A 115343-nucleotide genomic window follows, 5' to 3' on the forward strand; every position below is an offset into this window, starting at 1 on the left:
CACCGGCGACGGCGTTGTCCTTCCAGATGAAACCATCTTTCTGGATCTGCTGCTTGAGGGTCTCGACGGCCTTGGCTTCGCCGCCGGAGGTCCACCAGTGGAGAACGTCCACGGTGCCAGGATTGTCGGCGGCCAAGGCAGAAAGGGGGAACAGCGAGGCGAGGGAAACGACGGCGGCGAGACGGGTGATCGCATTCATCGGGAGAAGCCTTTTTGTTGTTTTGCCTGGAGTCTAAACAGGGGATCTGATGGTGGAGGTAACGAAGGGATGCGGGAATGTCACCAAACAGTGACATTAGCGGTGATCCTTCAGGCCTCATCGCTGGCAAGCCAGCTCCCACAGGTTTCGCGGCGCACACAGAACCTGTGGGAGCTGGCTTGCCAGCGATAGGGCCCGGGAGATCAATCAAGATATCGAGGCAGGCTCAGGGTCACCCGCAACCCACCCTCGCGCAGATTCCTCAAACTCACCTCCCCGCCATGGCTATGGGCAATATTCCTGGCAATCCCCAGGCCCAGGCCATACCCCTGCTGCTTCCCGGCCAGGCGGAAATGCGGTTCGAACACCTGTTCCAGCTGTTGCGCCGGCACCCCGGGCCCTTCGTCGTCCACATGCAGGACGAAGCTGTCCTCGCCATCGATGATCCGCAGATGCGCGCGCTCGCCATATTTCAACGCGTTGTCGATCAGGTTGCCGATACAGCGGCGCAAGGCCAGCGGCTTGCCCGGGTAGGCGGCCTCGGCATGCCCTCGGATGGTCACCCGGCCACTGGCAAGGTAAGGCTCGACCAGGCATTCCAGCACCTGGTTCAGATCGATGGCTTCGATGTTCTCGTGGATATCCGTGTCCTTCACGCATTGCAGTGCGCCTTTCACCAGCATCTCCAGTTCGTCCAGATCCCGTCCGAACTTCGCCTGCACCTGCTCGTCCTCCAGCAGCTCGACGCGCAGGCGCAAGCGCGTGATCGGCGTACGCAGGTCGTGGGAGATCGCGCTGAACAATTGGCTGCGCTCGGTGAGATAGCGGCTGATGCGCTCGCGCATGGCATTGAAGGCGCGCGCCACTTCCTCCACCTCGCTGCCGCCGCCCTCCACCACCGGCGCCACATCCGCGCCGAGGGACATTTCCCGCGCCGCCAGGGCCAGGCGCTTGAGCGGCCTGCTCTGCCAGTGGACCAGCAGGCCGATGAACAGCAGCAGGAAGAAACCGGTGAAACCGATGAACAGCACCTGCTGACGCGGCAGCCCTTCATCTTCGAGGGTGGTGTAGGGCTCGGGCAGCAGCGAGGCGATATACAGCCACTCGCCCTCGGCCAGGCGGATCTGGGTAACCAGCACCGGCGGTTCCACCGGTTCCAGCGTGAGCGCGTAATGCGCCCAGGAACGCGGCAGTTCGTCGAGCTTCAGGCCACTGTTGAAAATCCGCAGGTCCTGCGGGCTGACGAACTCCACCGAAATGCGCATCTCGCCCAGGCGCTGGCGCAGCACTTCGTCCACCGCGGCGATGACCGCCTCCTTGCGCGGCGTGCTGGGCAGTACCTGCATGTCCAGCGGGCGATCGTTGAGGGAGACGAAGAAGCGCGTGCCGCCCATGCTGCGCAACTGGTCCAGCACCAGCGGCCGATAGGCCAAGGGCAGCGAGCGGAAGTAGCTGACGCTGGCGCTCATCGAATGCGCCAGGCTGCGCGCACTGGCGACCAGCCCCTCGCGCTGGCTGGCACGCAGTTGCGACAGCCAGATCAGGCTCGACAGGCCCTGGGCCAGCAACACCACCAGCAAGGTCAGCAGCAGCATCCGCCCCAGCAGCGAACGCGGCAGCGGCAGGCGCCGGCGGCGCTCAGTGCGACGCAGCAACACTGGCCGCCAGCAGGTAACCGCTGCCCCGCACGGTCCGGATCAGCCGCGGCGGCTTGCCGGTGTCGCGCAGGCGCTGGCGCAGACGGCTGACCGCCATATCGACGATGCGATCCAGTGGCATCGGCTCGCGTCCACGCGTGGCATTGCCGATGGTGTCGCGGTCGAGGATCTGTTGCGGATGATCGAGGAAAAGCTTGAGCAGGGCGAAGTCGGCGCCCGACAGAATCACTTCCTCGCCGTCGCGATGGAACAGGCGATGGCTGACGGTATCCAGGCGCCACTCATCGAAGGCCAGCACCTCGCCGCCTGGGGCCTGGAACCCGGCCCGGCGCAACAGCGCCTTGATCCGCGCCTGCAGTTCGCGCGGGCTGAAGGGTTTGCCGAGGTAGTCGTCGGCACCCAGCTCCAGGCCAATCACCCGATCAGCCTCGTCGGAGCTGGCGGTCAGCATGATGATCGGCACCCGCGCCTGGCGTGGATGTTCGCGCACCCAGCGGCACAGGCTGAAACCGTCCTCGTCGGGCAGCATCACATCGAGGATCACCAGGTCGCTGCCCTCGGCATCCAGCGCCTGGCGAAACGCCTGGCCGTCGGCCACGGCGCGCACCTGGAAACCGCAACGGCTCAGGTAGGCGTCCAGCAGTTCACGGATGTCCTGGTCGTCATCCACCAGCAGAATCGACTTGCTCACGAAAGAGGTCCTTGTCCTTGCTCGGGAATCAAGCCCCGGAGGTTCCCGCCAGCGCTTGCTGCAATGCCACGCCGGCACCCAGCAGCCCGGAGAATTCGGCGGTCACCAGCCACACCGGGATGCCCTGGAAATAGCCGCTCATGCAGCCTTTGTCAGCAAAGCTTTCGGCAAAGCCGCTGCGCAGGAACAGGCGGCTGAAACGCGGCACCACGCCGCCGACGATATACACCCCGCCGCGTCCGCCGAGGGTCAGCACACCGTTGCCGGCGACCCGGCCGAGAAAGCGGCAGAACTGCTCGATCACCGCCAGCGCCACCGGCTCTCCCGACAGCGCGGCTTCGGTGATGGCGGCGGGCGTCGCCAGGGTCGGCGCGTGGCCGTCGAGGCTGCAGATGGCGTGGTACAAGCGCAAAAGTCCGCCACCGCTCAATACGGTGTCGGCACTGACGTGCCCGGTATGTTCGGCGATGGCCTGGCGAATTGCTGCCTCGCGGGCGTCATTGACCGGCAGATCGACATGCCCGCCTTCACCCGGCACGGCCAGCCAGCGCCCCTCTTCCAGACGCAACAGGCTGGCCACACCAAGGCCGGTGCCGGGGCCGATGATCAGCGCCGGGCGGCTCAGGTCGGCCTCGCCGGCGCAAACATTGACCCGCTCGTGCGGTTGCAGGTGGGTCATGCCCAGGGCCATGGCGAAGAAATCGTTGATCAGCAGCAGGTGCTCGACCTGCAAGGCAGCGCAGCAAATGCTGCGGTTGATCCGCCAGTGACTGTTGGTAAAGCGGAACTCCTCGCCGGACACCGGTCCGGCCACCGCCAGGCACACCGCCTGCAGCTCGCCACGGGCAATGCCCTGGCCGTCCAGGTAAACGCCGATGGCCTGTTCCGGGCTGCTGTAGTCCGCCACCTGGAACACCTGCACGGCATGCAGGGCATCGTCGCGCCACAGGGCGAAACGGGCGTTGGTCCCGCCGATATCGCCTACCAGCGAAACGCTCATTTGCACCCCTCCAGCGCCTGGGTGAAGGCACTTGCGCCCTTCTCCGCCGGGCTGAAGGCCTGGCGCATGAAGCCGAACAGCTCACGGCCACAGCCAAGGTCATTGCCCAGTGGCGCGGCGGCAAGCTCGCGGGCCGCCAGTTCATCGTCCGGTACCCGCACCAGCAGGCTGCCGGTGGCGCCATCGACGCGCACGATATCGCCGTCGCGCACCCGGGCCAGCGGCCCGCCGTCATAGGCTTCGGGGCAGACATGGATGGCCGCCGGGATCTTGCCCGAGGCACCGGACATGCGCCCGTCGGTGACCAGCGCGACCTTGAAGCCGCGGTCCTGCAGCACACCAAGGAACGGCGTCATCTTGTGCAGCTCGGGCATGCCGTTGCAGCGCGGGCCTTGGAAGCGCATCACGGCGACGAAGTCGCGCTCCAGTTCGCCGGCCTTGAAGGCATCGGCCAACGCCTGCTGGTCGTGGAAGACCCGCGCCGGCGCCTCGACCACCTGGTGCTCCGGAGCCACGGCCGAGACCTTCATTACGCCCCGGCCCAGGTTGCCCTCCATCACCCGCAATCCGCCTTCGGCGGAGAACGGCCGGGCCACCGGGCGCAGGATCGACTCGTCGAGACTTTGCCGCGGCCCCTCGCGCCACACCAACGCGTCGCCATCGAGGAAGGGTTCCTCGACATAGCGGCGCAGGCCTCGACCGGCCACGGTGTTGACGTCCTCGTGCAGCAGGCCGGCATCGAGCAGCTCGCGGATCAGGAAGGCCATGCCTCCGGCCGCCTGGAAGTGGTTGATATCGGCCTTGCCGTTCGGATAGACGTGGCAAAGGGTCGGAACCACTTCGGAAAGATCGGCCATGTCCTGCCAAGTCAACTGGATTCCGGCGGCCTGGGCGATGGCCGGAATATGCAGGGTGTGGTTGGTGGAGCCGCCGGTGGCGTGCAGGGCCACCACCGAGTTGACGATCACCTTTTCGTCGACGATTTCGCCGATCGGCATGAAGTTGCCGCTGGCCTTGGTCAGCCGGGTGACCTGCTGCGCGGCCGCCACGGTCAGGGCATCGCGCAGCGGCGTATAGGGGTTGACGAAGGACGCACCCGGCAGGTGCAGGCCCATCACTTCCATGAGCAACTGGTTGGTATTGGCGGTGCCGTAGAAGGTGCAGGTGCCGGGGCTGTGGTAGGACTTCATCTCCGACTCCAGCAACTGTTCGCGGCTGGCCTTGCCTTCGGCGTAGAGCTGGCGTACCTCGGCCTTTTCCTTGTTGGAAATGCCCGAGGGCATCGGTCCACCGGGGACGAACAGCATCGGCAGATGACCGAAGCGCAGTGCGCCCATCATCAGGCCGGGGACGATCTTGTCGCAGATGCCAAGCATCAGCGCCGCATCGAACAGGTTGTGCGACAGCGCCACGGCGGTGGACATGGCGATCACCTCGCGGCTGGCGATGCCGATCTCCATGCCCGGCTCACCCTGGGTGACACCGTCGCACATGGCCGGCACCCCACCGGCGAACTGGCCGACCGAACCTATATCGCGCAGGGCCTGCTTGATCTGCTCGGGGTAGTGCTCGTAGGGCTGGTGGGCGGAGAGCAGGTCGTTGTAGGCGGAGACGATGGCGACGTTGGCCGAATTGGTCAGGCGCAGGGTCTGCTTGTCGTCGGCGCCGCAGCCGGCCACGGCATGGGCGAAGTTGGCGCATTGCAGGCGGGCACGCATCGGGCCGTCGCTGGCGGCGCCGCGGATCAGTTGCAGGTAGCGTTCACGGGTGGGACGGCTGCGGGCGATCAACCGCTCGGTGACCTCGACAATACGCGGATGCATGAACTCGACTCCAGGCTAAACGGTGGTGGCGACGCTCTGGCGATTTTCCCTTCCAAACGATTGCGCCTACGCTCAGGCCAAGTGCCGGTAGAAAAGGACTGGATCGCTCGACGTGGTAATTCGAACAAAATATTGCCAGAATCTACGCTTTTTTTCTATCTGTTTCCGATTAATCTTGTAATTACAACAACAAAATTCCGTACAGTACGCGAGGTGGTGCCATGACTATCCGGATTGCAATCAACGGCTTCGGCCGCATCGGCCGCAACCTGCTGCGCGCACTCTATACCCAAGGCTACCGCCACGACCTGCAGGTCGTCGCCATCAACGATCTGGGCGACAGCGCCATCAATGCCCACCTGCTCCGCTACGACAGCGTCCACGGCCATTTTGCCGCCGAGGTGTCCTTCGACCAGGAGAGCCTGACGGTCAACGGCGACCGCATTGCCGTCAGTGCCATCCGCAACCCGGCGGAACTGCCGTGGCGGGCCGAGGGTGTCGATGTGGTGTTCGAATGCACCGGGCTGTTTACCGATCGCACCAAGGCAGCGGCGCATATTACCGCCGGAGCGCGCAAGGTGATCATCTCGGCGCCGGCCAAGGGCGCGGATGCCACTGTAGTCCATGGCGTCAACCACGACATCCTGCGCGCCTCGCACCAGATCATTTCCAACGCCTCCTGCACCACCAACTGCCTGGCTCCCGTGGCCCAGGTGCTGCACCGCGAGCTGGGCATCGAACAGGGCCTGATGACCACCATACACGCCTATACCAACGACCAGAGCCTGACCGATGGTTACCACAGCGATCCCTACCGCGCCCGCGCCGCGACCCAATCGATGATCCCGAGCAAGACCGGGGCCGCCGAGGCGGTGGGCCTGGTCCTGCCGGAACTGGCCGGCAAGCTCACCGGCATGGCGGTACGGGTGCCGGTGATCAATGTGTCGCTGGTGGACCTGACCGTCACCCTCGCCCGGCCGACCACGGCCGAGGACGTCAATGCGCTGTTCAAGGAAGCCAGTCGCGGGTCGAAAATCCTCGGTTACAACGATCTGCCGCTGGTGTCCTGCGACTTCAACCACAACCCGTTGTCGTCGATCTTCGATGCCAATCACACCAAAGCCAGCGGGAAATTGTTGAAGGTGATGGCCTGGTACGACAACGAATGGGGCTTCTGCAACCGCATGCTGGATAACTGCCTGGCACTGTGGAACGCTGGCTAGACGGGGCTTGTGGCGGTTTGCTGTAGGACATTTCGGCTAATGCCCTACGGCGCTGCCCTACTTAACGCTTGACCGAAACCGTTAATGACAATCAATATCATTAGCAAATTCCGGTCGGGTATTCCCGTGAGCCACTCTCACTTCAACACCGTTTTTCTCGCCCAACGGGTGACCCTGTTGCGTACGCTGCAGCGCATGGTGGACAACCCGAGCACCGCCGAGGACCTGCTGCAGGAAACCTACCTGCGGGTCACCCGGGCACTGGGCGAGCGTCCCATCGAGCATCTAGAGCCGTTCGTCTTCCAGACTGCGCGCAACCTGGCGCTGGACCATCTGCGTGCGCGCCGGGTCCAGGCCCGAACGCTGGTGGACGATGTGCCGGAGCAGATCTTGCACAATGTCGCGGCGCCGGTCAGCAGCGCCGAGGACGCCGCCCACGCGCAAAAGCTGCTCAAGCGCCTGAGCGGCTCGCTGGCGCAACTGACCCCGCGCCAGCAACGTATCTTCATCCTCAGCCGGCTGCATGGCGCCAGCTACCTGGAGATCGCCGAGCAACTGAAGGTCTCCGCCAGCACGGTGCAGAAGGAACTGAAACTGATCATGGCGATCTGCATGGGCGTCGCCGATCGGCTCGACGGCAACTGAAGGTTCCTTGCCTGCCCTTGCGTTTGCCGCGATCATGACGCCCACGACAAGACAGCCGCCACATCCCAAGGACCTTCCGTGACCGAACCCGCCCATCAGCGCCCCGCGCCGCATGCGACTGCCCGCGACCAGGCCATGGACCAGGCCCTGGACTGGCTGATCCGCCTGCAATGCCCGAGCGATGACGACACCCGCGCCTTCGAAGCCTGGCTGCAAGCCAGCCCGGACAACGCCCAGGCCTATGTCGATGCCGAAGCGCTGTGGAACGGCGGTGCCGTGCGCCAGGCGGCCGGCGAGCTGCAGCGAAAACGCAAGGCCTCGCCCCTGGCACGCCTGCGCCCGCACTGGAAGCCGCTCTCCGTTGCAGCGGTACTGCTGGTGGGCGTTCTGACCGCCGGGAATCTGCCCGTGCGCCTGCAAGCCGATCACCTGACCGTGGTCGGCGAGCGCCAGCGGGTCGAACTGAACGACGGCTCAAGGGTACTGCTCAACACCGATTCGGCCTTTTCCAGCGCTGTCGATGCGCGCCAGCGGGTCGCCCGGCTGTACCAGGGCGAGGCCTATTTCGAAATCCCCGGCGGGCTTGACCAGCCCTTCGAACTGCAAGCCGGGCCGCTGCGCGCCAGGGTGCGCGACAGCGATTTCGCGGTGCGCTACCTCGATGGCGAAGCGCTGGTGCGGGTACAGCGCGGCGATATCGATGTGCTCGCCAGCCAGGACCAGCGCATCCGCCTTAGCAGCGGTGAGAGTGTCCGCGTCGGCCCCGATGGCTTCGGCGAACGGCAGCGCGCCGACCTGCAGAAGGACCTGGCCTGGGTCCAGGGTCGGCTGATCTTCGAAAACTGCCCGTTCAGCGAGGTGCTGGCCGAGCTGCGCCGCTACTACCCCGGCTGGATCATCAATACCAACCACAGGCTGGAGCAGGTCGCGGTGACCGGCAACTACCGCCTCGACCAGCCGCTGGAAGCCGTGCGTGCCCTGGCCCACATCACCTCGGCGCAGGTGCGGGAATTGCCAGCCGTGGTGATCATCAACTGAGTCGAAAGTTTTTTTACGCGATCCCCTGAGGTCGTACGTCTCGTTATAGCCAATGCAACTGATTCTTGTTTGAACCAGTAGCCACCTATAACGACGCGCGACAGGGAGCGCCTTTCGATGCCCACCGGATCCACCCACCGAATCCCCAGCCACGCCCGCAAGCCGGGCCTGCCACGTTGCACGCTCTCCCTGCTGACCCTGGCCATGCTCGCCAGCAGCGCCGCCAGCCTGCCGGCGCTGGCCGCCGAGCCGGCGCAGGTGCCTGCCCAGCGCATGGGTGACTACCGCTTCAACATCGCCCAGCAACCGTTGGTGTCAGCGTTGAACGCCTTCAGTTCGGTGACCGGCTGGCAGGTCGGCTTGTCCGCCGAACTGGGACAGAATGTGGTATCGGCGGGCGTGCGCGGTTCGCTGCCGCCGGAGCAGGCCCTGCAACGGCTGCTGCTGGGTACCGGCCTGACCTACCGCAAGCTGGGCAGCAACAACGTCGCCATCGAGCGCAGCCAGTCCCAGGCCATCGCCCTGCAACAGGTGACCATCAGCGCCACCCGCAATGCCCAGGACGTCAGCCAGGTGCCGAGCACCGTCAGCGTGCAGACCCGCAAACAACTGGACCGCAACAACGTCAACGACATCAAGCAACTGGTGCGCTACGAACCGGGTGTCTCGGTCAGCGGCACCGGCCAGCGCAGCGGCCTGAACGGCTACAACATCCGCGGCATCGACGGCGAGCGGGTACTGACCCAGATCGACGGCGTGGCGATCCCCGACAGCTACTTCTTCGGCCCCTACGCCCAGACCCAGCGCAACTACGTCGATCCGGAGATCGTCAAGCGCGTGGAAATCCTCCGCGGCCCGGCCTCGGTGCTGTACGGCAGCAACGCCATCGGCGGCGCGGTGAGCTACTTCACCCTCGATCCGGACGACATCATCAAGCCGGGCCAGGACGTCGGCGCGCGCCTGAAGGCCGGCTATAGCTCGGCCGACAACAGCTGGCTGAAATCCGCCACCGTCGCCGGCCGCGAAGGCGAGTTCGACGGCTTGCTGCACCTCAGCCGGCGTGACGGTCGCGAGACCGAATCCTACGGCGAGCACGGCGGTACCGGCCTGAGCCGCACGGAGGCCAACCCGGAAGACGTACAGACCACCAACGTGCTGGCCAAGCTGGGCTGGAACTACGCCGACGACGGGCGTATCGCCCTGACCTACGAGCACTACAAGGACGACCGCGACCTCGACCAGAAAAGCGCGGTCGGCGGCCCCTTCACGCCGAACCCGCTGAACTTCTACCAGGACCGCACCGGCAGCGACGTGGTCACCCGCGAGCGCTTCGGCATCGCCCATGACTTCGCCGTCGACAGCCTGCTGGCCGACAACCTGAAGTGGAGCCTGAACTACCAGATCGGCAAGACCGACCAGCGCACCGCGGAAATCTACCGGCCGATGGTCTACACCCTCTACCGCGACCGCAAGACCACCTACAAGGACCGTCAGTGGATCCTCGATGCCCAGGCCGATAAGGCTTTCGCTATCGGCGACACCGAGCACCTGCTGACCTACGGCGCGACCTTCAAGCAGAACAAGGTCACCGGCTCACGCAGCGGCACCGCCACCTGCCTGACCACCGGCTTCGGCTGTGTCACCGGGCGGCCGCTGGCGTCCAGCGCACTGGTTGAAGTCAGCGACTTCCCCGATCCGACTGTCAATACCTACAGCCTCTTCGCCCAGGATGAAATCCGCTGGAACCAGTGGACCTTCCTGCCGGGCCTGCGCTACGACCAGACGCGCATGAAGCCACACGTCACCGACGAGTTCCTGCGCGGCATCAGCTCGAACAACGAACCGGTCAACACCGAGGACAAGAAGTGGCACCGCGTCTCGCCCAAGTTCGGCGTGACCTATGCCTTCAACGACAACTACACCTGGTACGGACAATACGCCGAAGGTTTCCGCACCCCGACCGCCAAGGCCATGTACGGCCGCTTCGAGAACCCGGGCCTGGGCTACAGCGTGCAGGGCAACCCGAACCTGGAACCGGAGAAGAGCAAAAGCTACGAAACCGGTCTGCGCGGCAACTTCGAGGCCGGCAATTTCGATGTGGCGGTGTTCTATAACAAGTACCGCGACTTCATCAACGAAGACGCCGTGCAGGGTTCCAACGTCGGCCAGAGCTTCGAGGCCAACAACATCAAGCACGCCACCATCAAGGGCGCCGAATTCAAGGGCCGCCTGAACCTGGATGCCTTCGGCGCGCCGAACGGCCTCTACACCCAGGGCTCGCTGGCCTATGCCTGGGGCAAGAACGAAGACACCGGCAAGCCGATCAACAGCGTCAACCCGCTGACTGCGGTGATGGGCCTTGGATACGAGCAGGAGCAGTACGGTGGATTGCTCAGCTTGACCCTGGTCAAGCGCAAGAACCGCGTCGACGACACCAGCTTCTACGCCCCGGACGGCACCAGCAAGCAGTTCCGCACTCCGGGTTACGGCGTGCTGGACCTGAGCGGGTTCTACAAGGTGAGCGACGACGTGACGGTCAATGCCGGCCTGTACAACCTGACCGACAAGAAGTACTGGCAGTGGGATGACGTGCGCGGCTATGACGGGATCGGCGAAGCCGCTGCGACCGCCCCGGCCAACCTGGATCGCCTGACCATGCCGGGGCGCAACTTCTCGGTGAATGTGGTCTGGGATATCTGATCACGATCTGAAGGCCCATCTACATCCCCTGTGGGAGCTGGCTTGCCAGCGATTGCGGTAGTGAGTTCACCATCGCTATCGCTGGCAAGCCAGCTCCCACAGGGATCTACAGGGTCAGGACGCCAGTGTAGAGACTGAAGGCCGCCAGGCCGGCACCCGCCACCACCGCCGCAAAAATCAGCTTCTCCCAGCCGGTAAACAACGGTTTCCCCTGCTCACGCTTTGCCCTTGCGAACAGGATCACCCCCGGCGCATAGAGCAGCGCCGAGAGCAGCAGGTATTTCAACCCGCCCGCGTACAACAACCACACCGCATACAGCAACGCCACCAGCCCGACGCACAGGTCCTTGCGCCGCGTTCCTGCAAAGCCTTCATAGGTCTCCCCGCGCAACGCCAGCAGCACCGCATAGGCCGCCGACCACAGGTAGGGCACCAGGATCATCGACGACGCCAGGTAGATCAGGCTGGTGTAGGTCCCCGCCGAGACCAGCGTGATCAGCAGGAAAACCTGGATCATGCTGTTGGTCAGCCACAGCGCGTTGGACGGCACATGGTTGGCATTTTCGAACGCAAGAAACCGCGGCATGGTCTTGTCCCGCGCCGTGGCATAGAGAATCTCGGCGCAGAGCAAGGCCCAGGAGAGCAAGGCGCCGAGCAGCGAAACCGCCAGCCCGATGCTGATCAGCAAGGCGCCCCAGGGCCCGACGATGTGCTCCAGAACCGACGCCAGCGACGGATTGTGCAGCGCCGCCAGTTCCGGCTGGGTCATCACCCCCAGCGACAGCACGTTGACCAGCACCAGCAGGGCCAGCACACCGAGAAAACCGATCACCGTGGCCTTGCCGACATCCGAGCGCTTTTGCGCCCGCCCGGAATAGATGCTTGCCCCTTCGATACCGATGAACACGAACACTGTCACCAGCATCATGTTGCGCACCTGGTCGAGCACGTTGCCAAAACTCGGGTTGGCCAGGCCCCAGATATCCCGGGTGAAGATGTCCATGCGAAACGCCGCCGCGGCAATCACGATGAACAGGATCAGCGGCACCACCTTGGCCACCGTGGTGATCTGGTTGATGAACGCGGCCTCCTTGATCCCGCGCAGCACCAGGAAATGCACCGCCCACAGCAGCAGCGAGGCACAGCCGATGGCCAACGGCGTGTTGCCTTCGCCGAACGCCGGGAAGTACAGGCCCAGGGTACTGAACAACAGGACGAAGTAACCGACATTACCCAGCCAGGCGCTGATCCAGTAGCCCCAGGCGGAGGAAAAGCCCATGTACTCGCCGAAGCCGGCCTTGGCGTAGGCATAGACCCCGGAATCCAGCTGTGGCTTGCGATTGGCCAGGCTCTGGAAAACGAAGGCCAGGGCCAGCATGCCGATCGCAGTGATACCCCAACCAATCAGTACTGCACCTACGTCGGCACGGGCAGCCATGTTCTGCGGCAGGGAAAAGATGCCACCGCCGATCATCGAACCCACCACCAACGCGATCAACGCTCCAAGGCGCAGTTTCTGGCCAGGCTCGGACATGAAATTCCCCTTTTTATTCCCTGTTTTTCAGTCAATGAACCTGATCATCATCTTGTAAAAATCGCAGGTTATAAGCCTTTATATTTAATAACAAAGGACTCTAATAACGACACGCTTCGGTCAGAGTTTTGTGCACTAATTCCGCTTCGACAAGTCTAACCGCCTTTTTTTCGTGAAAAATTTGCGAAAGCCGGGAAACGGACTAGCTTCAAAGTTCTCAGGCACTTTCGAGAACCCACCCCTTCTCTGAAAGCGCCGTATCACAAGGCCTGCGCAGCAAACTGCTGATCTTTCGAAGGCTCTTCCAGTCATTTGTCAACAATGGAATGTCGCAATGAACTGACCTGTATCAGCTTCCTGTAATTCCATCCGCATTACCTTGAAAGTCTCTCTTTTCTGAAATGGAGCTCAAGCATGTCAGAGGCTTCCGGAAAACTTCGACTCGGTGCGCTGGTCGCACTTGTGGTGGGTTCGATGATTGGTGGCGGGATCTTTTCCCTGCCGCAAAACATGGCGGCCAGCGCCGATGTCGGCGCGGTACTGATCGGCTGGGCGATCACCGCCGTCGGCATGCTCACCCTGGCCTTCGTCTTCCAGACCCTGGCCAACCGCAAACCCGATCTGGATGGCGGGGTGTATGCCTACGCCAAGGCCGGTTTCGGCGATTACATGGGCTTCTCCTCGGCCTGGGGCTACTGGATCAGTGCCTGGCTGGGCAACGTCGGCTACTTCGTCCTGCTGTTCAGCACCCTCGGCTATTTCTTCCCGATCTTCGGCGAGGGCAACACCCCGGCGGCGGTCATCGGCGCTTCGGTGCTGCTGTGGGCCGTGCACTTCCTGGTGCTGCGCGGGATCAAGGAAGCGGCCTTCATCAACTTGGTTACCACCGTGGCCAAGGTGGTGCCGCTGGCCCTGTTCGTGCTGATCGCGCTGTTCGCCTTCAAGCTGGATATCTTCACCGCCGACATCTGGGGAACCATGAACCCGGACCTGGGCAGCGTGATGAACCAGGTGCGCAACATGATGCTGGTCACCGTCTGGGTGTTCATCGGCATCGAGGGCGCGAGCATCTTCTCGGCCCGCGCGGAAAAACGCTCGGACGTGGGCAAGGCCACGGTCATCGGCTTCATCACCGTGCTGCTGTTCCTGGTCCTGGTCAACGTGCTGTCGCTGGGCATCATGACCCAGCCTGAACTGGCCAAGCTGCAGAATCCGTCGATGGCGGCCGTGCTCGAGCACGTGGTCGGCCACTGGGGCGCGGTGCTGATCAGCGTCGGCCTGATCATCTCGCTGCTGGGGGCCCTGCTGTCGTGGGTGCTGCTGTGCGCGGAGATCATGTTCGCCGCCGCCAAGGACCACACCATGCCGGAGTTCCTGCGCCGCGAGAACGCCAACCATGTGCCGGCCAATGCCCTGTGGCTGACCAACGCCATGGTGCAGATCTTCCTGATCATCACCCTGTTCTCGGCCAGTACCTACCTGTCGCTGATCTACCTCGCCACCTCGATGATCCTGGTGCCCTACCTGTGGTCGGCGGCCTACGCCGTGCTGCTTGCCTGGCGCAGCGAGACCTACGAGCAGGCCCTGGCCGAGCGCAAGAAGGACCTGATCATCGGCGGTATCGCCCTGCTCTATGCGATCTGGCTGCTGTACGCCGGCGGGGTCAAGTACCTGCTGCTCTCCGCCCTGCTCTATGCCCCTGGCGCGATCCTGTTCGCCAAGGCCAAGCGCGAGGTCGGCCAACCGGTTTTCACCCACGTGGAGAAGTTGATATTCGCCGCCGTGGTCGTTGGTGCCCTGGTGGCAGCCTACGGCCTGTATGACGGCTTCCTTACGCTGTAACCCCCGTATTTCACACCTTTGGAGGAAATGATCATGTCCACGGATAAAGTCAAGTACGGTGTTCATTCCGAGGCAGGCAAACTGCGCAAAGTGATGGTGTGCTCCCCTGGCCTGGCGCACCAGCGCCTGACCCCGAGCAACTGCGACGAGCTGCTGTTCGATGACGTCATCTGGGTCAACCAGGCCAAGCGCGACCACTTCGACTTCGTCACCAAGATGCGCGAGCGTGGTGTCGAAGTCCTGGAAATGCATAACCTGCTGACCGAAACCATCCAGAATCCCGAAGCTCTGAAGTGGATCCTCGACCGCAAGATCACCCCCGACACCGTCGGCGTCGGCCTCACCAACGAAGTGCGCAGCTGGCTCGAAGGCCTGGAGCCGCGCCGTCTGGCCGAGTTCCTGATCGGCGGCGTGGCCGGCGAGGACCTGCCGGACAGCGAAGGCGCCAGCGTGATCAAGATGTATCGCGACTACCTGGGCCACTCCAGCTTCCTGCTGCCACCCCTGCCGAACACCCAGTTCACCCGCGACACCACCTGCTGGATCTACGGCGGCGTGACCCTGAACCCGATGTACTGGCCGGCGCGACGCCAGGAAACCCTGCTGGCCAGCGCCATCTACAAATTCCACCCCGAGTTCACCAACGCCGACTTCGAAGTTTGGTACGGCGATCCGGACAAGGACCACGGCCAGGCCACACTTGAAGGCGGCGACGTCATGCCGATCGGCAAGGGCGTGGTGCTGATCGGCATGGGCGAGCGCTCCTCGCGCCAGGCCATCGGCCAACTGGCGCAATCGCTGTTCGCCAAGGGCGCTGTGGAAAAGGTGGTGGTCGCCGGCCTGCCGAAATCCCGCGCGGCGATGCACCTGGACACCGTGTTCAGCTTCTGCGACCGCGACCTGGTCACGGTCTTCCCGGAAGTGGTGAAGGAGATCGTGCCGTTCGTGATCCGTCCGGACAGCAGCAAGCCCTACGGCATGGACGTGCGCCGCGAGAACAAGTCGTTCCTCGACGTGGTTGCCGAGGCCCTCGGCCTCAAGGCCCTGCGCGTGGTGGAAACCGGCGGCAACAGCTTCGCCGCCGAACGCGAGCAATGGGATGACGGCAACAACGTGGTGGCCCTGGAACCCGGCGTGGTCATCGGCTACGACCGCAACACCTACACCAACACCCTGCTGCGCAAGGCGGGCGTGGAGGTCATCACCATCAGCGCCGGCGAACTGGGCCGCGGACGTGGCGGCGGCCACTGCATGACCTGCCCGATCGTGCGCGACCCAATCGACTACTAACGCCCACTACCCGGCCGCGCCCACCCGGCGAGGCCGGGCAGATCACCGAATCCAAGGAGTCCCGAAATGGCGTTCAACATTCATAACCGCAACCTGCTCAGCCTCGAACATCACACCGAGCGCGAGCTGCGCTACCTGCTCGACCTGTCCCGCGACCTCAAGCGCGCCAAGTACACCGGCACCGAGCAGCAGCACCTCAAGGGCAACAACATCGCCCTGATCTTCGAAAAGACCTCGACCCGCACCCGCTGCGCCTTCGAGGTGGCGGCCTACGACCAGGGCGCCAACGTCACCTACATCGACCCGAACTCCTCGCAGATCGGCCACAAGGAGAGCATGAAGGACACCGCCCGGGTGCTCGGGCGCATGTACGACGCCATCGAGTACCGCGGCTTCAAGCAGGAAGTGGTGGAAGAACTGGCGAAGTTCGCCGGGGTGCCGGTGTTCAACGGCCTGACCGACGAATACCACCCGACCCAGATGATCGCCGACGTGCTGACCATGCGCGAGCACGCCGACAAGCCGCTGCACGAGATCAGCTACGCCTACCTGGGCGATGCGCGCAACAACATGGGCAACTCGCTGCTGCTGATCGGCGCCAAGCTCGGCATGGATGTGCGCATCGCCGCACCGAAGGCCCTGTGGCCGCATGACGACCTGGTTGCGCGCTGCAAGAAATACGCGGAAGACAGCGGTGCGCGCATCACCCTTACCGAGGATCCGAAGGCTGCGGTCAAGGGCGTGGACTTCGTCCACACCGACGTCTGGGTGTCCATGGGCGAGCCGGTGGAAGCCTGGGGCGAACGTATCCAGCAACTGCTGCCCTACCAGGTCAACGCCGAGCTGCTGAAGGCTACCGGCAACCCGCGCACCAAGTTCATGCACTGCCTGCCGGCGTTCCACAACTCGGAAACCAAGGTCGGCAAGCAGATCGCCGAACAGTATCCGCACCTGGCCAATGGCATCGAGGTCACCGACGACGTCTTTGAATCGCCCGCGTGCATCGCCTTCGAGCAAGCGGAAAACCGCATGCACACGATCAAGGCGATCCTGGTTTCGACCTTGGCTGATCTGTAACCCAATCGCTGGCAAGCCAGCTCCCACAGGTCCGGTGTACGCCGTAACTGAGTAGGCAATCCTCCAGCCTGATGCTGTAAGCCAGCTCCCACAGGTCCAGTTTACGCCGTCCCCTGTGGGAGCTGGCTTGCCAGCGATGGCGGCCTCCCGTTAAACGAGATTCAAAGGACATTCCCATGCGTATCGTTGTTGCACTAGGCGGTAACGCGCTGCTGCGCCGTGGCGAGCCCATGACCGCCGACAATCAGCGCGCCAATATCCGTATCGCTACCGAACAGATCGCCAAGATCCACCCCGGCAACCAACTGGTCATCGCCCACGGCAACGGCCCGCAGGTCGGGCTGCTGTCGCTGCAGGCGGCGGCCTACACCTCGGTCACCCCTTACCCGTTGGACGTTCTCGGCGCCGAGACCGAAGGCATGATCGGCTACATGATCGAACAGGAACTGGGCAACCTGCTGGACTTCGAGGTGCCCTTCGCCACCCTGCTCACCCAGGTCGAAGTCGACGCCAACGACCCGGCCTTCCAGAATCCGACCAAGCCCATCGGCCCGGTCTACTCCAAGGAAGAAGCCGAGCGCCTGGCCAAGGAAAAGGGCTGGGCCATTGCCGCCGACGGCGACAAGTTCCGCCGTGTGGTCGCCAGCCCGAAACCCAAGCGCATCTTCGAGATCCGCCCGATCAAATGGCTGCTGGAAAAGAGCAGTATCGTGATCTGTGCCGGTGGTGGCGGCATTCCCACCATGTATGGTGCCGACGGCAAGCTGCAGGGCATCGAAGCGGTGATCGACAAGGACCTGTGCTCGGCGCTGCTGGCCGAACAGCTGGAAGCCGACCTGCTGGTGATCGCCACCGACGTCAACGCGGCCTATGTCGACTTCAACAAGCCGACCCAGAAGGCCATCGCCCAGGCTCACCCGGACGAACTGGAACGCCTCGGCTTTGCCGCCGGGTCCATGGGGCCGAAGGTCCAGGCAGCTTGCGATTTCGCCCGTCACACAGGCAAAGTCGCGGTGATCGGCTCGCTCAGTGATATCGAGGATATCGTCAAGGGCACCGCCGGCACCCGGGTCAGTACCGCCTCCCCAGGCCTCAGCTATCGTTGAAACGCCAGGGCGGGCCTGCTGGCGGGCCCGCCTGTTTCAACCGTACAAGGAGCCCCAATGGCACAGTTCACCCCAGGCCATCTGCATATCGAGCGCCATGCGCTGAACAAGGACGACCACAGCTACAACTTCTGCGTCGATTACGAAACCGTCCAGGACCCCACGGCAGGCAAGGGCATCCAGTTCCGCCTGCACGGGACCATCCAGGACAAGCCCGCCGACGAGACGTTCTTCCTCGGCAAGAGCGACTGGTACAACTTCGCCGCCGTCATCGATGACATCGCCCGCAAGCACGACATGCCGATCAAGGGCATCGTCACCTCGGCGCACAACACCCTCTACGACAGGATGTTCGAAGATATCCGCGACAAGCTGGAGGTGAAATCGGGCGACCCGATCAAGCCCGAGCGTTTCGAGTAACCGGCACAGCCTTCACCGCTGGCAAGCCAATCGACCACCGAGCAGCCGCAAGGCATACTTGCACGCTTCGCCAGCCGTGAACCCATCGCCCACCAATGCGCATCCATGTCAGCTTCATCGACCGCGTCGGCATCACCCAGGAAGTGCTCGCCCTGCTGGGCGCGCGCAACCTCAACCTGGATGCGGTGGAGATGGTGCCGCCGAACGTCTATATCGACGCGCCCACGCTCAATCCCTTCGTCCTCGAAGAACTGCACGACGCCCTGCTCAACGTGCGCGGGGTACAGTCGGTACGGGTGGTGGATATCCTTCCCGGCCAGCGCCGCCATCTGCAACTCGATGCCCTGCTGGCAGCCATGAGCGACCCGGTGCTGGCCCTGGACAGCGCCGGCAACGTGCTGCTGGCCAACCCGGCGCTGGTCGCACTGTGCGGGCAGGAGCCGGCGGGACACAGCATCGCCGAGCTGTTCGATGCGCCGGAGCTGCTCGCCACCCTGATCGACCAGGGCTTCCACCTGCCGATGCGCGAAGTGGTGCTCAACGGCCAGACGCTGCTGCTGGACGCCACGCCGATCACCGACGCCGGTGCGCTGGTCACCCTGTACCCGCCGAATCGCATCGGCGAACGCCTGTCGGCCTTGCATCACGACCACGCCGAGGGCTTCGACGCCTTGCTTGGCGAATCCCCGGCGATCCGTACCCTGAAAAGCCGCGCCCTGCGCGTGGCGGCCCTCGATGCGCCGTTGCTGATCCACGGCGAGACCGGTACCGGCAAGGAACTGGTGGCACGCGCCTGCCATGCCATCAGCAGCCGCCATGCCGCGCCGTTCCTCGCCCTCAACTGCGCGGCACTGCCGGAGAACCTGGCCGAAAGCGAGCTGTTCGGCTACGCCCCCGGCGCCTTCACCGGCGCGCAGCGCGGTGGCAAGCCGGGGCTGATGGAACTGGCCAACCAGGGCACGGTGTTTCTCGACGAAATCGGCGAGATGTCGCCCTACCTGCAGGCCAAGCTGCTGCGCTTCCTCAATGACGGCAGCTTCCGTCGGGTCGGCGGCGATCGCGAGGTCAAGGTCAATGTGCGGATCCTCAGCGCCACCCACCGCGACCTGGAAAAGATGGTCGCCGAAGGCAGCTTCCGCGAAGACCTGTTCTACCGCCTCAACGTCCTCAACCTCGAGGTGCCGCCGCTGCGTGATCGCGGCCAGGACATCCTGCTGCTGGCCCGCTACTTCATGCAGCAGGCCTGTACCCAGATCCAGCGCCCGCTTTGCCGCCTGGCCCCGGACACCTTCCCTGCGCTGCTCGGCAACCGCTGGCCGGGCAACGTGCGGCAACTGCAGAACGTGATCTTCCGCGCCGCCGCCATCAGCGAAAGCAGCCTGGTGGACATCGGCGACCTGGACATCGCCGGCACCTCGGTAGCCCGCGAGCAGGACGGCGAAATCACCAGCCTGGAGCAGGCCGTCGAGAACTTCGAGAAGAACCTGCTGGAAAAGCTCTACGCCGACTATCCCTCGACCCGCCAGTTGGCGAGTCGCTTGCAGACCTCTCACACGGCGATTGCCCACCGGCTGCGCAAGTACGGAATCCCAACCAAACAATGACCATTCGTAGCGAAATCAATACACCGTAATGATTTCGATACGATCTGTTGTAATGCCTAGCCGGCAAGGCCTTGATACTTCTCGGCATTAATCCCTTCCTTCTGCCGTATCGATTTCATTCCGCTCATTCTGTAATTCGGTCAGGAAAATTCGGGAAAACCCTTTGTTCACGGGCTTTTGGCGAACATGGCCGCGAACTTGCTATGGATATTCCAGACCCCGCCCGCCGCGCCTTTTCCGCGGGCCACCACCGCATCCGGCCGCACCGACGGCCTTCGAGGAGTTTCCATGAGCGAGTTGCGTTTTACTGAAGATCACGAGTGGCTGCGTGCCGAAGCCGACGGCAGCGTGACCGTGGGCATCACCGCCTTTGCCCAGAACGCCCTGGGCGACGTGGTCTATGTGCAACTGCCGGAACTGCAGCAATACGCCAAGGGCGCCGAAGCCTCCACCGTGGAATCGGTGAAAGCCGCCAGCGGCGTGTACATGCCGCTGGACGGCGAAGTGGTCGAGGTCAATGGGCAACTGGAAGACAGCCCGGAGCTGGTCAACGAAGACCCGCTGGGCGACGGCTGGTTCTTCCGCTTTATCCCGGCAGACGCCGGCGCCGTCGCGCAACTGCTCGACCAGGACGCCTACGACCGCCTGATCAAAGCCAACGCCGACGCCTGAGGAACCCGTCATGACCATCAATCTCGGCACCGCCAACGAATTCCTCGCCCGCCATATCGGCCCGCGCCAGGCCGATGAGCAGGCCATGCTCGCTACCCTCGGCTTCGACTCGCTGGAAGCCATGAGCGCCGCGGTCATCCCCGACAGCATCAAGGGCACCAGCGTGCTGGAGATGGGCGAAGGCCAAAGCGAAGCCGACGCCCTCGCCGCCCTGAAAGCCATCGCCGGCAAGAACCAATTGGTCAAGAGCGTGATCGGCCAGGGCTATTACAACTGCCATACACCGGCGCCGATCCTGCGCAACCTTCTGGAAAATCCGGCCTGGTACACCGCCTACACCCCGTACCAGCCGGAGATTTCACAGGGCCGCCTGGAAGCCCTGCTGAACTTCCAGACCCTGATCAGCGACCTCACCGGCCTGCCGATCGCCAACGCCTCGCTGCTCGACGAAGCCACCGCCGTCGCCGAAGCCATGACCTTCTGCAAGCGCCTGAGCAAGAACAAGGGCAGCCACGCCTTCTTCGCCTCGGTGCATTGCCACCCGCAGACCCTCGACGTGCTGCGTACCCGTGCTGAGCCGCTGGGCATCGAAGTGGTAGTCGGCGACGAGCGCGAACTGAGCGACGTCAGCCGCTTCTTCGGCGCCGTACTGCAATACCCGGCGAGCAACGGTGACGTCTTCGACTACCGCGAGCTGGTCGAGCGCTTCCACGCCGCCAACGCCCTGGTCGCGGTCGCCGCCGACCTGCTGGCCCTGACCCTGCTGACCCCGCCGGGCGAGTTCGGCGCCGACGTGGCCATCGGCAGCGCCCAGCGCTTCGGTGTACCGCTGGGCTTCGGCGGCCCTCACGCCGCCTACTTCTCCACCCGCGACGCGTTCAAGCGCGACATGCCGGGTCGCCTGGTCGGCGTGTCCATCGACCGCTTCGGCAAGACCGCACTGCGCCTGGCCATGCAGACCCGCGAGCAGCACATCCGCCGCGAGAAGGCCACCAGCAACATCTGCACCGCCCAGGTGCTGCTGGCCAACATCGCCAGCATGTACGCCGTCTACCACGGCCCGCAGGGCCTGAAGCAGATTGCCGCACGCACCCACCAATTGACCGCGATCCTCGCTGCCGGCCTCAACGGCCTGGGCGTGACCGTCGAAACCAGCGCCTTCTTCGACACCCTGACCCTGGCTACCGGTGCCGCTACCGCCGAACTGCACGCACAAGCCCGCGCTGCCGGCTTCAACCTGCGCCAGATCGATGGCGAACGCGTGGGTGTGTCCCTCGACGAAACCAGCACCCAGGCCGATGTCGAAGCCCTGTGGGCGCTGTTCGCCCAAGGCAAGGCCGCCCCGGACTTCGCCACCCTGGCCGCCGGCACCGCCGGGCAATTGCCGCAGGCCCTGCTGCGCCAATCGGCGATCCTCGAGCATCCGGTGTTCAACCGCTACCACAGCGAAACCGAGCTGATGCGCTACCTGCGCCGCCTGGCCGACAAGGACCTGGCGCTGGACCGCACCATGATTCCGCTGGGCTCCTGCACCATGAAGCTCAACGCCGCCAGCGAGATGATCCCGGTGACCTGGGCCGAATTCGGCAGCCTGCATCCCTTCGCCCCTGCCGAACAAAGCCAGGGTTACCAGCAACTGACTTCCGAACTGGAAGCCATGCTCTGCGCCGCCACCGGCTACGACGCCGTGTCGCTGCAGCCGAACGCCGGCTCCCAGGGCGAATATGCCGGCCTGCTGGCGATCCGTGCCTATCACCAGAGCCGTGGCGACGACCGTCGCGACATCTGCCTGATCCCGTCCTCGGCCCACGGCACCAACCCGGCCACCGCCCATATGGCCGGCATGCGCGTGGTGGTGACCGCCTGTGACGCCCGCGGCAACGTGGATATCGACGACCTGCGGGCCAAGGCCATCGAGCACCGCGAGCACCTTGCCGCGCTGATGATCACCTACCCGTCGACCCACGGCGTGTTCGAGGAAGCCATCGGCGAGATCTGCGCGATCATCCACGACAACGGCGGCCAGGTGTACATCGACGGCGCCAACATGAACGCCATGGTCGGCCTCTGCGCACCAGGCAAGTTCGGCGGCGACGTTTCGCACCTGAACCTGCACAAGACCTTCTGCATCCCTCACGGCGGTGGCGGCCCGGGCGTTGGCCCGATCGGCGTCAAGTCGCACCTGGCGCCGTTCCTGCCGGGCCATGCGCAGATGGAAAACAAGCAGGGCGCGGTCTGCGCAGCGCCTTTCGGCAGCGCCAGTATCCTGCCGATCACCTGGATGTACATTCGCATGATGGGTGGCGCGGGCCTCAAGCGTGCCTCGCAGATGGCGATCCTCAACGCCAACTACATCGCCCGTCGCCTGGAAGAGCACTATCCTGTGCTGTACACCGGCAGCAACGGCCTGGTCGCGCATGAGTGCATCCTCGACCTGCGCCCGCTCAAGGACAGCAGCGGCATCAGCGTCGACGACGTGGCCAAGCGCCTGATCGACTTCGGCTTCCACGCCCCGACCATGTCCTTCCCGGTCGCCGGCACCCTGATGATCGAGCCGACCGAAAGCGAGTCCAAGGAAGAACTGGATCGCTTCTGCGAGGCGATGATCCGCATCCGCGAAGAAATTCGTGCGGTGGAGAACGGCAGCCTGGACAAGGACGACAACCCGCTGAAGAACGCTCCGCACACCGCGGCGGAGCTGGCGGGCGAATGGCCTCACGGTTACAGCCGCGAGCAGGCGGTGTACCCGCTGCCGTCGCTGGTGGAAGGCAAGTATTGGCCACCGGTGGGTCGGGTCGACAACGTGTTCGGTGATCGCAACCTGGTGTGCGCTTGCCCGTCGATCGAGAGCTACCAAGAGGTCTGAGTTCGCTTGAGGGCCTCATCGCTGGCAAGCCAGCTCCCACATGCGATCCCTGTGGGAGCTGGCTTGCCAGCGATAGGGCCCTTAATCACTCCCTAGAGGAACCTGCCATGTCATTAAGCGTCTTCGACCTGTTCAAGATTGGCATCGGCCCCTCCAGTTCCCATACCGTCGGCCCGATGCGCGCTGCCGCACGCTTCGCCGAAGGGCTGCGGCGTGATGGCCTGCTGGCCGCCACCCACAGCGTCAAGGTCGAGCTGTATGGTTCGCTCGGCGCCACCGGCAAGGGCCACGGCAGCGACAAGGCCGTGCTCCTCGGGCTGGAAGGCGAGCACCCCGACAGCGTCGATACCGACAGCATTCCCGCCCGCCTGCAGGCGATCCGCGACAGCGGCCGTCTCGACCTGCTCGGCGAGCACAGCATCGATTTCCAGGAAAAACAGCACCTGGCGATGATCCGCAAGCCGCTGGACTACCATCCCAACGGCATGATCTTCCGTGCCTTCGACAGCGCCGGCCTGCAGATTCGCAGCCGCGAGTACTACTCGGTGGGCGGTGGTTTCGTGGTCGACGAGGATGCCGCCGGAGCCAACCGCATCGTCGAGGACAAGACCCCGCTGCCTTACCCGTTCAAGACCGCCAAGGAACTGCTGGCCCATTGCACCGCGCAGCACCTGTCGATCAGCCAGGTGATGCTCGCCAACGAAGCCGCCTGGCGCCCGGAAAGCGAAACCCGCGCCGGTCTGCTGAAGATCTGGCAGGTGATGCAGGATTGCGTCAGTGCCGGCTGCCGCAACGAAGGCATCTTGCCCGGCGGCCTGAAAGTTCGCCGCCGTGCCGCGGCGCTGTACCGCCAGCTCTGCGCCAGCCCGGAAGCCAGCCTGCGCGATGCCCTGTCGGTGCTCGACTGGGTCAACCTGTACGCCCTGGCGGTGAACGAGGAAAACGCCTTCGGCGGACGGGTGGTCACCGCCCCGACCAATGGCGCCGCCGGGATCGTTCCGGCGGTCCTGCATTACTACATGCGCTTTATTCCCGGCGCCAACGAAGACGGCGTTGTGCGCTTCCTGCTCACCGCCGCCGCCATCGGCATCCTCTATAAGGAGAACGCTTCGATCTCCGGTGCCGAAGTCGGCTGCCAGGGCGAAGTCGGCGTGGCCTGTTCGATGGCCGCAGGTGCCTTGTGCGAGGTCATGGGCGGCAGCGTGCAGCAGGTGGAGAACGCTGCGGAAATCGGCATGGAACACAACCTGGGCCTGACCTGCGACCCCATCGGCGGCCTGGTCCAGGTGCCCTGCATCGAGCGCAATGCCATGGGCTCGGTGAAGGCCATCAATGCGGTGCGCATGGCCTTGCGCGGCGACGGGCAGCATTTCGTCTCCCTCGACAAGGTCATCCGCACCATGCGCCAGACCGGCGCGGATATGAAAAGCAAATACAAGGAGACCGCCCGCGGCGGTCTGGCCGTCAACATCATCGAATGCTGACATCCCTTTGCAACCCAGGAGTTCTAAATGTCCACCGAACCACTGCTGAAAACCCCGCTGCATGCCCTGCACCTGGAACTGGGCGCGCGCATGGTGCCGTTCGCCGGCTACGACATGCCGGTGCAGTACCCGCTGGGGGTGATGAAGGAACACCTGCACACCCGCGAGCAGGCCGGCCTGTTCGATGTTTCGCACATGGGCCAGATCCGCCTGCGTGGCGCCAATGCGGCCAAGGCACTGGAAAGCCTGGTGCCAGTGGACATTATCGACCTGCCCGTAGGCATGCAGCGCTACGCCATGTTCACCAACCAGCAGGGTGGCATCCTCGACGACCTGATGGTTGCCAACCTCGGTGATGGCGAGCTGTTCCTGGTGGTCAACGCCGCCTGCAAGGACCAGGACCTGGCCCATCTGCGCCAGCACATCGGCGACCAGTGCGAGATCGAGCCGCTGTTCGAGGAACGCGCCCTTCTCGCCCTGCAAGGCCCGGCGGCGGTCAAGGTGCTGGAGCGCCTGGCGCCGCAGGTGGCGAAGATGACCTTCATGCAGTTCGCACCGGTGCAACTGCTGGGCGAGGACTGCTACGTCAGTCGCTCGGGCTACACCGGTGAGGATGGTTACGAAATTTCCGTCCCGGCAGACCAGGCCGAGACGCTGGCCCGCCGCCTGCTGGACGAACCGGAAGTCGCCGCCATCGGCCTCGGTGCCCGCGACTCCCTGCGCCTGGAGGCCGGCCTGTGCCTGTATGGCCATGACATGAACAGCACGACCACCCCGGTCGAGGCCAGCCTGCTCTGGGCCGTTTCCAAAGCCCGTCGCGCCGACGGTACAAGGGCCGGCGGCTTCCCGGGAGCGGCGCGGGTCTTCGCCCAGGAGCAGGAAGGCGTGGCACGCAAGCGTGTCGGCCTGCTGCCACAGGAGCGCACGCCGGTGCGCGAAGGTGCCGAGATCGTCGACGAAGCGGGCGAAGTGATCGGCCAGGTGTGCAGCGGCGGCTTCGGCCCGACCCTGGGCGCACCGGTCGCGATGGGCTATCTGGACAGCGCCCGCTCGGCCCTGGACAGCCAGGTCTGGGCCATCGTGCGCGGCAAGCGGGTGCCGATGAAAGTGAGCAGGATGCCGTTCGTGGCACAGCGTTATTACCGAGGCTGAGCCCAGGACAAAAAGTGTCATGGTGCGTTCGTATTATTCGATTTCGAACGCACCGGCAAACTTTCGAACATGAGCCTCGGCAAGGCCCTGAAAGAGTGCATAAAAAGCCGTCGCCAAGCGTTTAAAAAAGCCTTGAACCGCGACTCTCCAGGGCTTGTTTTTCCCGGGGAAGTTAGCGTAGAGTCGGTGCACTGTGTTTGCGTGGGTCGCTCGGTTAGTGACCTGGAACAGTAGGCTGAGATTCGCTACAAACCGTTCGACGTCTCTTACTTTCCTGCAACCCAGCCCAGTGTTCTTTCATTGCAAATCGATGAAGGAAACTGTAATCACAATTCAAAGTTTCAAAGGGAATAAGACATGGCTGAACGTCAGAGCGGTACCGTCAAGTGGTTTAACGACGAGAAGGGTTTCGGTTTCATCACTCCTGAGAGCGGTCCGGATCTGTTCGTACACTTCCGCGCCATTCAGGGCAGCGGCTTCAAGAGCCTGAAAGAAGGCCAGAAAGTGACCTTCGTCGCTGTGCAAGGCCAGAAAGGCATGCAGGCTGACGAAGTGATCGCTGAAAACTGAGTTTTCGCACGCCCCGAAAGCCCCTGTCTTCGACAGGGGCTTTTTTTTGCGCGCAATTCCGTAGAATGCAGGCTTTTGCGCCAGGAGCCTCATTGCATGTCCAAACCCTTGCTCCAGCCGCAGGGCGATTTTCCGGCTGCCGGACTTGGCCGTCGTTTCGCGGCGATGTTCTACGACTTCCTGCTCTGCACTGCCTTGCTGATGGTGACCACGCTGGTCTACAAGATGATCCAGATGTCGATCATCGGCGAAACGCGCATGCGCGCCATGACCGAAGCCGGCGCCCTGGATGGCGATCCCCTGCTGTCCACGGTGTTGCTGTTCGTCCTGTTCGGCTTCTTCGCCAAGTTCTGGACCCATGGCGGCCAGACCCTCGGCATGCAGGTATGGGGTGTGCGCGTACAGAACGCCGACGGCAGCGCCATCAGCCTGTGGCAGGCACTGCTGCGCTTCATCGTGTCGATCGCTTCCTGGCTATGCGTTGGCCTGGGTTTCTTCTGGGCGCTGTTCGACAAGCAGAAACGTAGCTGGCATGACATCTACTCGGAAACGCAGTTGGTGCGGGTTCCCAAGCGCAAGAAATGATGTTGTTCTCACTGGCCTCATCGCTGGCGAGCCAGCTCCCACAGGTCCGGCGGTGCACACGATCACTGTGGGAGCTGGCTTGCCAGCGATGAGGCCAGCACAGACAACAGAAATGAAAAAGCCGACCTCAATCGGTCGGCTTTTTCACATCTACAGGAAGCGGATCAACCCGCCCTACGCAACAACCACACCCCCGCCAGCGCGCAGATCACCGCCGGCAGCAGCACCGCCAACAACGGCGGGAAACCGAACACCTGGCTGGACGGCCCGAGCAGGTCCTGGGCGATGCGGAACACGAAGCCCACCAGCACACCGGTGAACACGCGCTGGCCAAGGGTCACCGAACGCAACGGGCCGAAGATGAAGGAGATCGCCATCAGCACCAGCGCGGCGGTTACCAGCGGTTGCAGGACCTTGGTCCAGAACGCCAGCCAGTAGCGGTCGTTGTTCAGGCCCTGGTCGGACAGGTAGTGGATGTAATCCCACAAGCCGGTGATCGACAGCGACTCCGGGGCCATCACCACGGTATTCAGCAGTTGCGGGGTCAAGGCCACGTCCCAGCGCTCTTCCGGGGCTTTCACGATTTCGGTGTGATCACCGCGGAACAGGGTGGTGGTGACATCGGTGAGCAGCCAGTGGTCCTGCTGGTACTGGGCACGCCGGGCAAAGCTCGACGACTGCATGTGCCGCTCGGTATCGAAGCGATAGCGGGTCACACCGAGCATCAGGCCGTTGGGCTGCACCGTGTTGATATGCACGAACTCCTCGCCCTGGCGGTGCCACAGGCCACGCTTGGAGGTTTGCGCCTCGCCGCCACCCTGGGCCAGGGAACGGTCGGCCTGGGCCTTGTTCTCGGTGACCGGAGCGACGTACTCGCCGATCAGGACACCGGCCAGCATCAAGACCAGCATCGGCTTCATCACCGCCCAGACGATGCGACCGACGGACACACCGGCAGCACGCATGACAGTCAGCTCGCTGTTGCTGGCCAGGCTGCCGAGGCCGATCAGGCACCCGATCAGACCGGCCATCGGCAGCATGTCGTAGAGACGCCGCGGCGCGGTCAGCAGGACGAACTGGCCCGCGTTCCAGAGGGTATAGGTGTCGCTGATATCGCCCATCTCGTCGATGAAGGCGAACAGCGAGGCGAGGGCCAGGATGATCCCGAGCACGGCGAGAATCGCCAGGAACACGCTGCTGCCGATGTAGCCGTCAAGCTTGCGCATGAGGCACCTCCGCAGCACGGGCACGCATCTTCAGGCGCAGCGGCTCCCAGTACATCAGGCCGAGACCGATCAGCAGGAACAGCAGGTGCACCGGCCACAGGCCCACGGAAAGCGGGATCTTGCCCTTCTCCAGGGCGCCGCGGGCGGCAATCAGGACGGTCAGGTAGGCCATATACAGGAGAATCGCCGGCAGCAGCTTGAGGAAACGGCCCTGACGCGGATTGACCCGCGACAGCGGCACCGCCATAAGGGTCACGATGAACACCAGCAGGGGCAGCGACAGGCGCCACTCCAGCTCTGCGCGCTCGCGCGGGGCATCGCTCTTGAACAGTTCGGAGGTGGGGATCGCCTCGCGTTCGGTGATGTCCTGGCTGACTTCCGGCTTGGGCAGCAGTACGCCATAGGTGTCGTACTTGATCGCCCGGTAGTCGGCCTGGCCCGGATTGCCGTCGTAGCGATAGCCGTTTTCCAGGATCAGGTAACGATTGCCGTCGGCCTGGACTTCCTGGCGCCCTTTCTCGGCGACCAGCACGCTGATGCCGCGGTCCTTGCTTTTGTCGCTGGAGAAACGCTTCTCGGAAATGAACACGCCGGCCAAGTTGGCGCGGTCGTCCGAGAGTTGTTCGGTGTAGGTCACCCGGGTGCCATCACGCAAGGTCTGGAAACGGCCCGGCACCAGGGTGTCGAACTCGGTCAGGGCATCCTGCTGGTTGATGATCTGCGCAACGCGCGCGACGCCCTGCGGCGCCAGGCTCAGGCTCAGCCAGGCGACGAGCAGCGCCACCAGCGCGGCCGGTGCCAGGGTCATGCACAGCAGGCGTTGCTGGCTCATGCCGGTGGCCGAAAGCACGGTCATTTCGCTTTCCAGATACAGGCGCCCGTAGGCCAGCAGGATGCCGAGGAACAGGCCCAGCGGCAGGATCAACTGCAGGAAGCCCGGCAGGCGATAGCCCATGATGAGGAACAGCACGCCCGGATCGAGCATGCCCTGTGCGGCCTGGGCCAGGTACTTGATGAAGCGCCCGCTCATGATGATGACCAGCAGCACGGCGCTGACGGCACTCAAGGTCACCAGGACCTCGCGGGACAGATAACGGAAGACGATCAAACCAGCCACTCCTGGGTTGTCAGGCTCGGACAGCCAAACAAGGAAAACGTTGCAACCAACAAGATAGTTGCCGGTGCGTCAATGCACCCGGACTTCGAAGTGGGCGCATTATCCTGTGATTGCCCCTGCCTGTCACTTCGCTCCGTGCAATGCTTGAAAACGGGGTTGTCATCGGCGCCGCACCGGGCTCAAACTGGCGGCTTTGCGTCTGGCCCCTCACGCTGGCCAGGTCACTTCGAGCGCTCGCTGTGGTTTGTACGACAGGCAGCGCGCTGACAGTTCATTCGGGGACCCTGACATGGAATTGGTTGTAAAAAGTGTAGCCGCAGCATCCTTGAAAACCGCCACCCTGGTCCTGCCCGTCGGCGAAGGCCGCAAATTGGGCGCCAGCGCCAAGGCCGTCGATGACGCCGCCAAGGGCGCCCTGAGCGCCGTGCTCAAGCGTGGCGATATCGCCGGCAAGGTCGGCCAGACCCTGCTGCTGCAAGGCATCGCCGGGCTGAAGGCCGAACGCGTGCTGCTGGTCGGCACCGGCAAGGACGAAAGCCTGGGCGACCGCAGCTGGCGCAAGATCGCCAATGCCATCCTCGGTGCCCTCAAGGGCCTGAACGGCGCCGACGCGGTACTGGCCCTGGACGACGTCGCCGTGGCCGGCCGCGATGCCCACTACGGCAAGATCCGCCTGCTGGCCGAAACCCTGCTCGACGGCGAATACGTCTTCGATCGTTTCAAAAGCCAGAAAGCCGAACCCCGCGCCCTGAAGAAAGTCACCCTGCTGGCCGACAAGGCCGGGCTGGCCGACACCGAGCGCGCAGTCAAGCACGCCGTGGCCATCACCAGCGGCATGCACTTCACCCGCGACCTCGGCAACCTGCCGCCGAACCTGTGCCACCCGACCTTCCTCGCCGAAGAAGCGAAGAACCTCGGCAAGGCGTTCAAGGGCCTCAAGGTCGAAGTCCTCGACGAGAAGAAGATCAAGGACCTCGGCATGGGCGCCTTCTACGCCGTCGGCCAGGGCAGCGACCAGCCGCCACGCCTGATCGTGATGAACTACCAAGGCGCGAAGAAGAGCGACAAGCCGTTCGTGCTGGTGGGCAAGGGCATCACCTTCGACACCGGCGGCATCAGCCTGAAGCCGGGCGCCGGGATGGACGAGATGAAATTCGACATGTGCGGTGCCGCCAGCGTCTTCGGCACCCTGCGCGCCGTGCTCGAACTGCAGTTGCCGATCAACCTGGTATGCCTGCTGGCGTGCGCCGAAAACATGCCGAGCGGCGGCGCGACCCGTCCGGGCGACATCGTCACCACCATGAGCGGGCAGACCGTGGAGATCCTCAACACCGACGCCGAAGGCCGCCTGGTGCTGTGCGACACCCTGACCTACGCCGAGCGCTTCAAGCCGCAGGCGGTGATCGACATCGCCACCCTGACCGGCGCCTGCATCGTCGCCCTCGGCAGCCATACTTCGGGCCTGATGGGCAACAGCGAGGCGCTGGTCGAACAACTGCTCGACGCCGGCAAGCGCGCCGACGACCGCGCCTGGCAATTGCCGCTGTTCGATGAATACCAGGAACAACTGGACAGCCCGTTCGCCGACATCGCCAACATCGGCGGGCCGAAGGCCGGCACCATCACCGCCGGCTGTTTCCTTTCGCGCTTCGCCAAGGCCTACGACTGGGCACACCTGGACATCGCCGGCACCGCCTGGATCAGCGGCGGCAAGGACAAGGGCGCCACTGGCCGCCCGGTTCCGCTGCTGACCCAATACCTGCTCGACCGTGCCAATGCCTGATCCGGAGGCCGGCCGTTCGCGCGACCGGCCGGCGACTGCCCGATGAGCAAAGTCGACTTCTACATCCTGCCCAGCCCCTCCCCCTCCGCGCGCCTGGACTTCGCCTGCAAGCTGTGCGAAAAGGCCTGGCGCCTGGGACATCGGGTCTATCTGCACTGCTCCGATGCGACACAGCGCGATGAACTGGATGCCCGCCTCTGGGCCTTCAAGGGCGAGGCGTTCGTGCCCCACAGCCATGCCGAAGAAGATGCGGCGGCTGCGGTGGCGCTGGGCATCGGCGAGAATGCCGGCGAACACCAGGACCTGCTGGTCAATCTCGACCTGAAGGTGCCACCGTTCGCCGGCCGCTTCGCCCGTATCGCCGAGATCGTGGTGGAGGATCCGGCGATCCGCCAGGCCACCCGAGAGAGTTTCCGCTTCTACCGTGAACAGGGCTATGCTCTGCAAGATCACCGCTTACAGCGATTCTGACGACGATGGACAAACGCCCGCCCCTGCCTCAATCCGCTCATTTGCTCGACGACCTGGAATCGATTCGCCAGCTGCTGGGCGATGAAACCCTGCAGCCGCCGCTGCTGACCGAGACCGTCGAAGAGCAGATTCCTTTGCTGCTGGAACCTGCCGAAGAACCGGACAGACCGGCGCCCGCCGCGGCCCCGGCGGAAGAAGTCGATCCGCAGACCCGCCGCCAGGACACCCTGCTGCACCTGGACGCCGAACTTCGTGCCGCCGCGCAATTGATCATGCAGGACGTGATCGACGATTTCGCCCCGCACATCGAGAACGAGATCAAGCGCCGCCTGGACGCACGCCTGGAACGCCTGCTCAACCAGTCTTCCTAAATTGCTCCAGCCTGAAGGCCTGCACAAAACCCTGTGGGAGCTGGCTTGCCAGCGATTTGGCCAGGCCTGACAACATCATTGCCCTTGCCGGCCTCATCGCTGGCAAGCCAGCTCCCACAAGGTTTTGTGTTGTCTTCCCTGCTTATCGCCTCAACCCCCCGCCTCCGTTATACTTCCCGGCTTTCCCGAATAAATGCCATAGGGTCCCCCGCGCAATGGATAAGACCTACCAGCCGCACGCCATCGAAACCTCCTGGTACAACACCTGGGAGTCCGAGAACTACTTCGCCCCGCAAGGCGCAGGCGAGTCGTACACCATCATGATTCCGCCGCCGAACGTCACCGGCAGCCTGCATATGGGCCACGGCTTCAACAATGCGATCATGGACGCCCTGATCCGCTTCCGCCGCATGCAAGGCCGCAACACCCTGTGGCAGCCAGGCACCGACCACGCCGGTATCGCAACGCAGATGCTGGTGGAGCGTCAACTGGAAGCCAAGGGCCAGAACCGCCACGACCTGGGCCGCGAGAAGTTCCTGGAAAAGGTCTGGGAATGGAAGGATCAGTCCGGTGGCAACATCAGCCGCCAGATCCGCCGCCTGGGCTCCTCGGTGGACTGGAGCCGCGAGCGCTTCACCATGGATGACGGCCTGTCCGAAGCGGTCAAGGAAGCCTTCGTGCGCCTGCATGAGGACGGCCTGATCTACCGCGGCAAGCGCCTGGTCAACTGGGACACCAAGCTGCACACGGCGATCTCCGACCTCGAAGTGGAAAACCACGACGAGAAAGGCCACCTGTGGAACCTGCGCTACCCGCTGGCCGACGGCGCGAAAACCGCCGAGGGCCAGGACTACCTGGTGGTTGCCACCACCCGTCCGGAAACCATGCTCGGCGACGCTGCCGTGGCCGTGAACCCGAACGACGAGCGCTACCAGGCACTGATCGGCAAGTTCGTCGAGCTGCCGCTGGTCGGCCGACGCATCCCGATCATCGCCGACGATTACTGCGACCCCGAGTTCGGCACCGGCTGCGTGAAGATCACCCCGGCCCACGATTTCAACGACTACGAAGTCGGCAAGCGCCACAACCTGCCGCTACTGAACATCTTCGACAAGAACGCGGCGGTCCTGGCCAACGCCCAAGTGTTCAACCTTGACGGCAGCCTCAACGAGTCCATCGACGCGCGCCTGCCGGCCAAGTACGCCGGCCTCGACCGCTTCGCCGCGCGCAAGCAGATCGTTGCCGACTTCGAAGCGCTGGGCCTGCTGGTCAGCGTCGACGACCACGCCCTGAAAGTGCCGAAGGGCGACCGCTCGGGCACCGTCATCGAGCCGTGGCTGACCGACCAGTGGTACGTCTCCACCAAGCCGCTGGCAGAGCCTGCCATCGCCGCCGTGGAAGACGGCCGTATCCAGTTCGTGCCCAAGCAGTACGAGAACATGTACTTCTCCTGGATGCGCGACATCCAGGACTGGTGCATCAGCCGCCAGCTGTGGTGGGGCCATCGCATCCCGGCCTGGTACGACGAGTCCGGCAAGGTCTACGTCGGTCGCAGCGAAGAAGAAGTCCGCGCGAAGAACAACCTCGGCGCCGACGTGGTCCTGAATCAGGACAACGACGTCCTCGACACCTGGTTCAGCTCCGGCCTGTGGACCTTCTCCACCCTCGGCTGGCCGCAGCAGACCGAATTCCTCAAGACCTTCCACTCCACCGACGTGCTGGTCACCGGCTTCGACATCATTTTCTTCTGGGTCGCCCGGATGATCATGCTGACCATGCACCTGGTGAAGAACGAGGACGGCACCCCGCAGGTACCGTTCAAGACCGTCTACGTCCATGGCTTGGTGCGCGACGGCCAGGGCCAGAAGATGTCCAAGTCCAAGGGCAACGTCCTCGACCCGCTGGATATCGTCGATGGCATCACCCTCGATGCACTGCTGGAAAAACGCACCAGCGGCCTGATGCAGCCGAAGCTGGCGGAGAAAATCGCCAAGCAGACCAAGGCCGAGTTCCCTGAAGGCATCGCCAGCTACGGTACCGATGCCCTGCGCTTTACCTTCTGCTCGCTGGCGTCCACCGGTCGTGACATCAAGTTCGACATGGGCCGCGTCGAGGGCTATCGCAACTTCTGCAACAAGATCTGGAACGCCGCTCGCTACGTGCTGGACAAGGGCGAAGACTGCGGCCAGAACGGCGAGGCCTACGAGCTGTCCCTGGCCGATCGCTGGATCATCTCGCAGTTGCAGCGCACCGAAGCCGAAGTGACCCGCCAATTGGAGCAGTTCCGCTTCGACCTGGCCGCCCAGGCCCTCTACGAGTTCATCTGGAACCAGTACTGCGACTGGTACCTCGAGCTGTCCAAGCCGGTGCTGTGGGACGAGAACGCCCCGGTCGAGCGCGCCCGCGGCACCCGTCGCACGCTGGTCCGCGTGCTGGAAGTAGCGCTGCGCCTGGCCCATCCGTTCATGCCGTTCATCACCGAGGAAATCTGGCAGCGCCTGGCGCCGCTGGCCGGCATCGACGGCAAGACCATCATGCTGCAGCCATGGCCCGTTGCGAACGAAAGCCGCATCGACGCCGCCGCCGAAGCCGATATCGAGTGGGTCAAGGAACTGATGCTCGGGGTACGCAATATCCGCGGCGAGATGAACATCGGCCCGGGCAAGCCGCTGCAACTGTTCCTGAAAAACGCCAGTGCCGATGACCAGCGCCGCCTGGTCGAGAACGAAGCCCTGCTGAAGAAACTGGCGAAGATCGAGTCGTTCACCGTGCTCGGCGAACAGGACGAAGCGCCGCTGAGTGCCACTGCGCTGGTGGGTGACCTGCAAGTGCTGGTGCCGATGGCCGGCCTGATCGACAAGGATGCCGAGCTGGCACGCCTGAGCAAGGAAATCCAGCGTCTGCAAGGCGAGGTCCAGCGAGTCGGCGGCAAGTTGTCCAACGCCGCCTTCGTCGACAAGGCACCACCTGCGGTGATCGAAAAGGAGCGCGCCAAGCTGGCCGAAGCCGAACAGGCCCTGGCCAACTTCACCGAGCAGCACGCGCGGATCGCAGCTCTTTAAACAAGGCGACAGCGCCGCGGCCCCTGTGGGAGCTGGCTTGTCGGAGCGCCGAACCGCAGCGATGACGATGGTGAATTCACTGACGTAATCGCTGGCAAGCCAGCTCCCACAGGTCTGCGTCAAGCCAACACATCATGCGGTAACCCTTGAGAGCGGGCCTGGCCCGCTCTTGTATTAATGACCATGAACAAACCCAGCCTGCACCCACGCAATCGCCATCAAGGCCGCTACGACTTCCCCCAGTTGATCAAGAGCAGCCCGGAACTGGCGCGCTTCACCATCACCAACCCCCATGGCAAGCCGAGCATCGACTTCGCCGACCCGGAAGCGGTGCGGGTGTTCAACCGGGCGCTGCTCAAGGCCCAGTACGGCATCCAGTTCTGGGATATTCCCGCCGACTACCTGTGTCCGCCGATTCCCGGCCGTGCCGATTACCTGCATGCGCTGGCCGATCTGCTGGCCGAGGAAAACGCCGGGGAGATCCCTCGTGGCGCGCAGATCCAGGTTCTGGACATCGGCGTCGGCGCCAACTGCATCTACCCGCTGCTGGGCAATGCCGATTACCGTTGGCGCTTCGCCGGCTCGGATATCGACCCGGTCGCCCTGGCTTCGGCCAAGGCCATCGTCCAGGCCAATGGCCTGGGCAAGTTCATCAGCCTGCGCCAACAGGGCAACCGCAAGCACATCCTCAGCGGCCTGCTGGCTGCCGACGAGCGCTTCGACCTGACCCTGTGCAACCCACCCTTCCACGCCTCTCGCGAGGAAGCTACCCGGGGCAGCCAGCGCAAATGGCGCGCCCTGGGCAAGGCCGATCCGAAGCGCAAGCTGCCGGTGCTGAACTTCGGCGGGCAGAACAACGAGTTGTGGTGCGAGGGCGGCGAGATTCGTTTCGTCACCCAATTGGTGCAGGAGAGCAAGGCCTTGGGCCAGCAGGTGCTGTGGTTCAGCAGCCTGGTGTCGAAGGCATCCAACCTGCCCGGCATCGAAGCCGCGCTGAAGAAGGCTGGCGCCGTGGAGCAGCGGGTGATGGAGATGGGCCAGGGGCAGAAACAGAGCCGCCTGGTGGCCTGGACTTTCCAGGATGCGGACACTCGCCAGCGTTGGCGCGAGCAACGCTGGAAATAACCAACTTCCGGCAGGTATAAAAAAACCGCATCAGGCTCGCGCCGGATGCGGTTTTTTCGTGCTGCTTACAATTACTTGTTAACAGCGTCGGTCAGCACTTTGGCTGGCACGAACTTGACGACTTTCTTGGCAGCGATTTCGATGGCAGCGCCAGTCGAAGGGTTGCGACCGGTACGGGCAGGACGCTCGGTGATTTTCAGCTTGCCAATGCCTGGCAGGGTGATTTCGCTGCCGTTTTCCAGTTGATCAGCAACGATCTGGCCCAGTTGCTCCAGAGCGTTACGCGCGGTGGTTTTCGGCGCGTCGATAGCTTCAGCGATATCGGCGATCAGTTGGTCTTTGGTCAATGCCATGGTGGTGTTCCTTCCCTAATCAAATTCAGTGAGTTTGCAGAGTGCCGTGTCAGCCGTCGATTCCGGTTTCGTAGTGCGGAAACCCGGGGTACTTCCATTTTGCCAATCGCGTATGTAGATACATAAAAATGCGATTGGTTCGACGTGACGCCAGCGGTCTGCCAGCAATGCGCCTTAAGGGGGGCGCAAGACCGGGCAAAACTACCACAGGAATGGATAAATATCCGCTTCGCCCAAGGCAAAAGTGCAGGTTTTTCGGGGGTTACACAAAATATCGCAAAAAAGGGAAGGAAAAACGAACCTTGATCCTTCGCATGCGCTACAGAACCCCGTCCCGGGCTCCAGCTAGGTTACACTTGGCAACTTTGCCCGGCCCCGCGCCATACCCTCACCGAGCCGAGAATTCCATGCCGATCCGTCACTGCATCGTCCACCTGATCGACAAGAAACCCGATGGCAGCCCAGCAGTCCTGCACGCGCGCGATTCCGAACTGGCAGAATCGACCGCCATCGAAAACCTCCTGGCCGACCTGAACGACAGCTACAACGCCAAGCAGGGCAAGGCCTGGGGCTTCTTCCATGCCGAGTCAGGCGCCCACCCCTTCAGCGGCTGGCTGAAGGAATACCTCGATAGCGAGAAGACCTTCACCGAATTCAGCCGCATCGCGGTGGAACACCTGCAGAAGCTAATGGAAGAGTCGAACCTGTCGGTCGGCGGGCACGTGCTGTTTGCCCATTACCAGCAAGGCATGACCGACTACCTGGCCATCGCCCTGCTGCACCACAGCGAAGGCGTGGCGGTGAACGCCGAGCTGGATGTCACCCCGTCCCGTCACCTGGACCTCAGCCAGTTGCACCTGGCGGCACGGATCAATATTTCCGAGTGGCGCAACAACGCGAACTCCAAGCAGTACATTTCCTTTATCAAGGGCAAGAACGGCAAGAAGGTCTCGGACTACTTCCGCGACTTCATCGGCTGCCAGGAAGGGGTCGACGGTCCGGGCGAAACACGCACCCTGCTCAAGGCCTTCAGCGATTTCGTCGAGAGCGAGGACCTGCCCGAGGAAGCCGCCCGCGAGAAGACCCAGACCCTGGTCGACTACGCCACCAGCCAGACCCGCGCCGGCGAGCCGGTGACCCTTGAAGAACTCTCCGGCCTGATCGACGAAGACCGGCCGAAAGCCTTCTATGACCATATCCGTAACAAGGACTACGGCCTGTCACCGGAGATTCCGGCGGACAAGCGTACCCTGAATCAATTCCGCCGCTTCACCGGCCGCGCCGAGGGCCTCTCGATCAGCTTCGAGGCCCATCTGCTGGGTTCCAAGATCGAGTACGACGAGGAGGCCGGAACCCTGATCATCAAGGGCCTGCCGACCCAATTGACCGACCAGTTGAAACGCCGCAAGGACTGAACCGCCGGTCCGAACTGGCATTTTTGTCAGTAGCTGAGCCTATGTCCGCCTCCTTAGCCTGAGATTGTCACCACCGGCAATCTCGGCCTCATGTCCCGCTCGTGGTGACTTCCTGCCAGTCAACCTTCGCTTGCCGGGGTGAACGATGAAGACACTCGCGACACTTCTTGCACTGACGACCGTACTCGCCTCGGGTACCACCCTCGCCGGCCCCGGCGAGGATACGGTCAATGCCATGAACGTTCGTCTCACCGACCAGAGAGTGAATTGCGGCGCGCTGTCGATGCCCGCCGTTCTCTGCACCGGGGTCATAGTCAGGGCCACCGACGATCCCAGGTTCTGGGTCCCCCAGGAAAAGAACATCAAGTCCGGCGCGATCTCCGCCTCGTACCTGCGCAACGATGCCAAGTTCAAGACCTTGGTCTTTGGCCGCAACAGGGGCTTCACCCTGTTACCGGTCTTGCTCAACCGGCCAAACAACCAAACTTACGAGGTGCTCTGCGCCTTCCCCAACGATGGCGGCACGGATAACCGCAACGATCGCGGCTGCGGGGATCATGTGCAAAACCCCGAGGTGCAGGACTACTGCGACGTGCTGGGCATCATGACCGGGGAAGACTGGTACAGGAGATTCCGTTCCGACAAGGTGCTGTACAGCGAGATCTGCGCCTTCGACATTCGCGACCGTCGCAACGCCCATGCCGGCCCGGCCTTCATGGCCAGCATCAATGCCCGCAACCTGGGCGGCGAGACCCTGTTCGCCGTGCAGAACGAACTGCGCATCGCCACCTGGGGCAACAATCCGCCCTTCGACCCTCCGGTGGAAAGCGTCTTCTACACAGCGCCTCCGGTGTCCGACACCTCGGGCCTGGAGGGTGCCCGGGCCGGGCAGATCGAATGGTGGCTGGCAGCCAGGCAGTACCTGCCGTTGGTCAAGCTGAACCTGCCGCAGACCATGGCGGCCAATCCGCACTTTGGCTTCGACACCGTGGATCAAGTGATCCAGCCTGTCAGCGAACCCGATCGGTGCCCGGGCTTCATCAAAAGCTCTGCCTGGAAAACCGAACGCAAAGGCGCCTACTTCGCCACTCAATTGGACAGCCTGCAGGTCGAGCTCAACGATTGCGCGAAAACTATCCCGCCCAGCCAATTGAACAACCTGTTCAATGAGATCGCTGCCCGCCATTACCGGGACGAGAAATGGGGAGACCACCCGGTCCTTACCACCGATGCCACGCAGAACGCGGCACTGGTACAGGCCAAAAACTATCCACGCCCCGCCCATATCGTCAGCGGCATGCGCGCTCAGTTGGCCTGCCAACTGGCACTGCCGGCACGACCGGCGATCATCACGCTGGAGCCCAAGCGCCCCGAGGGTACGACCGAAGCGTTGAAGAACATGAACTGCAACCTTTAAACGGATACTCCGGCGAAGGATGCCACCAGTGCCTCCTTCGCGCTCTTGCGCAAGCGCTTGATCAGGCGTTCATGACGCAGGGCCTGCGACTTGTCCGGCCATTGCTCGACGTACACCAGCGCCACCGCCGGGCTGGTGCTGAAATAGCGAGCGCCCTGGCCTTTCTGGTGAGCCGCGAAACGGCGTTCGGGATTGTCGCTGATGCCGCAGTACAGCGAGCCGTTGGCGGCCCGCACGAGATAGACGTACCAAGGCTTTTCAGGGAGAACGGGGGCGGCGGCGTCGGTCACGGTGAACTGAAAGGTCTGACGGCAGAAGCCGACAGCTTACCGCCTCAGCGCCCGCTCTGGAACGCGCGCAGGCCCTTGAGCGCCTGCTGGCCGACCTTGTTGCGCAGGAATGGCGTCCAGCCCAGCAGCAACCCTGGAGTGCCCAGTGCCTGGTGGGACCAGCGCCAGAAATCGAAGACATCATGGTGTTCGACGATCAGGCCATCGCGGATGACGAAAGTGGCGCGAATATCGTTGACCACCACGCGTCCCGTCTGGCTGAACAGGTAGGTCGCTACCCAATGCGCCGAGCCGCCACGCTCGTCGGCGCGGACGTTATCGAAGGTCAGGGAGAAGTCCTTGGCGCGGCTGGTCAGCATGCGCCACATATCGCCAGCATCCTTGCCGCGCAAGGTGCCGAAGGCCGGGTCGCTGAAGACGATATCGGGGCTGTAGCAAGCGACCATCGCCTCGGCATCCAGGCGCTGGAAGGCCTGGTAGAAACGGTTGATCAGGGCACTGTTGGCATCGCTCATGGCGGGTTCCATCACCGGAAGGATCGAGCGATGCACGATAGTCCGGCTGGCAGCACAAGACCAGTGCCATCAACCGGACGAATGGCGCGACTTCAGATCCGCTCGCTGCTCACCCGGACATACCGTGCGCGGCCGGCCAGCAACCCGAAGCCGATGGCACCGGTGCCGATGACCGCGAAGATCCAGCCCACCGCATTCCAACCGCCGGATAGGTCGTGCACCAGTCCCACCGCGAACGGTCCGGCCGAGGCCAGGGTATAACCGACGCCCTGGGCCATGCTCGAAAGATGGGCTGCGACATGGGCGTCCCGGGAACGCAGGACGATCAGGGTCAGGGCCAGGGCGAAGGTGCCGCCCTGGCCGATGCCAAGCACCACGGCCCAGCCCCACAACCCGCCGAGCGGCGCGTACAGGCAGCCGAACAGACCGACCAGGGTCAGCAGCATGACGATAACGATCGCCAGGCGCTGGTCCTTGCCGCGGGTGGCCAGCATCGGCGCGGTCAGTGCGCTGAGCAATTGCACGATCACCGAGCCGGACAGCACCAGGCCCGCTTCGACAGGGCTCAGGCCCCGACCGATAAGGATCGACGGCAGCCAGCCGAAGACGATATAAGCCAGCGACGATTGCAACCCCATGTACAGCGTGACCTGCCAGGCCAGGCGGTCGCACCACAGGCCGCGCACCTGGAACGCGGCATGATGCGCGCCGTGGCCCTGACGGGCCTGTGGCAACCAGATCAAGGCTGCCAGCAGCGCTGGAACCAGCCAGACGCCAAGCCCGAGGCGCCAGTCATCGCCGAAGTGATGCCCCAGCGGCACCGTCGCCCCCGCCGCTAGCGCCGCGCCCAGGCACAGGGCCATGGTGTAGACGCCCATCAGGCTGCCGGCATGGCTCGGAAAATCGCGCTTGACGATGCCCGGCAGGAGAACACCGATCACCCCGATGCTGGCACCCGCGATGAGGCTGCCGGCGAAGATGCCGAAGCTGCCAAGGTTGCTGCGCAAGGCAATGCCGCCAGCCAGGCACAGCAGCACGCCGAGGATCACCCGCTCGCTGCCGAAACGCCGTGCCAGCAGCGGTGCCAGGGGCGCGAACAGGCCCAGGCACAGTACCGGCAAGGTCGTCAGCAAACCGGCCTGGGAACCGCTCAGGCCCAGGCTGCGGGACACATCACCGAGGACCGGGGCCATGCTCGACAGCGCCGGACGCAGGTTCAGCGCCACCAACACCAGGCCGAGCAGAAGCAGCCAGGCGCTGGGTTGTCGGGCAGGCGGCTGCAGTTCGGCATCGTCGACTTCGGCGTCGATCAGCAATTCGTCAAGCACCGGCCCGTGGGGCGTCGGCTTGGTGGGAAGGTCTTGGCCCATGGCAGTCTCGAAAGTTCAAGGTTCATTGATCAACGTCCGGCTGAGGGTCTTGGCCCGTTCCGGATCTTGTCGCTCGACGGCGTCGAGGATTTGTACGTGCAGGTCGAATACCGCCTGCTTGCGCGGGGTGTGGCTCATGCTGTGTTCCAGCTTCATCGCCACCACACTGGAGAAATAGCGGTACAGCTCGCTGAGTGCCGGGTTGTGCGCGGCGTCCACAAGGCGCTGGTGGAAGACCAGGTCGCAGCGGATGTAGTCGTCGAGCTCGCCATGGAAATGGTTGCTGCTGTGCCTGAGCGCCTCGTGCAATCCGGCCAGGTCCGCCTCGGTACGACGCAGCGCGGCCAGGCCGATGGCTTCGGCTTCCAGCAGGTGCCGCGCTTCCCTGGCATGTTCCAGGCTGCAGGCCGACAGCGCCTGCACCGCCGACAACGGATCGGAGGCGGTGCGCAGGTAGCTGCCATCGCCCTGGCGGATCTCCACCTGGCCGCTGAAGGCCAGCACGCGCATGGCTTCACGCACGGTGTTGCGGCTGATACCGAGTTCGGCAGCCAGTTCGGGCTCGGTGGGCAGGCGCTGGCCAACGGCCCAGAAGCCCTGGGTGATGCGCTGGCGCAGCTGTTCGACGGCTTGTTCGACCAGGGAGCGTTTGATGAGCATTGGGTTATTACATCCAATCATCGGATGAATTCAGAGAGGGCAAGGTTAACGGGTTGTTTCAGAGAATTGCAAATCGGGAGGGAGATAAAGGTTGAGCTTTCGGGCCTCATCGCTGGCAAGCCAGCTCCCACCCTGTGGAGCTGGCTTGCCAGCGATGAGGCCCTAAGGTCAGTTCAGGGCGTCGAGCAACGCCTGGTTCTGCTCTTCGGTACCGATGCTGATACGCAGGAACTGGTCGATCCGCGGCAGCTTGAAGTGCCGCACGATCACACCCTGCTCACGCAGCGCCGCAGCGATGCCGGCAGCATCTTTCTGCGGGTGACGGGCGAAGATGAAGTTGGCCGCAGACGGCAGCACCTCAAAGCCACGCGCGGTCAACTCGGCCACCAGCCTCTCGCGACTGGCGATGACCTTGTTGCACGTCTCTTCGAAATACCCGCGGTCCTCGAACGCCGCAGTGGCGCCGACGATGGCGATACGATCGAGCGGATAGGAGTTGAAGCTGTTCTTGATCCGCTCCAGCGCCTCGATCAGGTCCGGATGCCCGACCGCCAGGCCAACCCGCAGCCCCGCCAGCGAGCGCGACTTGGACAGGGTCTGGGTCACCAGCAGGTTCGGGTAACGGTCCACCAGGCTGATCGCGGTCTGCCCGCCGAAATCGATATAGGCCTCATCCACCACCACCACCGACTCGGTGTTGAGCTTGAGCAGTTGCTCGATGGCGTCCAGGGCCAGCAGGCAACCGGTCGGCGCGTTCGGGTTGGGGAAGATGATCCCGGCGTTCGGCTGCCTGTAGTCTTCGACGCGGATCTGGAACTGCGCGTCCAGCGCCACCGGTGCCGACTTGATGCCATACAGGCCGCAGTACACCGGATAGAAGCTGTAGCTGATGTCCGGGAACAGCAGCGGTGCGTCGTGCTGGAACAGGCCGTGGAAGATGTGCGCCAGCACTTCGTCCGAGCCGTTGCCGAGGAACACCTGGTTGGGCTGCACGCCGTAATAGCGAGCGACGGCCTGCTTGAGCAGGTCGCTGTTCGGGTCCGGGTACAGGCGCAGGTTCTCGCCCAGTTCGCCACGCATGGCTTCCAGCGCTTTCGGCGAAGGGCCATACGGGTTTTCGTTGGTGTTGAGCTTGACCAGTTTGGTCAACTTCGGCTGTTCGCCCGGTACGTAGGGCACCAGGTTCTTGACGAAGGGGCTCCAGAATTTGCTCATGTTCAGTTGCCCTCTTTATCGGCAAGGATGCGGTATTCGGCACTGCGCGCGTGGGCGCTGAGGGACTCGCCGCGGGCCAGGACCGATGCGGTCTTGCCCAGTTCGGAAGCCCCCTGTTCGGAGCAGAAGATGATCGACGAACGCTTCTGGAAGTCGTAGACCCCCAGCGGCGAGGAGAACCGCGCGGTACCGGAGGTCGGCAGCACGTGGTTCGGGCCGGCGCAGTAGTCGCCCAGGGCTTCGCTGGTGTGGCGGCCCATGAAGATCGCACCGGCATGACGGATCTTCGGCAGCCAGGCCTGTGGGTCGGCGACAGAAAGCTCGAGGTGCTCCGGCGCGATGCGGTTGGCCACTTCGATGGCCTGCTCCATGTCGCGGACCTGGATCAGTGCGCCACGCCCTTCCATGGAGGTGCGGATGATCCCGGCGCGGTCCATGGTCGGCAGCAGCTTGTCGATGCTGGCGGCGACACGCTCGAGGAAATCGGCGTCGGGGCTGACCAGAATCGACTGGGCGTCCTCGTCGTGCTCGGCCTGGGAGAACAGGTCCATGGCGATCCAGTCCGGATCGGTCTGGCCATCACAGACCACGAGGATCTCAGACGGGCCGGCGATCATGTCGATACCGACCTGGCCGAACACGTGACGCTTGGCGGTGGCGACATAGATGTTGCCCGGACCGACCACCTTGTCCACCTGCGGGACGCTCTCGGTGCCATACGCCAGGGCCGCGACGGCCTGGGCACCGCCAATGGTGAAGACGCGATCGACACCGGCGATGCAGGCCGCGGCAAGGACCAGTTCATTGACCTCGCCACGCGGGGTCGGCACCACCATCACCACCTCGCTGACCCCGGCGACCTTGGCCGGAATGGCGTTCATCAGCACGGAGGACGGATACGACGCCTTGCCGCCCGGCACGTAAAGGCCGGCACGATCCAGCGGGGTGACCTTCTGGCCGAGGACGGTGCCGTCGGCCTCGGTGTAGCTCCAGGAATCCTGCTTCTGCCGCTCGTGGTACAGGCGCACGCGCTCGGCAGCCTTTTCCAGGGCCTGGCGCTGCTCCGCGGTGATGCGGGTCAGGGCCAGTTCCAAGCGCTCGCGGCCGAGAATCAGGTCATCGATGGATTTGGCGTCGACGCCATCGAAACGCTGGGTGAACTCCACCAGCGCTGCGTCGCCGCGCTCGCGCACGGCCTGGATGATGTCGAGGACCCGCTGGTTCACCGCGTCATCAGACACGCTTTCCCAGCTCAGCAGATGATCCAGATGTCGGGCGAAATCCGGGTCAGCGGCATTGAGTCGGCGAATTGCGGTGGACGTGGTCATAGCTAAGGCCTCGGTTATTTGGCGAATGCTCAGGCGCCCTGAAGCTACCAGACCATCCGCGCGGGCACCCGAGAAAATTGGCTATGACGCGGATAGACGGGCGCGGCTAAAAGCCGCGCGCATGGTCAGCCGCGGTGTCGCGACTCCACGGCCTGGCGCAGGGTGTCGATCAGGCTCTGGATACGGGCGTGCTGCATCTTCATCGATGCCTTGTTGACCACCAGGCGGGAGCTGATGGTGGCGATGAGTTCCTGGGGCTCAAGACCGTTGGCCCGCAGTGTGTTGCCGGTATCGACGACGTCGATGATCTTGTCGGCGAGGTTGACCAGCGGCGCCAGCTCCATCGAGCCGTAGAGCTTGATGATATCGACCTGGCGGCCCTGCTCGGCGTAGTAGCGCTTGGCAACATTGACGAACTTGGTGGCGACGCGCAGGCGGCCCTTGGGCTCCGGGGCGCCGATGGCACCGGCGGTCATCAGCTTGCAGCGGGCGATGTTCAGGTCCAGCGGCTCGTACATGCCCTGGCCGCCGTATTCCATCAGCACATCCTTGCCGGCCACACCCAGATCGGCGGCACCATGCTCGACATAGGTCGGCACGTCGGTGGCCCGCACGATCAGCAGGCGCACGTCGTCCTGGGTCGTGGGGATGATCAGTTTGCGGCTCTTGTCCGGATTCTCGGTGGGCACGATGCCCGCTTCCGCCAGCAGCGGCAGGGTATCGTCGAGAATGCGGCCCTTGGACAGCGCGATGGTCAACATGAAACGTCGGTCCTTATGCGGCTTGAAGCCGCCGGCCCTGTACGAGCAACCGGCGGCGATCAGTTCGGTACGGCAGTGTCGGCGCGTCCCTGCGCCTGGTGCAGGCTAGCCCGGTACGCGACGGATCTTCGCGCCAAGCATCTGCAGTTTTTCCTCGATGCATTCGTAGCCGCGATCTATGTGGTAGATGCGGTCGATCAGGGTGTCGCCCTCGGCAACCAGTGCCGACAATACCAGGCTGGCAGAGGCCCGCAGGTCGGTGGCCATGACCGGGGCGCCTTTCAGGGCCTTGGTCCCGGTGACGATGGCAGTGTTGCCCTCGACCTGGATCTGCGCGCCCATGCGGTGCATTTCGTAGACGTGCATGAAGCGGTTTTCGAAGATCGTCTCGATCACCGCGCCAGTGCCTTCGGCAATCGCGTTGAGGGAAATGAACTGCGCCTGCATGTCGGTCGGGAACGCCGGGTACGGTGCGGTACGCAGGTTGACGGCCTTGGGCCGCTTGCCGTGCATGTCCAGTTCGATCCAGTCTTCGCCGGTGGTGATTTCCGCGCCGGCTTCCTTGAGCTTCTCGAGGACGGCTTCGAGGATGGTCGGATCGGTGTCCTTGACCTTGACGCGACCGCCGGTAACGGCAGCGGCGACCAAGTAGGTGCCGGTCTCGATACGGTCGGGCATGACACGGTAGGTCGCCGAACCCAGGCGCTCGACGCCATCGATGGTGATGGTGTCGGTACCGGCACCCTGGATCTTCGCGCCCATGGCGATCAGGAAGTTGGCCAGGTCGACCACCTCCGGCTCGCGCGCGGCGTTCTGCAGGACGCTGCGACCCTTGGCCAGGGCAGCAGCCATCATGATGTTCTCGGTACCGGTCACGCTGACGGTATCGAAGAAGAAGTGCGCACCGCGCAGGCCACCTTCAGGCGCCTTGGCCTTGATGTAGCCGCCTTCCACTTCGATCTTCGCGCCCATGGCCTCGAGGCCGCGGATGTGCAGGTCGACCGGACGCGAACCGATGGCGCAACCACCAGGCAGGGCCACTTCGGCCTCGCCGAAACGGGCGACCATCGGGCCCAGCACCAGGATCGAGGCGCGCATGGTCTTGACCAGCTCGTACGGCGCGACCAGGGTCTTGATGGTGCGTGGATCGATCTCCACCGAGAGTTTCTCGTCGATCACCGGCTCGATGCCCATGCGCCCGAACAGCTCGATCATGGTGGTGATGTCGTGCAGGTGCGGCAGGTTGCCAACGGTGACCGGGCCATCGCACAGCAAAGTGGCCGACAGAATCGGCAGGGCCGCGTTCTTCGCGCCGGAGATACGGATCTCGCCGTCGAGACGAGCGCCGCCAGTAATAATCAGTTTGTCCATTTGAACTCTCGCCGCCACAGGTGGCTCAGGTGCGCTCAGCCCAGGCTGCGCTGCTGAAAAATTTCATGGTGACCGCGTGGATGCGGCCATCGGTGATCCACGGATTAAGGTGAGCGTAGATCTGCTGCTGACGCTTGACCGGGCTCAGGGCCGCGATTTCGTCGCTGATCACGTTCAACTGGAAGTTGCAGCCTTCGCCTTCAACTTCGACCCGGGTTCCCGGCAACTTTTCTTCAAGGAAGTTCTTAACTTCTACGGCCTGCATGCTCAACCTCAATCGGCGCCCTGTGCGCGCGGGTCGGCCATCATACAAAAAAGCCCCTCGCCTGCGAACCCCGTTGACGAGGACTCTGACAGAGGGGCTTCGTTTCGCTTACTCGATCACTGCAATGCCAGGATGTCGTCCAGGCCATAGACTTCCGCGATTTCCCGCATGCCGTGGGGCATGCCGCGGATTGCGCAGTGTTTACCGACGGCCTGGGCGTCACGGATAAAGCCCAGCAGCAAGGACAGGCCGACGCTGCTGGACTGTTCCACCGCGGTGCAATCGAGCACCAGCGCCTCGGCCTTGCTCGATGCAATCAGCGCGGCGCCCTGCTTGCGCAGGTCCGGACCGGAGCGATAGTCGAGAATGCCGGCCAGGCTCAGCACTCCCGGCTCGGCCAACTGCACGCTGCCAAGGCTCATTGCGCCTGCTTCTCCGCCGCATCCTCGGTGACCGCCTTGGCCTTGGCGACTTCGCCGGCCCAGTTGTCGATGGTCTTGTCGAGGTCGTTGCCGTTGCGCTGCATGGCGTCGGCGAACTGGTCACGGAACAGCTTGCCGATGTTGATGCCGTTGACGATCACGTTGCGCACCTTCCACTCGCCATTGAGCTTCTGCAAGGTGTACTGCACCGGATAGACAGCACCATTGGTGCCGGTGACCTTCATGCCGACGCTGGCGCGATCGCCATCCTCGGCCTTGGCCGGATCCACCACGATACCCTGGTTGTTGTACTCCAGCAGGGCGTTGCCATAGAACTGCATCAGGCTGCGCTTGAAGTTTTCCTGGAAGCGCTGCATCTGCGCCGGGCTGGCCTGACGCGAGTATTTCACGGTCATGATGCTCTTCGAAATGCCGTCGGCATCCACGACCGGACCGAGGATGTTGTTCAGCGCATCGTAGAACTGGCCAGGATTGGCCTTGTACTGCTCCTTGTTGGCCTTGAGGTCGTTGAGCAGCTGGGTGGTGGTGCCCTGAATCACGTCATGGGCCGATTGACCCGGTGCCGCCAGTGCCAGCATGGGCAGGGCCGCCAGCAACACCAGCAGGCCGCGTCGCAGGATGGAAATCATGGAAACTCCTTATTTAGCTTCTTTGCCTACGGTATTGAGCAGGAACTTGCCAATCAGATCTTCCAGGACCAGCGCCGACTGCGTGTCATGGATCACGCCGCCATCCTTGAGCACGGAATCTTCCCCGCCGACGCTGATGCCGATGTACTTCTCGCCGAGCAACCCGGCGGTCAGGATCGATGCAGTGGAGTCGACCGGGAGGTTGTCCACGCTCTTGTCCAGTTGCAGGGTCACCCGACCGGTATAGGTATCGCGGTCCAGATCGATGGCCGTGACCTTGCCGATGGTCACACCGGCCATGGTCACTTTTGCTCTGACCGTCAAACCGGCGATATTGTCGAAATTCGCATAAAGTTTATAGGTATCGCTGCCAGGGCTGGCGGACAGGCCACTGACACGCAGGGCCAGCAGGATCAGCGCCAGGATCCCGGCCAGAAGGAACAGGCCGACACCGATTTCCAGGGTGCGGTTTTGCATCAGAAATCTCCAAACATCAGGGCGGTCAGAATAAAGTCCAGGCCAAGGACTGCCAGCGAGGCATAGACCACGGTTCTGGTGGTGGCCCGACTGATCCCCTCTGAGGTGGGCTCGCAGTCATAGCCTTGAAAAACGGCAATCCAGGTGACGACGAAGGCAAACACAACGCTCTTGATCACGCCGTTGAGCACGTCATCGGTAAACGACACGCTGTTCTGCATGTTCGCCCAGAATGAGCCTTCATAGACCCCCAGCCAGTCCACCGCGACCCACGAGCCGCCCCAGATGCCCACCACGCTGAAGATCATCGCCAGCAGCGGCAGGGAAATGAAGCCGGCCCACAGGCGCGGGGCGACGATGTACTTGAGCGGGTCGACACCGATCATTTCCAGGCTGGAAAGCTGCTCGGTGGACTTCATGTTGCCGATCTCGGCGGTCAGCGCGGAACCGGCACGCCCGGCGAACAACAGCGCGGTGACTACCGGCCCCAGTTCGCGCAGCAGGGTCAGGGCGACCATCTGCCCCACCGCCTGCTCCGAACCATACTTGGTCAGGATGCTGAACCCCTGCAGGGCCAGGACCATGCCGATGAACATGCCGGACACGACGATGATCGCCAGGGACAGCACGCCTACCGAATAGAGCTGGCGCACCAGCAGCTGGAAGCCGCCACCGATACCGCCGCGCCCGACCAGCGCGTGCAACAGGAACAGGCAGGAGCGCCCCATGACCGCGACCACGTCGATGGCCGAACGGCCGAAACGGCGGATACGTTCAAGCAAGGATTTTCTGCGCATCTAACGCTTCCCCAACAGATCGGCGCGGTAGTCAGGCGCAGGAAAATGGAAAGGCACCGGTCCGTCCGGGTCGCCCTTCATGAATTGGCGGATGCGTGGGTTGTCCGAGTCCATCAGCTCTGCCGGGGTACCCTGGCCAAGCACCTGGCCGTCGCCCACCACATAAATGTAGTCGGCGATGCTGGCGGTTTCCGCCAGGTCATGGGAAACCACGATGCTGGTGATGCCAAGCGCATCGTTGAGCAGGCGGATCAGGCGTACCAGGACGCCCATGGCGATCGGGTCCTGGCCGACGAAAGGCTCGTCGTACATGAGGATCTGCGGATCCAGGGCGATCGCCCGGGCCAGCGCCACGCGGCGCTTCATGCCACCGGAGAGCTCGTCGGGCATCAGTTCGATGGCGCCGCGCAGGCCGACCGCCTGCAGCTTCATCAGAACGATGTCGCGAATCATCTCCTCGGAAAGGCGGGTGTGGACGCGCAACGGAAACGCAACGTTCTCGAACACGTCGAGGTCGGTAAACAGCGCGCCGCTCTGGAAGAGCACGCCCATCTGCTTGCGCGCGTCGAACAGATCGCTGCGCGACAGGGTCGGCAGGTTCTGCCCGGCCACCCACACTTCACCGCTGGCCGGTCGCAGCTGGGCGCCCATCAGGCGCAGCAGCGTGGTCTTGCCACAGCCGGAAGGTCCCATGATGCCGGTGACCTTGCCCTTGGGAATGCGTATGTCGACATTATTGAAGATGCTGCGCGAGCCGCGCTTGAAGGTCACGCCCTTCAACTCGACCGCGTAGGCGTTATCAACGCTCATCTAGACTCCTTGCGATGCAGCCTTGAGCTCAGACGCACGGCCCCTTCTTGGAGACACGCAATAATCGAGCAGGCCGAACTGGTGGCGAACTATAGCACCGCTGGCAAGGCCTTCCCAAGGCCATCGCGCTGCCTGTTCAGGCCCGGTACAGGCATTTTCGTGCCATCGCCAAAGGGAACCGCGATGGCACAAATCGCTCAAACGGACAGCCTGCGACCAATCCGCAGGTGAGGCTTTCGCGCATTACCGCTATAATCGCGCCCCTTTCATCAGGCAACCCGATTTCCGACATGAGCCAATCCACCGACCTGATCCAATCCGCGCAGCGCACCATCCGCCTCGAGATCGAGGCGGTGCAGGGCTTGCTCGCCCATATCGACGCCGATTTCGTCAAGGCGTGCGAACTGATCCTGGGCAGCAAGGGCCGCGTTGTCGTGGTGGGCATGGGCAAATCCGGGCATATCGGCAACAAGATTGCCGCAACGCTCGCCAGCACCGGGACCCCGGCGTTCTTCGTCCATCCTGCCGAGGCCAGCCACGGCGACATGGGCATGATCACCCGGGACGACATCATCCTGGCGCTGTCCAACTCCGGCTCCACCGCCGAAATCGTCACCCTGCTGCCGTTGATCAAGCGCCTCGGCATCAAGCTTGTCAGCCTGACCGGCAACCCCGACTCGCCCCTGGCCAAGGCCGCCGAGGTCAACCTCGATGCCAGGGTCGCCCAGGAAGCCTGCCCGCTGAACCTGGCACCGACCTCCTCGACCACCGCCGCACTGGTGCTGGGCGACGCCCTGGCCATAGCCCTGCTCGAGGCACGCGGCTTCACCGCCGAAGACTTCGCCTTCTCCCACCCCGGTGGCGCCTTGGGTCGCCGCCTGCTGCTCAAGGTCGAGAACGTGATGCATGCTGGCGACGAGCTGCCGCAGGTCAACCGCGGCACGCTGCTCAAGGACGCCCTGCTGGAAATGTCGCGTAAGGGCCTGGGCATGACCGTGGTGGTCGAGACCGACGGCAGCCTGGCCGGGATCTTCACCGACGGCGACCTGCGCCGCAGCCTCGACCGCAACATCGATGTGCACAAGACCCTGATCGAAGAGGTCATGACCGTCCACGGCAAGACCGCCCGCGCCGAAATGCTCGCCGCCGAGGCCCTGAAGATCATGGAAGACCACAAGATCAGCGCACTGGTCGTCGTCGACAAGACCGACCGTCCGGTCGGGGCGTTGAACATGCACGACTTGCTGCGCGCCGGAGTGATGTGATGAATACCCTGTTGCAACGCGGCAAAGCCATCAAGCTGGCGGTTTTCGATGTGGACGGCGTGCTGACCGACGGCCGCCTGTACTTCCTCGAGGACGGCAGCGAGTTCAAGACCTTCAACACCCTCGACGGGCAAGGCATCAAGATGCTGATGAACTCGGGCGTGACCACCGCGATCATCAGCGGTCGCAAGACGCCCGTGGTCGAGCGCCGGGCGAAGAACCTCGGCATCCCGCACCTGTACCAGGGCCGCGAGGACAAGCTGGTGGTACTGGACGAGCTTCTCGCCCAGCTCGGCCTAAGCTATGAAGAGGTCGCCTACCTGGGCGACGACCTGCCAGACCTGCCGGTGATTCGCCGGGTCGGCCTCGGCATGGCGGTGGCCAACGCGGCAGCGTTCGTCCGCCAGCACGCCCACGGCGTGACCCAGGCCCGCGGCGGTGAAGGTGCAGCTCGCGAATTCTGCGAACTGATCCTGCAAGCCCAGGGCAACCTTGAAGCGGCAAACGCCCACTACCTGTAGAGCACGCCATGTTCAGCAAGAAGATTCGCAACATCGCGCTGTTCGGCGTGATCGCCCTGGTGTTCGGGGCGATCGGCTACTGGAACATCGTGCCCGAGCGCTTCCTTGACCAGCCAGCGGCTCAGGTCGATGAAAGCGCCATCGACTACTATGCGATCAATGCCCACAGTGTGCAGTTCCTGCCTGACGGCAAGCTGCAATACGAAATGACCGCGGACAAGGTCGAGCACCTCAAGGCCAGCGAAGTCACCCTGCTGACCAAGCCCGACCTGCAGATGTACCGCGGAACCACCTTCCCCTGGCACGTGCAGAGCGAGCGCGGCGAGGTCAACCCCGACGGAACCGAGGTGGAACTGATCGATTCGGTACGGGTCGCCCGCACCGACGAGAAGGATCGCACCACCATCATCACTTCCAGCCGCATGACGGTATTCCCGCAGAAGCAATATGCGCAAACCGAGCAAGACGTTAGAATCGACGGCGCCGGTGGCGTGACTACGGGCAAGGGAATGAAAGCGTATTTGAAAGACGGCAGGATGGACCTGCTGTCCAACGTAAGAGGACAGTATGAGGCTCGTTAAAACCCTCCCATATTTGCTCAGCCTGAGCGCGGCACTGGGAAGCGCGAGCGCCTTGGCCCTGCCGAATGATCGCGAACAGCCCGTGCGCATCCAGGCCGACAGCGCCCAGATGGATGACAAGAACAAGGTCGCGACCTACACCGGCGACGTCATCATCACCCAGGGCTCGATGATGATCAAAGGCCATACGGTAACCGTCACCCTGAACCAGGCCGGCGATATCGACACCGCGACCTCGGTGGGCAACCTGGCCTACTTCGAGCAGCAGCAGGACGCCTCCAAGCCGGACAAGATGCAGGGTTACGCCAAGCAGATCCAGTACCAGGCGGGCAAGGACCTGATCGTCCTTACCGACCAAGCCAAGGTGATCAACGCCGGCAACACCACCGAGGGCGAGAAGATCGTCTACAACTCCAAGACTCAGGTCGCCACGGCCGGTCGCGGCGGCAAGGACATCAAGACCCCGCGCAATCGCATCGACATGGTGATCCAGCCGAAGAAGAAGGCCGAGTAATGGCAACCCTCAAAGCCCAGCACCTGGCCAAGAGCTACAAGAGCCGGCAAGTCGTGCGCGATGTCAGCCTGTCCATCGACAGCGGCCAGATCGTCGGCCTGCTCGGCCCGAACGGCGCCGGCAAGACCACCTGCTTCTACATGATCGTCGGCCTGGTCCAGGCCGACCAGGGCCGCGTGCTGATCGACGACCTGGACGTCAGCCACCAGCCCATGCACGGCCGCGCCCGCGCCGGCATCGGCTACCTGCCCCAGGAAGCCTCGATCTTCCGCAAGCTGTCGGTGGCCAACAACATCATGGCGATCCTGGAAACCCGCAAGGACCTCGATAGCGACGGCCGGCGCAAGGAGCTGGAAAGCCTGCTGCAGGAATTCCACATCAGCCATATTCGCGACAACCTCGGCATGAGCCTGTCCGGCGGTGAACGCCGCCGGGTGGAAATCGCCCGGGCCCTGGCCACCGCACCGAAGTTCATCCTGCTCGACGAACCCTTCGCCGGCGTGGACCCGATCTCGGTCGGCGACATCAAGCAGATCATCCATCACCTCAAGGCCAAGGGTATCGGTGTGCTGATCACCGACCACAACGTCCGCGAGACCCTGGACATCTGCGAAACCGCGTACATCGTCAACGACGGCCAGTTGATCGCCGAAGGCGATGCGCAAACCATCCTCGCCAACCAATTGGTGAAAGAGGTGTACCTCGGCCACGAGTTCCGTCTGTAGGTCGACAATTCGGAATGACCCGAGCGCTGGCATTAAGCCATTATTCCGGGCTTAATTGTTACAGCGCTCTAGGCAAACGCTACAATTTCAGGCATATAACTTGCTTAAAATTGGCGCCCAGCGCCCGTGTCGTAGATGGCGCATGCGCGCCGGCGAATAAGGTGTAAAGCCCCAGCCATGAAACCATCGCTCGTCCTAAGAATGGGCCAGCAACTGACGATGACCCCGCAGTTGCAACAGGCCATCCGTCTGCTCCAGCTCTCCACGCTGGACCTGCAGCAGGAAATCCAGGAAGCCCTGGAGTCCAATCCGATGCTCGAACGCCAGGAAGACGGCGACGACTTCGACAACAGCGACCCCATGGCCGACAACGCCGAGAGCAAGCCCGTCGCGGAGTCTCAGGAGAGCAGCTTCGAACAATCCACAGCCACTGCGGAGAACCTCGAAGAAGGCGAATGGAACGAGCGGATCCCCAACGAACTGCCTGTCGATACCGCCTGGGAAGACATTTACCAGACCAGCGCCAGCAGCCTGCCCAGCAATGATGACGACGAGTGGGACTTCACTACCCGCACCTCGGCCGGCGAGAGCCTGCAAAGCCACCTGCTCTGGCAGCTCAACCTGGCACCGATGTCGGACACCGACCGCCTGATCGCCGTCACCCTGATCGACTGCATCAACAACCAGGGCTACCTCGACGAGACCCTGGAGGAAATCTGCGACTCCTTCGACCCTGAGCTGGATATCGAGCTGGACGAAGTCGAAGCCGTCCTGCACCGCATCCAGCAGTTCGAGCCTGCGGGCATCGGTGCGCGCAACCTGGGCGAGTGCCTGTTGCTGCAACTGCGCCAGCTGCCCGCCAGCACGCCGTGGATGAACGAAGCCCAGCGCCTGGTCAGCGACTACATCGACCTTCTCGGCAGCCGCGACTACAGCCAGCTCATGCGCCGCATGAAGCTCAAGGAAGACGAGCTGCGCCAGGTCATCGAGCTGGTACAGAGCCTGAACCCGCGCCCCGGCTCGCAGATCGAGTCCAGCGAGCCGGAATACGTGGTGCCCGATGTCATCGTGCGCAAGGACAACGAACGCTGGCTGGTCGAACTGAACCAGGAAGCGGTGCCGCGCCTGCGGGTCAACCCGCAATATGCCGGCTTCGTCCGCCGTGCGGACACCAGTGCCGACAACACCTTCATGCGCAACCAGTTGCAGGAGGCGCGCTGGTTCATCAAGAGCCTGCAGAGCCGCAACGAGACCCTGATGAAGGTAGCGACCCAGATCGTCGAGCATCAGCGCGGCTTCCTCGACCATGGCGACGAGGCCATGAAGCCGCTGGTGCTGCATGACATCGCCGAGGCGGTGGGCATGCACGAGTCGACCATTTCCCGCGTCACCACGCAGAAATACATGCACACCCCTCGCGGCATCTACGAGTTGAAGTACTTCTTCTCCAGCCACGTCAGTACCTCCGAAGGGGGTGAATGCTCCTCCACCGCCATCCGCGCGATCATCAAGAAACTGGTTGCTGCGGAAAATCAGAAAAAGCCATTGAGTGACAGCAAGATCGCTGGTTTACTGGAGGCACAAGGCATCCAGGTAGCACGTCGCACCGTCGCCAAGTACCGCGAATCCCTTGGCATTGCGCCATCGAGTGAACGCAAGCGATTGATGTGACATTCCCTGAGATGTGCCATCGCAATTCAGTGGCAGGCGCAACACCTGCCTCTTTATGCACGGCAATAAAGGAGAAGCAGTATGCAAGTCAACATCAGTGGACAACATGTAGAAGTTACTCCACCGCTTCGTGACTATGTCGAGCAGAAGCTCAAGCGCCTGGAGGGTCATTACGACCGCATCACCAACGTTCAGGTCATCATGAAGGTCGAGAAAATCCAGCAGAAAGTGGAAGCGACCTTGCAGATCCCTGGTGGCGAGGTGGTAGCGAACGCAGAGCACGAAGACATGTATGCCGCAATCGACCTCCTGACCGACAAGCTCGACCGCCAACTGAAAAAACACAAGGAAAAACAGCAAAGCCTGCTGCAAGGCGCAGCGGCCCGCTGATCCCACTCATCCATGATCCGACTTGAATCCATCCTGACCCCCGGCCGTTCCCTGGTGAACGTGCCGGGTGGCAGTAAAAAGCGCGTACTTGAACAGATCGCCAACCTGATCGGGACGGATGTTCCCGGACTGGACCGACAGGAAGTGTTCGAAAGCCTGATTGCCCGCGAGAAGCTGGGCTCCACAGGCTTCGGCAACGGGATCGCGATTCCTCACTGCCGGCTCAAGGGCTGCGCCAGTCCGGTCAGCGCCTTGCTGCACCTGGATGCCCCCATCGATTTCGACGCCATCGACGGCGCCCCGGTAGACCTGCTGTTCGTCCTGCTGGTCCCGGAAGCCGCCACCGATGCGCACCTGGAGCTGCTGCGCCAGATTGCCAGCATGCTTGATCGCAAGGAAATTCGTGACAGGCTGCGCGCCGCCGACAGCAGCACCGCCCTGTACCAGGTTGTCCTGGACGGGCAGAACGAGTCCTGAGCATGCGCCTGGTCATCGTCAGCGGCCGTTCCGGATCGGGCAAGAGCACCGCCCTCGATGTCCTGGAAGACAACGGCTTCTACTGCATCGACAACCTCCCCGCCGGCCTGCTGCCGCAACTGGCGGAAAGCGCGCTGCTCAACACCGAACTGCTGCAACCGCGGGTTGCGGTATCGATCGATGCCCGCAACCTGCCCAGCCACCTTACACGCTTCCCCGAATTGCTGGAGGAAGCGAGGTCCCGGCATATCCAATGCGATGTGCTTTACCTGGACGCCGATGAGGACACCCTGCTCAAGCGCTTCTCCGAAACCCGGCGGCGTCACCCGCTTACCAACCAGGACCGTTCGCTGGCCGAAGCGATACGGGTTGAAAGCGAACTGCTGGGCCCCATCGCCGACCTGGCGGACCTGAAAATCGATACCACCAACCTGAACCTCTATCAGTTGCGTGACTCGATCAAGCTGCGCCTGCTGAACCAGCCTGAGCCCGGTACCGCCTTCCTGATCGAGTCCTTCGGATTCAAACGCGGCATGCCGGTGGATGCCGATGTGGTATTCGACGTGCGCTGCCTGCCGAATCCGTACTGGAAACCGGAACTGCGCGAGCATTCCGGCCTGGAGGAGCCCGTCATCGATTACCTGGCGGCACAACCGGATGTGGAAGAGATGTTCCAGGACATATCGTCCTACCTGCTGAAATGGTTGCCACGCTTCGCCGCCAGCAACCGCGCCTACGTCACCGTTGCCATCGGCTGCACCGGAGGTCACCATCGCTCGGTCTACCTGACCGAGCGCCTGGGCCAGTTGCTGCAACCCATATTGAAGAACGTCCAGGTCCGCCACCGCGACCTCTAGTCCACAGGATCCCTCCCGCGATGCCCGCCATTGAAATCGAGATCATCAACAAGCTGGGGCTGCATGCCCGTGCTGCCGCCAAATTCGTCGGCGTGGCCGGCAAGTTTCCCTGCACGGTCAAGGTCGGGCGCGCGCCGGACAAGCTGGTGGACGGCAAGAGCATCATGGCGGTGATGATGCTGGCGGCGGGCAAGGGCACCACGGTGCACCTGTCTGCGGAAGGGGAACAGGACAATGAAGCGATCCAGGCGCTGGTGGAATTGATCAACAATCGCTTTGATGAAGGTGAGTGAAGTCGCCACCCAGCCACGAAAAGCCCGCCATTTGGCGGGCTTTTTCATTCGGGGCTCATGGTTTCGGGACCGCTTCGCAGTCCATCGCAGGCAAGCCAGCTCCCACAGGGTTAGTCGCAGCCTTTATCAAGACAGCGCGGTATCCATCACCATCATCAGGCAGAACCCGACGCACAGCCCCAGGCTGGCCAACCGATGGTGCCCGTTGGCCCGCGACTCGGGAATGATTTCCTGAGTCACCACCAGCAACATCGCCCCGGCCGCAAAGGCCAGCCCGAGCGGCAACAGCAGCTCGGCCACATTGACCAACCAGGCACACACCAATGCCGCCGCAGGCTCTACCAGTCCGGACGCCGCGCCGATCAGGAACGCCTTGAAGCGCGCCATCCCGGCGCCGGCCAGCACCAGCGCGATCACCAACCCTTCCGGTACGTCCTGCAAGGCGATGCCCATCGCCAGGCTGTCCGCATCCGGCATGCCACCGCCGGCAGACACACCGATGGCCATACCTTCCGGAATGTTGTGGGCAATGATGGCGATGACGAAGATCCAGATCCGCGCCGGTATCACCGGCTGGGTGCCGCAGGCCACCAGCGCCTCGGGCGAAGCGCTGGAGACCTGGCGATCCACCAGATACAGGCACAACGCGCCGGACAACAGGCCGAAGCTGACCAGACTACCGCGCCCCACTTGCCGAAGCCCACCGCCTGGGCGGCATCCAGCCCCGGATGATCAGCGAGAACGCCGTCGCCGCCAGCATGACGCCAGCACCAAAGCCCAACAGGGTGTCCGCCAGCGCCACCGGCATGCTGCGGATCACCAGCACCGGTACTGCACCGAGCGCGGTGCCAAGCGCACAAAGCGCCCCGCCCTCCAGTGCCCGCATCATCCGCGGCTCCAGGTCGAGCCAGGCAATCCCCTGGGCCACCAGCAAGGCCGTACCCACCAGCAGCAACAGGGTGCCCAGCGCCAGGCGAAACAAACGCACGCTGCTTACGGACAAGACATCCGAGCGCATTCGCTTGTCACTCACGCCACGGCGGCAAGGTAGCGCCGCTCGACTTCGGCCCAATCGACCACGTTGTAGAACGCGTTGATGTATTCCGGGCGGCGGTTCTGGTACAGCAGGTAGTAGGCGTGCTCCCAGACGTCCAGGCCAAGGATCGGCGTGTTGCCGTGCATCAGCGGGCTGTCCTGGTTGCCGCTGCTTTCCACCACGACGCGCTTCTCCGGCGTCACGCTCAGCCAGGCCCAGCCGCTGCCGAAGCGGGTCAGTGCGGCCTTGGTGAAGGCGTCCTTGAAGGCTTCGAAACCGCCCAGTTGCTCGTCGATGGCCTTGGCTACCGCGCCGTGAGGCACGCCACCGCCGTTCGGCGACATGACGGTCCAGAACAGGGTGTGGTTGGCGTGGCCGCCGCCCTGGTTGATGACCGCGGCCTGGAGGCCCTGCGGCAGTTGCTTGACCGCCGCCACCAGCTTCTCCACCGGCCATTCGGCCCATTCGGTGCCATCGAGGGCGGCATTGAGGTTGTTGATGTAGGTCTGGTGATGCTTGGTGTGGTGGATCTGCATGGTCTGGGTATCGATATGCGGTTCCAGCGCGTCGTAGGCGTAGGGCAATGCAGGCAAGGCGTGTGGCATCAGTGGATTCCTTGTCGGATGGCTTGGGAAATCACGGGGTCGCGACCGGCCAGCACACCGGGCTGTGGCTCCTGCCGGTACAGCAGGCGCTCGGTACGCGGGTATTGGCCGTACTCGCTGATGAAGCTCAGCAGTTCGGTGTAGGTCTTGCCGCTGTGGCGCAAGGCCGCCTGGCGCAATGGCTCGGGCAGGCGCGGATCCTGGCTGGCCGCGAGCAGGCGTTGATGAATCGCGCAGAGATACTCGGCGCTTTCCTGGGGCTGCTTCAGGCGCAGATGAAGGTCCGCCAGGTTGTGATGGGAGATCACGCAGGCGGCGACCGCTTCGTCGGCGTCCTGCCAGCGCTCGAACAGTACCTGGGCCAAGGCCAGGGCCTGCAGGTACAGCTCACGGGCATCGACCAGAGCCCCTTGGTTGAACAGGCGGTTGGCAATCTCGGTGGTACGTTTCCAGTGCTGCATGGCGAACCTCCAAAGCGGTTGTCGGCGGTTTCAGATTCCGCCGGCGGTGAGCTTCTCCGGATCCAGCAGGACTTCCAGCCGGGTACGCGACAGCTCGGTATGTTCCAGCGCCACATCGATGATCGGGCGGCCCTGCTTGTAGGCGGTCTTGGCGATCTCGGCAGCCTTCTGGTAACCGATGATCGGGTTCAACGCGGTCACCAGGATCGGGTTGCGCGCCAGCGCTTCCTTGAGCTTCGGCTCGTTGACCTTGAAGCTGGCGATGGCCTTGTCGGCCAGCAGGCGGCTGGCATTGGCCATCAGCTCGATGCTTTCCAGCAGGTTGCGGGCAATGACCGGCAGCATCACGTTCAGCTCGAAGTTGCCCGACTGGCCGGCGACGGTGATGGTCGCGTCGTTGCCAATGACCTGGGCAGCGACCATCGCCGTGGCTTCCGGAATCACCGGATTGACCTTGCCCGGCATGATCGAGGAGCCCGGCTGCAGCCCTTCCAGCTCGATTTCCCCAAGGCCGGCCAGCGGGCCGGAGTTCATCCAGCGCAGGTCGTTGGCGATTTTCATCAACGCCACGGCGGTGGCCTTGAGCTGGCCGGAGACGGCAACCGCAGTGTCCTGGGAGCCGATCAGGGCGAACAGGTTATCGCCCGGCACGAAGTCGACGCGGGTCAGTTCACTCAACTGCCTGGAGAACAGCACGGAAAACTGTGGATGGGCGTTGATCCCGGTGCCCACCGCCGTGCCACCCTGGGCCAGGGCCTGGAGGGCCGGCAGGGTGTCCCGCAGGTGGCCGATACTGGCCTTGATCTGCTGCGCCCAGCCAGCCAGCACCTGGCTCATGCGGACGGGCATGGCATCCATCAGATGGGTACGGCCGGTCTTGACGAACGCGTGGACCTGCACCGCCTTGGTCTCGATGATCCCGACCAGATGCTGCAGCGCCGGCAGCAGTTGCTCATGCAGGGCCAGCGCGGCACTGACGTGAATGGTGGTGGGGATGATGTCGTTGCTGCTCTGCCCGCAATTGACGTGGTCGTTCGGGTTGACCTGGTCGCCGGCGATGCGGCTGGCGAGGGTGGCGATCACCTCGTTGGCGTTCATGTTCGAGCTGGTGCCGGAGCCGGTCTGGAACACGTCCACCGGGAAGTGCTGCATGAAGTCGCCAGCCAGCAGTTGCTCCACGGCAGCGACTATGGCCTCACCCTGGACCTGGGTGATCTGTTCCAGCTGGACATTGGCCCGGGCTGCCGCGGCCTTGGCCAGCAACAGCGCACGGATGAACTGGGCCGGCATGCGTTGCCGGCTGATCGGGAAGTTGTCGACCGCACGCTGGGTCTGGGCGCCATACAGGGCCTCGGCCGGCACCTGCAACTCGCCCATGCTGTCACGCTCGATACGGGTATTACTCATCATCAAGTCCTTGCATCAGTTCAAAGGATGAAATCGAAGGCAACAGCGTGCAGTTCGCCAGTTGCAAGGCCAGCGGCTGCCAGCGCTGGCCGTGCTCGCCGCCGTCGAGCTTGCGCAGTTGCAGCAGCGGTCGCCAGGCCTGGTCCAGGCACAGGCAGCGCCAGTGCCACGGCAGCATGCGATCGCAGGCGGTATCGAGCAGAACACGGAACGAAGTCAGGGCGACGCCCCAGGCCGAGGTGTCGGTGCAGCAGACCAGGTAGCGCCCTTCGGCCAGGTAATGCTCGATCAGGCGCGGCTCGTCGGGCTCCAGCGCGCAGCGGATGCGCAGGCTCAGCCAGCGCCAGTTATCGAGGTAGGGCAGTTCGCGAAGGACGGATTTCATGGCAGGAATATCATCGCCGAGATAATGATATTCATTATTAATTGATAAATAGAATCAGTACAACCCCGTTGTGACACCAACGAAAAAGCCCGGCGCAAGGGCCGGGCTTTCAGGTGAAACAGACGAAGCGCCGTTTAGCTACCGGCTACGGTCATCCGCTCGATCAGGATCGAGCCGGTGTGGATGTTGCTGCGGGTTTCAAGATCACTGCCAATGGCTACGATCTGCTGGAACATATCTTTCATATTCCCGGCGATCGTGACTTCCTGGACAGCGAACTGGATCTCGCCGTTTTCCACCCAATAGCCTGCCGCACCGCGGGAATAATCACCGGTCACCATGTTCAGGCCGTGGCCCATCAGTTCGGTGACCAGCAAGCCACGCCCCATCCGGCGGATCAGCGCCGCCTGGTCCTCGACACCGTGGGAAACGAACAGGTTGTGCACGCCACCCGCATTCGCCGTGCTTGGCAGACCGAGCTTGCGCCCCGAGTAGGTGCCCAGGACATAGGAAACCAACTGGCCGTTTTCGACGAACGGCTTGGCATAGGTCGCCAGGCCATCGCCATCGAATGCAGCACTGCCCAGTGCCCGTGGCAGATGAGGACGCTCATCGAGGGTCAGCCAGCTCGGGAACAGGCGCTGGCCGATGGTGCCTTCGAGGAACGACGATTTGCGGTACAGGTTGCCGCCGGAAATCGCCGACAGGAAGCTGCCGAACAATCCGCCGGCCAGCTCCGCCGAGAACAGCACGGGCACCTCGCAGGTCGGCACCGGCCTTGCGCCAAGGCGACTGGCGGCACGCTGCGCGGCGCGAATGCCAATGGCCTTGGGATCGGCCAGCAACTCGCCCTGGCGATTCACGTCGTACCAGTAATCACGCTGCATCTGTCCGTCGCCTTCGGCGATCATCACGCAGCTCAGGCTGTGCCGGGTCGACGCGTAGCCACCGATGAAACCGTTGCTGTTGCCGTAGACCCGGCAACCTTGATGGGTGTTCAAGGTAGTACCGTCGGCATTCTTGATCCGCGGATCGGCATCGAAAGCCGCCGCTTCGCAGACCAGCGCTTTCTCGATGGCCTGTTCCGGGGTGATATCCCAGGCGTGGTACAGATCGAAATCCGGCAGGTCGCGGGCCATCAGCGCCGGATCGGCCAACCCGGCGCAATCGTCCTCGGAGGTGTGTTTGGCAATCGCCAGGGCCGCCGCGACGGTTTCCCGAATGGCGTCGCTGCCGCTGGCCGAGGTGCTGGCCGAGCCCTTGCGCTGGCCAACGTAGAGGGTGATGCCAAAGCCCTGGTCACGGTTGAATTCCACCGTTTCCACTTCGCGCTGGCGCACCGAGGTCGACAAGCCCTGCTCCAGCGACACCGCTACCTCGCAGGCGCTGGCGCCCTGGCGTTTCGCCTCGGCGATGATCTGCTCGACCTGCTCCTGCAAGGCCGGCAGGGCTTGCGGACCTACGCTCTGGACTGCACTCATGGTTTTCTCCACTCAAATACGGCGTTCGGCGAGGGTCATCGAGCGACCGGGCCGGACAAGCGGCCCCCGACTGGTTATCATGGCGGCGTTTCTCAGCGGACTGCCCCCATGGTTGATTCTTACGATGCCTTCGACGAAGGCGAAAAAAGCAAATCCCAGATCAAGCGCGAACTCCAGGCGCTGGTCGATATGGGCGAGCGCCTTACCACGCTCAAGCCCGATACCCTGGCCAAACTGCCTCTGACCGACGAGCTGCGCAAAGCACTCGAAGAACACAAGAAGCACACGGCCAACGAGGCCAAGCGCCGTCACCGTTCGTTCATCGGCAAGCTGATGCGCGACCAGGACCTCGACGCCATCAACGCCCTGCTCGACCAGCTGGACGCGTCTTCGCGCCAGTACAACGAGCGCTTCCACAACCTCGAACGCTGGCGTGACCGGCTGATCGGCGGCACCGACGACGTCCTGGAAAAATTCGTCCAGGAGTACCCGGAAGCCGATCGCCAGCAACTGCGCTCGTTGATCCGTCAGGCCCAGCACGAGGCCAAGACCAACAAGCCGCCAACCGCAGCGCGCAAGATCTTCAAGTACATTCGCGACCTCGACGAGAGCCAGCGCGGCCTGCGCTGATTCACGCTACCGGGCAGGCACCCTGCCCGCCCGGTGTCCCGCTCATGCGCCCGTGCCACCCACGGTGATCGCATCGATCTTCAGGGTCGGCTGGCCCACGCCAACCGGCACCGACTGCCCATCCTTGCCACAGGTCCCCACGCCGCTGTCCAGGCTCAGGTCGTTGCCGACCATGGAAACCCGGCTCATGGCTTCCGGACCATTGCCGATCAGGGTGGCGCCCTTGACCGGGGCGGTGATCCTGCCGTCTTCGATCAGGTACGCCTCGCTGGTGGAGAAGACGAACTTGCCACTGGTGATATCCACCTGGCCGCCACCAAGGTTGGCGCAGTACAGGCCGCGCTTGACCGAAGCGATGATTTCCGCCGGATCGCTCTCGCCCGCCCGCATGTAGGTGTTGGTCATGCGCGGCATCGGCAGATGCGCGTAGGACTCGCGGCGCCCGTTGCCGGTGACGGCCATGCCCATCAGGCGCGCGTTGAGCTTGTCCTGCATGTAGCCGACCAGCTTGCCGTTCTCGATCAGGGTGGTGCATTCGGTCGGCGTACCCTCGTCATCGACGCTCAGGGAGCCGCGACGATCCTTCAGGGTACCGTCATCGACGATGGTGCACAGGCTCGACGCAACCTTCTCGCCGATGCGCCCGCTATACGCCGAACTGCCCTTGCGATTGAAGTCGCCCTCAAGGCCATGGCCGACCGCTTCGTGCAGCAGCACGCCGGACCAACCCGGCCCCAGCACCACCGGCAAGGTGCCTGCCGGAGCCGGCAGCGCTTCCAGGTTGACCAGCGCCTGGCGCAGCGCCTCGCGGGCAAAGCCCATGACCCGGTCTTCGGTGAAATAGCGATAGTCGGTGCGTCCGCCGCCGCCATGGCCACCGCGTTCGCGGCGACCATTCTGTTCAACGATCACGCTGACGTTGAAGCGCACCAACGGCCGGACGTCGGCCGCCAGGCTGCCATCGGCAGCGGCGATCAGGATGCGCTCCCAGACCCCGGCCATGCTCACGCTGACCTGCTGGATCCGCGGATCGAGCGCGCGGGTGGCAGCATCGACACGCTTGAGCAGGGCGACCTTTTCCGCCCGGCTGATGACTTCCAGCGGGTTGTCCGCCGCGTACAGGGGCGTGATCGCCTGGCTGCGGAAAGCCTGCACCGTGCCGTTCTGCCCGGCCCGGGAAATCGAGCGGGCCGCCTGGGCAGCGGCGCTCAGGGCTTCGAGACTGATGGCATTGCTGTAGGCGAAGCCGGTCTTCTCGCCGGACTGGGCACGCACACCCACGCCCTGGTCAAGATTGAAGCTGCCTTCCTTGACGATGCCGTCTTCCAGCGCCCAGGACTCCGAGATCTGGCCCTGGAAATACAGGTCAGCCGCGTCGATGCCCGGCCCGGCCAGCTCGCCCAGCACGCTCTGCAGGCTGTCGAGGGTCAGGTCGCCGGGGGCCAGCAGTTGCTCGCTGACGCTTGTTAACAACTCGCTCATAGTCACTCCGAGGTGTGCGCAGGCCGCAATGCGTCCTGCGAGAAAAAGCGCCGGTGCGAGACCACCGGCATCCGCGCCCGTATGGACGCCTGTTCTGCGCTGTCGCGCGTGGCCAGCAGCACCGCTTCGCCGCGGGCCTGCTGCGCGAGGATCCGCCCCCAGGGGTCGACGATCGCCGCCTGGCCGTGGGTTTCACGCGGTCCCGGGTGCATTCCACCCTGGGCCGCAGCCAGCACATAGCACTGGGTCTCGATGGCGCGCGCACGGATCAGCACTTCCCAGTGCGCAGCGCCGGTCACCGCGGTAAAGGCCGCCGGCGCCGTGATCAGTTCCGCCCCGGCCTCGCGCAGTGCGCTGTACAGCTCGGGAAAGCGCAGGTCGTAGCAGACCGTGAGGCCCAGCTTGCCCACCGGGGTATCGGCCACCACCACATTGGCGCCATGGGCATAATCGTCCGACTCGCGATAGCGGCCGCGGTTGTCGGCCACGTCCACGTCGAACAGGTGCAATTTGTCGTAGCGGGCGACCAGCTCGCCGTGCTCGTCTACCAGCAGGGAGCAGGCATGGGCTTTGGCCTCGGGCCGGTCGACGGGCGGCAGCGGCAAGGTGCCCGCTACTATCCACAATCTGAGGTCGCGGGCCGTGCGTTTCAACCAGGGCAGGATCGGCCCTTCGCCACGGGCTTCGGCCAGGCCGATGGCGGCACTGTCGCGGCGGCCCATGGCAGCGAAGTTTTCCGGAAGTACTGCAAGCCGTGCGCCTTGCCCTGCTGCCTGTTCGAGCAGTGCCCGGGCGCGGGCCAGGTTGGCGGCGATATCGTCCTGGCTGATCATCTGGATGACGGCAAAGGTCATGGCCACGCTCTACCTTGATTTATCAAAGGGTTTCACGAAGGTAATCTTAGGCTCTTTCACCGGGCCTTCGACCCGATAGTTGACACTGGCATAGCGAGCCACCCGGTCGCCCAGCAGCTTGTCCACCAGGAACAGGGCGCCGCCGACGGCAGGCGCACCAACGATCAGCGCCGCCAGTGGCAGGTTGTTGGTCACCGGCAGGGTCACCATCAGGTTGGCGGCGATCCGGTCGCGAACCATGTCCAGCGTGCCTTCCAGTTCGAAGTTGCTCGACGGGCCGGTGAGCGTGATCGGCTCGCGGGTTACATAGACCCCTTCGCTAGCCACCAGCAGGCCCTTGACCCGATCGTAGCTCAGCCCCTTGCCCAGCAGGTCGGAGAAGTCCAGGCGCAGGCGGCGACCGATCGAGTTGAAGTTGAGCAGCCCGAACACCCTCAGCGCCTGGGCACTGCCGTCCACCTCGACGATCTGCCCGTCGCGCAGCGAAGCGTCCATGCTTCCGGAGAAGCGCTTGAGGCTGATCCAGGCCGGCGAACCTTGCCAGCGGCCATCGACGTCCATATGGAAATCGCGGCTGGTCACGGTCGGCGCAAAGTTCCAGGCCTTGAGCACATCGGCGAGGTTACCGCCCTCGACGCGCCCCTTGTACCAACTGCTGCTGGCGCCGGGGGTACCTTCCCAGGCGGCGGAACCGTTGATCGCCAGGCCCTTGAGATTCAGGTCCAGGTCATTGAATGCCACACCCTGCGCGGTGGGTCGCGATTTGAGGGACACACTGCCCATCAGGTCGTCGCCACGGAACAGTTTGTCGATGCTCAGGTTCACCGCAGGAACCTTGCGAGGATCGCTCGACGCCAGTGGATCCGGGGCATCCGGCTCGGCTTCGACCGCGGGGTCGGCAGCAGGCAGGCGCAAGGTCGGCAGTTGGACCACGATGGGCGCCGCCTTGGCGTCGGGAATCCGCGCATTGCCGATCACTTCCTGGCTATCCAGGCGCAATCCCCAACTGTCGCTGCTGCGATCAAGGCGTACTACCGCCTGGTTCAGTTCGAAGTCGTAGGCCTTGATCTTGCCCACGCTCAATTCAACGCTCCGCAGGATCTGCCGGGCACTGCCCCCCGGATCGTCGCCGGTGTAGCTACCGGCCTTGCTCTGCCAATCGTCGAGGTTCACCTCGGCAATCCGGCCACGCACGCGCAAGCCCGGGCTGGTCGGCAACTGCGCGGCCCCTGCGCCGAGCAGCAATTCGCCGCGCACCTGTTCGGCCTTGCCTGCCGGAGCGGCCATGGCCAGGCTGGCCAGATCGACATAGCTCGCGTCGATACGCCGCTCGGTGCCTCCCAGGTTCATGCGGAACTGGCTGCTGCGGGTGTCGCTGGCTGCCTTGCCGAAGGGCGCGGGCAGGTCGATGGCCAGGCCCTTGAGGCTGGAATCGACCACTAGCTGGTTATCCCGCCCCAGGGACACCTGCAATTGGTACGGCAACTCCCCGGAAACCGGCAACGGTTGGGTGAACTGCAGCCAGTCGGTCAAGGACTTCAGGGCAATCTGGCCCTTGGCAACGATCCGGGTCTGCAACTGCCCGGGCTTGCCTTCGGCGAAAATCTCGGCGGTCACCGGCTTGCCGAACGCCACGGTGCTGATGTTCTTGCCACTCAGGCCCTGGCCCAGGTCGAAACGGAAGTCCCCCTTCAGTTGACTCAGCTCCAGGACCGGCTCACTGATTTTCAGGCGCGACTGTTCGGCATGGAAGTCCACCACGACCTTGGGCTCGATACCGTGGGCCAGCGGGATATCCAGCTTCAGCGAGCCGGTCAGGTCGCCCTCGCCTTCCCAGCCGGCGAAGGTGGGGCCGGTGCCGATCGGCGCTTGCTGAAGAATCTTCACGCCGTCGGCCAGGGTGCCGTCGAACTTGCCATCGACCAGCAGATGACTGTGCTCGCCGGCCGGAACATGGGGGATATCCACCAACACGTCGCTCACCCGAGTATCGAGTATCTGTCCGGTACTGGCCTTGATCCGCACGCCGTGGTCGTCGATGAACACATCGCCGTCCACCTTGCTCAGTTGCGGCCAGCCCGGCTGGAAGTCCAGGGCCGCATCGCGCACCTTGAAGAACAGGCTGATGCTGCGGGCATGATCCGGCGCACCATGGTTCAGCGACCCTTGGTACTGGAAATACCCCTCGTCCACCGTTCCCTTGAGAATCGCCGTGCGCAACCAGTGATCGACCTCGGGGCTGAGCACCTCGGGCAGGTACTTGCCGGTGTAGCGGCCGTCCCCTCGACCAGGCCGACCCGCAGGTCCATGTAGTCTTCGTGCCCCGGTTGCAGATGCAGGCGGATCAGGAAGTCGCCGGCGATCTTGCCTTCCTCCCCCAGCACCTTGAGATAGGGCGCGACCAGGGTGAAGGTTTCCTTGTCCAGCTTCCAGGTCAGCAAGGCGTTGGCCTTCAGGTAATGCCAGGGATCGGCGAAGATCGGCGCCAGGTGCAGCATGAACCTGTCGGTATCCAGGCGCAGCTCGCCATGCCCCAGGTCACCGCTGATACTGCCGCTGACGTTCCCCGCCGCCGGAGCGCCGTGATAGGCATCGAAGCCGACGCGGTCGAGGTTGGCGGCGAAGCTGAATCTGCGGTCACCCTCGACCTGCGGCCGCACTTCGAGCAGGACGTTGCGCAGCCCACCGGTGACCTTGAGGCCATCGACCACCGCCATGGCCTGTTTCGGCAGCGGGCCGAGGGCCTGGATCACCGGTGTCAAAGGCGTCAGGTCGACACGGTCGGCCTGGATCTTCCACAACTCGCCCTCGTCACCGGCCATCGACTGACTGATGCGGACGCGGGATTCCCAGCGTGTCTCACCCAGATTCATGGCCAACGAGTCGATGCTCAGTTGAATGCCTTCGTCATCCCGCCGCAGCCATGCATTGAGCGCCAGGTTGTCGAGCTTCACCGGCTTGCGTTCGGCGTAGGCGGCCTGTACTTGCGGGGCATTCAGGCGCACCGTGGCGCTTTGCACCGTGCCCTTGCCCCAGTCGAGCCAGACCTCGCCGCCTGCACGCAGCTGTGGCAGTTGCCATTGGCCCAGCAGGCGGGCCGGCAGCCATTTGGCCCAGTCGCTCTGCGGCAGGCTGGCGTAGGCCTCGACCTCGGCCTCGCGCCACTGCGCCGGGCGAATCCGGCTTTTCAGACTCAGCGCCACGGGCTGGCCGTCGGGCAGGGTCAGCCGCGCGTCCAGGCGCTGGCGCACGCTGCCGGTCTGCAAGCTGAGGCCGACATAGGTCAGGGTCATGGGATCGTGATCGAAGGGTTCCAGGGTGATCTGGCTGTCCAGCAGCGAAACCCGGGAGACCATCTGCATGCGCCGCAGCGCCTGCTCGACGTCCAGTGGCTGGTCGTCGTCCTGCACCGGCAGGCCCTTGAGGGTCCACTTGCCGCTTTCGTCTTCGTGCAGGTTGAGTTGTAGCCCACCCAGCTCCACCCGGGCCAGGCGCACATCCCGCGCCATCAGGCTGGCCCACAGGTCGGGGACGACCTTGACTGCGTCCAGGCGCAAGGCCGAAGCGCCCTCGCCGACCTGCACGTCGCGAACCACCAGGATCGGCGCCAGCCCGCTCCAACGCCCTTCCAGCTCACCGACATGCACGGGCAGGCCGAGGCTTGCCGCGGCCTTGTCCTCGACGTCGGTACGGTACTCGGCGACCAGTGGAACCAGCTCGCGCCCGAGGCTGACATACAGGGCCACCAGCACCGCGACCAATGCGCAGGCGCCCAGCCCCCAGCGAACCAGGGCAGCCAGAACGAGGATCAGACGCTCCATAGCTGTGGCCCCCGACTCGTGCAAGCCCTAACTATGGCCTGACATGCAGGGTTTGCCACCATCCGGGATTCAGGGCCAGTCAGAGCAGCACCACATCGTATTGTTCCTGGGAATACATGGACTCCACCTGGAAGCGAATGGTTCGCCCGATAAAGGCTTCGAGTTCGGCGACATTCCCCGATTCTTCGTCCAGCAGGCGGTCCACCACCTTCTGGTTGGCGAGCACCCTGTACCCTTCGGCCTGGTAGGCCCGCGCTTCGCGAAGGATTTCCCTGAAGATTTCGTAGCAGACGGTTTCCGGGGTTTTCAGCTTGCCGCGGCCCTGGCAGCAGATGCACGGCTCGCAGAGCACCTGCTCCAGGCTTTCGCGGGTGCGCTTGCGGGTCATCTGTACCAGGCCCAGTTCGGTCAGGCCGATGATGTTGGTCTTGGCATGGTCGCGTTCGAGCTGCTTTTCCAGCGTGCGCAGGACCTGGCGCTGGTGCTCTTCGTCTTCCATGTCGATGAAGTCGATGATGATGATCCCACCGATGTTGCGCAGGCGCAGTTGCCGGGCAATGGCGGTGGCCGCTTCGAGGTTGGTCTTGAAGATGGTTTCTTCAAGATTGCGATGGCCGACGAAGGCACCGGTGTTCACATCGATGGTGGTCATGGCTTCGGCCGGATCGACCACCAGGTAGCCGCCGGACTTGAGCGGCACCTTGCGCTCCAGGGCACGCTGGATCTCGTCCTCGACGCCGTAGAGATCGAAGATCGGCCGCTCGCCGGGATAGTGCTCCAGCCGATCGGCGATTTCCGGCATCAGTTCGGCGACGAACTGCGTGGTTTTCTGGAACGTTTCCCGGGAATCGATACGGATCTTCTCGATCTTCGGGTTGACCAGGTCGCGCAGGGTGCGCAGGGCCAGGCCGAGGTCCTCGTAGATTTCAGTGGGGGCGCCCACGGTCTTGATCTGGACGCCGATCTGGTCCCAGAGCCGGCGCAGGTAGCGGATGTCCATGAGGATCTCGTCGGCACCCGCCCCTTCGGCGGCGGTGCGCAGGATGAAACCACCGGAATCCTGGATGTTCTCCTGGGCCACGCAGTCGCTGACCACCTTCTTCAGGCGCTCGCGCTCGGCTTCGTCTTCGATCTTCAGGGAAATGCCGACATGCTTGGTGCGTGGCATGTACACCAGGTAGCGCGAGGGGATCGACAACTGGGTGGTGAGGCGTGCGCCCTTGGAGCCGATCGGGTCCTTGGTCACCTGGACCACCAGGCTCTGCCCTTCGTGGACCAGGGCGCTGATGCTTTCCACCGTGGTGCCTTCGCGCAGGGAGATTTCCGACGCATGGATGAAAGCGGCGCGGTCCAGGCCAATATCGACGAAGGCCGCCTGCATGCCCGGCAGGACCCGCACCACCTTGCCCTTGTAGATGTTGCCGACGATGCCGCGACGCTGGGTGCGCTCGACATGGACTTCCTGAAGGACACCGTTTTCCACCACCGCCACGCGGGATTCCATCGGGGTGATGTTGATCAGGATCTCTTCACTCATGGCAATCTCTCGTCAAAGGGGCTTCGGGTAATCATGGATCGCCCGACACCGACTGGCGAGCGATAAACGGCGTCGGTGCATCCTCACTCGCTGCCTGGTACGCCCTGCCAGCACGGAATGCCGAAGCGGGCCAGCAATTCGGCGGTTTCCGCCACCGGCAAGCCCACCACCGCAGAGTAGCTGCCCTGCAGGCCCTGCACGAACACCGCGCCAAGCCCCTGGATGGCATAGGCGCCGGCCTTGTCCCGGGGCTCGCCGCTGGCCCAGTAGGTACGGGCACGCTCCTCGCTGATGGTGTTGAAGGCAACACGGCTGCTGATGCACAGGCTTTCCGTGTGCTGTCCATCGGTGACGGCGACGGCGGTCAGCACTTCGTGCTCGCGACCGGACAGCGCCGCCAGCATGGCCAGGGCGTCATCGCGGTCGACCGGTTTGCCAAGGATCCGTCCATCGAGCACGACGGCGGTATCGGCGCCCAGCACCGCGAGCGGAGCGCTGGCGCCACTGGCGGTGAGCAGGGCCAGGCCCGCCGCCGCCTTGCCACGGGCCAGGCGCTCGACATAGGCACCGGGCTGTTCGCCGTGAAGCGGGGTTTCGTCGATGGAGGCGCTGACGACGGTAAAGGGAATGCCTATCTGGGTCAGCAGTTCACGGCGACGCGGCGAACCGGAGGCCAGGTACAGCGGGGTCATCTTGACTACTCCCTGTCAGCGTCGAAAAGCGAATGGTTCAGTAGATGCTCAAACGGCTGCGCAGGCCGCGCAGGCCAAAGCTGATCCACGGCCAGAGCAAGGCACTGGTGACCGCGGGCCAGACCAGCGCCAGGGTCGGCTGGCGGTTACCGGTGAGGGCACTGAGCCACAACTGCACCAGTTGCGCCACACCGAACACCACGAGGATGGTCAGGCTCTGCTGCCACATCGGGAACATCCGCAGGCGTTGCTGCAGGCTCAGCACGAGGAAGGTGATGAGGGTCAGCACCAGCGCATTCTGCCCAAGCAACGTGCCGTAGAGCACATCCTCGCACAGGCCAAGGACGAAGGCGGTGGTCATGCCGATCCGGTGCGGCAGGTTCAGGGTCCAGAAGGCCAGCAGCAAGGCCAGCCACAAGGGGCGGAAGATATCCATGAACGGCGGCATCGGCCAGACGCTCAGGAGCAGGCCGATCAGGAAGGTCAACCAGACCACCCAGCCATTCTTGCCGTGGGTACTGACCATCAGTGTGTCTCCCGCGAAGGTGAGGTTGGCGCTGCGGGCGTCGCGGACGGTGCGGGTGCGGGTGCGGGTGCGGCGGCTGGCGCATGCGGCGCGGCGACGGGGGCCACGGTAGCAGGGTGCGCAGGATCGGTACCCGGCGCCGGCGGCCCCATCTGCTCCGCCTCCTGGGCCTTGACCGCATCGCTGGCGCGCTCTTCAGGGCTGCGACTGTCGGAGAACACCAGCAGCAGGTAGCGGCTGCGATTGAGCGCGGCGGTCGGCACCGCCCGAACGATGGCGAATGGCTGCCCGGAGTCGTGGATCACTTCCTTCACCGTCGCCACGGGGTAGCCGGCCGGGAAACGCTGGCCCAGGCCGGAACTGACCAGCAGGTCGCCTTCCTTGATGTCGGCAGTATCGGCGACATGACGCAGCTCCAGGCGCTCCGGATTGCCAGTACCGCTGGCGATGGCGCGCAGGCCATTGCGGTTGACCTGCACCGGAATGCTGTGGGTGGTATCGGTGAGCAGTAGCACCCGCGAGGTATAGGGCATCAGCTCGACCACCTGGCCCATCAGGCCACGAGCGTCGAGCACCGGCTGGCCGAGGACAACCCCGTCGCGCTCGCCCTTGTTGATGAGGATGCGATGGGTGAAGGGATTCGGGTCCATGCCGATCAGTTCGGCTACCTCGACCTTCTCGTTGACCAGCGCCGAGGAGTTGAGCAACTCGCGCAGACGCACGTTCTGCTCGGTCAATGCCGCCAGCTTCTGCAGGCGGCCTTGCAGGAGCAGGGCTTCGGTCTTGAGTTTCTCGTTCTCGGCGATGAGTTCGGTACGGCTGCCGAACTGGCTGGCCACCCCCTGCCACAGGCGCACGGGCAGGTCGGTGATGGCATAGGACTGCATCAGCACCAGCGACATCTGGCTGCGCACGGGCTTGAGTACGGTGAAACGGGCATCGACCACCATCAGGGCGATCGACAGCACCACCAGCACGAGCAGGCGCACGCCCAGCGACGGGCCTTTGGCAAAAAGCGGTTTAATGGGCCGCTCCTCGTGGACGACGGTTCAGGAGGTCATTCATACGGCAACGCACCGGCCTGGCTTCGGATGGGTGGAATCGGCGCCGCTGACGGACGCCGACCCGGTTTCGGGCAGCACTGCGCAGGCTAGCCGAAATCCGGGCGACAGGAAGGCAATCCGGCGAATCACTCGCTGGAGAGCAGGTCCATGGTGTGCTTGTCCATCATTTCCAGGGCGCGACCGCCGCCACGGGCGACACAGGTCAGCGGGTCCTCGGCGACGATCACCGGCAGGCCGGTTTCCTGGGCCAGCAGTTTGTCCAGGTCGCGCAGCAGGGCGCCACCGCCGGTCAGCACCAGGCCACGCTCGGCGATGTCCGAGGCCAGCTCCGGAGGCGATTGCTCCAGCGCGCTCTTGACCGCCTGGACGATGGTCGCCAGGGACTCCTGCAGGGCCTCCAGCACTTCGTTGGAGTTCAGGGTGAAGGCACGTGGCACGCCTTCGGCCAGGTTGCGACCGCGAACATCGACTTCGCGCACTTCGCCGCCCGGGTAGGCGGTGCCGATTTCCTGCTTGATGCGCTCGGCGGTGGATTCGCCGATCAGGCTGCCGTAGTTGCGGCGCACATAGGTAACGATGGCTTCGTCGAAGCGGTCGCCGCCAACGCGCACGGACTCGGCGTAGACCACGCCGTTCAGGGAGATCAGCGCGATCTCGGTGGTACCGCCACCGATATCGACGACCATCGAGCCGCGGGCTTCCTCGACCGGCAGGCCGGCACCGATCGCGGCGGCCATCGGCTCCTCGATCAGGAACACTTCGCGGGCACCGGCGCCCAGGGCCGATTCACGGATGGCACGGCGCTCGACCTGGGTCGACTTGCACGGCACGCAGATCAGCACGCGCGGGCTCGGCTGCAGGAAGCTGTTCTCGTGCACCTTGTTGATGAAGTACTGCAGCATCTTCTCGCAGACGCTGAAGTCGGCGATCACGCCGTCCTTCATCGGACGAATGGCAGCGATGTTGCCCGGGGTACGGCCGAGCATGCGCTTGGCTTCGGTACCGACCGCGACGACACTTTTCTGGTTGCCGTGGGTACGAATGGCCACGACGGAGGGCTCATTCAGGACGATACCGCGCTCACGCACGTAAATAAGGGTGTTGGCAGTGCCCAGGTCGATGGAGAGATCGCTGGAAAACATGCCACGCAGTTTCTTGAACATGGGAAAGGGACCCTGGCAACGCGTGGGTAAAAAAGTGCGGCAAACTCTAACAATGGCAGGGATTTTGGGCAAGGCGCCAATATGGTAAATTGGCGGTTTTTCCGAGCAGGCCAGCACACGATCGGGCCTTATGACCACGTGTACCCCGGCATGTTCCTCATCCGGATAATTCCGTTTCTTACCCAGGAGATCCCCATGGCGCTTGAACGCAGCGATGTGGAAAAGATCGCCCATCTGGCCCGGCTGGGCCTGAACGAGGCCGATCTGCCACGTACTACCGATGCCCTGAACAGCATTCTGGGACTGGTCGACCAGATGCAGGCAGTCGACACCGACGGCATCGAGCCACTGGCCCACCCGCTGGAAGCCCGTCAGCGCTTGCGCGCCGACGTTGTAACAGAAAGCAACCAACGCGACCGCTACCAGGCCATCGCCCCGGCGACGGACAGCGGCCTGTACCTGGTTCCGAAAGTCATCGAGTAAGGGAATAGCGCCAGCATGCATCAACTCACCCTGGCCGGGATCGCCCGTGGCCTCGCCGACAAATCGTTTTCCTCCGAAGAGCTGACCCGCGCGCTGCTGCAGCGCATCCACCAGCTCGACCCACAACTCAACAGCTTTATCAGCATCACCGATGAACTGGCCATTGCCCAGGCCAAGGCTGCCGATGCCCGCCGCGCCGCCGGCGAGAGCGGTGCCCTGCTCGGCGCGCCGATCGCCCACAAGGACCTGTTCTGCACCCAGGGCGTACGCACCAGCTGCGGCTCGAAGATGCTCGACTCGTTCACCTCGCCCTACGACGCCACCGTGGTCGCCAGGCTGGCCGAAGCCGGCACCGTGACCCTGGGCAAGACCAACATGGACGAATTCGCCATGGGGTCGGCCAACGAATCCAGCCACTACGGTGCCGTGAAGAACCCGTGGAACCTGGAGCACGTTCCGGGCGGTTCGTCCGGCGGTTCCGCTGCCGCCGTGGCCGCGCGCCTGCTGCCGGCAGCCACCGGCACCGATACCGGCGGCTCGATCCGCCAGCCGGCTGCACTGACCAGCCTGACCGGCCTCAAGCCGACCTACGGTCGCGTTTCGCGCTGGGGCATGATCGCCTATGCCTCCAGCCTCGACCAGGGCGGCCCGATGGCCCGCACCGCCGAAGACTGCGCCCTGCTCCTGCAAGGCATGGCCGGCTTCGATCCGAAGGACTCCACCAGCATCGACGAACCGGTCCCGGACTACAGCGCCAGCCTCAACGGCTCGCTGCAGGGCCTGCGCATCGGCCTGCCGAAGGAGTACTTCGGCGCCGGCCTCGACCCGCGCATCGCCGACCTGGTCCAGGCCAGCGTCAAGGAGCTGGAAAAGCTCGGCGCGGTGATCAAGGAAATCAGCCTGCCGAACATGCAGCACGCGATTCCCGCCTACTACGTGATCGCTCCGGCCGAGGCATCCTCCAACCTGTCGCGCTTCGACGGCGTGCGCTTCGGCTATCGCTGCGAGAACCCCAGGGACCTTACCGACCTGTACAAGCGCTCCCGTGGCGAAGGCTTCGGCAGTGAAGTGCAGCGGCGCATCATGGTCGGTACCTACGCGCTGTCGGCCGGCTACTACGATGCCTATTACCTGAAGGCGCAGAAGATCCGCCGCCTGATCAAGAACGACTTCATGGCCGCCTTCGAAGGCGTAGACGTGATCCTCGGCCCGACCACGCCGAACCTGGCCTGGAAGATCGGCGCCAAGAACGCCGACCCGGTCGCCGAGTACCTGGAAGACGTCTACACCATCACCGCCAACCTCGCCGGCCTGCCGGGCCTGTCGATGCCGGCCGGTTTCGTCGATGGCCTGCCGGTGGGCGTGCAGCTCCTGGCCCCGTATTTCCAGGAAGGCCGCCTGCTCAACGTCGCGCACCAGTACCAGCAAGTGACTGACTGGCATACCCGCGTACCCAACGGCTTCTGAGGAACAGACACATGCAATGGGAAGTTGTGATCGGGCTGGAGATTCATACCCAGCTCGCCACCCAGTCGAAGATTTTCTCCGGCAGCGCCACCACCTTCGGTTCCGAGCCGAACACCCAGGCCAGCCTGATCGACCTGGGCATGCCCGGGGTACTGCCGGTGCTCAACCAGGAAGCAGTGCGCATGGCCTGCATGTTCGGCCTGGCCATCGACGCCGAGATCGGCCAGCACAACGTGTTCGCGCGCAAGAACTACTTCTACCCGGACCTGCCCAAGGGCTACCAGATCAGCCAGATGGAGCTGCCGATCGTCGGCAAGGGCCACCTGGACATCGCCCTTGAGGACGGCACCGTCAAGCGCATCGGCATCACCCGCGCGCACCTGGAAGAAGACGCCGGCAAGAGCCTGCACGAAGACTTCAGCGGCTCCACCGGCATCGACCTGAACCGCGCCGGCACGCCATTGCTGGAAATCGTTTCCGAGCCGGAAATGCGCAGCGCCAAGGAAGCCGTGGCCTACGTCAAGGCGATCCACGCCCTGGTCCGCTACCTGGGCATCTGCGACGGCAACATGGCCGAAGGCTCGCTGCGTTGCGACTGCAACGTGTCGATCCGGCCGAAGGGCCAGGCCGAGTTCGGCACTCGCTGCGAGATCAAGAACGTCAACTCGTTCCGCTTCATCGAGCGTGCGATCAACAGCGAAGTGCAGCGCCAGATCGACCTGATCGAGGACGGTGGCAAGGTCATCCAGGAAACCCGCCTGTACGATCCGAACAAGGACGAGACCCGCTCCATGCGCAGCAAGGAGGAGGCCAACGACTACCGTTACTTCCCCGACCCGGACCTGCTGCCAGTGGTGATCGAGTCGGCGTACCTCGACGACCTGCGTGCCACCCTGCCGGAATTGCCGCCACAGAAAGTGGAGCGTTTCCAGAGCCAGTACGGCCTGTCGGCCTACGATGCCAACGTGCTGGCTTCCAGCCGCGAGCAGGCGGAGTACTTCGAGAAGGTCGCGGCCATCGGCGGCGACGCCAAGCTGGCGGCCAACTGGGTGATGGTGGAACTGGGCAGCCTGCTGAACAAGCTGGGTGTCGAGATCGACCAGGCGCCGGTCAGCGCCGAGCAACTGGGTGGCATGCTGCTGCGCATTCGCGACAACACCATCAGCGGCAAGATCGCCAAGACCGTGTTCGAAGCGATGGCGGCGGGTGAAGGTGATGCCGACCAGATCATCGAGGCCCGCGGCCTGAAGCAGGTTACCGATAGCGGTGCGATCGAGAAGGTGCTGGACGAGGTTCTTGCAGCCAACGCCGAGCAGGTCGAGCAATACCGTGCGGCGGACGAAGCCAAGCGCGGCAAGATGTTCGGCTTCTTCGTCGGCCAGGCGATGAAGGCCTCGAAGGGCAAGGCCAACCCGCAACAGGTGAACCAGTTGCTCAAGAGCAAGCTCGAAGGGTAATTCGTATTGCCCCAATCGCTGGCAAGCCAGCTCCCACAGGATCGACGGTGTACGCGGACCTTGTGGGAGCTGGCTTGTCGGACCGCCGCACCGCAGCGATTAGCCCCCCCACGGAGCATCAGACATACATGTGGCGTCCTTTAAGCGCCCTGGCGCTGTTCACTCTCCTCGCCGGCTGTGCCAGCCACGATATCGACCCTCGCGGCTACGATGAAACCGGCACCGCCTCCTTCTATGGTTCCCGCCATCACGGCAAACGCACCGCCAGCGGCGAGCCGTTCAACCAGCATGGCCTGACTGCCGCCCACCGCACCCTGCCCTTCGGTACCCGGGTCCTGGTGACCAACCTGAAAAACGAGCGCAGCGTCGTGGTCCGCATCAATGATCGCGGCCCCCATACCCGTGGCCGCCTGATCGACCTTTCCAAGGCTGCGGCCCAGCAACTGGACATGATCCGTAGCGGAACGGCGCGAGTCCGGGTACAAAGCCTGAGCGACTGACCGGTTTTCTGGAGCACGACCATTTTCGACCTGGCCGCTTTACCCACCTTCAGCCTGCTGCAATTGGCCAGCGGCCTGATCCTTCTGATTCTTGGCGCCGAACTGCTGGTGCGTGCAGCCCTGCGTATCGCCGCCAGCCTGCACGTGCGCCCGCTGATCATCGGCCTGAGCCTGGTGGCCTTCGGCAGCAGCGCGCCGCAACTCACCGTCAGCCTGCAGGCGGCCTACACCGGCGCGCCCGATGTGGCGGTGGGCAGCGTGATCGGCAGCAATATCTTCAATGTCCTGGTGATACTTGGCCTGGCGGCGCTGATCATTCCGCTGCGGGTGTCACGGCAACTGGTACGCCTGGACATCCCGCTGATGATCGCTGCTAGCGTGGCGGTCTACCTGCTGGCCCTGAACAAGGTACTCGGGCGCTGGGAAGGCGCGTTGCTGCTGGCCGGACTGGCGGCATACCTCGCCATCCTCTGGCATCAATCGCGGCATTACGCGCGGACTTACCCGGCACCCAACCCGCGAGTCGACCGGGGCATCGGCTTCTGGTTCGGCAGCCTGCTGCTGATGCTGCTCGGGCTCGGCCTGCTCAGCCTGGCCGGGCACCTGTTGCTGGAAGCCGCGGTCGAGGTGGCCACCGACCTGGGCCTGTCGGAACGGGTGATAGGCCTGACCGTGGTCGCGGTCTGCACGTCGCTTCCGGAACTGGCGACCTCGCTGATCGCGGCGATTCGTGGCGAACGGGAAATTGCCGTGGGCAACGTGATCGGCAGCAACCTCTTCAATCTGCTCGCAGTGCTTGGCCTGACTGCGGTGCTGGCCCCGGAACCGCTATCGATCTCGCCCAATGCGCTGGACTTCGACCTCCCGGTGATGCTCGGCGTCGCCCTGCTGACCCTGCCGGTGTTCTATTCCGGCTACCGGGTCACCCGCGTCGAGGGCCTGGTGTTCCTCTGCCTGTATCTGGCCTACGGCCTGCACGTGGTGGCCTTTACCACCGGCATGCCGCTGGCCAATCGCCTGGAGCAGTTGATGCTGTTCTATGTCCTGCCAGCGCTCGCCGTATTGCTGACCTATACGACCTTGCGCGCCTGGCGCCGCCAACACTAAGGAAAACAACATGGGTGAGACGAAGAAAACCGGCGAACAGGTTCGCCGCCAGGTCATGGGCGACGTGTTCGTCGATCGCGCGCTGGGCAATGCCACCGAGTTCACCGCGCCGCTGCAGGAGTTCGTCAACGAACACGCCTGGGGCAGTGTCTGGAGCCGCGAAGGCCTGCCACTGAAGACCCGCAGCCTGATCACCCTCGCCGCCCTGACCGCGCTGAAATGCCCGCAGGAACTCAAGGGCCACGTGCGTGGCGCGCTGAACAATGGCTGTACGGTAGAAGAGATTCGCGAAGCCCTGCTGCATTGCGCAGTCTATGCGGGCGTGCCGGCGGCGATCGATGCGTTCCGCGCGGCTCAGGAAGTGATCGACGCCTGGCAACAGGACTGATCGATCACCTCCGCGGCAAGGTGCGTCAGGCCTGGGCCTTGCGCCCCTTGGTCAGTTTGTAGACCACCCACAGCACGAGCAGCCAGACCGGGATCAGCTCCACGGAAATACGGATGCCCTCGGTCTGCCACATTACCACCAGGATGAAGGCCAGGAAGGCCAGGCACAGGTAGTTGGTCAGCGGATGGCCCAGGCTCTTGTAGAAGGTATCCTGGCCGGCCGCAGCCTTGGCCTTGCGGAACTTCAAGTGGGTGATGCTGATGATCCCCCAGTTGATCACCAGCGACGACACCACCAGCGCCATCAGCAGGCCGAAGGCTTCGCGGGGCATGAAGTAGTTGATGAGCACGCACAGCCCCGTGGCCAGCGCGGAAATGCCCAGGGCCGCCAGCGGCACACCCTTGGCGTTGACCTTGAGCAGCGACTTCGGCGCATCGCCCTGGGTCGCCAGGCCGAACAGCATGCGGCTGTTGCAATACACGCAGCTGTTGTACACCGACAGTGCTGCAGTCAGGACCACCAGGTTGAGCACCGTGGCCACGACATTGGCGTCCAGGTCATGGAAGATCATCACGAACGGACTGCCGCCATCGACCACTTTCTGCCACGGGTACAACGCCAGCAGTACCGCCAGCGCACCCACATAGAACAGCAGGATGCGGTAGATCACCTGGTTGGTCGCCCGCGGAATGCTGTGGCGCGGGTTATCGGCCTCGGCGGCGGTGATGCCCACCAGCTCCAGGCCTCCAAAGGAGAACATGATCACGGCCATGGCCATCATCAGCCCGGTAACACCATTGGGGAAGAAGCCGCCATGCTGCCACAGGTTGGCAACGCTGGCGTCCGGACCGCCATTGCCGCTGAGCAGCAGGTAGCCACCGAAGCCGATCATGCCGAGGATGGCTGCCACCTTGATCAGGGCGAACCAGAACTCCATCTCGCCATAGACCTTTACCTGGCTGACGTTCATCAGGTTGATGATGACGAAGAACACCGCCGCCGTGGCCCAGGTCGGGAAATCCGGCCACCAGTACTGCACGTAGATACCCACGGCGGTCAGTTCGGCCATGCCCACCAGGACGTAGAGCACCCAATAGTTCCAGCCGGACATGAAGCCGGCGAACGGTCCCCAGTAGCTGTGGGCGAAGTGACTGAAGGTGCCGGAAACCGGCTCCTCGACCACCATCTCGCCGAGCTGGCGCATGATGAAGAAGGCGATCAGGCCGGCAATGGCATAGCCCAGCAGCACCGAGGGACCGGCCATCTGGATGGTCTGGGCGATCCCCAGGAACAGGCCGGTGCCGATCGCCCCGCCCAGGGCGATCAGCTGGATATGGCGATTCTTCAGGCCGCGATGCAAACGCTCGGGCGTGATCTGGTCTTGCATGAAGTGTCCTCGGACGTGAGAGGCAGTGTTGGCGTTGTTTTGCGAGCGAAGGATCTAGATCCATCCGCCCCACTGCAATAGGAATATTCCGATGTTCGTTGTCACAGCGGCGGCAAGGGTGGTGATCACGATGATCGATGCCGCCAATTCATGGTTGCCATTGGACGAGCGGGCCATCACATAGCTGGCCGCTGCCGTCGGGCTGCCAATATAAAGGAACAGGATGCCCAGTTCCGCCCCGCGAAAGCCGCATAGCCAGCCGCCGAAGGTAAATATCACGGGTAGCCAGACCATCTTCACCAGGCTTGCGCTCACGGCCATCCGACCGCTGGCGCGCAATGACGCCAGGGACAGGGTGCCGCCGATGCAGATCAGCGCCAGCGGCAGTGTCATCTGGGCGATGTAGTCGGCGGAGGTCAGCAGCCAGTTGGGCAGCGCCACCTTGGCATAGGCCATTGGCGTCGCCAGCAGCACGCTGATGATCAGCGGGTTGCGCAGGATGCTCTTGAAGATGCTCCACGGGTCCGACTTGACCGTCGGGCTGTAGACCGCCAGCACCACCACCGACAGCGAGTTGTAAAGCAGGATCACCAGGCCGGCGAGGATCGCGCCGAGGGAAATGCCATAGTCGCCGTACATGCTGGCCGCCAGGGCCAGGCCGATCACACCGTTGTTGCCCCGAAACGAGCCCTGGGTGTAGATGCCGCGATCTTCCTTGGGACAACGCCAGATGGCAATCAGCCAGGCCAAGGCAAAACTGCCGAAGGTGGCGGCGATGAAGTAAAGCAGCAGGCCGGGATTGACCGCCGCGTCGAGGTCGGCGTGGTAGATGCCGAGGAACAGCAGCGACGGCATGCAGACGTTGAAGACGAGGGACGAGGCAACCTGGATGAAGTTGTCGTTGATCGCATCGATGCGGCGCAGCAGCACACCCATGAACAGCATCGCGAACACCGGGGCGGTGATGTTCAGGGTCTGGATGAAGAGGGCGAGCATGCGGGGCAATTTCCGTGGGCCTGGCGACAGGCGACCAATGATACGCCAGTGCAGGGCTCAGGGATGGGGGTTTGTGGATGAAATGCCGGAATTTAGGCGATTTTGAGGGCCTCATCGCTGGCAGGCCACAGGGACCTCCCTGTGGGAGCGGGCTTGCCAGCGATGAGGCCCTCAAGGGCAGTGAAGGCCTCAGCGACGAACCGGCCGCTTCTGCAACTTGCGCTGCAAGGTCCGACGGTGCATGCCCAGGGCGCGGGCCGTGGCGGAAATGTTGCCTTCGTGCTCGGTCAGCACGCGCTGGATGTGCTCCCATTGCAAGCGGTCCACCGACATCGGGTTTTCCGGCACCAGGGTGTCCAGGTCCGCGTGCTGGGACAACAGCGCCGCCACTACGTCATCGGCATCCGCCGGCTTGCACAGGTAGTTGCAGGCGCCGCGCTTGATGGCTTCGACGGCAGTGGCGATGCTGGAGTAACCGGTAAGGATCACCACCTTCATTTCCGGGTCCAGCTCCAGCAGCTTGGGCAGCAGGACCAGGCCCGAGTCGCCGTCCATCTTGAGGTCCAGCGCAGCGTAGTCGGGAACGTCCTGCTGGGCGATCAACAACCCGGCGTCTGCGGAACTGGCGGTGCTGACGCGAAAACCGCGGCGAGCCATGGCCCGGGCCATCACCCGGGTAAAGGTCGCATCGTCGTCGACCAGCAGCAGGTGCGGCAGGTCTTCACCTTCAACCTGGATTTCATCACTCATCACACGTCTCCTCGCGCGTCACGGGGCAGGCGCAGCTCGGTCAGCGTACCGCCCTCTTCGTGACTATAGAGTTTTACCGAGCCGCCAGCACGGGTAACGCTGGCCTTGCTCAGGAACAGGCCAAGACCGAAGCCTTTGCCCTTGGTGGTAAAGAAGGGTTTGCCGATCTGCTCGGCAATGGCCACCGGTACGCCGGGGCCGTGATCGCGGATGCTGATGACGATATCCGTGGCATCCCAGTCGAGCTGCACCTCAAGCCCGTCGGGGCAGGCATCGGCGGCGTTGTTCAGCAGGTTCAGCAAGGCCTGGGTCAGGTCGGGTGGCGGCGCCAGGTGTGGCACCAGCCCCTGGCCGAGGCGCTGGAAGCGATAGCTGGCTTCCGGACGCATCAGGTGCCAGCGGTTCAGCGCCTCGTCCATCCAGAAGGTCACCGGCTGCTCTTCCACCGCCATGCGCCGGTTGGCCTCGGCAGCGCGGACCAGTTGCTGCAGGGTGTGCTTGCACTGCTTGACCTGCTCCTGCAACACCGCCAGGTCCTCTTGCAGCAGGGGGTCGGTGTGATCCTGGCGCATCTCGTTGAGCAACACGCTCATGGTCGCCAGCGGTGTGCCCAGTTCGTGGGCGGCGCCGGCCGCCTGGGTGGCCACGGCCAGCAGTTGCTGGTCGCGCAGGCCTTCTTCGCGACGCTGGGCCTGGAAGGCTTCCTGGCGACGCAATTCCTCGGCCATCTTCGCGGCAAAGAAAGTAATGACCGCTGCCGCCAGGGCGAAGCTCAGCCACATGCCGTAGATCTGCATCTTTTCCCTGGCCATGGGGAAGGTATCCAGCGGATAGAACTGCACCAGCAACAAGGTGTAGGCAACCAGGGCGATGCCGGAAAGGATCAGCGAATAGACCCACGGCAGGGTAACCGCAGCGATCGCCAGCGGTACCAGGTAATAGGAAACGAAGGGGTTGGTCGAGCCGCCGGAAAAGTACAGCAGGGCGCTGTGGATCAGCAGGTCGCAGGCCAGCTGCACGGCGTATTCCAGCTCGGTGACCGGCAGCGAGGCGCGCAGGCGCAGGGCGGTCACCAGGCAGAGCACCATGGAAAAACCAAGGGTGACGCTCAGCGCCAGCCAGGGCAGCGGCAGCAGTTCGGTCCAGTAGGCGACCGCCACCGAACCGGCCTGGGCCGCCAGTACCAGGGTACGGATGAACGTAAGGCGCCAGAGGTTCTGGCGGGTGGCAGACAACATTTGCATTTTGACCGGGGCGAGCATGAGCTCTCCTGATGAGTGCTCCAGGTAAACCGTGGCGAAGTATACCGAAGGGACGTCCTGGACTGCAGCGATGCGGCAACTCGCCACACCGCAGGCCGGTTAAATGATAGCCATTTGGAACCTTGGTGCTACTTTCAAGGTCTGATCGAGTCTGCGTGGTGCACAGGATGGTACCGGCCACGCCCATTTTTCAAGGAGCCGCACATGAATACCCCAAGCCGTAGCGCCAAGGCCCTGCTGGTCGCCAGCCTGCTGGCCAGCCTTCCCGTTCTGGCGGACGAGCCGCGTTACAACCAGATTTCCCTGCGCGCCGAAGCGAGCAAGGAAGTCGCCCGCGACCTGATGGTCGTGACCCTCTACAGCGAAGCGCAGAACACCGACCCGGCCAAGCTCGCCGCCGAGATCACCACCACCCTCAACAAGGCGCTGGAACAGGCGCGCCAGGTCAAGGATGTGAAGATCAGCCAAGGCAGCCGCAACGCCTACCCGATCTATGACGACAAGGGTCAGAAGATCACCGGCTGGCGCGAGCGCGCCGAACTGCGCCTGGAAAGCGGCGACTTCCCTGCCCTGTCCAAACTGACCGGCGAACTGCTGCAACAACTGAAGATGGGCGGCATGGACTTCGCCATCGCCCCGGCCACGCGCAAGACCAGCGAGGACGCACTGATCAAGGACGCGGTCGATGCCTTCAAGGCACGGGCGCAGATCGCCACCGAAGCGCTGGGTGGCAAGGGCTACAAGGTGGTCAGCCTGAACCTCAACAGCAGTGGTTATCCACAGCCGTACCAGCGTGCACCGATGATGATGAAAGCCAGCATGGATGCCGAGGCGGCGCCTTCGCCGCAGGTCGAGGCGGGGACGACGCAGGTCAGCGTCAATGCCGATGGCACCATTGAAGTGCAGATGCCCTGAATGACCTTGGGCCGGTGCATGGCCGGCCCATTTCCATTGCCCTGGAGGGCCTCATCGCTGGCAAGCCAGCTCCCACAAGGCCCGCGGTGCATGCGGCCCCTGTGGGAGCTGGCTTGCCAGCGATGAGGCCCTCAAGCTCACTGAAAGTCTAAAAATCTTCAGCGATCCTTCAGCAGCAAACGTTCAACTCGGCAAAATTTACACAAACGCGACATCCTTGTACGAACGTTCCGAAATTACTGTCAGAAGCTATCCTCAAGCGTTGCACCAGGTCCAGTACCTGCATAAGTATCCGCGGGTCGGCTCACAAGGCCGCCCTCAGATCACAATGACAACAATGAGGCCACCATGCTGAAAACCGCAGTCATTCCGTTCCTTGTCGGCGCAGGTCTGCTCGCCGCTACGCCGGCCGCCCAGGCCGCTTCCAACCTGGTCTACTGCTCCGAAGGCAGCCCTGCCGGCTTCGACCCGAGCCAGTACACCACCGGTACCGACTTCGACGCGTCCTCGGAAACCGTCTTCAACCGCCTCGCCCAGTTCGAGCGCGGCGGTACCCAGGTCATCCCGGGGCTGGCCACCAGCTGGGACGTTTCCGATGACGGCCTGACCTACACCTTCCACCTGCGCGAAGGGGTCAAGTTCCATACCACCGACTACTTCAAGCCCACCCGCGACTTCAACGCCGACGACGTGCTGTTCACCTTCAACCGCATGCTCGACAAGGACATGCCGTTCCGCAAGGCCTACCCTACCGAGTTCCCGTACTTCACCGACATGGGCATGGACGCGAACATCAAGCAGGTGCAGAAAGTCGACGAGCACACCGTCAAATTCATCCTCAACGAAGTCGACGCCGCGTTCATCCAGAACATTGCCATGAGCTTCGCCTCGATCCAGTCCGCCGAATACGCCGAACAGTTGCTCAAGCAGGGCAAGGCCGCGGACATCAACCAGAAGCCGATCGGCACCGGTCCTTTCGTGTTCAGCAAATACCAGAAGGACGCGCAGATCCGCTTCAAGGGCAACAAGGACTACTGGTCGCCCGACGAGGTGAAGATCGACAACCTGATCTTCGCCATCACCACCGACGCTTCGGTGCGCATGCAGAAACTGAAGAAGAACGAGTGCCAGATCACTCTCTTCCCCCGTCCTGCCGACCTCGAGGCGCTAAAGGCCGACCCGAACCTGCAGATGCCGCACCAGGCCGGCTTCAACCTCGGCTACATCGCCTATAACGTGATGGACAAGATCAAGGGCAGCAACGAGCCCAACCCCATGGCCCAGCTCAAGGTGCGCCAGGCCCTGGACATGGCGGTGAACAAGCAGCAGATCATCGATTCGGTGTACCAGGGTGCGGGCGAACTGGCAGTCAACGCCATGCCGCCGACCCAGTGGTCGTACGACGACACCATCAAGGGCACCGAATACAACGTCGATAAGGCCAAGGCGTTGCTCAAGGAGGCCGGCGTCAAGGAGGGTACCGAGATCACCCTGTGGGCCATGCCGGTACAGCGCCCGTACAACCCCAATGCCAAGTTGATGGCCGAGATGATCCAGTCCGACTGGGCGAAGATCGGCATCAAGGCGCGCATCGTCAGCTACGAATGGGGCGAGTACATCAAGCGCGCCAAGGACGGCGAGAACGGCGCCATGCTGATCGGCTGGAGCGGCGACAACGGTGACCCGGACAACTGGCTCGGCACCCTCTACGGCTGCGATGCGGTCAACGGCAACAACTTCTCCCACTGGTGCAACGCCGACTACGACAAGCTGGTGAAGGCGGCCAAGCGCATTCCCGACCAGGCCAAGCGCACCGAGCTGTACAAGCAGGCCCAGCACATCCTCAAGGACCAGGTGCCGATCACGCCGATCGCCCACTCCACGGTCTACCAGCCGATGCGCAACAGCGTCAAGGACTTCAAGATCAGCCCCTTCGCCCTCAATGACTTCTACGGCGTCAGCGTGAAGCCATAAACCCCGGTGTAGGAGCTGGCTTGCCAGCTCCTACACCTGTCTGAAATTTCCTCAACTCAGCCGGAAAACTCCCACCCAAACTTGCTCCCTGTGTACCTCGTCGGACGCCTTTTACCCACTTACCTTGGGACCGGTGCCGTGACGCGTGAGCGAGGATTCGCCACGCGCCGCGGAAAACTTCAATAACGACGACAAGACAGGGAATTCCCATGCGTAAGACGTCTCTCTTCGCCGCCTTGCTCGGAGCCGGTCTGCTGGCCCATTCGCCCTTCGGCCTGGCCAAGGGCAACCTGGTGTTCTGCTCGGAAGGCAGCCCCTCGGGCTTCGACACCGCGCAATACCAGAGCGGTACCGACAACGACGTGTCCGAACCGCTGTACAACCGCCTGGTGGAGTTCGAACGCGGGGCCACGGGCATTCAACCGTCCCTGGCCACCGACTGGACCATCTCAGACGACGGCCTGGTGTACACCTTCAACCTGCGTCCCGGGGTGAAGTTCCACAGCAATGCCGGTTTCACCCCGAGCCGCGAGTTCGACGCCGACGACGTGGTGTTCACCTTCAACCGCATGCTCGACCCGACCCACCCCTTCCGCATGGCCTACGGCACTGTGTTTCCATACTTCAGCGCCATGGGCATGGACAAGACCATCGCCAAGGTGGAAAAGACCGGCCCGATGAGCGTGTCCTTCACCCTCAACCACCCCGACGCGACACTGCTGCAGAACCTGGCCATGAGCTTCGCCTCGGTTCTCTCGGCCGAATACGCCGAACACCTGCTGGCCCGCGGCACCCCCTCGGACATCACCCACAAGCCCATCGGCACCGGCCCCTTCGTGTTCACCCGCTACCAGAAGGACACCCAGATCCGCTACCGCGGCAACACCGACTACTGGGCCCCCGAGCAGGTCAGGCTGGACAACCTGATCTATTCGATCAACGTCGATCCGTCAGTCCGCGTACAAAAGCTGCGCAAGGGCGAATGCCATGTGAGCATCCATCCACGTCCCGCCGACCTCGAGGCCCTGCGCAGCGACGAGAACATCAACCTGATCGAGAAGCCCGCCTACAACCTCGGCTATATCGCCTACAACACCCGGCACAAGCCGTTCGACCAACTGGAAGTCCGCCAGGCGCTGGACATGGCGGTGAACAAGGAAGCGATCATCAAGACCGTATTCCAGGGTGCCGGCCAGGTGGCGGTCAACACCATGCCTCCGACCCAGTGGTCGTATGACGAGAGCATCGTCGATGCGCCCCGCGATCTGGAAAAGGCCCGGCAGATGCTGCGCGACGCCGGGGTCAAGGAAGGTACCGAGATCACCCTCTGGGCCATGCCCGTGCAGCGCCCTTACAACCCCGACGCGCGGCTGATGGCGCAGATCCTCCAGGACGACTGGGGCAAGCTCGGGCTGAAGGTGAACATCGTCAGCTACGAATGGGGCGAGTACCTCAAGCGCGCCAAGAACGGTGAACACGACACCCTCCTGATCGGCTGGACCGGTGACAACGGTGACCCGGACAACTGGCTGGGCACCCTGTACAGCTGCGACGCCATCGGCAGCCATAACCATTCCATGTGGTGCGACCCGGAATACGACGCGCTGATGAAGAAAGCCAAGGGCACCAACGACCGCGAGCAGCGCAGCGAGCTGTATCGCCAGGCCCAGCAGTACATCAAGCAGAACGTACCGATCACCCCGATCGCCCACTCCACCGTCAGCCAGCCGGTAAGCACGCGGGTGAAGGACTACCTGGTGAGCCCGTTCGGCAAGACCACGTTCCGCGACGTCGGCATCGACTGACCACTGCCAGCCGGATCGACGCCCACCGGCCACGATCCACCGCATTGGCCGCCGGGTCCGCGAGGCCCGCCGGCACACCAAGAAGAACAAGAAAGGAAGCATCGCCTTGAAACGAATCACCACCGTAATCGCCCTTTCCCTTGGCGGCCTGTCCGGCCTTGTCCAGGCCGACGCCACCAGCCAGGACTACCTGCCGCTGACGCTCAAGGAAAACAGTGCCCAGGCCGAATCCAACGGTTTCATCGAAGACCAGAGCCTGTCCGGCTGGACGCGCAACTGGTATGCCCGCGAGCGAGCGACCAAGGGCCCGCTGTTCCGCTACTACAAAAGCGACGGCAGCCGCCGCGAAACCCACAGCCGCGACAACTGGGTGCAAGGTACCGTTCTCGACTATAGCTCGGGCTTCACCCAGGGCACCGTCGGTTTCGCCACCCAGGTCGCCGGCTACCACGCGCTGGCCCTGGAGCGCGGCCGCGCCCGGGTCGCCGGGCCGAACAACCGCACCCTGACCCACGGCGATGGCGATGTCATCGGCCAGTGGAGCAAACTCGGCCTGGCCAACCTGCAGGCACGCATCTCCAACACCACCCTGGTCGCCGGTCGGCAGTCGATCAACACGCCGGTGTTCGCCTACATCGGAAACCGCGCTTTGCCGTCGAGCTTCGATGGCGTCGCCCTGCACAGCGCCGAATTCGACAACCTGTCCTTCGACCTCGGCACCTTCGAACGGGTCTCGACCCGCACCGAACAGGGCAAGAGCAGGTTCACCACCGAGTATTCGGCACTGGGCGCCGAAGCCGACCGGGTCAGCCTGGCCGGCCTCAACTACCAGCCGTTGCGCAGCCTGACCACCAGCCTGTACTTCGGCCATGTCGAGGACATCTGGAACCAGTACTACTTCGGCGCGTCCCACGACCTGGGAGACAAGGGCACCCTGGCCCTGACCACCGGGTTCAACTGGTACGGCACCCGCGACACCGGCTCGGCAAAACTGGGGACGATCGACAACGACACCTTCAGCCTGTCCTTCACCCTGGCGCACCAGGCCCACAGCCTGACCCTGGCCTACCAGCAGGTGAACGGCGACGAGTACTTCGATTACGTGCACGACACCAATGCGATCTTCCTCGCCAACTCGCTGTTCTCCGATTACAACGGGCCCAACGAGAAGTCGTTCCAGGTCGGCTACGCCCTGGACATGGCCGGCTTCGGCGTGCCGGGCCTGCGCCTGAATGCCTACACCGCCCGCGGCTGGGGCATCGACGGCACCCACTACAAGGGCAACGGCTACGATGTACGCAACCTCGATGGCGAACATCACCGGGAATGGTCCCTCGGGGCCAGCTACGTGGTGCAGAGCGGGCCGCTGCAGGCGACCAATATCCGCGCCTATTACACTGCGCACCGCGCCAGTCGCGAACAGATCGATGGCAATCTCGATGAATTCCGCATCGTGACCACCATTCCGTTCAACATTCTTTAAGCAGGTCCCGGGGGCGATCGCCCAGGCGCCCGCTCCCCGGGCAGGAGACGACAAAGGATATGCCGATGAAAAACCTGACCCTGCACGCCGCGCTCGCGGCCCTGCTGCTGGGCGCCTCGACGGGGCTTCTGGCGCGCCCGCTGGTGGTCTGCACCGAAGCCAGCCCGGAAGGCTTCGATATGGTCCAGTACACCACCGCCGTCACCGCCGATGCCGCGGCCGAGACCCTGTTCAACCGCCTGGTGGACTTCAAGCCCGGCACCACCGAGATCCAGCCATCCCTGGCCGAACGCTGGGACATCAGCGAAGACGGCCTCACCTACACCTTCCACCTGCGCAGGGGCGTCAAGTTCCACACCACGCCCTGGTTCACCCCGACCCGGGACATGAACGCCGACGATGTGCTCTGGAGCTTCCACCGCCAGCTTGACCCCGGGCATCCCTGGCATGACAAGACCAGCATCGGCTTTCCCTATTTCGAAGGCATGAGCTTCGGCAAATTGCTCAAGAGCGTGGAGAAGACCGACGACCACACCGTGGTCTTCACCCTGACCCAGCCCCAGGCCCCGTTCCTGCGCGACCTGGCCATGGCCTTCACCTCGATCTACTCGGCCGAGTACGGTGACCAGTTGCTCAAGGCGGGCAAAACCGGCGACCTCAACAGCAAACCGGTCGGCACCGGCCCGTTCATCTTCCAGCGCTATATCAAGGACGCCCAGGTCCGCTACAAGGCCAACCCGGACTACTTCCGCGGTGCGCCGCCCAGCGAAACCCTGGTCTTCGCCATCACTCCCGACAACAACGTGCGCCTGCAGAAACTGCGCGCCAACGAATGCCAGGTCGCCGTCTATCCCAAGCCCGACGACGTCCCCTCGATCAAGCAGGACCCGATGCTCAAGGTGGCCGAACTGGAGGCGCTGATCATCGGCTACGTGGCGATGAACACCGAGCATCCCCTGCTCAAGGACGTGCGGGTGCGCAAGGCAATCGATATCGCCTTTGATCGCCAGAGCCATATCGACCAGTTGTTCGGCCAGGGCAACGCGGTGCTGGCGGTCAACCCGTACCCGCCGACCCTGCCCGGCTACAACCACGACAATCGGAACCCGCCCCGCGACCTCGACAAGGCCCGTGCCCTACTCAAGGAAGCCGGTGTGCCGGAAGGCGCCCGGCTGACCCTGTTCACCCGCAATGGCGGCGGCATGACCAACCCCAATCCGCGCCTGAGCGCCGAAATGCTCCAGGCCGACCTCAAGCAGATCGGCCTGAAACTGGATATCCGCGTCATGGAATGGGCAGAAATGCTGCGCCGCGCGAAGAACGGCGAGCACGACCTGGTGTCCACCGGATGGGCCGGCGACAACGGCGACCCGGATAACTTCCTGACCCCGCTGCTCAGTTGCGAGGCGGTGAAGAACGGCGAGAACTATGCTCGTTGGTGCAATGAACGGTTCGACGCGCTGATCAACCGGGCTCGCCAGGTGATCGATCCGCAACAGCGAGAAGCACTCTATAAGGAGGCCCTGGCCGTGTACGATGCGGACCGGCCGTGGATAACCATGGCCCATCCGAAGATGTTCACGGCCATGCGCCGGAACGTCGAGGGCTACATCATCAGCCCCCTGACCAATAACAACTTCGCTACTACCCAGGTGAAGTAGAACAAGAACGCCCGCCCAACCCCACCCGGGAAAAGCGGGCACGCGCCTTACCGGCTGACGAGGAACACCACACGATGTTGAGTTTCATTGCCCGGCGTCTGGGATTGCTGATCCCGACCTTTTTCGGCATTACCTTGCTGACCTTCGCCCTCATACGGCTCATACCGGGGGACCCGGTGGAAGTGATGATGGGCGAGCGCAGGGTCGACCCTGAAATGCACGCACAGGCCATGGAACGGCTGGGCCTGAACAAGCCCTTGCCCGAGCAGTACCTGGACTACATCGGCAAGCTGTCCCAGGGCGACCTCGGCGAATCGCTGCGCACCCGCGAAAGCGTGTGGCACGAGTTCCTCGCGCTGTTTCCCGCCACCCTCGAACTGGCCCTGGCGGCGCTGCTGTTCGCCGGGGTCATCGGCGTACTCGCCGGGGTCATCGCCGCGCTCAAGCGCGGTTCGCTGTTCGACCACGGGGTGATGGGCCTGTCCCTCACCGGCTATTCGATGCCGATCTTCTGGTGGGGCCTGATCCTGATCATGTTCTTCTCCGTGAGCCTGGGCTGGACTCCGGTTTCCGGGCGCATCGACCTGCTCTACGACATCGAGCCGAAGACCGGCTTCATGCTCATCGACACCCTGCTCGCCGATGAACCCGGCGCGTTCAAGGATGCGCTGATGCACCTGATCCTGCCGGCCATCGTCCTGGGCACCATTCCCCTGGCGGTGATCGCGCGGATGACCCGTTCGTCGATGCTAGAAGTCCTGCGCGAGGACTACATCCGCACCGCCAGGGCCAAGGGCCTGTCGCCGGCCCGGGTGGTCTTCGTCCACGGCCTGCGCAACGCGCTGATTCCGGTACTGACGGTGTTCGGCCTGCAGGTCGGCACCCTGCTCGCCGGTGCAGTGCTCACCGAAACCATCTTTTCCTGGCCGGGCATCGGCAAGTGGCTGATCGAAGCCATCGGCGCCCGTGACTACCCCGTGGTCCAGAACGGCATCCTGCTGATCGCCTGCCTGGTCATCCTGGTCAACTTCGTCGTGGACATCCTCTACGGCCTGGCCAACCCACGCATCCGTCACCAGCGCTGAGGCCGCCGTCATGAATACTCCCGCTCCAAACCCGGCTCCAGCCATCGACCAGAGCCTGCTCTACCCGTCGCCGTACAAGGAATTCTGGCAAGCCTTCTCGCGCAACAAGGGCGCGGTGGCCGGCCTGCTGTTCATGTGCCTGATCGTCTTCTGCGCGCTGTTCGCCCCCTGGGTCACGCCACACAGCCCCAGCGAGCAATACCGCGACTTCCTGCTGACCCCGCCGGTGTGGCTCGAAGGCGGCAACTGGCAGTTCATCCTCGGCACCGACGAACTGGGCCGCGACCTGCTCTCGCGGCTGATCCAGGGTTCGCGCCTGTCGCTGCTGATCGGCCTGTCGTCGGTACTCATTTCGCTGATCCCCGGGATCATCCTGGGCCTGCTGGCGGGCTTCTTCCCCAATGCCGTCGGTGCAGCGATCATGCGCCTGATGGACGTGATGCTGGCCCTGCCCTCGCTGCTGCTGGCCGTGGCCATCGTTGCCATCCTCGGCCCTGGCCTGGTCAATACCGTGATCGCCATCGCCATCGTCTCGCTGCCGTCGTACGTGCGCCTGACCCGCGCCGCGGTGATGGGCGAGCTGAACCGCGACTACGTCACCGCCGCCCGCCTGGCCGGCGCCAGCCTGCCGCGGCTGATGTTCGTCACCGTGCTGCCCAACTGCATGGCGCCGCTGATCGTGCAGGCCACCCTGAGTTTCTCCTCGGCGATCCTCGATGCCGCCGCGCTGGGCTTCCTCGGCCTGGGCGTGCAGCCGCCGACCCCGGAATGGGGAACCATGCTGGCCTCGGCCCGCGACTACATCGAACGTGCCTGGTGGGTCGTAAGCCTGCCGGGCCTGACCATTTTGCTCAGCGTGCTGGCAATCAACCTGATGGGCGACGGGCTGCGCGATGCGCTGGACCCGAAACTCAAGAATGCCGCCTGAGGAGAAGCCCATGTCACTTCTGCAAATCCGCAATCTCAACGTGCGCTTCGGCGACGCCGATGCCGTGCCGGTGGTGGACGGCCTCGACCTCGACGTGGACAAGGGCGAGGTGCTGGCCATCGTCGGCGAGTCCGGCTCCGGCAAATCGGTGACCATGATGGCCCTGATGGGCCTGATCGACCCGCCCGGGCGCATCAGCGCCGACCAGCTCGGCTTCGACGGCAACGACATGCTCAGGATCAGCGGCCGCCAGCGGCGCAAGGTGGTCGGCAAGGACATTGCGATGGTCTTCCAGGACCCGATGACCGCCCTCAACCCCAGCTACACCGTGGGCTTCCAGATTGAGGAAGTGCTGCGCCAGCACCTCGGCCTGCGCGGCAAGGCCGCCCGCCAGCGTGCCCTGGAACTGCTGAGGAAGGTCGAGATCCCGGCTCCGGAAAGCCGCCTCGATGCCTATCCGCACCAGCTCTCCGGCGGCATGAGCCAGCGCGTGGCGATCGCCATGGCGATCGCCGGCGAGCCGAAGCTGCTGATCGCCGACGAACCCACCACCGCCTTGGACGTGACCATCCAGGCGCAGATCATGGAGTTGCTGCTGAACCTGCAGAAAGAGCGGGATATGGCCCTGATTCTTATCACCCACGACCTCGCCGTCGTCGCCGAAACCGCCCGGCGGGTCTGCGTGATGTACGCTGGCCAGGCCGTGGAGGTGGGCCAGGTGCCGCAGCTGTTCGATGTGCCGGCCCATCCCTACAGCGAAGCGCTGCTCAAGGCCATTCCCGAGCACAGCCTGGGCGCCGAGCGCCTGGCCACCCTGCCCGGCATCGTCCCCGGGCGCTATGACCGGCCCACCGGCTGCCTGCTCTCGCCGCGCTGCCCTTACGTGCGCGACAACTGCCGCCAGCAACGTCCCGGTCTCGATCCCCAGGCCCACAGCCTGGCCCGCTGCTTCTACCCGCTGAACCAGGAGGTGGCGTGATGAGCGTTGTCCTGACCGCACGTGAGCTGACCCGTCACTACGAAGTCTCCCGGGGCCTGTTCAAGGGCCACGCCACGGTCCGCGCGCTGAACGGCGTGTCGTTCGAGCTGGAAGCCGGCAGGACCCTGGCCGTGGTCGGCGAGTCCGGCTGCGGCAAGTCCACCCTGGCCCGGGCCCTGACCCTGATCGAGGAGCCGTCGTCCGGCTCGCTGCAGATCGCCGGGCAGGAGGTCAACGGCGCCAGCAAGCGCGAGCGCAAGCAGTTGCGCCGCGATGTGCAGATGGTCTTCCAGAGCCCGTATGCCTCGCTCAACCCACGGCAGAAAATCGGTGACCAACTGGCCGAGCCGCTGCTGATCAACACCTCGTTGTCCAAGGAACAGCGGCGGGAAAAGGTCCAGGCCATGATGCAGCAGGTCGGCCTGCGCCCCGAGCACTACCAGCGCTACCCGCACATGTTCTCAGGGGGCCAGCGCCAGCGTATCGCCCTGGCCCGGGCCATGATGCTGCAACCGAAGGTGCTGGTGGCGGACGAGCCCACCTCGGCCCTGGACGTGTCGATCCAGGCCCAGGTACTCAACCTGTTCATGGACCTGCAAAAGGAGTTCAACACCGCCTACGTGTTCATCTCGCACAACCTGGCGGTAGTGCGGCATGTCGCGGACGAGGTGCTGGTGATGTATCTCGGCCGGCCGGCGGAAATGGGGCCGAAGGAGGCGATCTACGAGAAGCCGCTGCACCCCTATACCCAGGCGCTGCTGTCGGCGACACCGACGATTCATCCGGATCCGTCCAAGCCTAAGATCAGGATTGCCGGAGAATTGCCCAACCCGCTGAATCCGCCGGATGGCTGCGCGTTCCACAAGCGTTGTCCGTATGCGACGGAACGCTGTGCGAAGGAAGTGCCGGCGTTTCGCAGGGTAGAAACCAGGCAGGTGGCCTGCCATTACGCCGAGCAGTTCCTTTGACCTGACAACACAAAACCCTGTGGGGGCTGGCTTGCCAGCGATGAGGCCCGACCTGACAACCTCTTCGTCAGTGCCGGCCAAATCGCTGGCAAGCCAGCTCCCACAGGGTCGGTGTTCAATGCATGAACAGCGCGATCAGGATGATCACAGGAATCGGTACACCCAGGAACCACAGCAGTAATGAACGCATGATGTCTCTCCTCTTATCTCAACGAATCGGCGCAGTCCGGGCCACATAACCCGCACCGTCTACTTCAACCCATTGCACCTGGTCGCGACGACGACCGCCATACAGCGCCGCCAGGCTGGCGAAGAACGCCCCGCACAGCAGACCGACAAAGGTCCACAGCGCCGTCCAGGCCGCCGCTTTCGCTGCTGCATCCGCCACCTGCTTGGCCTGCACCTTGGCCTGTTGAACCTGCGCGAATACCTGGTCCACGCGGGCTTCGGCCTCGGCCTGGGTCAGGCGGGTCCGCTGCGCTACCAGTTGCGCCAGGTAAGCACGGTCTTCCGGCACCAGGCTGTCATCGACGATGGCCCGCCCGAGAATCCGCGCCGCCACGGCATTGGCTGCGTCATCGCTGACCGGGGCCGGGCCTTCGCTGCGGAACAGGGTGTCGACGAAGTACCCCATCGGATCGGCATCGTTGTTATTGCTGGCTGAGGCACTGACCGCAGTGGCCCCGGCCGTAGCAGCGGTGTGCGCACCGGCACTGGCCAGGCTGCCCGCCGTGCCCAGCACCATCGCCGCCGTGATCAGCGTGGCCACGGCCCAGGCCAGGAAGCCATGGGCGGTGTCGCGGAAGTACACCTCGTCAGCGTGCAGGCTGGCCCACTTCACCCGCAGCCGACCGGCGATGTAGCCACCGAAGCCGGAGGCGATGATCTGGGTCAGCAACAGCCAGACGATGGTCGAGATGCCCAGCGCCTTGGCGCTGGCGCCCTCGTCGGCCCAGGGCGAGGTGGCGGCGAAGCCGAGACCTGCGCCGAGCACGACGAGAATCAATGACAACGCCGCAGCAGCTGCGGCCCCGGCGAAAATCGCCGCCCAGGACACGCCCGAACGATTCGGGATATCGACAGCGGGTGAATAGTCGTTGGTGATCATGTATGCCTCTCCGGTGAGCAAAGGGTCCTTTGACGGGAGGGGAGGTGCAGCGGGCGTGCCAAATGTTTCCAATGATGACAGGCAATGAAACCGGGGGTTTGGCGGAAGATCGACGTCTGAGGACCGTGCAAAATGCGGGAAAGCCGTTCCGACAGATGGCTTTCTGCAATATTCACCGGCCTCATCGCTGCGGTGCGGCGGTCCGACAAGCCAGCTCACACAGGTTCAGCGGTGCACATAGATCCCTGTAGGAGCTGGCTTGCCAGCGATGAGGCCCTCAAGCACTATCCAAAAATGACTTCCCTCCCCGACGGCCCCAGCCAGACCCCGATCACAGCCGACACCGTCCTGCGCTACCACCATTGCTGGATGCGCCGCGACCTCGACGGGGTGATGGCGCTGTATCACCCGGACGTCGAGTACCACGACTTTTTCCAGAACCGCGTTCTCGACTACAGCGAGCTGCGCGACTATGTGCGGGTGTGCCTGCCCCACCAGGACGGCGAGGACATCGTCCACGGCGACCGCATCCGCGTCGATGGCTGTACCGCCTTCATCCAGTACCAGGTCACGGTTCGAGGTGGCGAGGGCCTGGTGGCCTTCCACGCCAGCGAGGCGATCACGGTCAAGGATGGCCTGATCTGGCGGGTCAACGAATACGCCACGCTGGTCCAGCAGAACGTCAAAGGTACACGGCCCTCGGGCCCGCGCCCGGCGACCAGCCGCCTCGGCCTGTCGCCTCGCCAGCTACGTACCATGGCCCAGGACCTGGAGCACTATTTCCAGCGCCAGCGGCCCTACCTCGACCCGGAACTGGACCTGCAACGGGTGGCGAAGGAAAGCGGCTATAGCCGCAACCAGATTTCCTACCTGCTCAACCAGGTCCTTGGCCAGAGCTTCTACCGCTACGTCAACCAGGCCCGACTGCACCATCTGCTCGGTCGCCTGGACAGCACCACCGCCAGTGCCACCGTCGATGAGCTGGCTTTCAACGCCGGTTTCAACTCGCTCTCGGCCTTCTACAAGTGTTTCCGCGAGCATACCGGCCTGTCGCCCAAGGCCTACGTGAAGCAAATTTCCCTGCGTGCACGCACGTAGGACAGCCCGCCTTGCCCGCCACTAGGATCGGCTCCAGACCTTTACCGATGTGGAGCAGCACCGATGCAAGCCTGGCGCACGATCAGCCTGTGGATGGACCAGCTCGACGAATCGATCGAGCCGCGCCCGGCATTGAGCCAGGACCTGGATGTCGATGTGTGCATCATCGGTGCCGGCTACACCGGGCTGTGGACCGCGTACTACCTCAAGCAGCAGGCGCCGCACCTGAACATCGCCATCATCGAGGCGAAGTTCGCCGGCTTCGGCGCCTCGGGGCGCAATGGCGGCTGGCTGATGGGCAACCTGCTCGGCGAAGACCGCCTGCTTGCCACGTTGTCCCCGCACCAACGCCGGGACAGTATCGACCTGCTCCACGACATCCCCGACGAGGCCCGCCGCGTACTCGACCGCGAAGGCATCGACTGCGACTACCGCAAGGGTGGCGTGCTGTACTGCGCAGCGCGCTACCCGGAGCAGGAGCGAAGCCTGCGCGGCTGGCTCGATGATCTTTATCGCCAGGGCATGACCGCCGACGACTACCGCTGGCTGCGCCCCGAAGAACTGGACGGCCAGTTGCGCGTCAGCAATGCCTACGGCGCGATCTACAGCCCGCACACCGCGACCATCCAGCCGGCGAAGCTCGCCCGCGGCCTGGCCCGGGCGGTGGAACAGCTCGGCGTACCGATCTACGAGAACACCCCGGCCATCGACTGGAACCCCGGCCAGGTGCGCACTCCGCAAGCCCGCATCCGCAGTCACTGGGTAGTGCCTGCCGTGGAAGGCTATGCCGTCAGCCTGCCACCGCTGGGCAAGCACCAATTGCCGGTGCAGAGCCTGCTGGTGGCCACCGAACCATTGAGCGACTCGCAATGGGACGAGATCGGTCTCAAGGAAGGCCAGGCGTTCAGCGAGAACAGCCGCCAGGTCACCTACGGCCAGCGCACCCGGGACAACCGCCTGGTATTCGGCGCCCGCGGTGGTTATCGCTTCGGCGGGCGTCTGCGCGAAGACTTCAGCCTGAGCCACGATGAAATCGAACTGCGCCGCTACCTGTTCAGCGAACTGTTCCCGCAATTGAAGAACGTGCGCATCAGCCATTCCTGGGGCGGCAACCTGGGCATGGCGCGGCGCTTCCGCCCGCACATGCTTTGCGATCGCCAGCGCGGCATCGCCCTGGCCGGTGGCTACGGCGGCGAAGGGGTCGGGGCTACCAACCTCGGCGGGCGCACCCTGGCCGCGCTGATTCTCGGCCAGCACAACGCCCTCACCGCCCAGCCCTGGGTCCACGACAACCGTGCACTGTCCAGCCTCGCCAGCTGGCCGCCGGAGCCGTGCCGCTGGCTCGGCTACAACGCCATCATCCAGAGCTTCGTCTTCGAGGACCGCACCCTCGCCAGCCCGGCCAGCCCGCCATGGCGCCGGCGCATGGCCGGAGCGCTCGCGGATTTCATGCAGGGCTTCATGAACTGAACCTCATCAACTGAATCACCCGACAGAGGAACCCGCGGTCATGAGCATCACCCAGTTCAAACACACCGACAGCGTCGCCCTGGAAACCTCCAGCCCGGTCGCCGTACCCCTTGGCGAGCCCGTCGCGGTGACCTCGGTCACCTGCGTCGAACGCAGCGACGGGGTGGAAACCGGCATCTGGGAATGCACGCCGGGACGCTGGCGGCGGCAGATCGTGCAACAGGAGTTCTGCCATTTAACCAAGGGCCGCTGCACCTTCACCCCCGACGGCGGCGAGCCCCTTGTCATAGAAGCCGGAGATGCACTGATGCTACCGGCCAACAGCACCGGAATCTGGGATATCCAGGAAACGGTGCGCAAGACCTACGTGTTGATTTTCTGATCCCGCTGATCGCCTGCTGCCTTCGATAACAACAGCTAGAGAAAGGTAACCCGGACATGCGCACTCTCCTTCTTGCACCCCTGATGCTGGCGGCTTCCATGGCCAGCGCGGCCGACTCGGTGAAGATCTACAACTGGTCCAGCTACATCGCCCCGGACACGCTGAAGAACTTCCAGCAGGCCAGCGGCATCGTGCCGACCTATGACGTTTTCGACAGCAACGAAACCCTCGATGGCAAGCTGATGACCGGCAACTCCGGTTATGACGTGGTGTTTCCCTCCAACCATTTCATGGCCCGCCAGATCCAGGGCGGCGCCCTGAAAAAGCTCGACCGTAGCCAGTTGCCGAACTGGAAGAACCTCAATCCGGTACTGCTCAAGGCCCTGGAGGTGAACGACCCGGGCAACCAGCACGGTTTCCCGTACCTGTGGGGCAGTACCGGCATCGGCTACAACATCGACAAGGTCAAGGCGGTACTCGGCGACAACGCCCCCGTGGATTCCTGGGACCTGATCTTCAAGCCCGAATACATCGGCAAGCTGAAAAGCTGCGGTGTCGCGGTGCTCGACAACGGCCCCGAGCTGTTGCCGATCGCCCTGCACTACCTCGGCCTGCCGCACCACAGCCAGGATCCCAAGGACTACGACAAGGCCAAGGACCTGCTGATGAAGGTGCGCCCTTATATCAGCTACTTCCACTCCTCGAAGTACACCGGTGACCTGGCCAATGGCGATGTTTGCGTGGTGGTGGGCTTCTCCGGCGATGTGCTGCAGGCGAAGAACCGTGCCGAGGAAGCGAAGAATGGCGTGAAGGTGGGCTATTCGATTCCGAAGGAAGGGGCGCCGATGTGGTTCGACATGGTCGCGATGCCGGCGGACGCGCCTGACGAAAAAGCCGGGTATGCCTACATGAACTACCTGCTGCAGCCGGAGGTAATGGCCAACATCAGCAACCATGTGCAATACGCCAACGGCAACCTGAAGGCGGACGGGCTGGTGGATCCGGCACTGAAGGCCAACCCGATGATCTATCCGGGGGAAGAGGTGATGGACAAGCTGTATGCGCTTGAGGCGATGCCGGCGAAGATCGACCGGATCAGGACGCGGATCTGGACCAGCATAAAAGCCGGTAACTGATCTGATTGGTGCGGGGGGGTCACTGGCCTCATCGCTGGCAAGCCAGCTCCCACAGGGACTGCGTGCACCGCGAAACCTGTGGGAGCTGGCTTGCCAGCGATGAGGCCGGCAGCCCTCCCACAGGTCTCAAGGTTCAGTGATGCTCGCGAGTAGCGCGGAATTTCACATCCGGCCAGCGCTCTTCCATCAGCGACAGGTTGACCCGGGTCGGCGCCAGGTAGGTCAGGTGACCGCCGCCGTCCACCGCGAGGTTTTCCATCGCCTTGTTCTTGAAGTCTTCCAGCTTCTTCTTGTCATCGCAGGTGATCCAGCGTGCCGACCAGACGGTGATCGGCTCGTAGGCGCATTCGACCTTGTATTCCTCCTTCAGGCGGCTGGCGACCACATCGAACTGCAGCACACCAACGGCGCCGAGGATGATGTCGTTGCTGCGCTCGGGGAAGAACACCTGGGTCGCGCCCTCTTCCGCCAGCTGTTGCAGGCCCTGGCGCAACTGCTTGGATTTCAGCGGGTCCTTCAGGCGCACGCGGCGGAACAGTTCCGGGGCGAAGTGCGGGATACCGGTGAAGCCCAGGCTTTCGCCTTCGCTGAAGGTGTCGCCGATCTGGATGGTGCCGTGGTTGTGCAAGCCGATGATGTCGCCGGCCCAGGCTTCTTCCAGTTGCTCGCGCTCGGAGGAGAAGAAGGTCAGCGCATCGCCGATGCGCAGGTCCTTGCCGGTACGCACGTGGCGCATCTTCATGCCTTTCTCGTACTTGCCCGAGCAGATGCGCATGAAGGCGATGCGGTCGCGGTGTTTCGGGTCCATGTTCGCCTGGATCTTGAACACGAAGCCGCTGAACTTCTCTTCCACCGGCTCCACGGTGCGCTCGTGGGCAACCCGGGCCAGCGGGCGCGGAGCCCAGTCGACCACCGCATCGAGCACATGGTCGACACCGAAGTTGCCCAGCGCGGTACCGAAGAACACCGGGGTCAGCTGGCCGTTGAGGAACTCGTCCTGGTCGAATTCATGGCAGGCGCCCTGGACCAGTTCCAGTTGCTCGACGAAGCCGTCGTACTGGTCGCCCAGGTGCGCGCGGGCCTCGTCGGAATCCAGCTTCTCGATGATCTTCGCTTCGGTGCGCTCATGGCCATGGCCCGGGGTGTAGACCACGATGTAGTCCTCGGCCAGGTGGTAGACGCCCTTGAAGTCCTTGTAGCAGCCGATCGGCCAGGTGATGGGTGCCGCCTTGATCTTCAGGACCGCCTCGATCTCGTCGAGCAGTTCGATCGGGTCGCGGATATCGCGGTCGAGTTTGTTGATGAAGCTGACGATCGGCGTATCGCGCAGGCGGCACACGTCCATCAGGGCGATGGTCCGCGGCTCGACGCCTTTACCGCCGTCGAGCACCATCAGCGCCGAGTCCACGGCGGTCAGGGTGCGGTAGGTGTCTTCGGAGAAGTCTTCGTGGCCCGGGGTATCGAGCAGGTTGATCATGTGCTCGCGATAGGGGAACTGCATCACCGAGGTGGTGATGGAAATACCGCGCTGCTTCTCCATTTCCATCCAGTCGGAGGTGGCATGGCGATCGGACTTGCGCGACTTCACCGTACCGGCCACGGCAATGGCCTTGCCCATCAGCAGGAGCTTCTCGGTGATGGTGGTCTTACCGGCGTCGGGGTGGGAAATGATTGCGAAAGTGCGGCGCTTCGCGACTTCGGCGGCCTGTTGGGTCATGGGAAATCGCCTGACTGGGGATTGAAAAAAGGGGCGATATCATACCTGAAGTCGGGCCAACGGCCAAAGGCTGGCCAAATGTGCTGTTGGTGCAGGAGCGTGGCATGCCGGAAGCATTCATCATCGGCCCAACAGCAGTCAATTCAACGCCTCCCCGTCAGAATCACGCTCATTCCTCGTGCGAAATTTCAAACACCCGGGGATTAGCGCTGGCCAAATGCCGCATCAGATGGGAACCTTTAAAGCGATGGAGGCGTCCATTCCCCTGCAATGACCGTTGGTCGGGGGTGGTTTCACCGGCAACACGAGCCTGACGGGGCTTCGCTCATGGCGCGCATTCTGGCCGCCGCTTTTCGCACACGGATCGCCCGTCGCCTGGAATGGCGACCCCATGGAATCCGTGCGCCGACGATAGAAAAAGGAGTCCGCCTATGGCTGCACGCTATGGCAAGGGGCTGATGGGATGTGCCGCCGCGCTCGTCATCCTGGCCCTGCTGATCCACTGGATCGGCATCGATACGATCGCGCATTACCGCGCCGATCTATGGTTCTACCTGCAGGCGCACCTGATGCTGGTGCTGCTGTCGATGGGGCGGCGCTGGTCGTGGGCATCCCCGCCGGCATTGCCCTGAGTCGACCGCACCGGGTCGACCGCGCCGAACGCTTCATGCAGGTTTTCAATATTGGCAACACCGTTCCTCCTCTCGCCGTACTCGCCATCGCCCTGAGCATCCTCGGCATCGGCGCCGGCCCCGCGATCCTCGCGCTGTTCCTCGCCTCGTTGCTGCCTATCGTGCGCAACACCTACGAAGGCCTGAAAAACGTCCCCGCCTCGCTCAAGGAAGCCGCCACCGGCATCGGCATGACGCCGCGCCAGTCGCTGTTCAAGGTCGAGCTGCCGAACGCCGTGCCGATCATCGTCGGCGGGGTGCGCGTTGCCCTGGCGATCAACGTCGGCACTGCGCCGCTGTCGTTCCTGATCGGCGCCAACAGCCTGGGCAGCCTGATCTTCCCCGGCATCGCCCTGAACAACCAGCCGCAACTGCTGCTGGGCGCGGCCTGTACCGCCCTGCTGGCCTTGCTACTGGATGCGCTGGTCGCCCAGGGCAGCCGCCGCTGGCTGGAACGCGGCCTGACTCACTGACCGAGGGATCATCATGAAACGAATCGCCTTGCTCCTGGGCGCGGCCCTGCTGTTCGCAGGATTTGCCCAGGCTGCCGAAAAACCCCTGATCCGCATCGGCGCGCGGGTCTTCACCGAGCAGACCGTGCTCGCCGAAATCACCGCCCGCTACCTGCGCCAGCACGGCTTCGACGTGCGCATCACCGGCGGCCTGGGCAGCACCTTGGCGCGCAGCGCCCAGGAAAGCGGGCAGCTGGATATGGTCTGGGAATACACCGGGGTCTCGCTGGTGTCCTACAACCATGTCGACGAACGCCTGCCGGACGCCGCCGCCACCTACGCCCGGGTAAAGGAACTGGATGCGAAGAAAGGCCTGGTCTGGCTGGCGCCGTCGCGCTTCAGCAATACCTACGCGCTGGCGCTGCCCCGTGAGGTGGCCGAGGAGTACCCGCAGGTGCAGACCATCAGCCAGCTAAACCAGGTGCTGCGCGACGAAGCCGGCAAGACCCACATCCTCGCCCTCGACACCGAGTTCGCCAATCGCCCGGACGGCCTCGCCGCCTGACCGAAACCTACGACCTGCAGTTCACCCGCAAGGACATCCGCCAGATGGACGCCGGGCTGGTCTACACCGCATTGCGCAATGGCCAGGTGTTCACCGGCCTGGTGTACACCACCGATGGCCGGCTCAGCGCCTTCGACCTGAAGCTGCTGGAAGACGACCGTCACTACTTCCCGGACTACACGGCCGCGCCGGTCGTGCGCAAAGCGGTACTCGACGCCAACCCGCAACTGGCGACCTTGCTCAAGCCACTGGCCGAGCGCCTGGACGACGAGACCATGCGCCAGCTCAACGCCAGGGTAGACGTCGAGCATGAAAGCCCCGGCAAGGTGGCCGACGACTTCCTGCGCGCCCACCCACTGCAAGGAGATGCGCAATGAGCCTGCTGGATACCTTCGCCCATCTCGACTGGGGGCAAGTGCTGCAACTGACCGGCCAGCACATCACCCTGGTCGGCATCGCCGTAACCCTGGCGATCCTCGTCGGCGTGCCGCTGGGCATCCTGATGACCCGCTTCCCCGCCCTCGCCGGCCCGCTCCAGGCCAGCGCCACGGTGCTGCTGACGGTGCCGTCGATCGCCCTGTTCGGCCTGCTGCTGCCGTTCTACTCGAAGTTCGGCCAGGGTCTGGGCCCGCTGCCGGCGATCACCGCAGTGTTCCTCTACTCGCTGTTGCCGATCATGCGCAACACCTACCTGGCCCTGACCAACGTCGAGCCGGGCATCCGCGAAGCCGCCCGCGGCATCGGCATGACCTTCGGCCAGCGCCTGCGCATGGTCGAACTGCCGATCGCCGTACCGGTGATCCTCGCCGGGGTGCGCACCGCCGTGGTGATGAACATCGGCGTCATGACCATCGCCGCCACCATCGGCGCCGGTGGCCTTGGCGTACTTATCCTGACCTCCATCAGCCGCAGCGACATGTCGATGCTGCTGGTCGGCGCCGTGCTGGTGAGCCTCCTGGCCATCGCCGCCGACCTGCTCCTGCAAGCCCTGCAACGCAAGCTGACTCCAGAAGGACTGCTCAAATGATCGAACTCCAGAACCTCTCGAAAACCTTCCAAAGCAACGGCAAGGAGGTCAAGGCGGTCGACTCGGTCAGCCTGACCGTCAACGAAGGCGAGATCTGCGTCTTCCTCGGCCCGTCCGGTTGCGGCAAGAGCACCACGCTGAAGATGATCAACCGCCTGATCGAGCCCACCTCGGGCAAGGTCCTGATCAATGGCGAGGACACCACCGGCCTCGACGAAGTGACCCTGCGCCGGCGCATCGGCTATGTGATCCAGCAGATCGGCCTGTTCCCCAACATGACCATCGAGGAAAACATCACCGTGGTCCCGCGCCTGCTCGGCTGGGACAAGCAGAAATGCCACGAGCGCGCCCGCGAGCTGATGAGCATGATCCGCCTGGAGCCCAAGCAGTACCTGCAGCGTTACCCACGGGAACTGTCCGGCGGCCAGCAGCAGCGCATCGGGGTGATCCGCGCGCTGGCCGCCGAAGCGCCGCTGCTGCTGATGGACGAGCCGTTCGGCGCGGTCGACCCGATCAACCGCGAGATGATCCAGAACGAATTCTTCGAGATGCAGCGGGCGCTGAACAAGACCGTGATCATGGTCAGCCACGACATCGACGAGGCCATCAAACTGGGTGACAAGATCGCCATCTTCCGCGCCGGCAAACTGGTCCAGATCGACCATCCGGACACCTTGCTGGCGCATCCGGCGGACGAGTTCGTCAGCAACTTCGTCGGCCAGGACAGCACCCTCAAGCGCCTGCTGCTGGTACGGGCCGAGGATGCGGCGGACAACGCGCCGTCGGCCAGCCCGGACATGCCGGTGGCGGATGCGCTGGAGCTGATGGACGAGCATGACCGCAAGTATGTGGTGGTGACCGATGGCGAGAATCGTGCGCTGGGCTATGTGCGGCGTCGGGACCTGCACCGCCAGCAGGGTGTATGCGCCGACTTCCTGCGCCAGTTCAACGCCACCGCAGCGCACGACGAGCACCTGCGCATCCTGTTGTCGCGCATGTACGAATTCAACCGGGCGTGGCTGCCGGTGCTGGATGCCGAGCAGGTATTCCTGGGCGAGGTGACCCAGGAGTCCATTGCGGCCTACCTGAGTTCGGGACGTTCACGTGGGGGCAAAACCAGCATCGTTTCCCCGGCTGAAACTGCTGTGTAAAAGCTGAGGGCCTCATCGCTGGCAAGCCAGCTCCCACAGGTACTGCACAGGTCTTGAAGTCTGTACTGACCCTGTGGGAGCTGGCTTGCCAGCGATGAGGCCCTCAAGAACACCCGAGAAATCAGAACCCTACACTGGCCTGCACATAGAAGGTCCGCGGCTCGCCCACGTAGATTCCCGAGTTGTTGTCGCTGGAGCGGGTGTAGTACTGCTTGTCGAAGAGGTTCTTCACCCCCGCCGCCAGCTTCAGGTTCGACAGCTGCTGGCCGAAGTCGTAGCCACCACGGGCCGCCCAGGTCACGTACCCCGGGATGTCCCCGTATTGCCCGTCGGCACTCGGCTCGGTGATGTAGTTACCGTTGAAGCTGCCGTTGGCATTCATGCCGGTTCCCGGCGCGCGCTGTTTCGATTGGGCGAAGGCGTCCAGGTTCCAGGTCCAGCGGTTCACCTCGTAACGCAGCCCGGCATTGACCACCTGGCGCGAATAGAACGGCAGGTCACGGCCCTTGAAGCCCGGGATCTCGCCTTCATAGGTCGCACGGGTGTAGGTGAACCCGGCATTCGCACTCAAGCCTTCCAGCCGTGCATCCAGCCCGGACAGGTCATAGCGCAGCGAAGCCTCGATACCCTGGTGCTTGGTCGCACCGAGGTTGGTCCAGCCCACGTCGTTGCTGATGTACTGCAGTTCGTCGTCGAAGTCGATGTAGAACGCGGTCAGCTCACCGCCCCAATGTTCATCGTTGTAGCGCGTGCCGATCTCGTAGGTCTTGGCCTTTTCCGGTTCCAGGCCGTTGGCGGTCGAGTTGCCGACGCCGCCCTGCCCCAGCTGGAAGTACTGCAGGCTGCCGAAGGAGGTTTCGTAGTTGGCGAACAGCTTCCAGGCATCGGAAAGGTGGTACATCACGCTCAACGCCGGCAGCGGCTCGTCGCTGCTGATGCTGCGGCTCTTGGCCTGGACCCGCACCCCATTGGTGCCCAGCACCGCGCGTTCGTGCCAGTCGGTGTTGATGTGCTCGAAGCGCAGGCCTGGCGTGATGGTCCAGTTGCCGATGTCGATCTTGTCATCGATGTAGTACGCGCTGGCTTCGGTTCCACCGGTACGGTCCTGGTAGACATGGCCGTCGGAGGTCGGAGTGACGGTCGGCACGTTGTCGATCAGCGCCAGGCGGCTGGCCTGCTCGTGCATGGCTTCCTTGAGGTAGCGGTAGCCGACGCTGACTTCCTGGGTCGCCTCGCCGGTGAAGAACAGCCGCGACAACCGTGGCTCGATGGCGAAGGTGTGATAGCTGCGCGGGAAGGACGACAGGGTCTTCTGGTCGCGGGCGGCGATGGTGCTGCCGCGGAAGCTGTCGGTGTAGTAGGTCTGCACCTCGAACTGGGTGACGTCGTCGATCTGCCGCAGGTACTTGAGCGACACGTCCTTGCGCCGGCCGCTGAAGTTGTCGTGGTCACGATCGGACTGGTACGGGTCGGCATCATACTGGGCCTGGGTCAGGCCACCGGGCATGTCGGCCTTGCCGTCGTAGTAGTGGAAGTGCAGCCACAGTTCATCCTGGTCGGTCGGCGCCCAGTGGGTCTTGAACAGCACGTCGTCGATATCGTTGCCGTTATTGCTGCGGCGGTAGCCGTTGCCATTGACCCCGGAATACAGCAGCGCCGCGCCGATGCCGTTGTCGGCGGTGCCGCCGAGGAAGGCCGTATCGATATGCTTCCAGCCGCCGTAGCGGGACGTCTCCAGGGTGGTGCCGATTTCGCCGGTGGCCTTTTCCGGGATCGCCCGGGTGACCAAGTTGATGACCCCGCCGACGTTCTGCGGCCCGTAGCGAACGGAGCCGGCACCGCGCACCACGTCGATGCTGTCGAGGTTGCCGGAGGAAATCGGCGCCATCGACAACTGTGGCTGACCGTAGGGTGCAAAGGCCGCCGGGATGCCGTCGATCAGCACTGTGGAGCGCGGCGACAGGCGCGAGGTCAGGCCGCGGACCCCGACATTGAGCGACAGGTCGCTGCCACCGGTACCGTTGGAGTCCTGCACCTGAACCCCGGGAATGCCCTTGAGCACGTCGCGCACGTTCATCGCACCCTGCTCGATCATCGCCTCGCGGCGCACCACGGTGCGCGCGCCGGGATGGTTCTGCACCACCGCCTCCTGGGCATCGCCGAGCCAGTCTCCGACCATGCTGATATCGGTCGCCGCCAGCTCCACGACCTCGCCGGAAGCCTGCGCCGAACGTAGGACCACGGTGCCCTGGGACATCTCGTAGGTCAGCCCGCTGCCCTGCAGCAAGGCTTGCAGCGCCTGCTCCGGCGTCAGGTTGCCGGACACCGCCGGAGCCTGCTTGCCGGCCACCAGCTCGGGGGTGAAGAACAGTTGCAGCGAGGTCTGCTGGCCAAGCTGGTTAAGCGCGCTGGCCAACGACTGGGCCTGGATCTGGATGGGGGTCGGCGTCGAGTCGGCGTAGCTGTTGCCGATACCGGCACTGACCGCCAGGGCCAGCGCCAGGGGCAGCCAGCGCGAGCGGCCGGCGGAACGCGGGGCATGCTTGTTGTTGTTCACGTCTTCGGGACTTCCTGAGAATGAAAATGCTTGGCAATTACAAGTCAGGCAGGAAGACGAACAACTGAAAAAATACCTGAATCTATTTTGCAATTATTTCCTGGGAGCCGTCGGCATGGGCCACCACGGACACCGGCAGGATGCTCGGCAAGGCCCGCAGCAGAGCGTCCGTGTCGTCGACACGGAAGGTGCTGCTGAGCCGCAGCTTCGCCACCTTCGGCGCCACTTTCAGCGGCTGCTGGCGATAGCGAGAGACCTCTTCGGCCACCTGGGCCAGGGAAGCGTCGTTGAACACCAGCTTGCCCGAGCGCCAGGCGGTCAGCGTGGCGGGGTCCACCTTGTAGGCGGCGGCAACGTTGCCGTCTTCATCTATATGGGAACCGAGACCGGCGCTGAGCAGCGCCCGGGATTCACCATGGCCCTGGACCCTGACCGAGCCCTGTTCCACCACCACCCGGGTCTGCCCGGGATCGCGGCGCACATCGAAGCGGGTGCCGGTCACGGTAACCGTGCCGTTGCCCGCGTCCACCACGAACGGCCGCCCGCTGTCATGAGCGACGCTGAACATCACCTCGCCCTGGGCAAGGCGGATATCCCGCTGTCCGGCACTGAAGCGCACCTCCAGGCGGGTGCGGCCATTGATCTCCAGACGCGAGCCGTCCGGCAACACGACCTGGCGGCGTTCGCCGAGGCCGGTCTGCAGTTGCTGGTAATGGTCGAGCTTGCCGTCCTGCCAGGTGAACCAGCCGAGGCCGACCGCAGCAGCCATGACGCCGGCGGCCAGTGCCTGGCGGATGAAGCGCCGACGCGGCAGGACGGCGACCGGATCCTCGACGCACAAGGCCTCGAGGCGCGCACGGGGCAGCAGGTCGCTGGCCCGCCACAGCTCGGCCAGCATCCGGTATTCGTCACGATGCAGCGGATCCTGCGCCAGCCAGGCCTCGAACACCGCCTGCCGCTCAGGCGACAACGGCCCGTCCTGAACCCGGGCGAACCATTCGGCCGCCTGCGCGCGCGCGGCCTCCTGGGGGCCGGAACTAGCGTCCTGATTCATGAATACCTTCGCCTGACTCATCTGTTCGCCACATCCAGGTGCTCGCGCAGATGGCGAAGCGTGCGGATCATATACTTTTCCACCATGTTCCTGCTCAGGCCCATGCGCTCGGCGATCTCCGCCTGAGTCAGGCCTTCGAGCTTCTGCCAGACGAACACCTTGCGGCAGTTCAGCGGCAACTCGGCCAGCGCCCGCTCGACGCTGTCGGCCAATTGCAGGGCATTCATGTAGGCCTCCGGATCGTCGTCCACCTGCGGGGTAAGGTCCAGGGCCTGCTGTTCGAGGGACTGGCGACGGTCTTCGCGACGATAACCGTCCACGGCGATATTGCGCGCAGTCTGGTGCAGGTAGGCGCGTGGTTGCTGCACCGCGCCGGGCTTGCTTTCCAAGACGCGGACAAAGGCATCGTGAGCGAGGTCCTCGGCCTGCTGGCGACTGCGCAGCTTGCGCGTCCAGGTGCCGATCAGCTCGTGATAGTGGTCGAGGAAGCCTTTGGGTCGAGACACGGTGGGAAGGTCGTCGTCAGGCAGTGGAAAAGTGTGCGAATAGTAATGTTTCTCGTTAACGCCGGCAAATCCGACCTTCGTCCGGCCGATCGGAGGTGCACCGGGCAAAATTTTTTCGCTGCAACTACGCACGCTTCAGGTGGCCATAAATATGAACACCCAGGGCATTCAAACACCCGCTCGAACACACTCGACAAACGGTCATATTTAATAAGTGAACAGTAACTTGAAGGGAAACGCGCCAATTGAAAGGCTGAGTGTCGAAGTTCGGGAAAAGTGAGCATTTCGCCAGCTATTCCACAATTCTTTACGCATCGGCGATCTAGCGGAACATATGGCTGTCACCTGGGTCGGTTATGAAAGGAACACGCCGACAACAGGTCGCCGAGGAGTGCGAAAAGGCGACATTTTTAGTTGATCTTGAACCCCTCAGGTCCTAAAGTTCGCGCCGAACGTCCATGCTGGAAACGATCCATCCGGCTCAAGTACTGACGACGAGACAGCAAGGTCACCCGCAGCAGCAATGTATCGCGCGCGGTTGACCTTTTTGCTTTCGGCGACATGCCTTGGGAAGTAGGCGAACCAAAGTGGGGATACGGAGGGCGTTCAGTTGCAGCCACTTATTCATTCAGTTTGCCCATGGAGTTCCCAGGTATGTCGATCCAGGTCGAAGACTACTTTGCGCGCGAAACCTTCCAGAAGATGAAGGCCTTTGCCGACAAGCAAGAAACCCCGTTCGTACTCATCGACACCCAGATGATCAGCCAGGCCTACGACGACCTGCGCGCCGGCTTCGAATTCGCCAAGGTCTACTACGCGGTCAAGGCCAACCCGGCGGTCGAGATCATCGACCTGCTGAAAGACAAAGGCTCGAGCTTCGACATCGCTTCGATCTACGAGCTGGACAAGGTGCTGGGCCGCGGTGTCACCGCCGACCGCATCAGCTACGGCAACACCATCAAGAAATCCAAGGACATCCGCTACTTCTACGAGAAGGGCGTGCGCCTGTACGCGACCGACTCCGAAGCCGACCTGCGCAACATCGCCAAGGCCGCCCCGGGTTCGAAAGTCTACGTGCGCATCCTCACCGAAGGCTCCACCACCGCCGACTGGCCGCTGTCGCGCAAGTTCGGCTGCCAGACCGACATGGCCATGGACCTGCTGATCCTCGCCCGCGACCTGGGCCTGGTGCCTTACGGCATCTCCTTCCACGTCGGCTCGCAGCAACGCGACATCTCGGTATGGGATGCCGCGATCGCCAAGGTCAAGGTGATCTTCGAGCGCCTGAAGGAAGAAGACGGCATCGAGCTCAAGCTGATCAACATGGGTGGCGGCTTCCCGGCCAACTACATCACCCGTACCAACAGCCTGGAAACCTACGCTGAAGAAATCATCCGCTTCCTCAAGGAAGACTTCGGCGACGACCTGCCGGAAATCATCCTCGAGCCTGGCCGTTCGCTGATCGCCAACGCCGGCATCCTGGTCAGCGAAGTGGTGCTGGTGGCGCGCAAGTCCCGCACTGCGGTCGAGCGCTGGATCTACACCGACGTGGGCAAATTCTCCGGCCTGATCGAAACCATGGACGAGTCCATCAAGTTCCCGATCTGGACCGAGAAGAAAGGCGAGAGCGAAGAAGTGGTCATCGCCGGCCCTACCTGCGACAGCGCCGACATCATGTACGAGCACTACAAGTACGGCCTGCCGCTGAACCTGGCGATCGGTGACCGCCTGTACTGGCTGTCGACCGGGGCCTACACCACCAGCTACAGCGCTGTGGAATTCAACGGCTTCCCGCCGCTGAAGGCCTACTACCTGTAAATCTGTATCGCCCTTCCGGGCCCTATCGCTGGCAAGCCAGCTCCCACAGCCTGTGGGAGCTGGCTTGCCAGCGATAGGGCCCGGAAGGCCACTACACCAACTCAGCCAGGCGCTCCTTATAGGCCCCCGCCATCGCCCGGATCTGCGGCTGCGCCGCCTGCTCCAGCGCCGGCCCGGCCACCCGGAGGAAATTGGCATTGCCGCCTTCGAGCGCCACCTGCAACCACTTCAGCGCCTCTTCCAGTTCACCCTGCGCCGCCAGCACCCCCGCATGGCTGAACTGCCCACGAAAATCCCCGGCCTCTGCCGAACGTCGATACCACTCCCGTGCCGCCGGCAGGTTCGCCTGGCAATGCAGCCCTTCCTCCAGATAGCGCCCCAGCAGGTTCATCGATTTGGCATGTCCCATCTGCGCCGCGCGCCGGTAGCAGGCCAGCGCCAGCCCGTGGTCAAGGTCCACACCGCGTCCGGTAGCCAGCAGGTTGCCCAGGTTGTAGATCCCCCAGTCCAGCCCGCCATTGGCGGCATGCCGGTAATGCCGCGCGGCCTTGGGCAAATCCACCTCGCCACCCCAGCCATGCTCCAGGCAGCGCCCGAGCATGTTGTGGGCCATTGCGCTGCCCTGCTGCGCCGCAATACCGAACCAGGTCCGCGCCAACGCCGGATCCTTCTGGATCCCGCGCCCGTCCAGCAGCACCTGCCCAAGCAACGCCTGGGCCTCGACCACGCCCTCGCCCGCCGCCATCAACAGGGCCTGGGCCGCCTTCGCCGGGCTGTGTTCGAGCATCTGCGCCAGCTCATCGGGGCCAACCACTTCCTCACGCCGTAACTGCAATGCCATGTGTCAGACCTCGACCCAGCGCCGCAGCAGGTTGTGATAGGTGCCGGTCAGTTGCAGCAGCGAGGGATGGTCCGGCACATCGGCCGTGAGCTGCTGGATCGCGCTGTCCATTTCGAACAGCAAGGCGCGCTGGCTGTCCTCGCGCACCAGGCTCTGGGTCCAGAAGAACGCTGCGTACCGTGCGCCACGGGTCACCGGATTGACCCGATGCAGGCTGGTGCCCGGATACAGCACCATATCCCCCGCCGCCAGCTTGACCCGCTGCAGACCGTAGGTGTCCTGGATCTCCAGCTCGCCGCCGTCGTAGTCCTCCGGGTCGCTGAAGAACAGGGTCGAGGACAGGTCGGTACGCACCCGCTCCACACTGCCCTTGGGCTGGCGCACGGCATTGTCGATGTGGAAACCGAAGTTGCCGCCTTCGCGGTAGCAGTTGATCAATGGCGGAAACACCTTGTGCGGCAGCGCCGCCGACATGAAACGCGGGTTGCTCCATAACCGCTCGATCATTGCCGCCCCGATTTCCTTGGCCAGCGGGTGGCCCTCGGGCAGTTGCAGATTGTGCTTGGCCTTGGCCGACTGGTAACCCGCAGTGATCCTGCCGTCGGCCCAGTCGGTCTGCTCCAGTGCCTCGCGGATGCGCAGCACTTCCTCGCGATTGAACAGGCCGGGAATGTGTAAAAGCATGGCGATCTGGCACCTGGGCGGAAAAGATGCCAATGGTATTGATTCTTATCCAGCCATCACAAGCCCCAGCCGAGGGACGGCCGTTGATCCTTGGCAAAATTTCGTGAAAAAGATGTAAAGAATGTAAATGCAACACTTTCTCAATTGTGACTGCCAATCACTTGCTCTTATATTCGCCCCCCTCGAAACCTTGGGAGGGGGTCCACCTGATGTCGCGTCAATTCGTTCCAGCCACTGTCAGTTCGCCGCGCTTGCTCGCATCCGCCATCGGTGTCGCCATCACCGCCACGTCCGCTGCGCACCTGGCCTATGCCGACGAGCCAGCACCTGCCAAGCCGGCTGGTCCGTTGACCCTCGATGCCACCAGCATCAATGCCCAGGCCGAGCAGGCCAGCACCGACTATAAGGTCGAGCGCGCCTCCTCGCAGAAATACACCGCCCCGCTGGTCGATACGCCGCGCTCGGTCACCGTGGTTCCGCAACAGGTGCTCAAGGACACCAATGCCCTGACCCTGCAGGATGCCCTGCGCACCGTACCCGGCATTACCTTCGGCGCAGGCGAAGGCGGCAACCCGCAGGGCGACCGGCCATTCATCCGCGGTTTCGACGCGCAGAACGACACC

Annotated in this window: 103 protein-coding genes and 4 pseudogenes (2 of these 107 cut by a window edge); 59 read left to right on the plus strand and 48 right to left on the minus strand. The window is 63.7% G+C overall.

The genetic code is table 11. The features are described 5' to 3' along the window. The 5 genes from CSV86_RS19865 to edd all read right to left on the minus strand — a co-directional run. A protein-coding gene (locus CSV86_RS19865; protein ID WP_009398295.1) for an ABC transporter substrate-binding protein crosses the window boundary here: on the minus strand, window positions 1-199 show its 5' portion. It extends 1067 nt beyond the left edge of the window; only the first 199 of its 1266 coding nucleotides appear in the window; it begins with the start codon at window positions 197-199; its stop codon lies beyond the left edge, outside the window. Between the two features lie 203 nt (window positions 200-402). Further along, complete coding sequence (locus tag CSV86_RS19870; RefSeq protein ID WP_170395119.1) at window positions 403-1818, minus strand: ATP-binding protein; 1416 nt, start codon at window positions 1816-1818, stop codon at window positions 403-405. Between the two features lie 19 nt (window positions 1819-1837). Beyond that, window positions 1838-2548: a response regulator gene (locus CSV86_RS19875; protein ID WP_009398290.1), complete on the minus strand. Its 711-nt coding sequence runs from the start codon at window positions 2546-2548 to the stop codon at window positions 1838-1840. Window positions 2549-2576: 28 nt separating this feature from the next. Next, window positions 2577-3548: a glucokinase gene (locus CSV86_RS19880; RefSeq protein ID WP_009398289.1), complete on the minus strand. Its 972-nt coding sequence runs from the start codon at window positions 3546-3548 to the stop codon at window positions 2577-2579. Continuing rightward, window positions 3545-5371, minus strand: a complete 1827-nt coding sequence (gene edd, locus CSV86_RS19885; RefSeq protein WP_009398288.1) for a phosphogluconate dehydratase — start codon at window positions 5369-5371, stop codon at window positions 3545-3547. The genes CSV86_RS19880 and edd overlap by 4 nt, the downstream gene beginning before the upstream one ends. A gap of 221 nt (window positions 5372-5592) precedes the next feature. On the opposite strand from edd, the gene gap reads away from it, so the two are divergent. The 4 genes from gap to CSV86_RS19910 all read left to right on the plus strand — a co-directional run bounded on the left by gap (window position 5593) and on the right by CSV86_RS19910 (window position 10977). Beyond that, window positions 5593-6594 (plus strand): type I glyceraldehyde-3-phosphate dehydrogenase, encoded by a 1002-nt coding sequence (gap, locus tag CSV86_RS19895; RefSeq protein WP_009398287.1) that lies wholly within the window; start codon window positions 5593-5595, stop codon window positions 6592-6594. Between the two features lie 126 nt (window positions 6595-6720). Next, window positions 6721-7239 (plus strand): RNA polymerase sigma factor, encoded by a 519-nt coding sequence (locus CSV86_RS19900; protein ID WP_009398286.1) that lies wholly within the window; start codon window positions 6721-6723, stop codon window positions 7237-7239. 78 nt (window positions 7240-7317) lie between these two features. Continuing rightward, entirely contained in the window at window positions 7318-8277 is a 960-nt protein-coding gene (locus CSV86_RS19905; protein ID WP_009398285.1) for a FecR family protein, read from the plus strand. Window positions 8278-8394: 117 nt separating this feature from the next. Then, window positions 8395-10977: a TonB-dependent receptor gene (locus CSV86_RS19910; RefSeq protein ID WP_009398284.1), complete on the plus strand. Its 2583-nt coding sequence runs from the start codon at window positions 8395-8397 to the stop codon at window positions 10975-10977. Window positions 10978-11083: 106 nt separating this feature from the next. On the opposite strand, the gene arcD (CSV86_RS19915) is transcribed toward CSV86_RS19910, so the two are convergent. Next, a complete protein-coding gene (arcD, locus tag CSV86_RS19915; RefSeq protein ID WP_009398283.1) occupies window positions 11084-12511 on the minus strand; it encodes an arginine-ornithine antiporter in 1428 nt (475 codons plus the stop codon). Between the two features lie 414 nt (window positions 12512-12925). Between arcD (CSV86_RS19915) and arcD (CSV86_RS19920) the strand changes: the two genes are divergently transcribed. The 12 genes from arcD (CSV86_RS19920) (at window position 12926) to CSV86_RS19975 (ending at window position 27179) form a co-directional block, all read left to right on the plus strand. Beyond that, entirely contained in the window at window positions 12926-14353 is a 1428-nt protein-coding gene (gene arcD, locus CSV86_RS19920; protein WP_009398281.1) for an arginine-ornithine antiporter, read from the plus strand. 33 nt (window positions 14354-14386) lie between these two features. Further along, window positions 14387-15643 (plus strand): arginine deiminase, encoded by a 1257-nt coding sequence (gene arcA, locus CSV86_RS19925; RefSeq protein ID WP_009398279.1) that lies wholly within the window; start codon window positions 14387-14389, stop codon window positions 15641-15643. Between the two features lie 66 nt (window positions 15644-15709). After that, window positions 15710-16720 carry an ornithine carbamoyltransferase gene (locus CSV86_RS19930; protein ID WP_009398277.1) on the plus strand — a complete coding sequence of 337 codons (1011 nt, stop codon included), beginning with the start codon at window positions 15710-15712 and terminating at the stop codon, window positions 16718-16720. A gap of 176 nt (window positions 16721-16896) precedes the next feature. Next, entirely contained in the window at window positions 16897-17826 is a 930-nt protein-coding gene (gene arcC, locus CSV86_RS19935) for a carbamate kinase (protein WP_009398276.1), read from the plus strand. 57 nt (window positions 17827-17883) lie between these two features. Next, the gene (locus CSV86_RS19940) at window positions 17884-18246 is read left to right on the plus strand and encodes a DUF5064 family protein (RefSeq protein ID WP_009398274.1); all 363 of its coding nucleotides are present in this window, start codon (window positions 17884-17886) and stop codon (window positions 18244-18246) included. A gap of 95 nt (window positions 18247-18341) precedes the next feature. Then, complete coding sequence (gcsR, locus tag CSV86_RS19945) at window positions 18342-19850, plus strand: transcriptional regulator GcsR (RefSeq protein ID WP_009398273.1); 1509 nt, start codon at window positions 18342-18344, stop codon at window positions 19848-19850. Between the two features lie 288 nt (window positions 19851-20138). Then, on the plus strand, window positions 20139-20522 hold the full coding sequence (gene gcvH, locus CSV86_RS19950) for a glycine cleavage system protein GcvH (RefSeq protein ID WP_009398272.1): 384 nt from the start codon (window positions 20139-20141) through the stop codon (window positions 20520-20522). A 10-nt stretch (window positions 20523-20532) separates the two neighbouring features. Further along, entirely contained in the window at window positions 20533-23388 is a 2856-nt protein-coding gene (gcvP, locus tag CSV86_RS19955; protein WP_009398271.1) for an aminomethyl-transferring glycine dehydrogenase, read from the plus strand. Between the two features lie 107 nt (window positions 23389-23495). Then, a complete protein-coding gene (locus tag CSV86_RS19960) occupies window positions 23496-24872 on the plus strand; it encodes an L-serine ammonia-lyase (protein ID WP_009398270.1) in 1377 nt (458 codons plus the stop codon). Between the two features lie 27 nt (window positions 24873-24899). Then, window positions 24900-26024: a glycine cleavage system aminomethyltransferase GcvT gene (gcvT, locus tag CSV86_RS19965; protein WP_009398269.1), complete on the plus strand. Its 1125-nt coding sequence runs from the start codon at window positions 24900-24902 to the stop codon at window positions 26022-26024. Window positions 26025-26381: 357 nt separating this feature from the next. After that, entirely contained in the window at window positions 26382-26594 is a 213-nt protein-coding gene (locus CSV86_RS19970) for a cold-shock protein (RefSeq protein ID WP_009398268.1), read from the plus strand. Window positions 26595-26690: 96 nt separating this feature from the next. Next, window positions 26691-27179 (plus strand): RDD family protein, encoded by a 489-nt coding sequence (locus tag CSV86_RS19975; protein ID WP_009398266.1) that lies wholly within the window; start codon window positions 26691-26693, stop codon window positions 27177-27179. Window positions 27180-27343: 164 nt separating this feature from the next. On the opposite strand, the gene lptG is transcribed toward CSV86_RS19975, so the two are convergent. Continuing rightward, entirely contained in the window at window positions 27344-28405 is a 1062-nt protein-coding gene (gene lptG, locus CSV86_RS19980) for an LPS export ABC transporter permease LptG (RefSeq protein ID WP_009398265.1), read from the minus strand. Beyond that, complete coding sequence (gene lptF / locus CSV86_RS19985; RefSeq protein WP_009398264.1) at window positions 28392-29513, minus strand: LPS export ABC transporter permease LptF; 1122 nt, start codon at window positions 29511-29513, stop codon at window positions 28392-28394. The genes lptG and lptF overlap by 14 nt, the downstream gene beginning before the upstream one ends. Window positions 29514-29811: 298 nt before the next feature. Between lptF and CSV86_RS19990 the strand changes: the two genes are divergently transcribed. The 5 genes from CSV86_RS19990 to rlmF all read left to right on the plus strand — a co-directional run bounded on the left by CSV86_RS19990 (window position 29812) and on the right by rlmF (window position 36334). Beyond that, a complete protein-coding gene (locus CSV86_RS19990; RefSeq protein WP_009398263.1) occupies window positions 29812-31305 on the plus strand; it encodes a leucyl aminopeptidase in 1494 nt (497 codons plus the stop codon). Window positions 31306-31347: 42 nt separating this feature from the next. Beyond that, window positions 31348-31776, plus strand: coding sequence for a DNA polymerase III subunit chi (locus tag CSV86_RS19995; protein ID WP_009398262.1), 429 nt, complete (start codon window positions 31348-31350; stop codon window positions 31774-31776). Between the two features lie 5 nt (window positions 31777-31781). Then, window positions 31782-32147: a hypothetical protein gene (locus CSV86_RS20000; protein ID WP_009398261.1), complete on the plus strand. Its 366-nt coding sequence runs from the start codon at window positions 31782-31784 to the stop codon at window positions 32145-32147. Between the two features lie 215 nt (window positions 32148-32362). Continuing rightward, entirely contained in the window at window positions 32363-35209 is a 2847-nt protein-coding gene (locus CSV86_RS20005) for a valine--tRNA ligase (protein WP_009398260.1), read from the plus strand. 177 nt (window positions 35210-35386) lie between these two features. After that, window positions 35387-36334, plus strand: a complete 948-nt coding sequence (rlmF, locus tag CSV86_RS20010) for a 23S rRNA (adenine(1618)-N(6))-methyltransferase RlmF (RefSeq protein ID WP_037059933.1) — start codon at window positions 35387-35389, stop codon at window positions 36332-36334. A gap of 71 nt (window positions 36335-36405) precedes the next feature. Here the strand turns inward: rlmF and CSV86_RS20015 are convergent, their stop codons facing one another. Then, entirely contained in the window at window positions 36406-36687 is a 282-nt protein-coding gene (locus CSV86_RS20015) for an HU family DNA-binding protein (protein WP_009398256.1), read from the minus strand. Between the two features lie 407 nt (window positions 36688-37094). Here CSV86_RS20015 and yejK point away from each other — a divergent pair, with 407 nt between their 5' ends. Together yejK and CSV86_RS20025 are read left to right on the plus strand one after the other, a co-directional pair. Continuing rightward, a complete protein-coding gene (yejK, locus tag CSV86_RS20020; RefSeq protein ID WP_009398255.1) occupies window positions 37095-38102 on the plus strand; it encodes a nucleoid-associated protein YejK in 1008 nt (335 codons plus the stop codon). Between the two features lie 145 nt (window positions 38103-38247). Then, window positions 38248-39519 (plus strand): hypothetical protein, encoded by a 1272-nt coding sequence (locus CSV86_RS20025; RefSeq protein ID WP_158487711.1) that lies wholly within the window; start codon window positions 38248-38250, stop codon window positions 39517-39519. Here the strand turns inward: CSV86_RS20025 and CSV86_RS20030 are convergent. The 14 genes from CSV86_RS20030 to CSV86_RS20095 all read right to left on the minus strand — a co-directional run bounded on the left by CSV86_RS20030 (window position 39516) and on the right by CSV86_RS20095 (window position 50450). Beyond that, window positions 39516-39809 carry a GIY-YIG nuclease family protein gene (locus CSV86_RS20030; protein ID WP_037059931.1) on the minus strand — a complete coding sequence of 98 codons (294 nt, stop codon included), beginning with the start codon at window positions 39807-39809 and terminating at the stop codon, window positions 39516-39518. The two genes, CSV86_RS20025 and CSV86_RS20030, sit on opposite strands and share 4 nt — an antisense overlap. A 44-nt stretch (window positions 39810-39853) precedes the next feature. Continuing rightward, window positions 39854-40324 carry a nuclear transport factor 2 family protein gene (locus CSV86_RS20035; RefSeq protein WP_009398251.1) on the minus strand — a complete coding sequence of 157 codons (471 nt, stop codon included), beginning with the start codon at window positions 40322-40324 and terminating at the stop codon, window positions 39854-39856. Window positions 40325-40416: 92 nt separating this feature from the next. After that, window positions 40417-41694 carry a CynX/NimT family MFS transporter gene (locus tag CSV86_RS20040; RefSeq protein WP_009398249.1) on the minus strand — a complete coding sequence of 426 codons (1278 nt, stop codon included), beginning with the start codon at window positions 41692-41694 and terminating at the stop codon, window positions 40417-40419. Between the two features lie 15 nt (window positions 41695-41709). Then, complete coding sequence (locus CSV86_RS20045; RefSeq protein WP_009398247.1) at window positions 41710-42354, minus strand: FadR/GntR family transcriptional regulator; 645 nt, start codon at window positions 42352-42354, stop codon at window positions 41710-41712. 168 nt (window positions 42355-42522) lie between these two features. Then, window positions 42523-43569, minus strand: coding sequence for a histidinol-phosphate transaminase (gene hisC, locus CSV86_RS20050; protein WP_009398245.1), 1047 nt, complete (start codon window positions 43567-43569; stop codon window positions 42523-42525). 2 nt (window positions 43570-43571) lie between these two features. Next, a complete protein-coding gene (hisD, locus tag CSV86_RS20055; protein WP_009398243.1) occupies window positions 43572-44897 on the minus strand; it encodes a histidinol dehydrogenase in 1326 nt (441 codons plus the stop codon). 125 nt (window positions 44898-45022) lie between these two features. Further along, window positions 45023-45658 (minus strand): ATP phosphoribosyltransferase, encoded by a 636-nt coding sequence (gene hisG / locus CSV86_RS20060; protein ID WP_009398242.1) that lies wholly within the window; start codon window positions 45656-45658, stop codon window positions 45023-45025. Window positions 45659-45763: 105 nt separating this feature from the next. Continuing rightward, entirely contained in the window at window positions 45764-47029 is a 1266-nt protein-coding gene (murA, locus tag CSV86_RS20065; protein WP_009398241.1) for a UDP-N-acetylglucosamine 1-carboxyvinyltransferase, read from the minus strand. A gap of 25 nt (window positions 47030-47054) precedes the next feature. Then, a complete protein-coding gene (locus CSV86_RS20070) occupies window positions 47055-47294 on the minus strand; it encodes a BolA family protein (RefSeq protein WP_009398240.1) in 240 nt (79 codons plus the stop codon). Between the two features lie 116 nt (window positions 47295-47410). After that, complete coding sequence (locus CSV86_RS20075) at window positions 47411-47716, minus strand: STAS domain-containing protein (protein WP_009398239.1); 306 nt, start codon at window positions 47714-47716, stop codon at window positions 47411-47413. Beyond that, the gene (locus tag CSV86_RS20080) at window positions 47713-48366 is read right to left on the minus strand and encodes an MlaC/ttg2D family ABC transporter substrate-binding protein (protein ID WP_009398237.1); all 654 of its coding nucleotides are present in this window, start codon (window positions 48364-48366) and stop codon (window positions 47713-47715) included. The genes CSV86_RS20075 and CSV86_RS20080 overlap by 4 nt, the downstream gene beginning before the upstream one ends. 9 nt (window positions 48367-48375) lie before the next feature. Next, complete coding sequence (gene mlaD, locus CSV86_RS20085) at window positions 48376-48843, minus strand: outer membrane lipid asymmetry maintenance protein MlaD (RefSeq protein ID WP_009398235.1); 468 nt, start codon at window positions 48841-48843, stop codon at window positions 48376-48378. Next, window positions 48843-49640, minus strand: a complete 798-nt coding sequence (gene mlaE, locus CSV86_RS20090; RefSeq protein WP_009398233.1) for a lipid asymmetry maintenance ABC transporter permease subunit MlaE — start codon at window positions 49638-49640, stop codon at window positions 48843-48845. Before mlaE ends, mlaD begins: the two co-directional genes overlap by 1 nt. After that, complete coding sequence (locus tag CSV86_RS20095) at window positions 49641-50450, minus strand: ATP-binding cassette domain-containing protein (protein WP_009398231.1); 810 nt, start codon at window positions 50448-50450, stop codon at window positions 49641-49643. A gap of 290 nt (window positions 50451-50740) precedes the next feature. Between CSV86_RS20095 and CSV86_RS20100 the strand changes: the two genes are divergently transcribed. The 10 genes from CSV86_RS20100 to CSV86_RS20145 all read left to right on the plus strand — a co-directional run bounded on the left by CSV86_RS20100 (window position 50741) and on the right by CSV86_RS20145 (window position 57744). Beyond that, the gene (locus CSV86_RS20100; RefSeq protein WP_009398229.1) at window positions 50741-51715 is read left to right on the plus strand and encodes a KpsF/GutQ family sugar-phosphate isomerase; all 975 of its coding nucleotides are present in this window, start codon (window positions 50741-50743) and stop codon (window positions 51713-51715) included. Beyond that, window positions 51715-52236, plus strand: a complete 522-nt coding sequence (locus CSV86_RS20105; protein WP_009398228.1) for a KdsC family phosphatase — start codon at window positions 51715-51717, stop codon at window positions 52234-52236. Before CSV86_RS20100 ends, CSV86_RS20105 begins: the two co-directional genes overlap by 1 nt. 8 nt (window positions 52237-52244) lie before the next feature. Continuing rightward, window positions 52245-52817, plus strand: coding sequence for an LPS export ABC transporter periplasmic protein LptC (lptC, locus tag CSV86_RS20110; RefSeq protein ID WP_009398226.1), 573 nt, complete (start codon window positions 52245-52247; stop codon window positions 52815-52817). Beyond that, entirely contained in the window at window positions 52804-53331 is a 528-nt protein-coding gene (gene lptA / locus CSV86_RS20115) for a lipopolysaccharide transport periplasmic protein LptA (protein ID WP_037059928.1), read from the plus strand. Before lptC ends, lptA begins: the two co-directional genes overlap by 14 nt. Continuing rightward, window positions 53331-54056: an LPS export ABC transporter ATP-binding protein gene (gene lptB / locus CSV86_RS20120; RefSeq protein ID WP_009398222.1), complete on the plus strand. Its 726-nt coding sequence runs from the start codon at window positions 53331-53333 to the stop codon at window positions 54054-54056. The genes lptA and lptB overlap by 1 nt, the downstream gene beginning before the upstream one ends. Window positions 54057-54233: 177 nt before the next feature. Then, a complete protein-coding gene (locus CSV86_RS20125) occupies window positions 54234-55727 on the plus strand; it encodes an RNA polymerase factor sigma-54 (protein ID WP_009398220.1) in 1494 nt (497 codons plus the stop codon). A gap of 81 nt (window positions 55728-55808) precedes the next feature. Continuing rightward, the gene (gene hpf, locus CSV86_RS20130) at window positions 55809-56117 is read left to right on the plus strand and encodes a ribosome hibernation-promoting factor, HPF/YfiA family (RefSeq protein ID WP_009398218.1); all 309 of its coding nucleotides are present in this window, start codon (window positions 55809-55811) and stop codon (window positions 56115-56117) included. Window positions 56118-56129: 12 nt separating this feature from the next. Next, entirely contained in the window at window positions 56130-56594 is a 465-nt protein-coding gene (ptsN, locus tag CSV86_RS20135) for a PTS IIA-like nitrogen regulatory protein PtsN (RefSeq protein ID WP_009398216.1), read from the plus strand. A gap of 2 nt (window positions 56595-56596) precedes the next feature. After that, window positions 56597-57451 (plus strand): RNase adapter RapZ, encoded by an 855-nt coding sequence (rapZ, locus tag CSV86_RS20140; RefSeq protein WP_009398214.1) that lies wholly within the window; start codon window positions 56597-56599, stop codon window positions 57449-57451. A 20-nt stretch (window positions 57452-57471) separates the two neighbouring features. Beyond that, window positions 57472-57744, plus strand: coding sequence for an HPr family phosphocarrier protein (locus tag CSV86_RS20145; protein ID WP_009398212.1), 273 nt, complete (start codon window positions 57472-57474; stop codon window positions 57742-57744). Between the two features lie 126 nt (window positions 57745-57870). On the opposite strand, the pseudogene CSV86_RS20150 reads toward CSV86_RS20145, so the two are convergent. The 6 genes and pseudogenes from CSV86_RS20150 to pmbA form a co-directional block, all read right to left on the minus strand. Continuing rightward, window positions 57871-58762: pseudogene (locus tag CSV86_RS20150) on the minus strand (ZIP family metal transporter). Between the two features lie 11 nt (window positions 58763-58773). Further along, on the minus strand, window positions 58774-59385 hold the full coding sequence (locus tag CSV86_RS20155; protein WP_009398207.1) for a superoxide dismutase: 612 nt from the start codon (window positions 59383-59385) through the stop codon (window positions 58774-58776). Beyond that, complete coding sequence (locus tag CSV86_RS20160; protein ID WP_009398205.1) at window positions 59385-59846, minus strand: DUF2753 family protein; 462 nt, start codon at window positions 59844-59846, stop codon at window positions 59385-59387. Before CSV86_RS20160 ends, CSV86_RS20155 begins: the two co-directional genes overlap by 1 nt. A gap of 30 nt (window positions 59847-59876) precedes the next feature. Then, entirely contained in the window at window positions 59877-61253 is a 1377-nt protein-coding gene (locus CSV86_RS20165; RefSeq protein WP_009398203.1) for a class II fumarate hydratase, read from the minus strand. Continuing rightward, complete coding sequence (locus CSV86_RS20170; RefSeq protein WP_009398202.1) at window positions 61246-61638, minus strand: hypothetical protein; 393 nt, start codon at window positions 61636-61638, stop codon at window positions 61246-61248. The genes CSV86_RS20165 and CSV86_RS20170 overlap by 8 nt, the downstream gene beginning before the upstream one ends. Window positions 61639-61772: 134 nt before the next feature. Next, complete coding sequence (pmbA, locus tag CSV86_RS20175) at window positions 61773-63119, minus strand: metalloprotease PmbA (RefSeq protein WP_009398200.1); 1347 nt, start codon at window positions 63117-63119, stop codon at window positions 61773-61775. Between the two features lie 108 nt (window positions 63120-63227). On the opposite strand from pmbA, the gene yjgA reads away from it, so the two are divergent. Then, window positions 63228-63749: a ribosome biogenesis factor YjgA gene (yjgA, locus tag CSV86_RS20180; protein WP_009398198.1), complete on the plus strand. Its 522-nt coding sequence runs from the start codon at window positions 63228-63230 to the stop codon at window positions 63747-63749. Window positions 63750-63791: 42 nt separating this feature from the next. On the opposite strand, the gene tldD is transcribed toward yjgA, so the two are convergent. The 8 genes and pseudogenes from tldD to mreB all read right to left on the minus strand — a co-directional run bounded on the left by tldD (window position 63792) and on the right by mreB (window position 74888). After that, window positions 63792-65231 (minus strand): metalloprotease TldD, encoded by a 1440-nt coding sequence (gene tldD / locus CSV86_RS20185; RefSeq protein WP_009398196.1) that lies wholly within the window; start codon window positions 65229-65231, stop codon window positions 63792-63794. A 2-nt stretch (window positions 65232-65233) separates the two neighbouring features. Beyond that, window positions 65234-66085: a carbon-nitrogen hydrolase family protein gene (locus CSV86_RS20190; protein ID WP_009398194.1), complete on the minus strand. Its 852-nt coding sequence runs from the start codon at window positions 66083-66085 to the stop codon at window positions 65234-65236. 9 nt (window positions 66086-66094) lie between these two features. Further along, window positions 66095-69906 (minus strand): annotated as a pseudogene (locus tag CSV86_RS20195) (YhdP family protein). A gap of 79 nt (window positions 69907-69985) precedes the next feature. Next, on the minus strand, window positions 69986-71443 hold the full coding sequence (gene rng, locus CSV86_RS20200; protein WP_009398191.1) for a ribonuclease G: 1458 nt from the start codon (window positions 71441-71443) through the stop codon (window positions 69986-69988). Window positions 71444-71526: 83 nt separating this feature from the next. Beyond that, entirely contained in the window at window positions 71527-72135 is a 609-nt protein-coding gene (locus tag CSV86_RS20205; RefSeq protein WP_009398189.1) for a Maf family protein, read from the minus strand. A 37-nt stretch (window positions 72136-72172) separates the two neighbouring features. Then, a complete protein-coding gene (gene mreD, locus CSV86_RS20210; RefSeq protein WP_009398188.1) occupies window positions 72173-72661 on the minus strand; it encodes a rod shape-determining protein MreD in 489 nt (162 codons plus the stop codon). Continuing rightward, entirely contained in the window at window positions 72661-73686 is a 1026-nt protein-coding gene (gene mreC / locus CSV86_RS20215; RefSeq protein WP_080604745.1) for a rod shape-determining protein MreC, read from the minus strand. The genes mreD and mreC overlap by 1 nt, the downstream gene beginning before the upstream one ends. A gap of 164 nt (window positions 73687-73850) precedes the next feature. Further along, the gene (mreB, locus tag CSV86_RS20220; RefSeq protein ID WP_008371426.1) at window positions 73851-74888 is read right to left on the minus strand and encodes a rod shape-determining protein MreB; all 1038 of its coding nucleotides are present in this window, start codon (window positions 74886-74888) and stop codon (window positions 73851-73853) included. A 195-nt stretch (window positions 74889-75083) separates the two neighbouring features. On the opposite strand from mreB, the gene gatC reads away from it, so the two are divergent. The 6 genes from gatC (at window position 75084) to CSV86_RS20250 (ending at window position 80290) form a co-directional block, all read left to right on the plus strand. Further along, window positions 75084-75371 (plus strand): Asp-tRNA(Asn)/Glu-tRNA(Gln) amidotransferase subunit GatC, encoded by a 288-nt coding sequence (gene gatC / locus CSV86_RS20225; protein ID WP_009398181.1) that lies wholly within the window; start codon window positions 75084-75086, stop codon window positions 75369-75371. Window positions 75372-75386: 15 nt separating this feature from the next. Beyond that, window positions 75387-76838, plus strand: a complete 1452-nt coding sequence (gene gatA / locus CSV86_RS20230; protein WP_009398179.1) for an Asp-tRNA(Asn)/Glu-tRNA(Gln) amidotransferase subunit GatA — start codon at window positions 75387-75389, stop codon at window positions 76836-76838. A gap of 11 nt (window positions 76839-76849) precedes the next feature. Next, window positions 76850-78295 carry an Asp-tRNA(Asn)/Glu-tRNA(Gln) amidotransferase subunit GatB gene (gene gatB, locus CSV86_RS20235; RefSeq protein ID WP_009398177.1) on the plus strand — a complete coding sequence of 482 codons (1446 nt, stop codon included), beginning with the start codon at window positions 76850-76852 and terminating at the stop codon, window positions 78293-78295. 128 nt (window positions 78296-78423) lie between these two features. Further along, a complete protein-coding gene (locus tag CSV86_RS20240) occupies window positions 78424-78795 on the plus strand; it encodes a septal ring lytic transglycosylase RlpA family protein (protein ID WP_009398175.1) in 372 nt (123 codons plus the stop codon). 54 nt (window positions 78796-78849) lie between these two features. Next, a complete protein-coding gene (locus CSV86_RS20245) occupies window positions 78850-79902 on the plus strand; it encodes a calcium/sodium antiporter (protein ID WP_512700231.1) in 1053 nt (350 codons plus the stop codon). 10 nt (window positions 79903-79912) lie between these two features. Beyond that, entirely contained in the window at window positions 79913-80290 is a 378-nt protein-coding gene (locus CSV86_RS20250; protein ID WP_009398171.1) for a carboxymuconolactone decarboxylase family protein, read from the plus strand. 25 nt (window positions 80291-80315) lie between these two features. On the opposite strand, the gene CSV86_RS20255 is transcribed toward CSV86_RS20250, so the two are convergent. The 4 genes from CSV86_RS20255 to CSV86_RS20270 all read right to left on the minus strand — a co-directional run bounded on the left by CSV86_RS20255 (window position 80316) and on the right by CSV86_RS20270 (window position 84685). Continuing rightward, window positions 80316-81677, minus strand: coding sequence for an amino acid permease (locus CSV86_RS20255; protein WP_009398170.1), 1362 nt, complete (start codon window positions 81675-81677; stop codon window positions 80316-80318). 54 nt (window positions 81678-81731) lie between these two features. Then, window positions 81732-82673, minus strand: coding sequence for an AEC family transporter (locus CSV86_RS20260; protein ID WP_009398169.1), 942 nt, complete (start codon window positions 82671-82673; stop codon window positions 81732-81734). Between the two features lie 189 nt (window positions 82674-82862). Next, the gene (locus CSV86_RS20265) at window positions 82863-83423 is read right to left on the minus strand and encodes a response regulator transcription factor (protein ID WP_009398167.1); all 561 of its coding nucleotides are present in this window, start codon (window positions 83421-83423) and stop codon (window positions 82863-82865) included. After that, window positions 83423-84685 carry an ATP-binding protein gene (locus CSV86_RS20270; protein WP_009398165.1) on the minus strand — a complete coding sequence of 421 codons (1263 nt, stop codon included), beginning with the start codon at window positions 84683-84685 and terminating at the stop codon, window positions 83423-83425. The genes CSV86_RS20265 and CSV86_RS20270 overlap by 1 nt, the downstream gene beginning before the upstream one ends. 204 nt (window positions 84686-84889) lie before the next feature. Between CSV86_RS20270 and CSV86_RS20275 the strand changes: the two genes are divergently transcribed. From CSV86_RS20275 to CSV86_RS20315, 9 genes are all read left to right on the plus strand, one after another. After that, a complete protein-coding gene (locus CSV86_RS20275) occupies window positions 84890-85600 on the plus strand; it encodes an SIMPL domain-containing protein (protein WP_009398164.1) in 711 nt (236 codons plus the stop codon). 348 nt (window positions 85601-85948) lie between these two features. Continuing rightward, window positions 85949-87574 (plus strand): ABC transporter substrate-binding protein, encoded by a 1626-nt coding sequence (locus CSV86_RS20280; protein WP_009398163.1) that lies wholly within the window; start codon window positions 85949-85951, stop codon window positions 87572-87574. Between the two features lie 209 nt (window positions 87575-87783). Next, the gene (locus CSV86_RS20285; RefSeq protein ID WP_009398162.1) at window positions 87784-89379 is read left to right on the plus strand and encodes an ABC transporter substrate-binding protein; all 1596 of its coding nucleotides are present in this window, start codon (window positions 87784-87786) and stop codon (window positions 89377-89379) included. Between the two features lie 106 nt (window positions 89380-89485). Continuing rightward, window positions 89486-90862, plus strand: coding sequence for an OprD family outer membrane porin (locus CSV86_RS20290; RefSeq protein ID WP_009398161.1), 1377 nt, complete (start codon window positions 89486-89488; stop codon window positions 90860-90862). 65 nt (window positions 90863-90927) lie between these two features. Next, window positions 90928-92523 carry an ABC transporter substrate-binding protein gene (locus CSV86_RS20295; RefSeq protein WP_009398160.1) on the plus strand — a complete coding sequence of 532 codons (1596 nt, stop codon included), beginning with the start codon at window positions 90928-90930 and terminating at the stop codon, window positions 92521-92523. Window positions 92524-92597: 74 nt separating this feature from the next. After that, a complete protein-coding gene (locus CSV86_RS20300; protein WP_009398159.1) occupies window positions 92598-93608 on the plus strand; it encodes an ABC transporter permease subunit in 1011 nt (336 codons plus the stop codon). 10 nt (window positions 93609-93618) lie between these two features. Further along, complete coding sequence (locus tag CSV86_RS20305) at window positions 93619-94536, plus strand: ABC transporter permease subunit (protein WP_009398157.1); 918 nt, start codon at window positions 93619-93621, stop codon at window positions 94534-94536. A 10-nt stretch (window positions 94537-94546) separates the two neighbouring features. Continuing rightward, entirely contained in the window at window positions 94547-95515 is a 969-nt protein-coding gene (locus tag CSV86_RS20310; RefSeq protein WP_009398155.1) for an ABC transporter ATP-binding protein, read from the plus strand. Continuing rightward, entirely contained in the window at window positions 95515-96483 is a 969-nt protein-coding gene (locus CSV86_RS20315; protein ID WP_009398152.1) for a peptide ABC transporter ATP-binding protein, read from the plus strand. The genes CSV86_RS20310 and CSV86_RS20315 overlap by 1 nt, the downstream gene beginning before the upstream one ends. 208 nt (window positions 96484-96691) lie before the next feature. Here CSV86_RS20315 and CSV86_RS20320 read toward each other — a convergent pair whose 3' ends face one another. After that, window positions 96692-97591: a hypothetical protein gene (locus CSV86_RS20320; protein WP_009398150.1), complete on the minus strand. Its 900-nt coding sequence runs from the start codon at window positions 97589-97591 to the stop codon at window positions 96692-96694. 294 nt (window positions 97592-97885) lie between these two features. On the opposite strand from CSV86_RS20320, the gene CSV86_RS20325 reads away from it, so the two are divergent. The 4 genes from CSV86_RS20325 (at window position 97886) to CSV86_RS20340 (ending at window position 101677) form a co-directional block, all read left to right on the plus strand. Next, window positions 97886-98689: a helix-turn-helix domain-containing protein gene (locus tag CSV86_RS20325; RefSeq protein WP_009398148.1), complete on the plus strand. Its 804-nt coding sequence runs from the start codon at window positions 97886-97888 to the stop codon at window positions 98687-98689. A gap of 63 nt (window positions 98690-98752) precedes the next feature. After that, window positions 98753-100159, plus strand: a complete 1407-nt coding sequence (locus CSV86_RS20330; protein ID WP_009398146.1) for an NAD(P)/FAD-dependent oxidoreductase — start codon at window positions 98753-98755, stop codon at window positions 100157-100159. A 40-nt stretch (window positions 100160-100199) separates the two neighbouring features. Then, entirely contained in the window at window positions 100200-100541 is a 342-nt protein-coding gene (locus CSV86_RS20335; RefSeq protein WP_009398144.1) for a cupin domain-containing protein, read from the plus strand. Window positions 100542-100597: 56 nt separating this feature from the next. Then, a complete protein-coding gene (locus CSV86_RS20340; protein WP_009398142.1) occupies window positions 100598-101677 on the plus strand; it encodes a polyamine ABC transporter substrate-binding protein in 1080 nt (359 codons plus the stop codon). A gap of 133 nt (window positions 101678-101810) precedes the next feature. Here the strand turns inward: CSV86_RS20340 and CSV86_RS20345 are convergent, their stop codons facing one another. Next, entirely contained in the window at window positions 101811-103394 is a 1584-nt protein-coding gene (locus tag CSV86_RS20345; RefSeq protein ID WP_009398140.1) for a peptide chain release factor 3, read from the minus strand. A gap of 431 nt (window positions 103395-103825) precedes the next feature. Between CSV86_RS20345 and CSV86_RS20350 the strand changes: the two are divergent. The 4 genes and pseudogenes from CSV86_RS20350 to CSV86_RS20365 all read left to right on the plus strand — a co-directional run bounded on the left by CSV86_RS20350 (window position 103826) and on the right by CSV86_RS20365 (window position 107260). Then, window positions 103826-104538, plus strand: a pseudogene (locus CSV86_RS20350) (ABC transporter permease). Window positions 104539-104551: 13 nt separating this feature from the next. Beyond that, a pseudogene (locus CSV86_RS20355) lies at window positions 104552-105459 on the plus strand (glycine betaine ABC transporter substrate-binding protein). Beyond that, window positions 105456-106109, plus strand: coding sequence for an ABC transporter permease (locus CSV86_RS20360; RefSeq protein WP_009398134.1), 654 nt, complete (start codon window positions 105456-105458; stop codon window positions 106107-106109). Before CSV86_RS20355 ends, CSV86_RS20360 begins: the two are co-directional and overlap by 4 nt. Beyond that, on the plus strand, window positions 106106-107260 hold the full coding sequence (locus tag CSV86_RS20365) for an osmoprotectant ABC transporter ATP-binding protein OsmV (RefSeq protein ID WP_009398132.1): 1155 nt from the start codon (window positions 106106-106108) through the stop codon (window positions 107258-107260). Before CSV86_RS20360 ends, CSV86_RS20365 begins: the two co-directional genes overlap by 4 nt. A 121-nt stretch (window positions 107261-107381) precedes the next feature. Here the strand turns inward: CSV86_RS20365 and CSV86_RS20370 are convergent, their stop codons facing one another. From CSV86_RS20370 to CSV86_RS20380, 3 genes are all read right to left on the minus strand, one after another. After that, complete coding sequence (locus tag CSV86_RS20370) at window positions 107382-109817, minus strand: TonB-dependent siderophore receptor (protein WP_009398131.1); 2436 nt, start codon at window positions 109815-109817, stop codon at window positions 107382-107384. 82 nt (window positions 109818-109899) lie between these two features. Further along, window positions 109900-110871 (minus strand): FecR family protein, encoded by a 972-nt coding sequence (locus tag CSV86_RS20375; protein WP_037059939.1) that lies wholly within the window; start codon window positions 110869-110871, stop codon window positions 109900-109902. A 17-nt stretch (window positions 110872-110888) separates the two neighbouring features. Beyond that, window positions 110889-111377: a sigma-70 family RNA polymerase sigma factor gene (locus tag CSV86_RS20380; RefSeq protein WP_009398127.1), complete on the minus strand. Its 489-nt coding sequence runs from the start codon at window positions 111375-111377 to the stop codon at window positions 110889-110891. 654 nt (window positions 111378-112031) lie between these two features. On the opposite strand from CSV86_RS20380, the gene CSV86_RS20385 reads away from it, so the two are divergent. Then, window positions 112032-113195: a type III PLP-dependent enzyme gene (locus CSV86_RS20385; RefSeq protein WP_009398126.1), complete on the plus strand. Its 1164-nt coding sequence runs from the start codon at window positions 112032-112034 to the stop codon at window positions 113193-113195. Window positions 113196-113286: 91 nt separating this feature from the next. Here CSV86_RS20385 and CSV86_RS20390 read toward each other — a convergent pair whose 3' ends face one another. Together CSV86_RS20390 and CSV86_RS20395 are read right to left on the minus strand one after the other, a co-directional pair. Next, window positions 113287-114036, minus strand: coding sequence for a tetratricopeptide repeat protein (locus tag CSV86_RS20390; RefSeq protein ID WP_170394981.1), 750 nt, complete (start codon window positions 114034-114036; stop codon window positions 113287-113289). A gap of 3 nt (window positions 114037-114039) precedes the next feature. Continuing rightward, window positions 114040-114720 (minus strand): Fe2+-dependent dioxygenase, encoded by a 681-nt coding sequence (locus CSV86_RS20395; RefSeq protein ID WP_009398538.1) that lies wholly within the window; start codon window positions 114718-114720, stop codon window positions 114040-114042. Window positions 114721-114929: 209 nt separating this feature from the next. Between CSV86_RS20395 and CSV86_RS20400 the strand changes: the two genes are divergently transcribed. Further along, window positions 114930-115343 carry the 5' portion of a TonB-dependent receptor gene (locus tag CSV86_RS20400; protein ID WP_009398536.1) on the plus strand. It continues 1929 nt past the right edge of the window, so the window shows 414 of its 2343 coding nt (coding positions 1-414); its start codon is at window positions 114930-114932; its stop codon lies beyond the right edge, outside the window.

The organism is Pseudomonas bharatica CSV86 (assembly GCF_000319305.2).
GTDB lineage: Bacteria > Pseudomonadota > Gammaproteobacteria > Pseudomonadales > Pseudomonadaceae > Aquipseudomonas > Aquipseudomonas bharatica.

Coding starts and splice junctions, on each gene's coding strand:
- CSV86_RS19880 (WP_009398289.1), bottom strand. CDS start 3,548: ATGAGCGTTTCGCTGGTAGGCGATATCGGCGGGACCAACGCCCGTTTC.
- edd (WP_009398288.1), bottom strand. CDS start 5,371: ATGCATCCGCGTATTGTCGAGGTCACCGAGCGGTTGATCGCCCGCAGC.
- gap (WP_009398287.1), top strand. CDS start 5,593: ATGACTATCCGGATTGCAATCAACGGCTTCGGCCGCATCGGCCGCAAC.
- CSV86_RS19910 (WP_009398284.1), top strand. CDS start 8,395: ATGCCCACCGGATCCACCCACCGAATCCCCAGCCACGCCCGCAAGCCG.
- arcD (WP_009398283.1), bottom strand. CDS start 12,511: ATGTCCGAGCCTGGCCAGAAACTGCGCCTTGGAGCGTTGATCGCGTTG.
- arcD (WP_009398281.1), top strand. CDS start 12,926: ATGTCAGAGGCTTCCGGAAAACTTCGACTCGGTGCGCTGGTCGCACTT.
- arcA (WP_009398279.1), top strand. CDS start 14,387: ATGTCCACGGATAAAGTCAAGTACGGTGTTCATTCCGAGGCAGGCAAA.
- CSV86_RS19930 (WP_009398277.1), top strand. CDS start 15,710: ATGGCGTTCAACATTCATAACCGCAACCTGCTCAGCCTCGAACATCAC.
- arcC (WP_009398276.1), top strand. CDS start 16,897: ATGCGTATCGTTGTTGCACTAGGCGGTAACGCGCTGCTGCGCCGTGGC.
- CSV86_RS19940 (WP_009398274.1), top strand. CDS start 17,884: ATGGCACAGTTCACCCCAGGCCATCTGCATATCGAGCGCCATGCGCTG.
- gcsR (WP_009398273.1), top strand. CDS start 18,342: ATGCGCATCCATGTCAGCTTCATCGACCGCGTCGGCATCACCCAGGAA.
- gcvH (WP_009398272.1), top strand. CDS start 20,139: ATGAGCGAGTTGCGTTTTACTGAAGATCACGAGTGGCTGCGTGCCGAA.
- gcvP (WP_009398271.1), top strand. CDS start 20,533: ATGACCATCAATCTCGGCACCGCCAACGAATTCCTCGCCCGCCATATC.
- CSV86_RS19960 (WP_009398270.1), top strand. CDS start 23,496: ATGTCATTAAGCGTCTTCGACCTGTTCAAGATTGGCATCGGCCCCTCC.
- gcvT (WP_009398269.1), top strand. CDS start 24,900: ATGTCCACCGAACCACTGCTGAAAACCCCGCTGCATGCCCTGCACCTG.
- CSV86_RS19970 (WP_009398268.1), top strand. CDS start 26,382: ATGGCTGAACGTCAGAGCGGTACCGTCAAGTGGTTTAACGACGAGAAG.
- CSV86_RS19975 (WP_009398266.1), top strand. CDS start 26,691: ATGTCCAAACCCTTGCTCCAGCCGCAGGGCGATTTTCCGGCTGCCGGA.
- lptG (WP_009398265.1), bottom strand. CDS start 28,405: ATGCGCAAGCTTGACGGCTACATCGGCAGCAGCGTGTTCCTGGCGATT.
- CSV86_RS19990 (WP_009398263.1), top strand. CDS start 29,812: ATGGAATTGGTTGTAAAAAGTGTAGCCGCAGCATCCTTGAAAACCGCC.
- CSV86_RS19995 (WP_009398262.1), top strand. CDS start 31,348: ATGAGCAAAGTCGACTTCTACATCCTGCCCAGCCCCTCCCCCTCCGCG.
- CSV86_RS20000 (WP_009398261.1), top strand. CDS start 31,782: ATGGACAAACGCCCGCCCCTGCCTCAATCCGCTCATTTGCTCGACGAC.
- CSV86_RS20005 (WP_009398260.1), top strand. CDS start 32,363: ATGGATAAGACCTACCAGCCGCACGCCATCGAAACCTCCTGGTACAAC.
- rlmF (WP_037059933.1), top strand. CDS start 35,387: ATGACCATGAACAAACCCAGCCTGCACCCACGCAATCGCCATCAAGGC.
- CSV86_RS20015 (WP_009398256.1), bottom strand. CDS start 36,687: ATGGCATTGACCAAAGACCAACTGATCGCCGATATCGCTGAAGCTATC.
- yejK (WP_009398255.1), top strand. CDS start 37,095: ATGCCGATCCGTCACTGCATCGTCCACCTGATCGACAAGAAACCCGAT.
- CSV86_RS20025 (WP_158487711.1), top strand. CDS start 38,248: ATGAAGACACTCGCGACACTTCTTGCACTGACGACCGTACTCGCCTCG.
- CSV86_RS20035 (WP_009398251.1), bottom strand. CDS start 40,324: ATGAGCGATGCCAACAGTGCCCTGATCAACCGTTTCTACCAGGCCTTC.
- CSV86_RS20040 (WP_009398249.1), bottom strand. CDS start 41,694: ATGGGCCAAGACCTTCCCACCAAGCCGACGCCCCACGGGCCGGTGCTT.
- CSV86_RS20045 (WP_009398247.1), bottom strand. CDS start 42,354: ATGCTCATCAAACGCTCCCTGGTCGAACAAGCCGTCGAACAGCTGCGC.
- hisC (WP_009398245.1), bottom strand. CDS start 43,569: ATGAGCAAATTCTGGAGCCCCTTCGTCAAGAACCTGGTGCCCTACGTA.
- hisD (WP_009398243.1), bottom strand. CDS start 44,897: ATGACCACGTCCACCGCAATTCGCCGACTCAATGCCGCTGACCCGGAT.
- hisG (WP_009398242.1), bottom strand. CDS start 45,658: ATGTTGACCATCGCGCTGTCCAAGGGCCGCATTCTCGACGATACCCTG.
- murA (WP_009398241.1), bottom strand. CDS start 47,029: ATGGACAAACTGATTATTACTGGCGGCGCTCGTCTCGACGGCGAGATC.
- CSV86_RS20070 (WP_009398240.1), bottom strand. CDS start 47,294: ATGCAGGCCGTAGAAGTTAAGAACTTCCTTGAAGAAAAGTTGCCGGGA.
- CSV86_RS20075 (WP_009398239.1), bottom strand. CDS start 47,716: ATGAGCCTTGGCAGCGTGCAGTTGGCCGAGCCGGGAGTGCTGAGCCTG.
- CSV86_RS20080 (WP_009398237.1), bottom strand. CDS start 48,366: ATGATTTCCATCCTGCGACGCGGCCTGCTGGTGTTGCTGGCGGCCCTG.
- mlaD (WP_009398235.1), bottom strand. CDS start 48,843: ATGCAAAACCGCACCCTGGAAATCGGTGTCGGCCTGTTCCTTCTGGCC.
- mlaE (WP_009398233.1), bottom strand. CDS start 49,640: ATGCGCAGAAAATCCTTGCTTGAACGTATCCGCCGTTTCGGCCGTTCG.
- CSV86_RS20095 (WP_009398231.1), bottom strand. CDS start 50,450: ATGAGCGTTGATAACGCCTACGCGGTCGAGTTGAAGGGCGTGACCTTC.
- CSV86_RS20100 (WP_009398229.1), top strand. CDS start 50,741: ATGAGCCAATCCACCGACCTGATCCAATCCGCGCAGCGCACCATCCGC.
- CSV86_RS20105 (WP_009398228.1), top strand. CDS start 51,715: ATGAATACCCTGTTGCAACGCGGCAAAGCCATCAAGCTGGCGGTTTTC.
- lptC (WP_009398226.1), top strand. CDS start 52,245: ATGTTCAGCAAGAAGATTCGCAACATCGCGCTGTTCGGCGTGATCGCC.
- lptA (WP_037059928.1), top strand. CDS start 52,804: ATGAGGCTCGTTAAAACCCTCCCATATTTGCTCAGCCTGAGCGCGGCA.
- lptB (WP_009398222.1), top strand. CDS start 53,331: ATGGCAACCCTCAAAGCCCAGCACCTGGCCAAGAGCTACAAGAGCCGG.
- CSV86_RS20125 (WP_009398220.1), top strand. CDS start 54,234: ATGAAACCATCGCTCGTCCTAAGAATGGGCCAGCAACTGACGATGACC.
- hpf (WP_009398218.1), top strand. CDS start 55,809: ATGCAAGTCAACATCAGTGGACAACATGTAGAAGTTACTCCACCGCTT.
- ptsN (WP_009398216.1), top strand. CDS start 56,130: ATGATCCGACTTGAATCCATCCTGACCCCCGGCCGTTCCCTGGTGAAC.
- rapZ (WP_009398214.1), top strand. CDS start 56,597: ATGCGCCTGGTCATCGTCAGCGGCCGTTCCGGATCGGGCAAGAGCACC.
- CSV86_RS20145 (WP_009398212.1), top strand. CDS start 57,472: ATGCCCGCCATTGAAATCGAGATCATCAACAAGCTGGGGCTGCATGCC.
- CSV86_RS20155 (WP_009398207.1), bottom strand. CDS start 59,385: ATGCCACACGCCTTGCCTGCATTGCCCTACGCCTACGACGCGCTGGAA.
- CSV86_RS20160 (WP_009398205.1), bottom strand. CDS start 59,846: ATGCAGCACTGGAAACGTACCACCGAGATTGCCAACCGCCTGTTCAAC.
- CSV86_RS20165 (WP_009398203.1), bottom strand. CDS start 61,253: ATGAGTAATACCCGTATCGAGCGTGACAGCATGGGCGAGTTGCAGGTG.
- CSV86_RS20170 (WP_009398202.1), bottom strand. CDS start 61,638: ATGAAATCCGTCCTTCGCGAACTGCCCTACCTCGATAACTGGCGCTGG.
- pmbA (WP_009398200.1), bottom strand. CDS start 63,119: ATGAGTGCAGTCCAGAGCGTAGGTCCGCAAGCCCTGCCGGCCTTGCAG.
- yjgA (WP_009398198.1), top strand. CDS start 63,228: ATGGTTGATTCTTACGATGCCTTCGACGAAGGCGAAAAAAGCAAATCC.
- tldD (WP_009398196.1), bottom strand. CDS start 65,231: ATGAGCGAGTTGTTAACAAGCGTCAGCGAGCAACTGCTGGCCCCCGGC.
- CSV86_RS20190 (WP_009398194.1), bottom strand. CDS start 66,085: ATGACCTTTGCCGTCATCCAGATGATCAGCCAGGACGATATCGCCGCC.
- rng (WP_009398191.1), bottom strand. CDS start 71,443: ATGAGTGAAGAGATCCTGATCAACATCACCCCGATGGAATCCCGCGTG.
- CSV86_RS20205 (WP_009398189.1), bottom strand. CDS start 72,135: ATGACCCCGCTGTACCTGGCCTCCGGTTCGCCGCGTCGCCGTGAACTG.
- mreD (WP_009398188.1), bottom strand. CDS start 72,661: ATGGTCAGTACCCACGGCAAGAATGGCTGGGTGGTCTGGTTGACCTTC.
- mreB (WP_008371426.1), bottom strand. CDS start 74,888: ATGTTCAAGAAACTGCGTGGCATGTTTTCCAGCGATCTCTCCATCGAC.
- gatC (WP_009398181.1), top strand. CDS start 75,084: ATGGCGCTTGAACGCAGCGATGTGGAAAAGATCGCCCATCTGGCCCGG.
- gatA (WP_009398179.1), top strand. CDS start 75,387: ATGCATCAACTCACCCTGGCCGGGATCGCCCGTGGCCTCGCCGACAAA.
- gatB (WP_009398177.1), top strand. CDS start 76,850: ATGCAATGGGAAGTTGTGATCGGGCTGGAGATTCATACCCAGCTCGCC.
- CSV86_RS20240 (WP_009398175.1), top strand. CDS start 78,424: ATGTGGCGTCCTTTAAGCGCCCTGGCGCTGTTCACTCTCCTCGCCGGC.
- CSV86_RS20250 (WP_009398171.1), top strand. CDS start 79,913: ATGGGTGAGACGAAGAAAACCGGCGAACAGGTTCGCCGCCAGGTCATG.
- CSV86_RS20255 (WP_009398170.1), bottom strand. CDS start 81,677: ATGCAAGACCAGATCACGCCCGAGCGTTTGCATCGCGGCCTGAAGAAT.
- CSV86_RS20260 (WP_009398169.1), bottom strand. CDS start 82,673: ATGCTCGCCCTCTTCATCCAGACCCTGAACATCACCGCCCCGGTGTTC.
- CSV86_RS20265 (WP_009398167.1), bottom strand. CDS start 83,423: ATGAGTGATGAAATCCAGGTTGAAGGTGAAGACCTGCCGCACCTGCTG.
- CSV86_RS20270 (WP_009398165.1), bottom strand. CDS start 84,685: ATGCTCGCCCCGGTCAAAATGCAAATGTTGTCTGCCACCCGCCAGAAC.
- CSV86_RS20275 (WP_009398164.1), top strand. CDS start 84,890: ATGAATACCCCAAGCCGTAGCGCCAAGGCCCTGCTGGTCGCCAGCCTG.
- CSV86_RS20280 (WP_009398163.1), top strand. CDS start 85,949: ATGCTGAAAACCGCAGTCATTCCGTTCCTTGTCGGCGCAGGTCTGCTC.
- CSV86_RS20285 (WP_009398162.1), top strand. CDS start 87,784: ATGCGTAAGACGTCTCTCTTCGCCGCCTTGCTCGGAGCCGGTCTGCTG.
- CSV86_RS20295 (WP_009398160.1), top strand. CDS start 90,928: ATGAAAAACCTGACCCTGCACGCCGCGCTCGCGGCCCTGCTGCTGGGC.
- CSV86_RS20300 (WP_009398159.1), top strand. CDS start 92,598: ATGTTGAGTTTCATTGCCCGGCGTCTGGGATTGCTGATCCCGACCTTT.
- CSV86_RS20305 (WP_009398157.1), top strand. CDS start 93,619: ATGAATACTCCCGCTCCAAACCCGGCTCCAGCCATCGACCAGAGCCTG.
- CSV86_RS20310 (WP_009398155.1), top strand. CDS start 94,547: ATGTCACTTCTGCAAATCCGCAATCTCAACGTGCGCTTCGGCGACGCC.
- CSV86_RS20315 (WP_009398152.1), top strand. CDS start 95,515: ATGAGCGTTGTCCTGACCGCACGTGAGCTGACCCGTCACTACGAAGTC.
- CSV86_RS20320 (WP_009398150.1), bottom strand. CDS start 97,591: ATGATCACCAACGACTATTCACCCGCTGTCGATATCCCGAATCGTTCG.
- CSV86_RS20325 (WP_009398148.1), top strand. CDS start 97,886: ATGACTTCCCTCCCCGACGGCCCCAGCCAGACCCCGATCACAGCCGAC.
- CSV86_RS20330 (WP_009398146.1), top strand. CDS start 98,753: ATGCAAGCCTGGCGCACGATCAGCCTGTGGATGGACCAGCTCGACGAA.
- CSV86_RS20335 (WP_009398144.1), top strand. CDS start 100,200: ATGAGCATCACCCAGTTCAAACACACCGACAGCGTCGCCCTGGAAACC.
- CSV86_RS20340 (WP_009398142.1), top strand. CDS start 100,598: ATGCGCACTCTCCTTCTTGCACCCCTGATGCTGGCGGCTTCCATGGCC.
- CSV86_RS20345 (WP_009398140.1), bottom strand. CDS start 103,394: ATGACCCAACAGGCCGCCGAAGTCGCGAAGCGCCGCACTTTCGCAATC.
- CSV86_RS20360 (WP_009398134.1), top strand. CDS start 105,456: ATGAGCCTGCTGGATACCTTCGCCCATCTCGACTGGGGGCAAGTGCTG.
- CSV86_RS20365 (WP_009398132.1), top strand. CDS start 106,106: ATGATCGAACTCCAGAACCTCTCGAAAACCTTCCAAAGCAACGGCAAG.
- CSV86_RS20375 (WP_037059939.1), bottom strand. CDS start 110,871: ATGAATCAGGACGCTAGTTCCGGCCCCCAGGAGGCCGCGCGCGCGCAG.
- CSV86_RS20385 (WP_009398126.1), top strand. CDS start 112,032: ATGTCGATCCAGGTCGAAGACTACTTTGCGCGCGAAACCTTCCAGAAG.
- CSV86_RS20390 (WP_170394981.1), bottom strand. CDS start 114,036: ATGGCATTGCAGTTACGGCGTGAGGAAGTGGTTGGCCCCGATGAGCTG.
- CSV86_RS20395 (WP_009398538.1), bottom strand. CDS start 114,720: ATGCTTTTACACATTCCCGGCCTGTTCAATCGCGAGGAAGTGCTGCGC.